This window comes from Rhizobium sp. N122 (assembly GCF_002211295.1).
GTDB lineage: Bacteria > Pseudomonadota > Alphaproteobacteria > Rhizobiales > Rhizobiaceae > Rhizobium.
Map to the genome: position 1 here is coordinate 1 of NZ_LOKU01000056.1, position 112542 is coordinate 112542.

Genomic DNA, 112542 nt, shown 5'->3' on the forward strand with positions numbered 1-112542 from the left:
TCCAACTCTTCCGCCGAGCCTAGTCGTTCGACTAGCTCCTCCCAATCCAATGCTTGTAACGAATCGCTCATGGCCACGGTGAATCATCTGCAACCATCACCGTCAAGGCTAAGTTAGCGCATATGGGGCTTGACCCGAGGACCCATGCGGCAAGCACTGCATTCGCGTTCAAAAGCGCATCACACTTTCCGCCCGGAATGCGAGACCGCTAAAGCTCCATTGACGCAATCGCCCTGCACATCTCCCTGACAACCGCACTGTCTGTCCTATTGCTGCTCTTCGCTTCGAAGCCGAAGGCAACCGCACGGGGGTCGGCGCTTTCCACAGGCGAGCTGCAGGAACCATGCACCTCGCGGGCGCCGGTCGCCTGCAATATTGCGCCGACATTGGCGGGGCGGATGCCGCTGCCGGGCATGATGGAGATACGCCCGGCGGCCTTGTCCGAGAGGCGTTTCAGCGTTTCGATGCCATCCGCGGCCTTCAACGCGCAACCCGAGGTCAGGATGCGCTCAACGCCGAGTTCGACCGCCTGTTCCAGCGCCCGATCGGCATCCGGCACCAGATCGAAAGCCCGGTGCAGCGTTGATCCCAAGCCGGCAGCATGCGCCTTCAGGCGGTGGATCAGCGGCATGTCGAGCGTACCGTCCGGCCGGTTGGCGCCGATGACGACGCCGGCAAGGCCGGCGGCGCGCACGGCGTCGATATCGAGCAGCATCGCTTCCTCGTCGGCGCTGCCGAAGATGAAGGGTCCGGCATGCGGGCGGATCATCGCATAAACAGGAATGCGCGCCCTAGCGGCGATCCGCATCAAGCTCGACAAAGGCGTCAGACCGCCGAGCTCCAGCGCCGAGCAGAGCTCGATGCGGTCGGCGCCGCCCTCGATGGCGGCGGCAAGGCCGTCGACGCTATCCACACACACTTCCAGCAGGACGGTCACGCGGCACTCTCCCTGGCTTGCGCGCGCGCCACAGTCTGCGCGACGGCTTCCGACGTAAGTCTCGCCGCCGCCTCGATGATGACGGCAGAGGCATCGGCGGCGGCTTTACGATGGTTGTAGGCGACGTGATATGACATCGGCAGATATTCGTCGAGATCGACAATGCGCACCTTATCGGCGATCGGCATGGCGCTGACGCGGCCGAGAAAGGAGACGTAGCCGTGATTGGCGACGAGGTCGACGATGACGGGCAGCGAATCCGCCGCGGTGATATCCCGGCTGCGCAAGCGCCGGTTGGGCGCACGTTCATCGCTGAAGGCCATGGCCGCGTGGCCGAGGCCGGTGCGCGGGCTCGGCATGCAGATAGCGTGGCCGGCGACGAGATCGGCGACCGCGGTTCCGGTACTATCGGGCGGTGCGATCACCACCATATCGGTCTGCAGCAGTTCGCGATGGCGAAAGCTCTCCAGACCGAAGACCGAATCCAGGATGGCGACATCGATGCGGCCGCTCTTCAGCGCCTCGCGCAGATCGTCGGCGGTCATCGAAACGAGCGAGATCGCATTGTTGCTGCGCCGTGCATTCCATTCGGAAACCAGCGAACCCAGGCAGCGCGCCACCCAGCTTTCCGAGCCGGTGGGGATGATCGAGCCGATGCGCAGCGACCTGGCCGCGCGCCGATAACGCTCGTCGGCCGAGGATTTCAGATCGTTCCACGCCTGGCCGATCGTCGTGAAGATCTGGTAGGCACGCCTGCCCTCCTCCGTCAGCACCGAGCCCTGCGCCTGCCGCTCAAACAGCCGGTGACCCAGAAATTTCTCCAGATTGGCAAGCTGAAGCGAAAGCTGCGGCTGACCCAGGCGAAGGCGGCGCGCGGCACGATTGATGCTGCCCTGATCGGCGACTTCGAGAAACCGCTCGATGGTGACGATCTTGACGGAAATGCGCGATGCCCAGGCGGCGTCGGCGGCCGCGGCATCATGACCGGTGAATTGACCGAGCTCACCGATCGCGGCGGTGATCGGCGCCAGGCCATCCAGTACTCGGCCGCTGGCAAGCAGCGTCACCAGTTCGCCGGATGCGCGTTCCGTCAGCTTGATCGCCAGTTCGGTTTCGAGATGGCGGATCGCCGTCGAGACGGTGGAAGGCGACAGTTGGAAACGCCGCGCCGTCTTACGGACCGAACCGGAGGTGAGGACATGATGGCTTATGAACAGGGCACCGAGATGCAAATCTCTCCCTCCGGAAAGCGCTGGAAAAACCGGACGATATGGTGTGTTCACGAAAAAAGATATCCCTGCATCAGCAGAGCCGGACTATCGTTTGCACCATAAGAAATCCGGGCGGCGGCAATCCGCGCAAGAGCACCGGACCATCGTGGAAACACGCAAGGGGACAAAAACAAATCGCGCCGGCCCTGGAAAAGGGAATGCGTTTTCGCGCGCTGAGGCGCATTCGCCGCCATAATCGTGCCGCGACGGCAAATTCTGGAGGGGGCTTGCATCGATTTTTCGAGCGTGCACGCTATTTCCATGACGCACGCAATTCCGGCATGGCGGCCTATGTGGTCCCGGTGCCGGCGGATTTTCTGCGTGCGCAGGCCTCCCGCCGAGGTTTGCGCCATATTCAACGGTGTTAACGAAGGGGACTTTCCATGCTGAAGAAACTCGTACTCGCCGTCTCGCTCTCCGCCTTCGCGGCGGGTGCGGCCCATGCCGCGGATGTCGTCGTCTCGTCGAAGATCGACACGGAGGGCACGCTGCTCGGCAATGTCATTGCGCTCGCGCTCGAAGCCAACGGCATCAAGACACAGGACCGCATCGCGCTCGGCGCCACACCTGTTGTGCGCAAGGCGATCACCGCTGGCGAAATCGACATCTATCCTGAGTATACCGGCAATGCCGGCTTCTTCTTCAACAAGGCCGACGACGCTGCCTGGAAGAACATCGACCAGGGTTATGAGCTGGCAAAGAAGCTCGATTACGACGCCAACAAGATCGTCTGGCTGACGCCGTCGCCGGCCAATAACACCTGGGCACTCGCCGTGCGCAACGACGTCGCCGAGCCGAACAAGCTGAAGAGCCTCACAGACTTCGGCAAATGGATTGCCGGCGGCGGCACCGCCAAGCTGGCGGCGTCTTCCGAATTCGTCAATTCGGCCGGCGCGCTTCCCGCCTTCCAGACCACCTACGGTTTCCAGCTGAAGCCCGACCAGATGGTGGTGCTCTCCGGCGGCGACACGGCAGCGACGATCAAGGCGGCCGCCGACCAGACGAACGGCGTCAACACCGCCATGGTCTACGGCACCGATGGCGCGATCGAAGCGGCCGAACTGACGGTTCTCGAAGACGACAAGAACGTGCAGCAGGTCTATGCACCGACGCCGATCATCCGCGAAGAGGTGCTGAAAGCCAATCCGAAGATCGAGGAAGTGCTTTCGCCGATCTTCAAGAGCCTGACCGCCGACGAGTTGCGTAAGCTCAACGCCAAGATCCAGGTCGATGGCGAGCCGGCAAAGTCCGTCGCAGAAGCCTATCTCAAGGAAAAAGGCTTCCTGAAGTAATCATCGCTCGCTCCGCCCGGTTGCGGGCGGAGCTTTACCTTTGCTGATAAGGTTGGCCGGACGGGACTGGTCAGACAGGGTTCGATTGATGGAAGAAACCTCAGCGGTCCGCAGGCTGGACCGGCTCGGCGTGGTTCTGGTGGCGGGCGGCATTGCGGCGACGGCACTGATGCCCTTCATCTACGTCAAAGCGAACCGCATTGCCGCCGGCAAGCCGATGCTGCTGACGCAGCTTCTTCCCCAAGCCTCCGTCGTCATCCTGACCGCGCTTCTCATACTCACCGCCCTTGCCGCGCTGTTTCTTCGCAATGCATTGGCGCGGCTCGTCATCGCCACCCTCTGCCTTGCGGCGCTGGTCGTTGCGATCGGCCTCTCCTCGAGCGCGGCGACGCCGTCCGGCAGCACCGTAGCGCGGATGACGCCCGGTGGTGGTTTCTGGGTGCTGTTTGCGGTAATCGGGCTCGTCATCTCCGATGCGCTAGTAAAGATAAGGCTGGCGCCGTGGATGCGGGTCGCAGCGCTTGCGGCCTATACGGCGCTGCTCTTCATCTCGCTTTCTTCAGGCCTGCTCGACAGCCTGTCGATCATGAAGGAATTTTCGACGCGGGCGCCGCAGTTCGAGACCGAGGCACTCTCGCATCTGTTGCTCGCCTTCGGCTCGCTTGCCATTGCCATCATCCTCGGCCTGCCGCTCGGCATCCTCTGCTTCTGGGTGCCGAAGCTGCGGGCGATCGTGCTGCAGGGCTTGAGCCTCATCCAGACCATCCCGAGCCTTGCGCTCTTCGGCCTCTTGATGCTGCCGCTCGGTTATCTCGCCACCCATGTGCCGCTGGCATCAGCGATCGGCATTCGCGGCATCGGCACGGCGCCTGCCTTGATCGCACTTGTGCTCTATTCGCTGCTGCCGATCGTCGCCAATACCGTCGTCGGCCTGCAGGGCGTCGATCCTTCGGTGCGCGATGCGGCGGCCGGCATGGGGCTGACGCGCCGGCAGATCCTCACCGGCATCGACATGCCGCTTGCCTTTCCCGTCATCCTCACCGGCATCCGCATCGTGCTGGTGCAGGCGATCGGCATGGTGACGATCGCGGCGCTGATCGGCGGCGGCGGCTTCGGCATCTTCATCTTCCAGGGCCTCGGCCAGACGGCCATGGATCTCGTCCTGCTCGGCGCCGTGCCGACCGTCTTCTTCGCCTTCTCATCGGCCGTCATCCTCGATGCGGTCATCGACAGCATTCGGGGATCCGCCGCATGAGCATGATCGAGATCAGCAACGTCACCAAGCGCTATGGCGCCGCCACCGTCGTCGACAATGTCTCGATGCAGGTTGAAAAGGGTGAGATCACCGTCATCGTCGGGACGTCGGGCTCCGGCAAATCGACGCTGATGCGGATGATCAACCGGCTGGTGCCGATCACCGAGGGCCAGATCTTCGTCGGCGGCCAGAACGTCATGGACGTCGAGGTGACCGAGCTTCGCCGCAAGATCGGTTATGCCATCCAGGGGCACGGCCTTTTCCCGCACCGCACCGTCGCGCAGAATATCGCCACCGTGCCGCAGCTTCTCGATTGGGATTCCGCACGTATTTCCAGGCGCGTCGAGGAACTGCTCGGGCTGTTCAATCTCGACCCGGCAACCTTCGCCGACAAATATCCGCACCAGCTGTCCGGCGGCCAGCAGCAGCGCGTCGGGGTCGCCCGGGCGCTGGCCGCCGAACCGGAACTGCTGCTGATGGACGAGCCCTTCGGCGCGCTCGATCCCGTCATCCGCGGCAAGGCACAGGACGACCTGCTGGCGATCCAGAAACAGTTCGGCACCACCGTCATTCTCGTCACCCACGATATGGACGAGGCCTTCCATCTCGGCAACCAGATCGCTGTGATGAGCGAGGGCCGGCTGCTGCAATGCTCGACGCCGGAAAAGATCCTCACCGAACCCGCCGATCCCTTCGTCCAGCAATTGACCGGCACCTCCGACCGGGCGCTGAAGCTGATGTCGCTGCTGCCGCTGAAGGAGAGCATGGAACCGGCCAAGAGCGGCCTTACCTATGCCCTGCCGCAGTCGCTCAGCCTGCGCGACGCGCTCGCCGAAATGATCTGGCAGGGGGTCGACGAGGCGGCGGTGCAGGACGGCGAAAAGGTGCCGGTGGGATCGATTTCGGTGTCACGGCTGCTCGAACTGGGCCGCAAGGCATGAAACTCCTCGTCGCCAATCTCTTCCGCCTGGCGGCGCTCGCCCTGCTCTTGATCCTGCTGTTCAGGACCGAGTGGCTTTCCTTCCTGCTGACGCCGCTGACCAGCAACAATGCGCCGGCCGTCTATACGCAGAACAGCCTTGCCTCGCTCGCCGCCGGCCATCTGCAATTGGTGATCGGATCGATCGTCTGCAGCGCCGTGCTCGCCGTGCTCGGCGGCATCTTCATAACCCGCGAAAGCGGCGCGGATTTCCTGCCGCTGTCGCGGGCGATTGCCAATGCCGGGCAGACCTTTCCGCCGGTCGCGGTGCTGGCGCTCGCCGTTCCCGCCACCGGCTTCGGCGCCATGCCGACGCTGATCGCGCTCTTTCTCTACGGCCTGCTGCCGATCTTCGAAAATACCGTCGCCGGCCTCAAGCAGGTGTCGCCGCAGGTGCTCGATGCCGCCGACGGCATGGGCATGAGTGCCACGCAGCGGCTGTTGCGCGTCGAGCTGCCGCTCGCCCTGCCGCTGATCCTCGAAGGGCTGAAGGTCGCCACCGTCATCAATATCGGCACGGCGACGATCGGCTCGACGGTGGCGGCAAAGGGCCTCGGCGAGGTGATCATCGCCGGGCTGATCTCCGACAACACCGCCTTCATCCTGCAGGGCGGGCTGATCGTCGGCCTGATGGCGGTGCTGATCTATGACGCCATGGGCCTTGTCGAAGCGGCGATCACGCGAAGAATCGGCTTGCGCGCGGCCTGACAGGACCGCTACCAAGGCTGCGGTGATCGATTCCACGGGAGGATGCCATGGCGAAGATGATCCACTCGATGATCCGCGTTCTCGACGAGGCGCGCTCGGTCGACTTCTACAGCAAAGCCTTCGGCCTTTCGGTGGCCGACCGCGTCGATTTCGAAACCTTCACGCTGATTTATCTGAGCAATGCCGAGACCGGCTTCGAACTGGAACTGACGGTCAACAAGGGCCGGAGCGAACCCTACGATCTCGGCAATGCCTACGGCCATCTCGCCGTCTCCGTCGAGGAGGTGACCGTCGAGCGTGAACGGCTGTCGAAGCTGGGGCTGAAGCCGGGTCAGCTGGTGGAACTCAACCGCGACGGCAAGCTGTTCGGCCTGTTCTTCTTCGTCACCGATCCCGACGGCTACAAGATCGAAGTGCTGCAGCGCCACGGCCGGTTTCTCTAAGGACTGTTCATGATCGAAAAAACCGAGCTCAATTCCGGCTGGACGCTTCACTGCAACGATACAGGAAGGCCCGGCCTGCCGGATGCGATCGCCGCGACGGTGCCGGGATGCGTGCACCTCGACCTTCTCGCCAGCCGGCTGATCCCCGATCCCTATATCGACGTCAACGAGATCACCAACGACTGGATCGGCAAGACCGACTGGACCTATCGCTGCACGTTCGAGGCCGCGCCCGATGATGACAGAGTGCAGGAACTCGTCTTCGACGGGCTCGATACGGTCGCGGTGATCGCGTTGAACGGCGAAGAGATCGGCCGCAGCTTCAACATGCATCGCACCTATCGTTTCGATGTTTCCGGGCTTCTGAAAACAGGCGCCAACGAACTCACCGTCAGCTTTCGCTCCGCCTATGCCTATGGTGCGGAGATGGAAAAACATTACGGCTACCGGCCGAACAATTATCCGGGACCGGGCAATCTGATGCGCAAGATGGCCTGCAATTTCGGCTGGGACTGGGGTCCGACGCTGGTGACGGCAGGCCTGTGGAAACCGGTCAGGCTGGAAAGCTGGGATCGGGCGCGGCTTGCCGAAACACGGGTCTCGGCAACGCTTGCCGGCGGCGACGGGCTGGTGAAGATCCATGCGAAGGTGGCGCGTCATGGCGAGGTGAAGCCGTGCCGGCTGGTCGCGACGATCGGCGGCGTGACGACGACGGTTGCGATCGGCGCCGGAGAAGACACAGCCGCCTTCGAGCTTCGCCTGCCCTCGCCAAAACTCTGGTGGCCGCATCATCTCGGCGCCCAGCCGCTCTATCCCCTGACGCTCGAACTGATCGACGATGCCGGCGGCGATCCGCTCGACAGCTATCAGCGGGAACTCGGTTTCCGTTCGCTGAGGCTCGACACCGCAGCCGACGCGCATGGCTCGGCCTTCACCTTCGTCATCAACGACGTGCCGCTGTTCATCGCCGGCGCGAACTGGATTCCCGACGATTGTTTCCCCTCGCGGGTGACGGCCGAGCGCTACGCCGCGCGGATCGAGGAGGCGAAGACCGCCAATATCCACATGCTGCGCGTCTGGGGCGGCGGTATCTTCGAGCGCGACGAATTCTACCACGCCTGCGATCGCATGGGCATGCTGGTCTGGCAGGATTTCCTCTTTGCCTGCGCCGCCTATCCCGAGGAGAAGCCGCTGAGGAGCGAGGTCGAGGCAGAGGTGCGCGACAACGTCGTGCGGCTGATGCCGCATGCCTCGCTGATCCTCTGGAACGGCAACAACGAGAATATCTGGGGCTTCGACGAATGGGGCTGGCGGCCGATCATCAAGGCCGGCGAGAGCTGGGGGCTCGGTTATTATCTCGACCTGCTGCCGAAGCTCTGCGCCGAGCTCGATCCCGACCGGCCCTATTATCCCGGCAGCCCTTATTCCGGCTCGATGGAGATCGAGCCCAATGCCGACGCGCATGGCTGCAAACATATCTGGGACGTGTGGAACGATGTCGGCTACGAGGTCTACCGCGACTATATCCCGCGCTTCTGCTCCGAATTCGGCTGGCAGGCGCCGGCCGCCTGGGCGACGATCGAAGAAAGCGTGCATGACACGCCGCTGACGCCGCAATCGAACGGCGTCTTCCATCATCAGAAGGCCACGCAGGGTAATGACAAGCTGATCCGCGGTCTCGCCGGCCATCTGCCGGAGCCGAAGACGATGGACGATTGGCACTTCGCCACCCAGCTCAACCAGGCCCGCGCCATCCGCTTCGCCGTCGAGCACATGCGCGCGCACCGGGAGATCTGCAAGGGTGCGGTGGTCTGGCAGTTCAACGATTGCTGGCCGGTGACCTCCTGGGCGGCGCTTGATTCGGCCGGTCGCCGCAAGCCGCTCTGGTATGCGCTGAAGGCCGCCTATGATCCCCGCCTGCTGACCATCCAGCCGCGCGGCGGCGGGCTTGCGGCGGTGGCGGTCAACGAGAGAACGCTGTTCTGGCGGGCAAAGATTGCCGGCAGGCGGCTGAGGCTCGACGGCACGGTGCTGGCCGAATTCGAATTTTGGCGCCTGCTCTGCGACCGCTTCGAAGCCAAGGAATTTCCGCTGCCCGAGGATATTGTCAGCCCCGGCTTACCGAGGGACGAGGTTGTTGTCGTCGAGTTGCTCGACCGGCGGGCATTGCATTATTTCGTCGAGGATATCGACCTCGCCCTGCCGGCGCCGCGGCTGGCGGTCGATGTCACCGCGATCGACGGCGGGTTTGCGGTTGCGGTGACGGCTGAGAATTTCCTCAAGGATCTCTGCCTGATGGCGGATCGGCTGGATCCGGATGCGGTGGTCGATACGATGCTGGTGACGCTGCTGCCGGGCGAGAGCCATGTGTTTGCGGTGACGACGAGCAAGACGATCGTCGCGGAGGACATCACCATCGGCACCGTGTTGCGGTCGGCCAATGATCTTGTGGCGGGGCGCTAAAGAGGGCTGCCACAACATCTCGATTCCCTCTTCTCCCCTCGGGGAGAAGGTGCCCGTAGGGCGGATGAGGGGGCCGGCGACGCCGGCCTATCGAAGATAAGAGCCAGCGGCTGCATCGTGTTGATCGTAGTCACCATATGGGAAAACGGCGTTGGCATTGGCGTGCCGGAATAGGTTTTATGTGAGGAGGTGCCGTGTGGCCCCCTCATCTGCCTGCCGGCATCTTCTCCCCGCTGGGGAGAAGGGGAATCGTGGCAACCTCCCGGTTCCTCGCGCGATTTGTAAAGCACGTCTTTGGCCACCGCAACAGCACACCAAAAAGGCCCCGCACCGCACGGGGCCTTCCAGCTCAGCCTAGCGGACGAGGTTACATCCAGTAGGGCGGCACGCCGTAATAGTCATAAACTCGGCGGCCATTATCGTTGTACCAGCTGTCGTCATCGTCCGCATAGCTCGGGGCGCCTTCGATCTGTTCCTTGGTCAGGTCGATGCGATAGCCGTCGAGCTGGGTGTCGTAGTTCAGCTTTTCCCACGGCAGCGGATAGTGGTCGTGACCGATGCCCAGGAAGCCGCCGAAGCTCAGCACGGCATAGGCGACGCGGCCGTCGAGCTTGCCGATGATCAGGCGTTCGATCGAGCCGATATGCCTGCCATCGGCGCCATAAACCCGGGTGCCTTCGACGCGGTCGCTGGCGATCAGCGAATGTGTGCCCTTGGCATTCGGGTCGCGGCTGGTGGCGTCGGTATCCTGATTCAGCATTGTGCATCTCCTTTTGGTTTTTTCGGATTGGGTATGGAAGATCAACGTCATGGCGGACTCAAAGTTCCCCCTCCCCGGCATCAACGCGCCATCAGCGAATGTTGACGTTTACGTCAAGGTTAGTATAGCTTCAATTCGGCTTGAACCGTTCGAGCAATGGCATAAGCTGCCGGACTGAAGATGGAGGATCTTTCGGTCGATCTGCCGACCGATCGTCGGCGCGGCGGCCGCAAGGGAGAGAGACACGATGAACAGCATTTCCGTCCATCCGAACGGGGCCAAGCCTGAAAAACCCTGGCTTGCCGCCTATCCGGAGATGGTCCCGGCCGAGCTTCCGCCGCTGGAACATGCCTCGCTGGCGGAACTGCTCGAAAAATCCTGCGCCCGTTACGCCGACCGGACCGCCTTTGCCAGCATGGGCAAGGCGATGAGCTATCGCGAACTGGAGAGCCAGACGCGCAAGGTCGCAGCATGGCTGCAGAGCACCGGCCTGGAGAAAGGCGACCGCGTCGCGGTGATGATGCCGAACGTCCTGCAGAACCCGGTCGCGGTCTATGCGATCCTCAGGGCCGGCTTCGTCGTCGTCAACGTCAACCCGCTCTATACGCCGCGCGAACTCGAACACCAGCTGCGCGATTCCGGCGCCAAGGCGATCTTCGTGCTGGAGAACTTCGCCCGCACGGTGGAGCAGGTGCTGAACAAGACCGACCTTCGCCATGTCGTCGTCACCTCGCTCGGTGAAATGCTGGGGCTGAAGGGGCTGATCGTCAATTTCGCCGTGCGCAAGGTGAAGAAACTCGTCCCCTCCTGGTCGATCCCGCAGCACAAAAGCTTCGGCCAGGTGCTGCGCGAAGGGGCGAAAAAAACGCTGCAGCCGGTCACGCTTGCCGGCAGCGATATCGCCTTCCTGCAATATACCGGCGGCACGACCGGCGTTGCCAAGGGCGCGGTGCTGACGCATGCCAATCTGCTTGCCAACAAGCTGCAGCTGTCGCTCTGGCTGCGCTCGGCCTTCGAGCGCAAGAAACAGCCCGAGGTGCTGAATTTCCTCTGCGCCCTGCCGCTCTACCACATCTTCGCGCTGACGGTGAATTCGCTGATGGGCATGTCGCTCGGCGCCCGCAACATCCTGATCGCCAATCCGCGCGACATTCCCGGCCTCGTCAAGGAATTCGGCAAGTCCGATGTGCACATCTTCCCCGGGCTCAACACGCTGTTCAATGCGCTGATGAACAATGCCGATTTTGCCAAGCTCGACTTTTCCCCGCTGATCATGTCGCTCGGCGGCGGCATGGCCGTGCAGCGCCCGGTCGCCGAACGCTGGCTGAAGATGACGGGCACGGCGATAACGGAGGGCTACGGCCTTTCCGAGACAGCGCCCGTCGCCACCGCCAACCGGTTCGATTCGCCCGAATTCACCGGCTCGATCGGCCTGCCGATGCCCTCCACCGATCTCGATATCCGCGACGAGGACGGAAAATCGCTGCCGCTCGGCGATGTCGGCGAGATCTGCATCCGCGGGCCGCAGGTGATGGCCGGCTATTGGCAGAAGCCGGAGGAGACGGCGCGAGTGATGACCGACGACGGCTATTTCCGCTCTGGAGATATGGGTTTCATGGATGCACGCGGTTATACCAAGATCGTCGACCGCAAGAAGGACATGATCCTGGTTTCCGGCTTCAACGTCTATCCGAACGAGATCGAAGAGGTCGCCGCCATGCATACCGGCATTCTCGAAGCGGCGGCGATCGGCGTCCCGGACGGGCATTCGGGCGAGGCGGTCAAACTCTTCGTCGTCAGGAAGGATCCCAACCTGACGGAGGCCGAAGTGAAGGCCCATTGCATCGCCAATCTCACCAATTACAAGCGCCCGCGCTTCATCGAATTCCGCACCGAGCTGCCGAAATCCCCGGTCGGTAAGATCCTGCGCAAGGATCTGCGCGGCTGAATTTGACGAAATCAAAGTGTTACAGCGTCTTTGCGCGTCTTTCAGACGCATGGCGCTGTAATGAAATTAACAGCCATCCGCTTCCTGCAGATGGCTCAGGCTGCGGACAAACCACTGCAAAACCCGCGACGTCATCCTCGGCCTTGTGCCGAGGATCTACGCCGGCCTCATTAAGCCTCTGAAAATAAATGTTTAATGATCGTGGTCAGACGCTCGGCACAAGGCCGAGCATGACGGAGGAGACTTTGTCAACAAACTGAGCCATCCGCTTGCCGCGGGTGGCTTTTTTCATATTGGAGCGGCGGCTGAACTTGATTTGGGCCTGAGAAAGCGAATAGTTTCCGCAACCCTTTCCGCCTCCAAAGGAGCCTCCCATGAACGCCATCGTCGAACAGCTGAAAAGCACTGCCGCCGCCACCAAGGCGACCGATATCCGGGCGGCCTTCGCCGCCGATTCCGAGCGTTTTTCGCGCTTCTCCGTCGCGCTCGACGACCTGCTGATGGATTTTTCCAAGACGGCGGTGAATGACGATATCCTCAAGCTGCTGGTCAAGCTCGCGCAAGACGGCGGCGTCGAGAAGAAGCGCGAGGAAATGTTCTCCGGCAAGGCGATCAATTTCACCGAGGATCGCGCCGTGCTGCACACCGCGCTGCGCAACCGCTCCAACACGCCGGTTCTGGTCGACGGCAAGGACGTGATGCCCGACGTCAACGCGGTGCTGGCTGCCATGGGCAAGTTCGCCGACGGTGTCCGCTCCGGCGCGCTGAAGGGCGCCACCGGCAAGGCGATCACCGATGTCGTCAATATCGGCATTGGCGGCTCGGATCTCGGCCCTGTCATGGCGACGCTGGCGCTCGCGCCCTTCCATGACGGCCCGCGCGCCCATTTCGTCTCCAACATCGACGGCGCTCATATCGCCGATATCCTCAAGCTGGTTCAGCCGGAGACGACGCTGTTCATCGTCGCCTCGAAGACCTTCACCACCGTGGAAACGATGACCAATGCGCAGACGGCGCGCAAATTCATCGCCAAGGCGATCGGCGAAGCGGCCGTGCAGCACCACTTTGCTGCCGTCTCGACGGCGCTCGACAAGGTTGCCGCCTTCGGCATCGACAGCGCCCGCGTCTTCGGCTTCTGGGACTGGGTCGGCGGCCGCTACTCGATCTGGTCGGCGATCGGCCTGCCGCTGATGATCGCCGTCGGGCCGGAGAATTTCGGCAAGTTCCTAGACGGCGCCCATGCCGTCGACAACCATTTCCGTCAGGCGCCGATTGCCGAAAACCTGCCGATGCTGCTCGGCCTGATCGGCTTCTACCACCGCAATGTGCTCGGTTATCCCACCCGCGCCATCCTGCCCTATGACCAGCGCCTGTCGCGTTTCCCGGCCTATCTGCAGCAGCTCGACATGGAATCGAACGGCAAGGGCGTCACCATCGACGGCACGCCGGTCGAAGGCAATTCCGGCCCGGTCGTCTGGGGCGAGCCCGGCACCAACGGCCAGCACGCCTTCTACCAGCTGATCCATCAGGGCACGAGCATCATCCCGGCCGAATTCATGATCGCCGCCAATGCCTTCGAGCCGGAGTTGCGCCATCAGCACCAGCTGCTGATCTCCAACGTTCTTGCCCAGTCGGAAGCGCTGATGAAGGGCCGCAGCTTCGCCGAAGCCAAGAAGCAGCTGACCGACAAGGGCATGGACGACAAGAAGGCCGATTTCATCGCCCCGCACCGCGTCTTCCAGGGCAACCGGCCGTCGATCACCTTCGTTTACGACAAGCTCACCCCTTACGCACTCGGCCGCCTCATCGCGCTCTACGAACACCGCGTCTTCGTCGAAGGCGTGCTCTTCCGCATCAACTCCTTCGACCAGTGGGGCGTCGAGCTCGGCAAGGAACTGGCGACGGGCCTGCTGCCTGTCGTCGAAGGCAAGGAGAGTGCTGCGGGGCATGATTCCTCGACGCAGGGCCTGGTTGCGGCGCTGTCGAAGCTGGCGAATTAAGCGCTTGAAATTGCCCCTCACCCTAAGCCTCTCCCCGTTCCGACGGGGAGAGGGGACGTGCCATGCGAGAGGTGAGTGGGAACGGAGAGGTTGCGGCATTGTCCCTTCGCCCCGTTTACGGGGAGAAGGTGGCGGCAGCCGGATGAGGGGCGAAGCGGGCTCCAGCCTTACAAACCAAGCTCATGCACCAGAGCGGATTGGCTCCAACATGGTCATTGCGGCCCGCAAATGTCGAACTGAAAGCGGCCGGCCTGCGTGTATTCCTGGCGATAGGCCTTGCGGCACGAACCGGATTGAACGTTCTTCTAATAGAAAATTTTAGAAAGAATTCTTTCAATCTGATGGAATCGCCCTAGATTTAAGCAAATTCTGTGCGGAAGTTCTCCGTTGTCCCCGTTGGCATCTGCACCGGGCCGCTCGCGTGCGGGTCGGCTCTGTCGATGTCGGCGCCTTCACCGTATGGTCCCTGCCCAAGTTCAGGAGATGCCTCAAGACGCTCGTCACACAGCGTTTTCATGTCCCATCTTCACAAAAGGAACCCCATGAGCCGTCTTATCGTCGTTTCCAACCGTGTTCCCGTGCCGAACAAAGATGGCGGTGCGGCCGCCGGCGGACTGGCGGTCGCGCTGCAGGCAGCCCTGCAGGAGCGCGGCGGCATCTGGATGGGATGGTCGGGAGAATCTAGCGGCGACAGGGAACCGGGCGCGCTGTCGCAACAGCAGAAGGGCAATATCACCTATGCCCTGACCGACCTCACAGACACCGACGTCGAGGAATATTATCGCGGCTTTGCAAACCGCGTTCTCTGGCCGATTTGCCACTACCGCCTGGATCTCGCCGAATATGGCCGCAAGGAAATGGCCGGTTATTTCCGGGTCAACCGCTTCTTTGCGCACCGGCTGGCGCCGTTGATCGAGCCTGATGATATTATCTGGGTTCACGACTACCACCTCATCCCGCTGGCCGCCGAACTGCGCCAGATGGGACTGAAGAACCGCATCGGCTTCTTTCTGCACATTCCCTGGCCGCCGGCCGACATTCTCGTCACCATGCCGGTGCACGAGGAAATCATGCGGGGGCTGTCGCATTACGATCTCGTCGGCTTCCAGACGGACTACGATCTGCAGAACTTCGCCGGCTATCTCAGACGGGAGGGCATTGGCGACGACCTGGGCAACGGATTGTTCGATTCCCACGGGCGGATCTTCAAGGCCGGCGCCTATCCGATCGGCATCGAGACCGCCGCCTTTGCCGAATTCGCCGAAAGGGCGGCACAGAACGTGATGGTCCAGAAGACCCGGCGCAGCATTGAGGGCCGCGACATGATCATCGGCGTCGACCGGCTCGATTATTCGAAGGGCATCATCGAGCGGCTGGAAGCCTTCGAGCGCTTCATCACCGGCAATCCGGCCTACCAGAACAAGGTGACCTTTCTGCAGGTCACACCGAAATCGCGATCCGAAGTGCCCGAATACGAGCAGATGCAGAAGTTGGTCGCCGAACAGGCCGGCCGCGCCAACGGCGCCATCGGCACGGTCGACTGGGTGCCGATCCGCTATGTCAACCGATCGATCAGCCGCAACGTGCTCGCCGGCCTTTTCCGGCTGGCGACGATCGGGCTGGTCACGCCGTTGCGCGACGGCATGAACCTCGTCGCCAAAGAGTATGTCGCCGCCCAGGATCCGGATCGCCCGGGTGTCTTGGTGCTGTCACGCTTTGCCGGCGCCGCACGCGAGTTGAAGGGCGCGCTGCTGGTCAACCCCTACGACGTCGAAGGCACGGCCAATGCCGTCGCCAGGGGCCTTGCCATGTCGCTGGAGGAACGCCGCGACCGCTGGAGCATGATGATGGAGCATCTGCTCTCGCACGACGTCTCGTTGTGGTGCAAAGATTTCCTGCGGGACCTGATGGCTGCTCCGGAGCTCCAATCGGAGCATGGCTCCCGGACAGTCTCCTGATCGATCGGCGTCCGTCGGTCATAGCAATAAGGGGCTGGGCTGGTTAAGCCTTGGCCACAATATCCACGACCTCGAGCGGATCAAGATTTAGTTGCTTTGCGAGAGACAGGGCGTTTGGAACTATCCAAAATGGTGCGTCCACATCAAATGGGGCGGGGCCTCTCGACAGGTTGTAAAGAGACTTCGCACATACTTCTTCGAAGAGATACTGAGCCGTTGCAGTATGGTCGGACGTTTTCTCCGCCCGCAAAGTCTTGTGGCGTATGTGCTGGAAGAGATTGTGAGCCCGCGACCACGACCCTCTGTCGTCAACCATTTTCAACAATCGTTGGATGGTTTCCGTGTCGCCGCAATACGGCGCGAAAAATTGTAAAAGGCGCCGTGTCTGGGGAATCACAAGACCGTCTCCGAGGTGCAGCCTTCCTAAAGCCCGATCTCATGCGCCCAGGGCGGATTGGCGCCGGCGCGGGAGACGGTGACGGCGGCGGCCTTGGCGCCCAGCGCCAAAGCATTGCGCAGCGCCTTTTCGTCGAGCGAGGCGACCTGCGCTTTGGTCAGCAGGCCATCCATCTTCAACGAGGCCAGTACGCCGGCATCAAAAGTATCGCCGGCGCCGACCGTGTCGACGACGGCGACGCGTTCGCTGGGCACCGTCACCTTGCGCTCCCTGGTATAGCCGGAAGCGCCCTCGGCGCCCTTGGTGATGACGACGAGTTTTGCGCCGTGGGCGAGCCAATGGGCGGCGAGCGTATCGTGGTCGCCGGTGAGACCGACCCAGTCGAGATCCTCGTCGGAGAATTTGATGATGTCGGATTTGGCCGCCATGCGCTTGATGCGGGCCATATGCGCCAGCTTGTCCTTGATGAAGCCCGGGCGGATGTTGGGGTCGAGCGAGATGACGCGTTTGCCGGCCTCGCGATCGAGCAGCGCTTCATAAGTCTCGCCGCAGGGGCTGGGGATCAGGCTGATGGCGCCGAAATGCAGCGCTTCGCAATCATCGCCCAAGACCGGGAGGTCGGCCTCAGTGATCATTCGGCCGGCCGTGCCCTCGTCGTAGAAGGCATAGGTCGCCTGCCCGTTGACGAGCTTGACGAAGGCGATCGTTGAGGGGCGCTGCGTGATGGCGCAGGGGCTGTAATCGACATTGGCGGCCTTCAGCGTCGCAAGCAGGATTTCGCCCATCATGTCGTCGGCAATGCCGGTGAAGAAGGCGGTGGGGATGCCGAGGCGGCCGAGCGCGATGGCGGTGTTGAAAATCGCACCGCCGGCATAGGGAGCAAAGCCCTTTTCACCAAGGGTCGTGTCCCTCGGCAGCATGTCGATCAGGGCTTCGCCGCAGCACAAAATCATCATATTCCTCCCAACAGCATCGATAGGTTCATCAACCGATTAAGCGAGCTTTTGTCAACTGGCTAGAGCGAAAGCTCACTGACGCCGCCATTCCGTCCCGACCAGGCGAGCGGCGCATCGAGGAAGGCCTCGACCTCCTCAAGCGTCTTTTCGTCGAACAGTTTCTGCGCTTTGGCAACCGCCAGCATATTGCGCCAGGTGGCGATGTGATGCAGCCTGACCTTGCCGTCGGTAAAGCGCTGCTGGCCGAAAATGTCGTAGAAAAACAGCGCGATGCCGTGATCGACGATGCCGCCGGCGGCGCGCACCGCATCGATGAATTTGAACATGCTGGTTCCGGCCGTCGTCAGGTCCTCGATGACCAGCACGCGCGAGCCTTCCGGCATATTGCCTTCGATCTGGGCATTGCGGCCATGGCCCTTCGGCTGTTTGCGGACATAGATCATCGGCAGGCCGAGGCGGTCGGCGAGCAGGGCGGCGAAGGGGATGCCGGCCGTCTCGCCACCGGCGATGCAGTCGAACTGCTCGAAACCGGCATCGCGCAGCAGGGTGCTGGCGGCGAAATCCATCACCGTCGAGCGGATGCGCGGGAAGGAAAGCAGCTTGCGGCAATCGATATAGACGGGGCTCGCCATGCCGGAGGCAAGTTTGTAAGGCTGGGCGGCATTGAAATGCACCGCCTTGATCTCCCAGAGCATCTTGGCCACCAGTTCGGCCATGACGGCGCGGTCGGGAAATGTCGTCTGGATCATGCGGCTCTCCTTCAGCTTTGCGTCTCCGGCAATAGCAGCAAGAGCCCATCGTTTCCAGACACAAGGCGAGCCTTACAGCAAGAGACGGCCGATATCGGGTCCCTGCATCTTCTTGAACAGGGCAATCGCCGCATCGCCCGCTTCCGCATCCAGCGAAACGGCATAACGCACGGCGGCGGCAAGCAGCTGCATCGTCAGCCGGGCGATCGCCAGAAGCTCGGCTCGATCACGCTCCGGCCACAGGCGGACGAGCACGGTGAGCAATGCCCGGGCATGGAATTCCATATCCTCGGCATCGATCTGCTGCAGCAGCTTGTCGGTATGGGTCGCGTGCCAGATGTCGCGCATGACAGGCTCGCGGCGGAAAAAGGCATAATATTCGTCAGCGATAGTGGCGAGCGCGCCGGCGAGCGCCGCTGGATCAGCGACCTTCGCCAGCTCCGCCTCAACGCACCGCCTGCCCTCTTCGTTGAAACGCTCGGCCAATGTCCGGATGATCGCGCTCTTATCGGGGAAATATTGGTAGAGCGCGCCGAAGGACAGGCCGGCCTTTTCGACGATCTCGCTCATCTTCAAGCCGTCGCTGCCGCGGCTTTCGATCAGCTCCGAGGCGACGGCGAGGATCTTTTCGAAGCGTTCGCGGCCGCGCTGCTGGCTGGGGATCCGACGCGGCTGGCCGGTAGGCTGCTGGCGCCTGCGTGTTGCGACCGGCTGTTGCGACATCGTCTCTCCTCACGGTTGACAAAGAAAATAAGAGAGTTTATCTCATTTTGCAAATGAGAGAGTTTCTCTTATTTGTAAACCTTCGGAAGGAGCTTCGACATGCAGATCGTCCTCATCCTTTCCCTCGTCGCCGCGGCAATCGGCAGCGGCCTCGTTGCCGGCATCTTCTTCGCCTTCTCGACCTTCATCATGACCGCCTTCTCGCGCATTCCAGCCGAGCAAGGCATTGCGGCGATGAACTCGATCAACGTGACGATCGTCCGCTCGCCCTTCATGGCGCTGTTCGTCCCGACGGCAATCCTCTGCATCGTCATCGCAGTGCTGGCGCTGATGAACTGGCGCGGCGGCGCATCCGGGCTGATGCTGGCGGGTGCTGCCCTCTATGTCTTCGCCTCGTTCCTCTCGACCATCATCTTCAACGTGCCGATGAACGATGCGCTGGCGAAGGTTAGCGGCGGCGGGCCGGAGGTGGCCGGGCTCTGGGCGACTTATCTCAGGGACTGGACATGGTGGAACCATGTGCGGACGGCGGCCTCGCTGCTCGCCTCGGTCGCCTTCGTCCGGGCGTTGATGATCGTTTGAGGCAACGCAAGGGGCTCTCGCAGGCAAATGCCGGCAGTCAAGAGAGCCTCATTCTGAGGTGCCCCGCAGGGGCCTCGAAGGACGAGGCGGGCATTCTGCGCCCGATATAGGCAAGGAGCAGCGTTGCGGCGCGTCCTTCGAGGCTCCAGCCTTCGGCTTCCACGCCTCAGGATGAGGGACGTTGGTGGATGCCGCGGCTTGGTTTCCGTTTCGTTGTCCTTGGTGCGGTGATGATCCAGCAAGCTCGCTGCTGGCCCCGCGAGACAGGGGATTCGTCCATCAGCCGACACTCACCCACCACCACTCCTGTGCTCGTTACAGGAATGAGGGTGGGATATGGCAGCGCCCAACAACCGGCCTTTGTGGTGCCCGAGCACGACCAAAGAGGCGTCAGCAGGCTTTGTCAGCCGCCTCGCCTATGCCTGCTCGCAAAAGGCGATGCGGTTGCTGAAGGGGTCGATGACGGTCATTTCCAGCCCCCAGGGCGCCTCTTCCACGCCGGGCTTCATGTAGCGGTAGTCCTTGCCGGCGAGTTCGGCGTGGTAGGCGCGCACATTGGCGACGCGGGCGAAGGCCCTGGCGCCGGGGCTGGCGTCGCCGGAATGTTCGCTCAAATGGAGCGCCATGCCGTCACGCGAGACCTGGCAATAGAGCGGGGAGTTATCCTCGAAGCGGTGCTCCCAGTCGAGATGGAAGCCGAGGAAGCCGCAATAGAATTCCATGGCCTTCTCCACCGAGAAGATGCGGAAGATCGGCATCGGCGGTTCGATGCCGACGGCGGAGCGGGAAGCACCCGCCGCATCGATCTTCGCCGAGAGAATATTCCATTGATCGAGCCCGAACTGGCGGGCGACGATTTCGAGAGTTTCGCTATGGGTCAGCGAAATGTCGCGGTCGGCAAGCGCCTGCCGCAAAGTCTTTGCCATGAGCTTGGCATCGCGAAAATCGCGCATATGTCATCCTTCCGTTGGCGGCAAACAGGAAGATCAGTGCCCGCGTCTGCTGACCCGTTCGCCATCGATCGCCAAACGGCAAGGGACGTGAAGGATGGTATCTGGATGCATTCACCATAACGCCAAACGGTCAACCGTCGGGCGCCGCGGGGCGGCTGGCCGCATCCGGCCAGGGCGATATTATGAGAGGAGCAGCCAGCAATCAAGATGCCGTGCGCGCCACCTCGAGCGGAACAGCCTGCAGGTGACCGGCCAACTCGACCCGGTTGCGGCCGCCGCGCTTGGCGGCATAGAGCGCCTTGTCGGCAGCACTCAGCATGGCATCGAAATCCAGGCTTTTGGCGCGCCCGGGCGCAACGCCGACGCTGACCGTGCATTTCAGCACCGCATCGTCGATCGGAATCTCGCGTGCCTCGAAATCCCTGCGGATGCGCTCGGCCGCCAGTTCCGCCCGGCCGGGCATGGTCTCCTTCAGCACCAGCGCAAACTCCTCGCCGCCCAACCGTGCGGCAGTATCGCCGGGGCGGCAGTTGGCCGAGAGTTCGGCGGCGAAGACCTTGATCACGCGATCGCCAGCCGCATGACCGAAGCGGTCGTTGACGGATTTGAAATGGTCGATATCGAAGACGATGACGGCGGTGGCCGAGCCCATCGGGCGTGTGCCGTATTGGTCGAACAGGGCGCGGCGATTGAGCAGCCCGGTCAGCGGATCGGTGATCGCTTCGAGCCGATGGCGGGCGGCGAGCCGCCACTGATGCAGCGCCAGCGACAGGGCGCCGATCCCGGTCATGCCGGCAATGCAGACGGCAAGGCTCAGATCCTCGGCCCAGTTGCTCGGCGCCTTGCCGAGCACCAGCTTGCCGTCGGAGATCAAAACGGCGGCGCAAAGCACGAAGGAGATCGCCGTGGCGGTATAAAGCGCCGAGATGCCGAGGATCGGCGCCGGCGCTTCGGCGCGGGCGAGCCAGTATTGCCGGGCGGTGGCAAAGAGCAGCAGCGCAATGGCAAGATTGTCAGCGATGAAGGCCAGGCCGTCATAACCCGATACCAGCGGCACGATGGAGAAGACCATCGCCGCCAGGGCGCGGATCGCAATGCCCGGCAAGGACAGGCGGCCGGTGAGAAACTGCCGGCCGGCACCCCAGATGGTGGCGAAACCGGCATGAAACAGCACGAAATTGGCGATGCCGAAGCCCATCTCCGGCCTGTTCACATAGGCGCTGTAGACAAAAATACCGCTGACGACGAAGACCAGGCCGACCGTGGCGGTGAGCAGCACGGTTTCCGCCCGGCGGACAAGCCAGCCGCCCATCAAGGTCACGGCAAGACAGGCCGTGGAGACGCCGAGCGCCAGCAACAGGGAGTTATAGTCAAGCATCATGCTTTTTCAGTCTCCGCGACTGCAGCCACGCCGGATAATGTTGGCAACCTATGCGATCGGCGATGAGGAATGTCTTACGCATTCCGTTAAAAAATGATGCACCGCACACGGAAATGTTAGGGTGGTAACTTGCACTTCAAGACCTACCCAGGCATTCGCCGTCGGGACTTGTTTCCGGCAATGGAAAAAGGCGCTTGGGAGGCCGGTCCAGCGGTGTGAAGACCCCTCCCCAACCCCTCCCCACAAGGGGGAGGGACTAACCTAGCGCACCGGTATGGCGCAAATGGCAACCCTTCTGCGGATGACACGGTGAAATGGAACACGGCGGGCGCGGCACTCAAGCCCCTCCCCCTTGTGGGGAGGGGTTGGGGAGGGGTCTTCATCACGTCTGCAGCTGGCGCTTACGCCACCACCTGCCAATGCAGCGGAAACATTGGGTCGAACACCGTCACCGGCCCGGCGCCGGTTTCGATCTTCGCGGGAAAGTCGACCGGCTCGGCCTGCCGTGAGAGCGTAATGCGCTCCTCGTTCGGCGAAAGCCCGTACCAGGCCGGGCCGTTCAGCGATGCGAAGGCTTCGAGCTTGTCGAGAGCACCCTCCTCCTCGAAGACATGAGCAAGGCAGCTCATCGTGTTGATCGAGGTGTAGATGCCGGCGCAGCCGCAGGCGCATTCCTTCAGCGGATCGACATGCGGGGCGGAATCGGTGCCGAGGAAGAAGCGCGGATCTCCGCTGACGGCGGCGGCGCGCAGCGCCTGCCGGTGGTTTTCGCGCTTGGCGACCGGCAGGCAGTAATAATGCGGGCGGATGCCGCCGGCGAGGATGGCGTTGCGGTTGATGATCAGGTGATGGGTGGTCAGCGAGCCGGCGAGATTGGTCTTGGCCGCCTTGATGTAATCGATACCGTCAGCTGTCGTCACATGTTCCATCGTCACCTTCAGTTCGGGCAAGCGGCGGCGCAGCGGATCGAGCACGGTGTCGATGAAGACGGCCTCGCGGTCGAAAATATCGACCTCAGGCGTCGTCACCTCGCCATGAACGCAGAGCGGCAGGCCGATCCTGGCCATGCGCTCCAGCACCGGCATCGCCTTTTCCATATCGCGCACGCCGCCATGCGAATTGGTGGTGGCGCCGGCCGGATAAAGCTTGACGGCGGTGATCAGGCCGCTTTTTGCGCCCGCCTCGACATCGTCGGGGCTGGTGTGCTCGGTGAGATAGAGCGTCATCAGCGGCTGGAAGCGATGGCCGGCCGGCAGGGCTTTCAGGATACGCTCGCGATAGGCCGTCGCATCCGAAGTGGTGACAACAGGCGGCACCAGATTGGGCATGATGATGGCGCGGGCGAAGGTGCGGCTCGTATCGGCGATCACGCCTTCCAGCATGGCGCCGTCGCGCAGATGCAGGTGCCAGTCGTCAGGACGGCGGATGGTGATCGATTGCATGGCAGGCCTCCGAAGCGATGCGTCTGCGGCCTCGATAGCACTAAAGTGCGGCGCATTGAAATCGATTCATGCGTTGCGCTTTCGCTCTTTGTTTTGATGCATGTCGTTCTCCCGGAACCGCGGTACACTTCCGGGCGACATGCATTACGCCAGCGCGATCTCCAGCGTCACATCGGCCGGGCGGCGGTTTTCGAGAATCAGCCGGCCGTTCGGCAGGTCGTTGTCGTAGACCTTGGCGCTGGCGGCCTCTTCGCTGAGATTATAACCGCGCCAGCGCGCCCAGAGCCGCTCCTCGAGCACTTCGATCGGCGGCGCCAGCATGATCGAAAAGTCGAAGACGCCATCGAGTTCGGCCCATTTTCCCTGCGTAAACAGCAGGTAATTGCCCTCGACGATGATGAAGCGGTCCTTCGGATCGATCGGCCGAGCCGAGGCGATGGCGAGTTCGCGCGAGCGGTCGAAGACCGGCGCCAGAACCTCCTGGTCGGCCCGTCGGACGGCGGCGATGATATCGAGGAAGCCGCGGACATCGAAAGTTTCAGGGATGCCCTTGCGGGCCAAGAGGCCGCGTTCGATCAGGATGGCGTTGTCCATGTGGAAGCCGTCCATCGGCAGGACCGCGGCGCTTTCGCCTCTGGCTTTCAGCGCCGCCGCCAGATTGTCGGCCATGGTCGATTTGCCCGAACCCGGTGGCCCGGCAATGCCGATCAGGAAACGTCTGGCATCGCCGGCGCGGATGAGAACCTCGCCGGCGATTTCGTCGATGCGTACCGTCATGCCGCGACCGGCTCCGTCGGCACCGCCTTGGCCCCGGTCATGAAGGCGACGGCGTCGGACATGGTGTATTCCTTCGGATCGATCACCGTCAGCCGCCGGCCGAGGCGGTGGATATGGATCCGGTCGGCGACCTCGAAGACATGCGGCATGTTGTGCGAGATCAGCACGATCGGCAGGCCGCGGGCGCGCACGTCGAGGATCAGCTCCAGCACGCGGCGGCTTTCCTTGACGCCGAGGGCGGCCGTCGGTTCGTCCATGATGATGACCTTGGAGCCGAAGGCGGCGGCGCGGGCAACCGCAACACCCTGGCGCTGGCCGCCCGAGAGCGTCTCCACCGCCTGGTTGATGTTCTGGATGGTCATCAGCCCGAGTTCGGAGAGCTTGTTGCGCGCCAGCTTTTCCATCGCCGGCCGGTCGAGCATGCGGAACATCGAGCCCAGCATGCCCGGTTTGCGGATCTCGCGGCCGAGGAACATGTTGTCGGCGATCGACAGCGCCGGCGACAGAGCGAGGTTCTGATAGACGGTTTCGATGCCGGCCTCGCGCGCTTCCATCGGCGAGCGGAACTGCACCTGCTTGCCTTCGAGGGTGATCACACCCTCATCCGGGGTGACGGCGCCTGAAATCGCCTTGATCAGCGAGGACTTGCCGGCGCCGTTATCGCCGATGACGGCGAGGATTTCGCCGGGGTAGAGGTCGAAATCGGCATTGTCGAGCGCGGTGACGCGGCCATAACGCTTGACCAGGCCGCGGGCGGTGAGAAGGGGTTCGCGAGCCATGATTACACCGAAACCTTTCTGATCCATTGGTCGATGGCGACGGCGGCAATGATCAGCACGCCGGTCAAAAGCACTTTCCATTGCGGGTCGGCGCCGAGCATGTTGAGGCCCATCGAGACGACGCCGACGATCATCGCGCCGAACAGCGTGCCGAGGATGGAGCCGCGGCCGCCGAAGAGCGAGATGCCGCCGATCACAGTCGCGGTGATCGCCTGGAGGTTATAATCGGTAACCGCCGAAGAGGGGGAGATCGAGCCGTTGCGGCCGATCGAGACCCAGGCGGCGAAGGCGGCGATGACGCCCGAGATGGTGTAGACGGTAAGCAGCACCTTCTTGGTCTGGATGCCGGAGAGCTTGGCCGCCTCCGGATCGTCGCCGACAGCATAGACATGCCGGCCCCAGGCGGTGTGATTGAGCACATACCACAGCAGCAGGACGAGCAGCACCATGGCGATGACGCCGAGGGTGAGCACGGCGCTGCCGAGCCTGAAGCTCGCAGCGAAAAGATGCAGCAGCGGCGCCTGTTCGTCGACGTCGGTGTCGCGGATCGTCTCATTGGCGGAATAGATGAAATTCGTCGCCATGACGATATTCCAGGTGCCGAGCGTGACGATGAAGGGCGGCAGTTTCATGAAGGCGACGAGGAAGCCGTTCAGCAAGCCGCACAGGCCGCCGACAAGGAGGCCGCCGATGACGGCGATCGGCGTCGGTATGCCGTAGGTGATGGCGACATTGCCCATGATGACGGCCGAGATCACCATGATCACGCCGATCGAAAGATCGATGCCGGCGGTCAGGATGACCAGCGTCTGGGCGGCGCCGAGAATGCCGACGATGGCGATCTGCTGCAGGATCAGCGTCAGCGTATAGGACGAGAAGAACCGTCCGCCGATCGTTGCCCCGAAGATGATGATCGCCAGCACCAGCACGATCAGCGGCACGGCGGCCGGCGTCGAGTGCAGAAAATGCTGGGCACGCTTGATCAGCGAGACATCCTGGTGCTCGAAGGAGGCGACGCTCTTGTCGCTGCCGTCGAGGACACGTTCGAATTCCTGAGTTCCGGTCATGGTTCCTCCTCCGCATCCGTGCGCCGAACTCGCACGGGGGCCGTCACCGATATCCTTCCGGTCTATTCTGAGCCGGTTCGTGGGGGCGACGGCACATCGTCCGTCGAAAACGGCCGGGGATCAAGCCCCGGCCGCTCTGGTTTCAAGAGATTGGGCTCAGCCCCAGCACTTGTCGGTGCCTTCCTTGGTGTCGATCGACTTGACGCCGGAAACCGGCTTGTCGGTGACGAGCGAGACGCCGGTGTCGAAGAAGGACTTGCCTTCGGTCGGCTTCGGCTTTTCGCCGCTATCGGCGAACTTCTTGATCGCCTCGATACCGAGCGACGCCATCAGCAGCGGATACTGCTGCGAGGTGGCGCCGATGACGCCTTCCTTGACCGACTTGACGCCCGGGCAACCGCCATCGACCGAGACGATCAGCACGTTCTTTTCCATGCCGACGGCCTTCAGCGCCTGGTAGGCGCCGACAGCGGCCGGCTCGTTGATCGTGTGGATGACGTTGATGCCCGGATCCTTCTGCAGAAGGTTTTCCATGGCCTTGCGGCCGCCTTCCTCGTTGCCGTTGGTCACGTCATGGCCGACGATGCGCTTGTCGTCTTCGTCGCCGATCTTGTCCGGATTCTTCGGGTCGATGCCGAAGCCGATCATGAAGCCCTGGTCACGGAGAACGTCGACCGTCGGCTGCGACGGCGTCAGGTCGAGGAAGCCGACCTTGGCGTCCTTGGCCTTGTCGCCCATGGTTTCCTTGGCCCACTGGCCGATCAGCTTGCCGGCGAGCAGGTTGTCGGTGGCGAAGGTCGCGTCGGCAGCATCAGCCGGCTCGAGCGGCGTGTCGAGAGCGATGACCAGCAGGCCGGCGTCGCGGGCCTTCTTGACCGCGGGCACGATGCCCTTGGTGTCCGAAGCCGTGAGCAGGATGCCCTTGGCGCCGTCGGCGATGCAGCTTTCGATCGCGGCAACCTGGCTTTCGCTGTCACCGTCGATCTTGCCGGCATAGGACTTCAGCGAGACGCCGAGTTCCTTGGCCTTGGCCGTCGCACCTTCCTTCATCTTGACGAAGAAGGGATTGGTGTCGGTCTTGGTGATCAGGCAGGCGGAAACATCCGCCGCCATCGCCGGAGCGGAAAAGGCGACACCAAGCGCGAGCGCGCCGAAAGCGAGAACAGATTTCTTCATGGAACTCCTCCCAGAGTTTGCCGGCGCCGCCCCTGCGGGCCGGAATTTTAAGATATGGCACTTCGCCGTGGATTGTGAACTTCCAAAGCCGTCCCGTGCCCTTGACGAGGGCAATTAAAAGCGAAAAGAAATTGGCTTGTCAATAAATAAATCCAATTGAATTATTAATTCGATGTGGCATGCTCCGTGGAAATCGGGCATAGGCCAACAATCGGGAGGAGCGGCCATGTCGTCTTTGGATGGACCGGAACAGACGCCGGTCCCGCCGCCAATTTTGAATCCGGCCGGAGGTGCGAACCAGGTCAGGGTGCGGGCCTATAACGAACGGCTCGTGCTGTCGCTGGTGCGCCTCTATGGCGCGCTGTCGAAGGCCGATATCGCGCGCCGCAGCGGCCTGTCGGCCCAGACCGTCTCGGTCATCATGCGGGTGCTGGAGAAGGAAGGGCTGCTGTCGCGCGGGGCGCCGGTGCGCGGCCGTGTGGGACAGCCGTCGATCCCGATGCATATCAACCCGGACGCCGTCTATTCCTTCGGCCTGAAGATGGGCCGGCGCAGCGCCGATCTGGTGCTGATGGATTTCGTCGGCCGCATCCGCATGCAGCTGCACCGCACCTATGCCTATCCGCTGCCGGAAGAAATCCTCGCCTTCGTCACCTCGGGCATTCAGGAGCTTGAAGACCGCCTCGACGACAAGCAGCGCGGTCGCATTGCCGGCCTCGGCATCGCCGCACCCTTCGAACTCTGGAACTGGGCCGAAGAGGTGGGCGCGCCGCCCGGCGCCATGGAGGTCTGGCGCGAGGTCGACCTGCAGGCCGATATCGCCGCGCGCGTCTCCCATCCGGTCTTCATGCAGAACGATGCGACCAGCGCCTGCGGGGCCGAACTGGTGTTCGGCGTCGGGCCGTCCTACCCGGATTTCGTCTATTTCTTCATCGGCTCCTTCATCGGCGGCGGCATCGTCTTGAATTCGGCGATCTTTTCCGGCCGCACCGGCACGGCGGGCGCCATCGGTCCGCTGCCGGTGCGCGACAGGAACGGCGAAACCAAGCAGCTGCTCGAAATCGCCTCGATCTTCGTGCTGGAAAACATGCTGCGCGAGCGCGGCATCGATCCCGAGCCGCTCTGGTATTCGGCCGACGACTGGGTGGATTTCGGCGAGCCGATGGAAATCTGGATCCAGGACACCGCCAAGGCGCTGGCGCAGGCGATCGTCGCGGCCGCCTCGATCGTCGATTTCAGCGCCGCCGTCATCGACGGCGGCTTTCCCCATTGGGTGCGCAGCCGCGTCGTGCAGGCGACGATCGACGAAGCCGCCAAGCTCGACCTGCAGGGCGTCGTCATGCCCGAAATCATCGAGGGCGCGGTCGGCGCCCAGGCCCGCGCCATCGGCGGCGCCAGCCTGCCGATCTTTGCGCGTTACCTCACAGATCAAAACGTACTCTTCAAGGAGGTAGACCATGCTGAAGGGACTTGATCCGCTGTTGAGCCCGGAGCTGCTTTTCACGCTTCGGGCCATGGGCCACGGCGACGAGATTGCCATCGTCGACGGCAATTATCCGGGCGTCGAACATGCCCGCCGGCTGATCCGGCTCGACGGCCACCATCTCATTCCGGTTCTCAACGCCGTGCTCAGCGTGCTGCCGATCGACGATTTCGTGCCGGAAGCGATCTTCCGCTCGACCGTCAAGGCCGAGCGCGACAAACTCGATCCGGTGCATGAGGAGATGATCGACTGCTGCGCCCGCCATGAACCACACCGGCAGGTGGTACCGCTGATCGGCCCTGATTTCTACGGCCGCGTGAAGGCCGCCCATGCGCTGATCCAGACCAGCGAGCCTCGGCTCTATGCCAACATCATCCTGCGCAAGGGCGTGATCTATCCGAAAGAGCCGGGCGCCCAGGCGGCGGGGGTGGATCCGTTCGTCTATTAGAACAGGAAGCTCGCTTCTCGCTGCTGCCTCTTCAAGGCGTGACAACTCCGCCTGCGCATCTTGAGAGGACGCGCGGGGCTGAAGGTCCGTATGCTTCCGTCATAAAACACTCCTTGGACCGACCGCCATTATTAATGGTATACATCATCAATGGCTCAAGCTATAATGACGCCCGACATCATAGCTTGGGCATGGCCGTCGAAAGGGCTGTAAGGTGCGGATCACCAAGGAAAAGAAGCAGGAAAACCACGAGCGGATTATCGCCACCGCGTCAGAGCTGTTTCGCGAGCGCGGGTTCGATGGCGTGGGCGTGGCGGAGTTGATGGAGCGCGCGGGGCTCACCCATGGCGGCTTCTACAATCACTTCCGCTCCAAGGAGGAGTTGATCGCGGAGGCGACCGAGAATGGTTTGAGCGAGACCTTGAGGCGCTATGCCGGTTATGACGTCCTCGCCGTCATGGAACTTTATCTCGCGCGCGAGCACCGGGATGGGCGCGGCCAGGGGTGCACCGCGGCAGCGCTGAGCTGCGACGCCGCTCGGCAGCCCGAGGAAACGAAGGCCGTTTTTGCTGCAGGAATAGATAGGCTGGTGCGCGCGATCGAGGGCGGTCTTGCACAACATCACGCTTCCGGCGCCGGGGGCCGCGCGCAAGCCATCACCATCCTTGCTCAGGCCGTCGGTGCGATCGTGCTGTCGAGGGCCTGCCCGGACGATTCCCCGCTGGCGGACGAACTGCTCGACGCCTGCCTGACGGATTGCCGCGACGCCATCAAAAATCGAACGCGGGATAATAGAGCCGCCGTATAGGCGGCCCTATCCCGTCAGGCGCCGACCGGCGCGGCCATTTCAGGATAATCCGTATAGCCCGCCGCGCCCCCGCCATAGAGCGTCGCCATATCGAGATTGGCCAGTGATGCACCGGCTTTCAGGCGTTCGACAAAATCCGGGTTGGCGATGAACGGCCTGCCAAAGGCGAACAGATCCGCGAGCCCTTGCTCCAGCCTCGCGGTGGCGAGTTCCAGATCGTAGCCGTTATTGGCGATATAAGTGTTCCTGAACCTGTGGCGAAGCGCCTGGTAATCGAAGGGTGCAACATCGCGCGGCCCGCCCGTCGCACCTTCGACGACATGGAGGTAGGCGATGCCCATCTCGTCGAGCTTCTCGACGATGTAGTTGAACTGCGCCTGCGGATCGGTTGCGGATATTCCATTGGCCGGCGACACAGGTGAAATCCGAACTCCGGTTCGCTCCGCTCCCACTTCCTCGACGACCGCAGCCGTTACCTCGAGCGTCAGCCGTGCCCGGTTTTCGATCGAGCCGCCATAGGCGTCGGTGCGGCTATTGGCCCCGTCCCTGGCGAACTGGTCGAGCAGGTAGCCGTTTGCGCCGTGAACCTCGACACCATCGAGGCCGGCGGCAATCGCATTGGCGGCGGCCCGGCGGAAATCCTCGACAATGCCGGAGATCTCGCGCAGTTCGAGCGCCCGAGGGGCCGACACATCGACGAAGGCATCGTTCACAAAGGTCTTGGTTTCGGCTCTGATGGCGGAGGGCGCCACGGGCGGCTGCCCATCCGGCTGCAGGTCGACATGCGATACCCGACCGACGTGCCAGAGTTGCAGGAAGATGCGGCCGCCCTTGGCATGCACCGCGTCGGTCACCTTGCGCCAACCGTCGATCTGCGCCGGCGTGTAGATGCCGGGCGTGTCCTGATAGCCCTGACCCTGCTGTGAAATCTGGGTCGCTTCCGAGATGATCAGGCCGGCCGAGGCCCGTTGCGCATAATATTCGGCAATGAGATCGCCCGGCACAAACCCGACACCTGCTCTGTTGCGTGTCAATGGCGCCATGACGATGCGGTTGGATAGGGTGAGCGAGCCGAGTACGGAAGGCTCAAAGAGTTTCTTGCTGGTCATTTGTCACTTTCAGAGTTGGAAGTTATTTCCGGCGTTCGTCTCAGGACGCGCGCCATCTCGGTCAGGTCGACCTCAGTCTGCGACCGCGATGACCACCTTGCCCTTGGCGCGCCCGGTCTCGACATAGGCCAGCGCATCGCCGGTCTTCTCGAACGGAAACACCTTGTCGACGACCGGCCGGATCACGCCTTGTTCGATCAGGCGGGAAATCTCACCCAATTGCCGCCCGTCGGCGCGCATGAACAGGAATGAATAGTGGATGCCGAGACGCTTCGCCTTTTTGCGAACCCCGCGGCTCAGCAGGCGCAGCACCAGTTTCAGGAACAGGTTGAGACCGAGCGAGCTCGCGAATGCCGGATCGGGCGGACCGGAAATGGAAATGAGCCGGCCACCCGGCTTGAGCACGCCCAGAGATTTTTCGAGCGTCTTCGGGTCCTGGCTGTTCAGCACGAGATCGTAGCCCGACAAGATCTTTTCGAAATCCTGGGTCTTGTAGTCGATGACCACATCCGCTCCGAGACTTCTCGCCAACTCGGCATTCCCGGCGCTCGTCGTCGTCGCCACCATCGCGCCGAGGTGCTTGGCGAGCTGGATGGCAAACGTCCCGACGCCGCCGGAACCGGCCTGAATGAAGACCTTCTGGCCCGGCTTCACCTTGCCCACCTCGACCAGCGCCTGCCAGGCGGTCAGCCCCACCAGCGGAATGGACGCCGCCTCCGTCATGCCAAGGTTGTTCGGCTTCAGCGCCACATCGGCTTCATCGATGGCAATGAATTCGGCGAATGTGCCGACCCGATGGTCGCGCGGCCGTGCATAGACCTCGTCACCGACCTTGAACCGCTTCACCCTGGGTCCGGCTTTGACAACTGTTCCGGCAACGTCATGCCCGAGGACGAAGGGCGGACGATAGGGAAGAAGAGGCTTGAATTCTCCGTCCCGGACCTTGGAGTCCAGCAGGTTCACTGCCGTGGCCTGAATCCGGACAAGGACAGCATTGTCCTGCACTTCCGGTTCCGGCAGGCTGGCCAGGCGCAAAGCGCCCTTCTTCTTGTACTTATCAACGACGAATGCCTTCACGGGGCTTTCTCCAATTCGAAGTCGGTTGCGGCGTCAGGCGCCAAGGAACGATAAGGCCTTCGGCACAAAATCGGCGTGGTTCTGGAAGATCCCGCCATGCCCGGCGTCCTGGTAGATCACCAATTCCGCGCCTGGAATGCGCCGGGCCATATCGGTGCTGTTTACCGTCGGGACCATGAGGTCATTGTCGCCGTTGGCGATCAGGACCGGGATATTGATGCGGCCGAGATCCTGAGGCGCCTGCCGCCCCCAGGCCCTGATCGCCTTGAGCTGCCGCAGGAATGCCCTGGGCGTCGGGCCCTTATCCCTTCCGGCCTTGCGCTCTTTCAAGCGATCCAGAAAGGCTTTGGCGGCTCTTCGGCCATCGGCGGTGGAGGTGAAAAAGAGATAGGTTTTCGGATCGCGCAGCGTCAGCAGAGCTTTGATCATCAGCGGCCAGGACACGGCTCCGACCCTCTCGATGCCTGTGCCGCCCGCCGGCCCGGTTCCGGTCAAAATGAGTTTCCGCACAAGGTTCGGCGCCTTCAGCGCGATGTCCTGGGCGACAAATCCGCCGAGGGAAAAACCGCGCAGATCGACCTTTTGGAAGCCAAGCGTCCGGATCAACGCGATCACATCGCCTGCCATCTCGTCGATGGTTACAGGAGCCGTGCCGCCCGAGGCACCGATACCTCGGTAATTTATGGCGATGACATGACGCTTGGCGGCGAGACCGTCGACGATCCGGGGATCGAAATTGTCCAGCACCGCACCCCAATGGTTGAGGAGAACGACCGGCACGCCGCCCTGGGGGCCGAGGTCGCGATAGACGAAAGGGGTTTTTCCGACATTGATCCAAAGATTTGGCGCTTCGGCGTAGCGGCTAGCCGACCGAAGGTATCTGATAGACGTGCTCATCGTTCACTCCATTCTCTCAGGCACGCTTGAGGGTCTGATGCCGCCCGGCGTTCCGGAGAACTCCGCTTCCTCGCCTTCAACCCGATCATCGCATTGCCTCTCGGCATGAACCGCCGACCCTGGCGACAGAAGGCGGCCGGCGCATTCACGCAATTATTTTAATGACATTCATCATCATAGTTGATTAATGATACTCGTCATCGAAGTTGTCAAGCGGATTTTTGGTTCGAGGTATGATCCGATTTGCGGGAAAGCTATCCGTTGTGCGCAGCGAAATGCCCCCACCGCGGTCCAGGCAACCCACCGTTAACCGTGGAGGTTCAGAGATATCTTTGGATGTGCCGGTGCGCGCTTGCTCGACGACGGCAAGCCGGCCTCTAAATTTCGCCCGAATGAATTGTGGCGGATTTCGACCACCGCCTGGGACGATGCGGTCCTGCGAACTGGCCATGACGGCTCTTACACAACAGGAGCCTGTTCTATGCCCCGCATCCAACCGACCAGACCCCAGATGGAGATATTGGCTTGGCTCGCGATATTCCTGCTTCTCTTCGGCCTCTCCTGGTGCTTCCATTGGCATGAGGGGCTGGATGAGTTCATCGAACGGCATCACGATTATCCGCTTGATCACGGGCTGCTTGCCCTGAATATCTCCGGGTTCCTGGGGCTCATCTATTCCGCACTGCGGATCCGGGATCTGTCGAGGGAGGTTGACCGCCGGCTGCTCGCCGAAAAGAACGTCGACTGGATTGCCTGTCACGACACGCTGACCGAGCTGCCGAACCGCAGATTTCTGGATTCCCTATGCGCCCAGGCGATGACCGATCAAAGGGCAGAAGAAACCTATGCCGTGTTCAGCATCGATCTCGACGGCTTCAAAAAGGTCAACGATCTCTTGGGGCACGATCACGGTGACGCTGTGCTGAAGACCGTCGCACAGCGGCTCTCCCTGCTCTTTTCCCGCGAGCACGTTTTCCGCCTTGGCGGAGACGAGTTTGTGGTTCTGGCGCGGCGCATCGGAAATCCCGATCTTGTCGCTTTGGGGAACCGCATCGTCAGCGCGATCGGCAAGCCGTTCACATTCAATGGCGCCGCCGTCGATCTCGGCGCCAGCGTCGGCTTCGCACTTTATCCGGAGAACGGCGAGGAGCTCGGCCAAGTCATCCGGCATTCGGACTGCGCGATGTATGTGGCGAAAAAGCAGGGGCGCAATCTGGTGAAGCCCTTCGTGCCCGAGATGCAGGACGAGCTGGCGAAACGCATCCGAAGAGAAGGCGATCTGCGGACGGCCATCCGCAACGGCCAGATCGTTCCCTATTATCAACCGCTCGTCGACCTGAAGGCGAACAAGATCATCGGCTTCGAGGCGCTGGCGCGCTGGAAAACGGCGTCCGGCGAATTCATCCCGCCGAGCGAGTTTATTCCCGTGGCCGAGGATGCCGGCCTGATCGTCGAATTGACGGACCGGCTGCTTCGCTGCGCCTGCACCGATGCGCTGTCCTGGCCAAGCGAGTTTGTCCTGTCGTTCAACCTCTCTCCGATCCAGCTGAGCGACCGGTTGCTGGGCCTCAGAATTCTCAAGATCTTGGGCGATGTCGGTCTGCCCGCGCACCGGGTCGAGCTCGAGGTCACGGAGAGCGCCATCATCCAGGACGCCGTTACGGCACGGATTGTCCTCGACGATCTGGTGAATGCGGGGGTCAGGATTGCGCTCGACGATTTCGGGACGGGCTATTCCAGCCTCTCGCAGCTGTCGAGCTACCGGTTCGACAAGATCAAGATCGACAGGAGTTTCGTCGCTTCCTTCGAGACCAATGACAAGCAGGACAAGGTGATCAAGGCGATTATCGCTCTCGGCGCCGGACTGGGCGTGACGATCACGGCCGAAGGCATCGAAGAAGAGAGCCAGCTCCAGCGGCTCCAGGCTCTCGGCTGCGACATCGGCCAGGGATATCTGCTGGGCAGACCGGCGCCGATCGAGGAAATCACCGCAGATCAGATTGGCAGCAGGATTTTGCAGCGCGGTTGATGGGCAGGCACGCCGCCCTCGCACCGTGTGGTTGCTGAGCGGCTGAGCGGCTGAGCGGGTTGCCGTTGATCGGTGCGATGCAGAGTCTGCCGTCGGCACAGAACCTTCCGGGATGCAGGCGCGACCTTGCTCCGACCTCATTCTCGAGGTACCCCGCAGGGGCCTCGAATGATGAGGGCGGCCACCGGCGTCTTCTCGGCAAGAATGCGCCCGTGGGGACTGCCCATCACCCGCCCCGGTCCCTCGAGGCTCCATTGGCTAAGGGAATGTTCTTGTAACCACAATCGTCCCGACGATTGCTGCGTTGAATTGATCCATCTCTTCCGCTGGTATCCAATATTCGAGATGCGCGCGACCGCCCGCCTCCTGGACTGCATGGCCGTCAAGATAGCTCTTTCTCACCTGAAATTCCGTCACGAAGCCTGATCCGCTCCTCGGCACATTCCAGTCGCGTGCGATCTTGATTGCGTAATCTTCGGACAGCACCGGATAAAAGATCGGCTGGTCCGGCAGGCGTGGCGGAAATCCGCGCATGTCGCGCTCGCGGATCAGCATTAATTCCTCAGGCCCGACCGGACGCCAAAGGGTCACCGTCTCGATATCATCGCTCATTCTGTTCTTTCTGCAGCAATCAATGGCGCCTTCGGGCAAAGCTCACGGCGCTAAGAGCACTCAAATCTCTCCCGCCGAAGGCCCCCAGACATCCGTCAGCGCGAAGCCGCCGGGGTGCGGGTCGAAGGGGTCGAGGGCGACCTGGGTCAGGCCGAAGGTGAAGCCTCGGCCGGTGATGGTGGGGATGACGGCCGGGCGGCCGGCCACTTCAGTCACCGCCTGCAGCCCGACCTCGAACTCGGAGCCGATGATCGACTTCGAGGTGAAGCTATCGCCGACCTTCGCCTTGCCGCGGGCATAAAGCGTGGCGAGGTTGGCGGAATTGCCGGTGCCGCAGGGCGAGCGGTCGGCCCGGCCCGGCCACATGGTGGTGCAGGTGCGCACCGTACCGTCGGCCTCGGTATCGCGGAACATGACATAGGCGACGCCTGAAATTGCCGGGATCTCGGGATGGACGACCTTGATGTCGCGGTTGATCAGCTCTTTCAGGATCATGCCGGCCTGGACGAGACCGGCGGCGTTGGCCTTCTCGATCTTGAGATTGATCTGGCCGACATCGACAAGCGCATAGAAGATGCCGCCGTAGCAGAGATCGGCTTTGATCCTGCCCCAATGCGGCGTGTCGATCTCGACATCGAGCTGATGCACGAAGGAGGGCACCATGGTGAGCTTGACCTTCTCGCAGCGCCCGTCGCGGCAGGTTGCCGTCGCCTTGACGAGGCCGGCCGCGGTTTCGAGCGTCACCACCGTCTTCGGCTCCTGCATCTCGACGATGCCGGCTTCGAGAAGCGCCGTCGTGACGCAGATCGAGTTCGAGCCGGAGCTGGCATGCGCCTGGTCGGGCTGCAGGATGATGAAGGCGGCATCCGCGTCGGGATGTCTTGCCGGCAGCAGCAGGTTGACCGAGCCGATCGGCGCGCCGCGCGGCTCCAGGCAGAGGAAGCGGCGCAGCTCGTCGCCCTTCGGGTCGGTGTTCAGCCAATGCAGCTGGGCGGCGATGGTCTCGCCTGGGATTTTCGGCACGCCGCCGATCGCGACGCGGCCGATCTCGCCTTCGGCATGGACATCCAGCAGCTGGATCGTGCGCTTCCATCTCATGTCGTAAACTCCAGTTCGGATGTGACGGCCGACGCCGCCATCGACAGTAAATCCTAATATCGGCCTATGCGGAACGGGGTGATGTCGAGGGAGGTTTTAAGCCCGGTCACCATATCGCCGATCAGCCGCGCTGTCGTCGCGGCATAGGTCAGGCCGAGATGGCCGTGGCCGGTCGCATAGAAAACCCCCGGCATCTTCGACGACGGCGAAATGATCGGGATGGTATCGGGCAGCGCCGGGCGATGGCCCATCCAGTCCGTCGCCTGCTCGAGTTTGAGGCCGGGCAGCGCGCGCTGGGCGTGGCGCACCAGCACCCGCGGGCGGCGGAAATCGGGCGCCGCATCGAGGCCGGCGAGTTCGACATTGCCGCCGACACGGATGCCGCCTGCCGTCGGCGTCACCATGAAGGCGCGGGCCGGCCAGATCATCGAATAGCGCATGGAGATGCCGGGCTTCATGATCTGGGTGTGATAGCCGCGCTCGGTTTCGAGCGGGATCGGCTCGCCGAGTTTTTCAGCGAGGAAGCGCGTGTGGACGCCGGCGGCCAGCACGACGGAACCGGCCTCGATGCGGCCGCCGTCTTCGAGAAGAACGACGGCCGTGCCATCGCCCTTGCGCTCGATATTCCGCACCGTGCCGGAAACGAAGCGTGTGCCGGCAGCTTTCGCCGCCTCGAAGAGTTTCACCACCAGCTGATAGGGATCGCGGATCGACTTGTTGTCGGGCAGCAGCACGGCTTTGGCGATCGACGGCGAAAGCGCCGGCTCGTAATATTGGATGGCGCCGTTGCTCAACACCTCGAATTCGAGGCCGTAGCGCTGCATCATGGCGAGATGGCCGCGGTCGGCGGCAAATTCCGCCTCGGTCTCGTAGATCGCCAGACACCCCTCGTCGGTCATCAGCTCGGGCGCGCCGATCGCCTCGAGCATCTGCCTGAAATCGCCAAGCGCCCGCTGCGACAGGCTCATGCCGGCATCCTCGATCTCTCTCAGGCGCGACGGGCGGCCGGCGGCAAGGAAACGCAGGAACCAGGGCAGCATCTTGGCGGCATAGGAGGGCCGCAGCCAGACCGGACCTTCGGGATCGAGCAGCCAGCCGGGCATTTTCTTCCAGGTCGAAGGGCCGGAACCGGCGGCGAAATCGAGCGCGATGCTTGCCATATTGCCGAATGAGGTGCCGCGACCCGGCTCGTCTTTGTCGATCAGTGTCACCGCAAGTCCGCGCCGCTGCAGCTCGAAGGCGATCGAGGCGCCGATCACGCCCGCGCCGACGACAACCACCCTCTTCCTCGTCTCATCCGCCATGCTATCAACCCACCCAGACGGCAGACAGAATTGCCGTTCGCCACCCTGATATATCAGATCGGTGGTGATGCCTAGAGAATTTCCGTCTTGCGCTTTTCCCGCCAAAACCGCCGGGCACTTTTGCTGGAATTGCGCGGTGGAATTTTTACTGGCTTTCCGGCAGGCCGGCGCCGACGCTGTCGCCGACCGAACCGACGGTGTTGTTCATCGACTGGCCGAGACGCTTCAGCTGGGCGTCGTAATTGCGGCGGGTGCGCGGATCGAAGATGGCGATCGGTGTGCTGACGGCGACGCTGACGGCACTTCCGGCGGTCTGGGCAGCGCCCATCGCCACCGCGCCGACGGCCTCGCCGAGGCCGACATTGGAATCGGTGATCGTCTGGCCGGCAATCAACCGGTCTCCGATCAGCTTCACCACTTCGGGGCTTTCGGCGAATTTGCCGTGGTTCAGCCGGTCGCCGCCCTTGAGCTTGGTGAGATCGAGCACGGTGATGCCAGCCGCCTCCAGCTTGCTGCGATAGGGCTCGACCGAAGGATCGATCTGGCCGAGGCGATCGACATTGCCGGAGATGCGCCGCGACAGCGCCAGCGCCCGGTCATCCCTGGAGACGAAGATGGTGAAATGCGGCCGGTCCTTGCCGAGGCTTGCGAACTGGCGGCCGAAGACGTCGACATCGAGATCCGGCGAGGCGAGGATGACGTTGTTGATCTTGGACGCGACGTGACCATTGCGGATCGCCATCTGCCTGAGCGCTTCGACGGTCAGCCAGGTGCCCATCGAATGGGCCATGACGGTGACGTCGCTGACGGCGGGATTGGCGGCGGTGCGGGTCAGCAGCTCCTCCAGCGCATCGCGGGAATAGTTGGTGCTTTCCTTGTCGTAATTATAATCGAAGATGCTGGCGCGCGAGGGCCAGGTGAAGACGACCGGCGCGACGTCGGCATGCGAATCATGAACGATCTGGGCGAAACGGTAGACGGCGTCCTCATAGCGATTGTTGAAGCCGTGGACGAAGACCAGCACCCGGCGGCTCCTAGGCATATGGCCCTTCAGCCAGGTCTCGCCCGCCCGCTCGCCTTCGAGCGGATCGACCGACACGGTGACGAAATCGCGCAAGGGATCGGCCGGCAGCCGCTTTGGCCACTGCACCTGGCCGACCTTGCGGTTGGCCTCGGGCGGGATCGAGACATCGACGGCATTGACGGTGAGGCCGGTGCCGCGTTCGCCTGAAAATAGCACGGCGGGATTGTCGTCGGCAGCGCGCGTCGTCGCGACGAGAAGATCGACCTTCGACGTGCCGGGCGGCACGCTGCCGGCCGCCTGCATGACGCCGACCGGCCTGCCGCCGCAGCCGGCAAGCGCAAACACCGCCAGCAGAAGACCTGTCAGAGCCGCCCGCGGGCCGCGCCATTTGCCGATCATGACCAAACTCCAACCGGTTCGCGCACCGACAGGCGGCGCGCGTTCAAATAGGCCGACGACGGCTGCGGAGTCAAATTGCGGAGCAGGAAGAGCTTGATTGACCAAACGAAAAGAGCCTGGCGCGGGAGGAGGTGCGCCAGGCTCTTGATCCTGACTGACAACTGGGAGGAGGAGTGTTGTCAGTCCGATGTAAGAGCGCTGGGAGGAGGAGTGCGCTGCTTACGAAGATAGTGATACCCCATTCATTTGATCGGGAATAGCGAAAATACCGCAATGCAGCAATGCGCTAGACGCAAGGCTTGCGCTGAAATTAACAGGGCGCCGCCTTATTTTTTAGCATGTTTGACCAGGTGGTCAAAATTGTGCGGAAAATTTAGGCCGAGCTGATCGCCGATGGCTCGCCCAGCCCAAGACCCCTCCCCAACCCCTCCCCACAAGGGGGAGGGGCTAAGTCGTAGCGCCCGGCGACGACCAAAGAAAAGTCTTACCGGCTGTTCCCGTACTACAGATCGGCATGATGGACGTTATGTGAAGCGGTGCGGCATTCTAGCCCCTCCCCCTTGTGGGGAGGGGTTGGGGAGGGGTCTTGGATCGGCACCGTCGGTCAGTTCCCTCACGCCGCCTTGAACACCTTCCGGCCCTCGGCATCGAGCGCCGAGAACTCCTCGTCCGACAGCGTGATATCCACAGCCGCGACGTTTTCTTCAAGATGTTTGACCTTGGAGGTGCCGGGGATCGGCAGCATGACCGGGCTGCGTTTCAGCACCCAGGCGAGCGCGATCTGGCTTGGCGCGGCATTGTGCTTTTTGGCGATCGTATCGAGCAAGGAGCCGGGTTTTGCGAGATCGCCGGCGGCGAGCGGGAACCAGGGGATGAAGCCGATATTCTGCTTGGCGCAATAATCGAGCACGTCCTCGCTGGTGCGGTCGACCAGATTATAGCGGTTCTGCACGGTGGCGACCTTGAAGTGTTTCGAGGCCGCCTCGATGTCGGCAACCGCGACTTCGCTCAAGCCGGCATGGCGGATCAGGCCGGCATCGAGCAGCGATTTGATCGCATCGAATTGCTCCTTGGCCGGCACCTTCGGATCGATGCGGTGCAGCTGCCAAAGGTCGATCTGCTCGAGCCCCAGGTTGCGCAGGCTCTTATGCGCCTGCTGGATCAGATATTCCGGGCGGCCGACCGGCAGCCAGATATCGGGGCCGTGACGGGTCAGGCCGCCCTTGGTGGCGACGACGGATTTGCCGCCATAGGGATGCAGCGCTTCCTTGATCAGCCATTCGGAAATGTCGGGGCCATAGGAATCGGCGGTATCGATGAAGTTGACGCCGAGTTCCGGCAGGCGCTGCAGCGTGCGGATGGATTCGGCATGATCGTCCGGCTCGCCCCAAATGCCCTTGCCGGTGATGCGCATGGCGCCGAAACCGAGACGGTTGACCGCGATCTCGCCGCCGATCTTGAAGGTGCCTGACTTGGCTGCGTTATGACTGGACATGATCTTTCCTCTCCTGGTCAATGAAATCGTTAAAGTCGGTGGAGCGGTCGGGTGCCGCCCGGTTCACCTGCCATGGCGGGGCGCCTGGCCGAAAGCGATGCGGGCATGATGATCCGCTCATCATGGTGATATTGAGAATGCCGTGACGACGCTTGCACATATAGGAGGGCGCCGCAGGCCCGGACAGGGACGGCGCTGAAAATGCCACAGGGCGCGCGGTTTCATCGAGACGCATCAACGCCCGGCCTTCGCCTCGTCGCCGAATTCCGCCAGGATCGTCCATAGCTCGGCGAATATCTCATGGGCAATATCCTGCGGCGCAGCATCCGGCGGGCGCTGCCGCCAGAGTTCGGCTCCGACGCGCAGCGCGCCGATGACGACCGCGGCGAGGATGTGCATGCGCGACCGCTCCTGCGGATCATTTCCCTTGCGCAGAAGCAGCGCCTCGGCGAGCTTCTGTTCGAGCCTGGCATATTTCAGCTGGTCGCGGGCCTTCAGGGCCGGCGTGCGATGGATGAGTTCACCAAGCGCCAGACTGCGCTCGTCGACAGCGGCGATGACGGTGGCGGTTATCGCCGCCTCGACCGCAGCCACCAACGGCTCTTCTGCCGGCCTTGCGGCGATCGCCGCCATCAGCCGATCGGCGAAGCCATCCTGCCAGGCGAACACCACCTCTTCCTTGGAGGGGAAATAATCGAAGAAACTGCGCTTGGAGACGTCGGCCGCCTCGGTGATGTCTTCGACGGTCGTGGTCTCGAAACCGCGCTGGAGAAAGAGGCTCATCGCCGCCTGCTCGATGCGCTCGCGCGTCTGCCGCCGCTTGCGTTGCCGTCGGCCTTCCCCAGTCGCCGTCCGTTTGCTGTCAGCCATTTCCGCCCGGCATCATCGGTCAGCCGCCGGTCTCGTTGGAGAAGGCGGCGACATCGTCGAGTTCAGCGTCGCTCTCACGATAGCTGAAACGCTCGCGCGACAGTTCCAGCGGCTTGCGGCGGGAAATCCGGTAGACGGAGGCCGGCGGCAGGTTGCGCACCGTGCCGCCGATGCGCACCGCCTTCAGGCCGAGACGGTCGAGGATCGGCCGCGGCACCGGGCAGCGCGGGCCATAGGTAAACTGATAGACGGCCCCGCCCGGCCGCATATAGGCGAAGGCGCCGGCCAGGATCGAGGCGATCTTGCGCGGCGACATGGACAAAAGCGGCAGGCCACTGACAACAGCGCCGACCGGCTCCCCCTCGAAAATATCGGCATGAGCGAGTTGGGCGGCATCCATCTGCAGCACGCGCGCCATCGGGAAACGCGCCTGCAGCGCGGTGATGAACTCCGGGCCGTACTCGATCAGGGTCAGATCCGCCTCGCTGACGCCGCGCGCCAGCAGCGCCCGGGTGAAGACGCCGGTGCCGGGGCCGAGCTCGATGATCGGCCCGTCGAGGGCGGCAATTTCACTGGTCATGATCCTGGCAAGCGAATCGCCCGAGGGCGCGATGGCGGCGACGCGCAGCGGGTTGTTGATCCAGGAGCGGAAAAAATGCAGGAAATCGGAGCATGCAGCCTTTGCGGTCATGACTATCCCACCTGTCTGAAATTCGTTTAATTATGAAAAGCGACCATCGCGGCGAGCATGGCAATTCCAAGGCAGGCGCGTCGAACATCTTGAGGCGCAGGCCGATTCCCACGACATTTTCTGTCGACGTTGATTTTAATTTGCACTTAATGCAATTTTGCGATTGATGCAATAGATAGAAAGAAGCGGCTCGTCGCCGCCTCTTTCATTTGCCGGCTCAATAGCCGTTATCACAGGGCATGCTGCCGGGACCGATCGATCCAGAAAACGTAGGGTTGCACATTTCCGGGGCTGCCGGTCTGTTCACCGGCTGGCGAACGATCGAGCCCGTGGTGCCGGCCTCGACGCCGAAGGCGGCAACCGGATACCAGTAACCGTCGGAATGGCGGCGGGTGCCGGGGCGCTCGGTGCGAAAACCCTGATAGCCATGCCAGGATCCGGCATGTGGTTTATATTGCAACATTTTCGCGGACTGGACATCCGGCGGCCGAACCGCCTGGACGGGTGCCGCCTGCGCTGGAGCAATCGACGCGAGGGCAAGAATGGCACTGAGCACTGTGGTGGAAGGGATAAGTCTGAGCATCTTCATGATAAACCCTCCTTAGTGGATTTACCTGATGAAAATGCCTTTCCGGACCGCGGAGTTCCCGGTTCACATGCAACTTCCAAAACTCGTGATTGCAGGCGATCCGGCGTGACTAAATGGCCGAAAAACGTGAAAAGTCGCGATTGGCGGAATGGCTCAAACCGGGCTGCGGCGGAATTCTGAATTCTCTGTTCTCAATTGGCATATAGTGTCCGGTAGCCCTGGCCGGAGAGGCAGGCGACATATTGCCGGTGGGCCGCGGCGCGCGCTATCGTTTCCGCCTCCAGCTCATCGGCCCCGGCATAGCCCGTCAGCTGGGCGCGCAGCTCATACTGTCTCCTCGCCTCACGATACATGGCGTTGCCGTCGGTCATGCAAAGGCCATGCGCGACTGCAGGCGGATTGACCGGTACGCCGATTGCCAGGAGCACCGGATCATTGGCATGGTCGATGCAGCCCCCAAGCGCCGTCATCATCGTCAAGACGGCCAGGGCCCGAAAAATTCCCACCATCATGCATTCCTCCGGCCGCAGCGCCTCTGAGATCATCAGACCTGCGGGTACATCAGGAAGATTGCGCGAAACTAAAGCATGTCGCGCAAAAGTGTGCCGCGGTTTTGCGGCAACGACATGCGTGAAAACAAAGAGCTAAAGCGCGTCGCATGAATCAAGTTTGACGCGACGCGCTTTAGGCAAATCGACTTCTGAAGTTTAAATATTGCTTAAATATTATATTAATGCTTACTTATGGTCGCAGACGCTAATCTCTCCGGGGAGGGAAGATGATGGCTTCGCCGTGGGTAAACGACGCGCTGTCGCATGCGCAATCAGCGTTTTCCAGCAAGATCAACACCGACATTCTTGAGGTTGGCGGCGGCTCGCGCACCCATATCCCGTTGGCAGGCGCGAGATATACCGTCCTCGATATCTCGAAGGAGCAGCTCGAGAGGAACCGGGACGCTTGCGAGCGGATCCTCGGTGATGCGCAGACCATAGACTACGGAGATCGCCATTTCGACGCCTGTGTCTTCTGGGACGTCCTCGAGCATCTGGAAAGCCCGCGCGCCGCCCTGCTCAGAGCCCATGACACCCTGTCTCCCGGCGGCCTGGTCTTCGTCAAGGGTCCGATCCTGAATTCGGCCAAAGGGATCTTCACCGACCTTACGCCTTGGTGGACCCACGTCCTGTTCTATCGCTACGTCCTGCGGCAGAAAAACGCAGGAAAGCCGGGTTATGCCCCCTTTCGTGTCGAGCACGCCGCCGAGGCATCCCATTCGGAGATTGCCGGGACACTGAAGGAGCTCGGCATGGATATCGTCTTCGTCGGCGAATATGTGTCGACGCAGGTGCATGCGCTTAAGGACCGGATTCCCCCGCTTTATTGGCTTTATGAAGCCTTCGGCCTTCTGCTTCGCACAGTTTCGGCCGGAAGGATCGGCGGGCGGGAGACGGAGTTCCTGATCGTGGCAAAGTGCCTGCGTCCCCACCAAACTCTATATAGCACTTCGGAATCCCGAAATTGGCTGCGGCATTGAAATCCCTCAATATTTCCCGAGGGTCACAGCTCACGAAGCGCGGCGAATTTCGGGATCCCGAAGCGGTGGGATTTCGGGATCCCGAAGTGGCGTTTTTTTCTTCCGGCCGACACGCCCGCGTTTATCGGCGGCAAGTTTGCGGTCGGTCTCGGACCATTTCCGGCACCTATCGGCCGTGCATTGTTTCCACTCGTCGGTCGCCGGCGCACCTTCATAATCACCGACGAATGTCAGCGTGAACCGGTTGGGATGCGCGACCCCGCTGCCTGCGCGGCCGCGGTGAACTTTGATCAGCCCCTTATATGCCAGTTCATCGAGCGCATCGGCGACATATTCGCCGGTGACGCCGTAGGAGACGAACTGGGGATGGGTCACCACAAGTTTGCCGTTTTCGAGAGCGGCATGGGCGGTGTGCTCGATGACGATGCGGAAGAAGGCGCGGCAGGCATTGGCGCTCAACGTCGTGAAAGCCGGCGATTCCAGCAGCTGGATCGTCAGCCATTGCCAGCGGAGGCTGCCGTCATCGCTCCCGCCGGGCGGCGCGGTATGCTTGCGCACCATCGCCCGCGTCTTTCCGGCAGTGGTTCGGCTTTTGTCGCGAGGGTTGAATTCCACCATCAGCCCCTCACCCTCGTTGCCGTCCGATCCTTCGGCAAGACGCCAGGCTTGCGAGGCCGGGAACTCTGCAGGCGACGGCCGAAGCTCGCCCAGGCGATCACCTCGCCAACGGGGAAAAATTTGCTCGACATTCAGCATTCCATGGTTGCAATTGCGTACAACCTAGCGCAAGCATGATCGACAGACTAGGAAAATATTCTTAGCTTTGAGTCTTATATCACCGAGGTCTTCCTGCTAGGATCTCGGCAGGGATGTCAGAGGCCAGCCAGCATGAAATTACCGCATTGGAGAATACTTGTCTGGTTTTGCGTCTGCGTCACGCTCTCCGGCCCGGCACAGTCCGAGGATGGCGTCACCATCCCCGGTTATGCGCCGGCGACCGGCGTCGAGCATGGCTACAGCGTGCAAAAAGCCACCGAAAGCGACATGTCGTTCTGGTTCGACAAGCCGGGCGCCTCGGTGACGACGCGCGGCGTATTTCACCCCCGCATGACGGTTCTGTCGCGGGATGAAAACGGCATGCGCGTCCGCTGGTCCCTCAACGCCGACCTGCCGGAAGGCACCGCCGGCACTGCCGACAGCTATCAGATGAACCTGCTCTATCAGAATTCCCTGACGGCCTATGGCACCAGCACGCTCGACCTTGAAACGGATTTGAACGGCTTTCCCACCAATCTGTTCGGCGTCGATCGGATCCTGGCGCATATGGGAGAAATGGCCATCAATGGAGCAGGTGGGGCCGCCGCGTCCTCGGAGAACGGCGCCACTGGCATCATCGGCAAGATAGAGCAAAACCCGCTGCTGATTGTCACCGCCTTGGTGCCGGAGGCGCAGCTGCTTGCGACCGGACAATTCTATCAGGATCAGGTCATGCAGATCGGGCAGCCCGCGGCAGGGTCGCGGATCGAGGATTATAGCGGCGTCAATGTCACCGTGGCGTCGACCTGGACCCTTGAGTCCACCGACGCGGCCGCGCGCTCGGCGACCCTTTCCATGTCCGAAGACGTCGATCCCGCGGCATTCAGCCAGTCGCAGCAGCCGGCGATCGCAAAGATGATGGCGGCCTTTCCCGAGCGGGTAAAGAACCTTACCGCCGATCAGCTGGCTTCCATCAAACGCGCCGGCAAGACCCGAAGCGCCACATTCGTCGTGTCGCTGGACGATGGTTCAACGGTCGAAGCCACCGAGATCGTCAGCGTGACCACCGGCGGGTTCACGCTGCGCACCTACACCCACATATTGCGGGACGACATGCCGGCGCGCTTGCCGCTCCCCGCCGTGCTGACGGCCAAGGTCTTGCAGATGCCCGATCTGCATATCGAGCCGCTGCCATCTGAAAAGGCCGGGCCGGGCATCCTGGACGAGCTTTCCACGCCGACTTCACCGCCGGCATCGCAAGAGACGGCCGTGGCGACGGGCAATGCCGGGGCTGAGGCGATCGCGCCTGTCGCGCTCGCGGTGAAGAGCGCCGAGGTCGCCCGGTCCCCCATCTCTTACGACCGGGGGCTGACTATCGTGCTCACGCCGGAAAGCGCCGCCAAATTCCGCGATTTCACGCAAGCCGCATTGGGACGGCAAACGCAGTTGCTGATCAACGACAAGGTCGTCATCGAACCCTGGATGCGGGAGCCGATCATGGATGGCCGTATTGTTCTGGCGGGAACGGACGGGGAAGATCTGCAGGCGATGGCCGAACAATTGCCCGTCCCTGGAGCTTCGATCGTCGTCCGGCTGCGCCCATGAGGGCGCGCCCACCCCGTGTCATGCCCCCTGTCATGGCCCAATGTCATAGCCCTCGTCATGGATTGACCCATCGACAGGCCGCAAGCGCGCCCGTCTCGTCATAGGTCAACAGCGCCCTTCGATTGCCCTGCCGGCGCAACTGGAACCAGTCCAGCGTGCGGGCGCGAAAGATCAGCAGGCCGAAGTGCGGCTTTCCCTTCGCGTCATCCTGAGGCTTCGGCAGAACCGCCTCATCGATCATCTCAAAACCACACTCGTCCCCCGGCGGACCGCCGGTGTAGGTCGTCCGCGTCCAGGGGGAGAGCTTGTCCCAGGCGGCGTTGGCCTGATCGCTACCGGGGGCATGCAGTTCGACCGTTCCCTGAAGCCGAAACTGCAGCCGCGTCTGCGTGGAGAAGCCGAGGACCGTGACATGGGGTTTTGTCGAAAGCTCCCGCCATTTCGGGCTGCGGCTGTCGGTGTGAAATTCCAGAACCCGTGATGGACCGTCGGCGCGCCGCAAGACCACCATGCGCGCCTGCGGCCTGGCCTCTGAATCCACCGAGCAGAGGTTCAAGAAGCGGAAACCCGACTGCGGGCTTGTCGCCGCCGTTTCAAGCTCCCGCCATGCGGAAACGTCTATATCCGCGAGGTTCGGCGGCGCGGCTTCATGATCTGCTTCCATGAGCTGGCTCAGACGGAACGGGTAATGCCGCCGTCGACGCGGATGTTCTGGCCGGTGATGTAGCCGGCGCCCTCGGAGAGCAGGAAGGCGACGGTCGCGGCGATTTCCTCGGCCGTGCCGTAGCGGCCCATCGGTACGCTGTCGCGCCGTTCCTCGGTGGCGGGCAGGCTGTCGATCCAGCCGGGCAGGACATTGTTCATGCGGATGTTCTTCGCCGCATAGGTATCGGCGAAAATCTTGGTGAAGCTTGCCAGCCCCGCCCTGGCGAAGGCCGAGGTGGGAAACATCGCCGACGGCTCGAAAGCCCATGCCGTCGAGATGTTGACGATGGCGCCGCCGCCCTGGGCCTCCATGATCGGCGTGACCAACCGGATCGGCCGCACGGCGCTGAGGAAATAGACCTCCATGCCCTTGTGCCAGTCCTCGTCGGTAATCTCGAGGATCGGCGCGCGCGGCCCATGGCCGGCGGAATTGACCAGCGCATCGATCCGCCCCCATCTCCCCATCGCCAGATCGACGAGCCGCTTCACATCGCCATTCACCAGGTTCGAGCCGGTGACACCGACACCGCCCAATTCCTTGGCGAGCGCCTCGCCCTTGCCCGACGAGGAAAGCACCGCAATGTGATAGCCGTCCGCAGCCAGCTTCCTTGCGGCGGCAGCACCCATGCCGGAACCGCCTGCGGTGATGAGAGCGACTTTTTCTTTAGACATCGGAGCCTCCAATCGTTGAATTGCCGAGCAGTATGCCAGAGACAGCGCCGACTTTCGCCCCAGAAAGAAACGTGTCAGACTGTAGAAAATCTACTGGAGAGTCTCCGGAAATCAATGGTCCAACCCCGCCGCAAGCTGCCGCCGCTGAATGCGCTCCGCGCCTTCGAGGTCTCGGGCCGCAGGTTGAATTTCCGCGCCGCCGCCGAGGAGCTGGGAGTGTCTCAGGGTGCGGTGGCGCAGCAGGTCCGCGCGCTGGAAGATCAACTCGGCCTGATGTTGTTTCAACGCCTGCCACGCGGCCTGGCTCTGACCCCGCAAGGCGCAGCCTATCTGGCGGATGTGACCCGCGCCTTCGACACGCTCGGCGAGGCGACCGGACGGCTTCTCGCCCGGCCGGACGCCGTGACGATCAGCGTCACCCCGACGGTTGCCGCCAAGCTGCTGATCCCGCGTCTCGCCGAGTTCAAAGCCGCCCTCCCCCACGTGGAGCTCCGAACGGTCGCCACCGAGGCACTGTCGGACTTCGACCGCGATCAGGTGGACATTGCGGTGCGGCTGACCCGCGGGCCCTTCCCGGCCTCGTTGGAGGCGCGACTGCTGTTCCGCCAGGAACTGGTCGCCGTCGCCAGCCCGCATCTGGTCAAGGGCCTGCCCCTTCCGCTGACGGCCGACGCGCTTCGCAAGCTGCCGCTTTTGCATGACGCTGTCAGCCCCTGGCCGCTCGTCCTGCGATCGCGCGAGAAGCTGCCGGGTGCGGTGTTCAACCATACGACACTGGCGCTCGATGCCGCGCTCGCCGGCCAGGGTGTTGCCTTGGCCTGCCGGGCGTTCGTGGCGGCGGATCTCGAGGCCGGGCGGCTGGTGCAGGTGACGGATGCGACGACGCTGATCGAACCGGACTATTTCCTTATCCGCAAACGCTCGTCATCGCCGCGAAAGGCGGTCGACGCGGTATGGCATTGGTGCGCGGCACGGCTGTCGCTCAGCTAGAGCATTTCCATTTTTCTCCGAATCACGGAGATGCTCTATCTCTTTGCTTTCACGCAATTCCGGACGTAAAACCGCCCCCGACCCATCCATCAAACTAGATACGGTTCTCCCGTCCATGCCAAACGCGCACAACAACAAGCGTGTCTGTTTCCTCATCGAGGCGATAGCGCAGAATGTAGGCGCTTCTGCCAAAAGGAACAAAGAGCTGACGGTAGTGCGAACGGTCTTCCATCCGAATACCGATATAGGGGTTCTCCAGAAGCATCTGGATGCCCTCGTCAATTGCGAGCATGGCCTTTTGAGCGGCTAAAGGATTGGCTTGTCCTACCAAGAATCCATAAAGCCGCTCAATGTCGTCTTCTGCCTCCGGCAGGAAAACGAATTTCATTGCGGGTCCGCTTTACGAGCGGCTTCGGCGGCAAAACCGCGCAGTTTGGCTCGGACTGCCTCGAACGGCACCGAAACTCCGGTTTCTAGATAACGCTGCCAGCGCGCTTCATCCTCAGCCTGTTCGCTAATTGCGCGCTCCGCTTCATCGGCGTAGGAACGCAGCACGCTTTCAGCGAAATCTGCAAGCGAAGCGCCTTGCTTTTTGGCAAGGACGCCAAGACGCGCTTGCAAATGCGCGTCAATATCGAGCGGTTGGGTCTTTGGTGCAGGCATAGCCTGATGTTATCACCTTCCCCGAGCGAGTGAAAAGCATTTTGCTGGACAATCCGCGACAGCGACCTTCATCCAAGCATTTGGCAGCACTTTTGAAAAGACAAAAGGCTAAACTCAAGGTGGTACAGCCTCTGCGAATCCCGTAAGCAATATGAAACTCGCGCCGAATGCGACCAGAGCTATTTTCAGGAATATCACATGCGCAACGCCCAGTTCATTCGCTTCGCCGCTTTCTCTCTCAGCATCGTTTTTGCGACATTTCAGATTGAAGATCTTATGGCCGATACGGCCAATAAAAAGTTCTTCGATGCCGCCCTGTGCAAGCCGCCCTATTCGATGACATCGGCAACCGAAATCTATGATGCCGCGGAAGCTCTGGCCAAGCCGGACACCTCGTCGCTCGGTGCGGCGATCTACAAGATCCCGAGCCAGATCGGCCGCGACGGCTTCAAGTCGACAGAGGTTTTCTTTGCCAGCAATGCGGTCGGAATTCTGGTCGAAGGCCAACGCGCTGACGATCTGGCGAAAAAATACGGGTTGAAGCCGGAGACCTCGGACCTGCTTGGAACCTCCACCAAGGGCTATTCGCGCGAGCTTCCAGCCGATCAGCAGCCCGAACCGGGACTTGCCAGGCCTGGAAAAGTTTCCATCGTCGCCCGCCAGGGGGATGCCTTGCCAGGCAAGACATTGCTGGCGTGCGAATTCGCCCAGGATTTTTGAGAGGCGCCGCATAAGCTACAGTCGGCGTTGCTGGAAAAAACATCTCGTTCAAGCCGTCGCCTCGCCACGCGGGATAAACCGCCTTATGTGAGGAGGCGGCAGAGAGCACGCAGCGGAGATCCTGAGACAATGCAAACCATTTGGAAGAAGCCGGTAACACTCGCCCTTGACGGCCCGGATCAGTGGGTGGTCATCCAGACGACCCAGGCCGCAACATGGGCGTTGGTCGAAGACTGGCCGACCGAGGAGGGCCCGGCGCTCGATCGGGCGTGCGCGGTTTGCGCCGATGTGATGTCGGGCAAACGAAACCGGGAGGAAGCGCGGCAGGCCTTTATCGAAGCTGCCATCGAAGCCGGCATCCCGATCAAGGAGTAGGGTCAGGGCAATTGGGGCTCTGTTAGGCTCGTTGCCTCTACTAAGAGGCACGAGCCAGCGGCTTCCGGCATTGGTGTGGCTTTTGTTGTCTTTCACGCGTGCTGTTGGAAAGACCGGCCCAGCGTCCACATCGCCAATCGCCACATATTCTTCGACATTCAACATTCCATGGTTGCAACGGCCAGCAATCCAGCGTAAGAACGTTTCATGAACTAGGAAAAAAATCTTAGGGCGTCTTTTGAGATCACCTGATCCCGTCAGGGACAGGAAATTGCACGCGGTGGAGACCAGGATGCGGAAGATCGGCATGAGGAAGCAGAGCGCGATGGTCTATGGCCAGCGACTACTGGCGTTGGTTTCGATCCTGCTGGGAAGCGCCGTCCAGGCTTATCCCTGCGATCAGCCGATCGTGATTTCCAACTGGTCGCTCTGTGCGACCGGCAATGTCAGCGCTGAGGGCGGCGCCGCTGATTGGAAAGTCGTTCCTGCATGGACTCGCCAGAAAGCCATAAGCGCGTATTTCGGAAACGAGCCGCGGCTCTTGGCAAACCACGGCCTTTGCAATGAAAAATTCCAGCGCGTGGTCACCTGCCTGCCGGGATGGGAAATGGGCGACCCGGATGAATGCTCTTATCTGATCTGCAGTGGCTATTACTCATCCGCCTCTGGGAAGGAAGAAAGGGAAGCCTATGAAAGGGACTTCCCGGCCGAGCAATAGTTTTTCGCCTCGCCGCCTTGGGGCAGAGGATGGAGCGGCCATCGCGGCGAACTTTTTATCCGCTTGCATTCTTAAACACGAGGCACTGGGTAAATCGGTTGCCGCTTTCGACTGCTTCAGACCAATTCACCATAATTTTCCCCTCGAGCGTCATGAGCTCCGATAAAGCTCTTCCTAGATCCCAGACAAGGGGAGAGAATTGTTCGTTGGTCAGATTGTCGGCCTGAACGATAAGGTAAGCGTTTGTCTTCATGCGTTTGCAGATCCGGCCGTATATTTCCTGCATTCTTTTGAGATAAACGTCATAGCCGTCATAACCCGGATCGCCGTTATAAAGCGGGTTCCATTTATGCCAATGGGGCATGTATGGCGGCGATGTGATGCAAAAATCCATCTCGGGAAAATCGAAGGCTGCCAGCTCCGCGCTATCACGCAGAAGAGATGATCCTTTGCCGTTATGCGTTCCCTGACCCATTCATATCTCTGCCGGTCGGCTTCTATCCCATAGGGGATTCTCCCCCTCTGCTCACAAACAAAGAAGGTCGTTCCCAAGCCCACGAAGGGATCGAAGACGGCGTCTCCCGATTTTGTAAACCGATCAAGCAATGCCGACACCAAAGCGGCGGGAAACCTGATTTCATCGCCGTTCTGAAAGTCCGGCAAGGGAAATCCATGTTGGTTGGAGACCGTCAATAAATCTGAAATTGCCACGGCAAACTTCCTCGCCTCGCATCAGCTTTCTTCCCCTATCAACGGACATAGCTCCTTCGAGGGACCAGGGAAGTACGCTATCACTTGATGGCGGGGATGAAGCGTCGCACGCTGATTTCGTCGGCGCATTGCCAGGACGATTAGACCTCGTCCGGCCACTCACGCGCGCCGTGCTGGACGAACAGAACTTCGATATGGTCGTCTCGAACGCGGTAGGCAACGATGTAAGGCGTTGCCGGAATAACAAGCTCGCGAGTTCCTCTGATTTCCCCGGCACGCCCTATGAAGGGATTGGCGGATAAAAGCTTCTCCGTCTTTGAATGAATGTCATTGACGACGCGCGCCGCGGCGCGCGGGTTTCTCTCGCCGATATAATCGTTGATGTCTGCAAGCTCTTGGAGATAGCGTTTCGTCCAGACAAGGCGCACGGGGCTGTTATGCCTGACTGTATTTGTTCAGCACGGCGGCAATTTCTTCATCCGTGGCGAAGTTGCCTCTGTCGGCGTCTTCGATCCCCGCCTGAACGCCCGCGATCCATTTTTCCTGCCACGCAAGAGAGCGACCATGGGAAAGCGCGTCTTCGATAATCTGGCTGCGTGTCAAGGTTGAACGCTCTGCCAGCATGTCGATGCGACGGCTAAGATCGTCGGAAATATCTACGTTGTTCTTCATGTGTTCATTCTGCCATATCGCGGCGGTATCGCCAAGAAAATCTGAAGTCCTGCCTGGGCTTCGATGTTCAGGGAATTGTGGGAGATTGGAAAATCGCCGCGCGGTGCTGAAACTAAGCTTCGCCGATAGGCTAAGTTATAAGCGGAATGAAGGATTTAGAACGGCGGATTTGAGCTTCCCGTTCAAGGCCTTAACATAGTCTTGCAATGAAAAAGAGGAAATGGCGCACCCGAAGAGATTCGAACTCCTGACCCCCAGATTCGTAGTCTGGTGCTCTATCCAGCTGAGCTACGGGTGCGTGCAACTGCGGCGGTGCCGCTTGCGTGGGCGATCCTCTAAAGCGTCCTTCGGGACAATGCAAGAGCATTTCTGAAAAAATCGCCGTTTAAAAATTTGCGGCCGCGGCTTTCCAAATCCGGTCACTTCTCAAGGTGCGTCCGGCTGCGATAATCCTCCAACGAAACCGGGCGATCGGGGATCTCGATGCGGAACTGGGTTCCGACAGTCGGTTTTTCCACAAGCGCGATCGTGCCGCCATGGGCGAGCACCAACTCGCGGGCGATCGTAAGGCCGAGGCCGGTGCCGCCGGAGCGGGCGGAGCCGCGGAAGGCGGCAAAGAGGTTCTGGCGCGCCTTGAGAGGCATGCCGGGCCCGGTATCATCCACGGTGATGCTGACGACGCTGCCGACGCGCTGGGCGGCGACGGTGATGCGTCTGACCGCGCCCGGGGCACCCTCGCCCGGCGCCATCAGCGCCTGCAGCGCGTTGCGGCAGAGATTGTGGATAACCCGGAACAGCTGCTCGCCATCGGCATCGACCTTGAGATCGGCGCCGATCTGCTCGGTGAATTCGATGCCGCTTTGCGGATCGATCGCGAGCATGTCCTTGACGTCCTGGGTGAGTTCCAAAAGCAGGATATGGCGGCGGCGCGGGGCGGATTCGCTCGCCTTGCCGTATGACAGCACCTCGGTGGTATAACCGACGGCGCGATCGATGGTGCGCAGGAGCTTCGGGGCGAAGCTTTTCACCATCGGATCGTCGACATCGACCAGCCGGTCCGACATCAGCTGCGCCGAGGCCAGGATATTGCGCATGTCGTGATTGATCTTGGAGACGGCGAGGCCGAGCGCGGCGAGGTTCTTCTGCTGCTTCAGCGTCTTCTGCAGCTCCATCTGCATCGAGGTGAGGTTGCGGCCGGCGACCGCCAGTTCGTCGCGGCCGCCATCGCCGATGTAAATATGGGCGGGGTTCTCGGGATCGGAGGAGAATTGCTGCATGCTGCCGGTCAGCCGGCGGATAGGGCCGATCAGGATGCGGTTGATTGCAAAAAAGATCAGCGTCGCGGTAAAGAGCGAGATCAGCACCGACAGCAGCAGAACGTTGCGGGAATAGGCAAACATCGCCGTGCGCAGCTGCCTGTCCTTCATCACCACCTCGACGCCGGTATTGGTGTCGCCGACGGGGCCGTAGACGCGGATCATCCTGCCGCCGCCGAAGATCAAGGTGTCGAGCGCATCGCGTATCGCCGTTGCCGGCGGCACATCGGTGAGATCATAGGCTTCATCGACCGAGGTCGGCATGTCGGTCGTCGCCAAGAGCCGCGAGGTACCGTCCTTGCGCAGCACGATCGCCTTGGTGCCGGTCGCCTCCAGCGTCTCCTTCTGCAGCGCCCGCGGCAGCTCGACCGGCTGCAGTCCATCGATGACGATCGCGGCGGCAGCGGCCGTGTTCAGCCTGTCCTGCAGCCAGCGTATGCGCATGCTGGCGACCGAGGGGAAGAAAATCAGGATTTCGGCGAGCATGATAAAGACGACGGTGAGCCAGAGCAGCTTGCCCGACAATCCACCGAACATGCCAGCAGACGGGCACGGCGCCCTGACCGCCTCGCCGGCCGCGGGGATTTCCGCCGAAGGATTGTCGCCCTGATCTTGTACCGGCATTCTCGTCTCGCCCGATCGGCAGCACTGCAGCCGCCCCCATCTAGAACAGGATTGGTTTCAGGCCGGTCGACCCGCAACCAATCCTGTTCTCGATTCTTTAGCTAGCGCATGATGTCGTCCGAAAACCGCTCACACTTTTCGGCATCATGCCCTGGGTCTCTATATTAGACCAAAAGGCTCCGCTTTCAAATCTTTGCGGGCAGCGTCATGTCGTCACAAAGAAAACGCCGCCCGAGAGGAGTGAATGCCCCTCCCCAACCCCTCCCCACAAGGGGGAGGGACTAATTTGCGGCGCCCCGCGCAGCAAATATCAGCCTTTCCGCGGATGAGACGATGAAGTGGAAAGCGCCGGTGCGACAGGTTAAGCCCCTCCCCCTTATGGGGAGGGGTTTGGGGCGGGGTCTTTGCCCAGCGCGCACCGGGCAGAAAAACTAACGCCGCCCGGAGGCGGCGTTAAAATGGCGAGTGATCAATAAGGATCAGAACTCTTCCCAGCTCTGCTCTGCCGCCGCCGCATTGCCGCCGAAGGCGCGGGCGACCTTGGCGATGGCGCGGCGGGCGGGAGAGGCGACCGGTCTTTGCGGCTCGTTGCGAACGAGCGCCACCGGTGCCCTGGTGTCATCGGCCAGTTTGAAGCGGGCAATGAGGCTGACCAGCCCACCGGCTTCGGCCGAAAGCCTGTGGGTGGCGGCGGAGGTCTCCTCCACCATGGCGGCATTCTGCTGGGTCACCTGGTCCATCTGGTTGACGGCGGTATTGACTTCCTTGAGGCCGGTCGACTGCTCGGTCGCAGCCGTGGCGATCGAGTGGATATGGTCGTTGATGGCGATGACACGGGTGCCGATTTCCGCCAGTGCCTCGCCGGTCGCCTGCACCAGCTTGACGCCGACCTGCACCTCGTCGCCCGACTTGGTGATCAACGCCTTGATGTCCTTGGCGGCCGTTGCCGAGCGCTGGGCGAGTTCGCGCACTTCCTGCGCGACGACCGCAAAGCCCTTCCCGGCCTCACCGGCGCGTGCCGCCTCGACGCCGGCGTTCAGCGCCAGCAAATTGGTCTGGAAGGCGATCTCATCGATGACGTTGATGATCTGGCTGATTTCGCGCGAGGCCTGCTCGATGCGGCCCATGGCCTCGACGGCGTTGCGCACGACGACGCCGGAAGCGCCCGACTTGTCCTTGGCTTCGGAGACCATGACGGTTGCTTCATGCGCCCGCTCGGTGGAGTTCTGGACGACGGCGGTGATCTGATCGAGCGCTGCCGAGGTCTGTTCGAGGGCGGCCGCCTGCTGCTCGGTGCGCTTCGACAGGTCGTCGCTGGCATTGCGCAGCTCGGCGGTGTTGCCGTTCATCGCCTCCGTCGTCTCGCGCACCTCGCGCATCGTCGCCTGCAGGGTGACGAAGGTATTGTTGACGTTCTGCTGCAGCTCGGCGAAGGCGCCCTGGAAGCTGCCGCGCATCGTCTGGGTGAGGTCGCCCTCGGCAAGGCTTGCGATGACGCGGCGGGTCTCGCCGATGCCGGCATCGACGCTCGACAGCAGCGTGTTGATGTTGCCGGCGAACTGGTTGAGGTTCTCGTCCTCATAGTCCTTGTCGATGCGGTGGCTGAAATCGCCGGCCGCAGCCGCGGCGACGACGACCGACATGCTCGACTGCAGGTCGTCGCTCTTGGCGCGCATCGCCGCCTCCTGGGCGTTCAGGCGCTTGACGGCAAGGCCGTTCTGCTTGAAGACCGCGACCGCCGCGGCCATCTCGCCGATTTCGTCCCGGCGTCCGGCAAAGGGAACCTCGGCCTCGAAATTGCCGTCGGCGACTGCCTTGATCGCATGCGTGACGCGCTTGATCGGGCGGCTCAGATGGCTGGTGCCGATATAAAAGCCCATGCCGATGCCGGCGGCGATGCCGACGCCGGTGATGCTGAGGACGAGCATCAGCACCCAGGAGCGGAAGCTCTCGATCTCGGCGTTGACGGTCTCCAGCGCGGCTTTATCGATGGCGACGACCGCGTCGATCTCCGCCTGGAACGCCTTGCGGTTGGCGCGGTTGGCTTCATTGTTGCCCTGGGCGCTGGCGGCCTCGGGGCCGACTTCGGTGCCGAGGCGGGCCGTTTCCATGCGGAAGGTGCGGAATTCCGCGGCACGGGCGGTAAGCTTGGCAAAATCGCCCTTCTCGTCTTCGGGAACCAGCGGCGCCCAACCAGCGATAACCTTGTCGATCTCGTCGAGGCCGGCCAGCAGGCCCTTGGCGAAGCTCGGGGTATCCTTGATCGTCTTGGCCGCATAGATGCCGCGCGATTCCATCACCACGGCCGTGACGAAACGGTTGAGGCGTTCGCCGGCATAGGCACGGGCGGCCGCCTGCTCGTAAGCCGTCAGGTTGCGGCTGTATTCATGCATGGCCGACAATGCCGTTGCGCCGATCAGAAGCGCGACGGAGCCCATCACGCATACCAGCAGATTAATTTTGCCGCGGATCTTCAATGCACTGTCTCCTACCTACGCCACTGCCTGGAAAGCAAATTGCCAGCCGATGATCTGAATATCGGAGAAATTTATTAAAGTTCGATTTCCAATATTTACGATTATGGCCAGGGGAAATTTTCCATATCGGCCCTGCCAAGGGCGCAAAAGCCTTGGAAAACCGGGCGATCGATCTGCACCGGCGAGGAAGCACAACCAGTCGGAGCATGTCCAATTTCTTAACACCGGAATGCGAAAATACTTGTCGATCGACCGGCACGAAGTGAAATCATCCGGTATAATTGACTTTCACCGGCTTCGTCCGTATAAGCCGCCGCACGTCCGGTCACTCAGGCCTTTCATGGCCCGCCCGTTCGAAAAACAACGCTCCTTGCATCATGCAAATTCAAGAAGGGCCGCACTCCGCGGTGTTTAAATAAATGAAGCGTACCTACCAACCATCCAAGCTTGTTCGCAAGCGTCGCCACGGCTTCCGTGCGCGCATGTCTACCAAGGGTGGCCGCAAGGTCATCGCCGGCCGCCGCGCGCAGGGCCGCAAGCGTCTTTCGGCTTAAGGCCGGGTTGCCCGAGAAGAGATGGCGGGCGAATTGACGACCAAAGAAGAAAAACACACAGTCGGGCGGCTGAAAAGCCGCCCGCAGTTTCTTGCCGTTCGCGAGGGCGAAAAACGCCGCGGCGGCCTCTTCCTTCTCGAAGTCCTCGACCGGAAGGAACCCGACAGCCAAGCCCGCGTCGGTTTCACAGTCACCAAAAAACATGGCAACGCAGTCGAACGCAACCGGATGCGCCGCCGCCTGAAAGAGGCGGTGCGGCTTCATGCGGGGTTTGCAATGCAGCCCGGACACGACTATGTGGTTGTCGCGCGCAGGGACGTGCTAGAGGCGTCCTTCAAAGAATTGGCCGCGGAACTGAAATTTCGCGTGGAAACCAGGCCGAAACCCCGGCGCTCCGGAGACGGACGCCCCAGGAACGTATGATGGAAAAAAACCGCAATTACTTCATTGCGATCGCTCTCTCGGTGCTGATCGTCCTCGGCTGGCAGTTTCTCTATATGAATCCGCGCATCGAGGCCCAGCGCAAGGCGCAGGAAGCCCAGAAGGCGCAGCAGAAGACTGAACAGGTGCAGCAGCCCGCAGCCGACGGCGCGACGCCGGCTCCGACCAGCGGCACGGCGCCCTCCGGTCAGGCCGTCGCCACGGCGACACTCGAACAGGCGCTCGCCAAGAACCCGCGCGTCGTCATCGATACCCCTGCGCTTTCCGGCTCGATCAACCTTGCCGGCGCCCGGCTCGACGACCTGAAGCTCAAGGGCTACCACGAGACCGTCGACGACTCGAGCCCGACCATCACCCTGTTCAGCCCGGCGGAAACCAAGGACGGCTATTTCACCGAACTCGGCTATATCGGCAGCGACGCGACGGGCAGCGTTCCCGGCGCCGCGACGCTCTGGACCGCGCCCGAAGGCGCCAAGCTCACCGAAAAGACCCCGGTGACGCTCTCCTATACCAATGACAAGGGCCTGACCTTTACCCGCACCATCTCGGTCGACGAACGCTACATGTTCACCGTCGCCGACAAGATCGAAAATACCGGCCAGGCTCCTGTATCGCTGTCTTCCTACGGCCGCGTGACGCGTTACAACAAGCCGACGACGCCCTCCGTCTACGTGCTGCATGAAGGCTTCATCGGCGTCATCGGCGACGACGGCCTCGTCGAAACCAAATATACCGCCGCCGAGAAGGAAGCCGTCATGCCGCCGAAATCCACCGGCGGCTGGCTTGGCATCACCGACAAATACTGGGCCGCGACGATCGTTCCGCCGCAGACGTCAGCCTATGAAGCGCGCTTTTCGCATTTTGCCGACGGCCAGCCACGCTATCAGGCCGACTACAAGGACGATGCCTTCACCGTTGCGCCGGGCCAATCGATCGAGCTGAAGAACCTGGTCTTCGCCGGCGCCAAGGAAGTGCCCGTCATCGACGGCTACGAGGCCAGCTATTCGATCCCGAAGTTCGACCGGCTGATCGACTGGGGCTGGTTCTATTTCATCACCAAGCCGATGTTCAAGCTGATGGACTTCTTCTATCGCTTCTTCGGCAATTTCGGCGTGGCGATCCTGTGCACCACCATCGTCGTCAAGGCGCTGTTCTTCCCGCTTGCCAGCAAGCAATATGCGTCGATGGCGAACATGAAGCGCATGCAGCCGAAGATGGAGGAGCTGAAGGCGAAATTCGCCGACGACCGCATGGGGCTGCAGCAGGCGACGATGCAGCTCTACAAGGAAGAGAAGATCAACCCGATCGCCGGCTGCTGGCCGGTGGCGCTGCAGATCCCGATCTTCTTCTCGCTCTACAAAGTGATCTACATCACCATCGAAATGCGGCACGCGCCGTTCTTCGGCTGGATCAAGGACCTTTCAGCCCCCGATCCGACGACGATCGTCAATCTGTTCGGCCTGCTGCCCTTCGAGGCGCCGACCATTCTCCATCTCGGCGTTTGGCCGCTGATCATGGGTGTTACCATGTTCCTGCAGATGCGCATGAACCCGACGCCGCCCGATCCGACCCAGGCGATGATCTTCAACTGGATGCCGCTGGTGTTCATGTTCATGCTGGCAAGCTTCCCGGCGGGCCTCGTCATCTACTGGGCCTGGAACAACACGCTCTCGGTCGCGCAGCAATCGGTGATCATGAAGCGCCAGGGCGTCAAGGTCGAACTCTTCGACAATCTGAAGGGCCTGTTCCGGCGAAAACCGGCGCCGTCGAAATGACGCTCTCAAGCCCCGCTCCGGCGGGGCTTTTCATTTCCGGGCGGACCGAGGCGCGAAGCGCAGACCACCTCAAAGCTTGACATCTGTCCGCAAAACCACGAAGCCGACTGAAGACCGAACCCTAGGATTGCCGAGCCCGTATGCCCGAAACCGAAAAGCCGCTCTTCGGCCACCCATGGATCTTCATCCGCGGCGTCCCGTCGCTCAACTTCCTGCCGCCGGAAGGGCCGCTTGAGGTGGCATTCGCCGGCCGTTCCAATGTCGGCAAGTCGTCGCTGATCAATGCGCTGGTCGGCCAGAAGGGGCTGGCGCGTACCTCGAACACGCCGGGGCGCACCCAGGAGCTCAATTATTTCGTTCCGGATGGCTATTCCGGCGAAAGCGGCGACATGCCGCCGATGGCAATCGTCGACATGCCGGGCTATGGCTATGCGCAGGCGCCGAAGGACATGGTCGACAAGTGGACCAAGCTGGTTTTCGACTATCTGCGCGGCCGCGCGACGCTTAAGCGCGTCTATGTTCTGATCGACAGCCGCCACGGCATCAAGAAGAACGACGATGACGTGCTCGATCTGCTCGACAAGGCGGCCGTCTCCTATCAGATCGTGCTGACCAAGACCGACAAGATCAAGGCGCCCGCCGTGCCGAAGCTGCTTGCCGAGACCGCGGACAAGATCCGCAAGCGCCCGGCCGCCTATCCCGGCGTGCTGTCCACCTCGTCGGAAAAGGGCGACGGACTGGACGACCTGCGCCAGGCGATCGGCGAAACCGTCGGCATCGCAAACTGGAAATAAAAGGGACGCCCCGAAGGGTCGCCCCTGCCTCTGCCGATACCGACGATCTTACATCTTCGGCAGCAGCACCTTGTCGACGACGTGGATGACGCCGTTCGATTGTTTGACGTCGGCGATCGTGACATGGGAGACGCCGCCGTTTTCGTCGGTCAGCGTGATCTTGCCCATGCTTTCCCTGGCTTTCAGCACGCAGCCGCCGACGGTCTTGATGTCGTGCTCGCCGCCGTCATCCTTGATCATCTTGGCAACGGTTTTGGCCATCGCATCGGCGGCAACCACATGGCAGGTCAGAACCTTGGTCAGCGTCGCCTTGTTTTCCGGCTTCAGCAGCGTCTCGACGGTGCCCTTCGGCAGGGCGGCGAAAGCTTCGTTGGTCGGCGCAAAGACGGTGAAGGGGCCTTTACCCTCAAGCGTGCCGACCAGGCCGGCCGCCTTGACGGCTGCAACCAGCGTCGTGTGATCCTTGGAATTCACGGCGTTTTCGATGATGTTCTTGGTGGCGAACATCGCCGCGCCGCCGACTTCGGGGTTCTTGGCGGCAGCAAAGGCGACGGCCGACAGGGCGGTGGCGAGCGCGAAGCCGCGCAATACGGACTTGATCATGATTTTCTCCTCACCGGAAACCATCCGCGGGCTTTATGCCTGGGCGTCGTCCGGACATTTCGAACTACGGGGGGTCGCGCCAAAGAGTTTCAGGGAGGAGAAAATGATTTTACGGCCGACACGATTTGCGGCCGGCGCCCGATCATGGCCGGCGTAAAGCGCCGCTGGCGATCACCGGACCGGTCGCCTGGCCGGTCGGCGAGCCGCCGAAGGGTTCGAGGCTGACGGCCAGCGTTGCGCCATCGGCGAGATGGCCGCGCAGATCGGCGGGAATGACGAGCTCGCCGCTTTCGCCCGGCTGGAAGACGCCAAGCGATTTCGGCAGGCCGCTGCCCGGCACCAGCCAGAGTTCCAGCGACTTCTCCTCCGGCTTGCCGGCAGCGACCGGCACGATCTTCAGCCGGCCGCTCTGCAGCTCGTAGGAGGCAAGAAGATTGATGGCGCTGTTCTGGCCGGAAAGCGAGGCCACCAGCGGTGTCGGCCCCTGCGGCTCAGGCACCACGCCGGAGGCGAAGATGACGGCGCTGACGGCGACGACGATGCAGGCAAAACTCAGCGAGCGCCAGAAAACCGCCGAATTCCAGAGCCCTTGCGAAAAGGATGCCGGTTTTTCAGCATCGCCGAAAAGCCGTGCCTCAATCCGCTTGAAGGTCTCCCGGTTTGGAGCGGCGGTTTCATACTCGTCATTGAAGGCGGAAAGATTGGTTTCCCAGCGGCTGACGATCGCCGCAAAGGGCCGATCGTGGCGCATGCGCTCTTCCACCACCCTCCGGTCCTGCAGCGACAGGACGCCGAGCACATATTCGCCGGCGAGAACCTCGTCGCGGGAGCGGTCTCCCTTGCTTTTGTCGGGCGATGTCATCGTTCCATGCACTCTCTCAGTTTCAACAGGCTGCGCCTGAGCCAGGTCCGCATCGTGTTCAGCGGCACACCAAACTGATCGGCCAGTTCCTGATAGCTCAGCCCTTCGACATAAGCCCGTTTCACCGCGACCGCACGATCAGCTTCCAACTCTTCCATGCAGGTGTCAATCCGCCTTCCTTCATCCTTCGTCACGGTCTGCATTTCCGGGTCGGGTGCGGCGTCGGCAAGATCGTAGGCGCTGTCCAATTCGTCGGCGACGGGCTTGCGCGACCGCAACGCATCGATCGACCGGTTGCGGGCAATCGCCGAAAGCCATGCCGAAGGCGAACCCGTGGCTGCCTGGAAACTTCCGGCCCTTTGCCAGATGCTGATATAGACTTCCTGCAGAGCTTCTTCGGCTTCCGTGCGATCCTTCAAGATACGCAGGCAGATGGCAAAAAGTTTCGCTCCGGTCTGATTGTAAAGGGCAACAAAGGCCCTGCGGTCGCCGAGCGCGACGCGGCCGATCAGGTCTGCAATCTCATCGCCTTGCATGCCGTTCCTCATATCACGCTTGCATGCGCCGGACGGCAAAGGCCACCGGCTCCGCGCCAGATACGAAAAACTATTGCCCTCTGGATTATTCCCTCTGTCGGAAACTTGCGATAAAAGGCCGCGAACAATTCCGCGGGGTCCCCATGAACGAGTCCGAAAGCGAACTGCAGGCACGGCTTCTGGCCAAGGCGCTGCCCTTCATGCAGCGTTACGAGAACAAGACGATCGTCGTGAAATATGGCGGCCACGCCATGGGCAATCCCGAGCTCGGCAAGGCCTTTGCCAGCGACATCGCACTGTTGAAGCAATCCGGCGTCAACCCGATCGTCGTTCACGGCGGCGGCCCGCAGATCGGCGCCATGCTGAACAAGATGGGCATCGAATCGAAATTCGAGGGCGGGCTGCGCGTCACCGACCAGAAGACGGTCGAGATCGTCGAGATGGTGCTCGCCGGCTCGATCAACAAGGAAATCGTCGCGCTGATCAACCAGACCGGCGAATGGGCGATCGGCCTGTGCGGCAAGGACGGCAACATGGTCTTCGCCGAAAAGGCGCGCAAGACCGTCAAGGATCCGGATTCCAACATCGAGCGGGTGCTCGATCTCGGCTTCGTCGGCGAGGTGGTCGAGGTCGACCGCACGCTGCTCGATCTGCTCGCCCGCTCCGAGATGATCCCGGTGATCGCCCCCGTCGCCCCCGGCCGTGACGGCGCCACCTACAATATCAACGCCGATACCTTCGCCGGCGCCATAGCCGGGGCGCTGAACGCCACCCGGCTGCTGTTCCTGACCGATGTGGCCGGCGTGCTCGACAAGAACGGCCAGCTGATCAAGGAGCTTTCCGTCGCCGAGGCCCATGCGCTGATCGCCGACGGCACGATCTCGGGCGGCATGATCCCGAAGGTCGAGACCTGCATCGACGCGATCAAGGCCGGCGTCCAGGGCGTCGTCATCCTGAACGGCAAGACCGCCCATTCCGTCCTGCTGGAAATCTTCACCGAACACGGCATCGGCACGCTGATCGTTCCCTGATCGAATATATCCCCGGCATTCAAGAGAGCCTCACCCTGCGGTGCCCCGGAGGGACCTCGAAGGGCGGGGCGGGTGCACTGGCGGTCGATCATGCAAGGAGCGATGCCGCGGCGTGTCCTTCGAGGCTCCGCCCTGCGGGCTGCGCGCCTCAGGATGAGGCAGGTTGGAGGGTGCCGCGCCGAGGCACAGGCCGGCGAGAGACCGCTCAGCCTCTGCATGAGGTGCGCTCGCCGCAGATCATTGTCCGCCTGCAAACCCACCCAAGCCGCGATATCCATCCGACAGGTCGCAAATCGCCCGATCTAGCCTTGGCAAGGTTTCGAATCGTGCTTTAGGTTGCGCCCCGAAAACTTAACGGGTCGAGCAAACAGATGCGCCTTACAGACTGCTATAATTTCCACGACTTCCGGCGCATGGCCAAAAAGCGGCTTCCCGGCCCGATCTTCGATTATATCGACGGCGCTGCCGATGACGAGGTGACGTATCGGCGCAATACCGCGGCCTTCGAGGCCTGCGATCTGGTGCCCGACGTTCTGAGGGGCGTGGCTGAGGTCGACATGTCGGTGACGGTCATGGGGCAGAAGCTGGCGATGCCGGTCTATTGCTCGCCGACGGCGCTGCAGCGGCTGTTTCACCATCAGGGGGAGCGGGCGGTCGCAGCGGCGGCGGCCAAACACGGCACGATGTTCGGCGTCTCCTCGCTCGGCACGATCAGCCTTGAGGAAGCCAGACAGCTCAGCGCCGGGCCGCAGGTCTATCAGTTCTATTTCCACAAGGACCGCGGCCTCAACAACGAGATGATGGCGCGGGCGAAAACTGCCGGCGTGCAGGCGATGATGCTGACGGTCGACAGCATCACCGGCGGCAACCGCGAGCGCGACAAGCGCACCGGTTTTGCCATTCCCTTCAAGCTCAATCTTGCCGGCATGACGCAGTTTGCAATCAAGCCGTCCTGGGCGATCGACTGGCTGACGCATGAGCGCTTCCGACTGCCGCAACTCGAAAACCACGTCAAGATGGACGGTGGCGCGCTGTCGATCAGCCGATATTTCACCGAAATGCTCGATCCCTCGATGGCGTGGGACGACGTGGCGGAGATGGTGCGTGCCTGGGGCGGGCAGTTCTGCCTCAAAGGCATCATGTCGGTCGAAGACGCCAAACGCGCCGTCGAAATCGGCTGCACCGGCATCGTTCTGTCCAACCACGGCGGGCGCCAGCTCGACGGCTCGCGCAGCGCTTTCGACCAGCTGGCCGAAATCGTCGATGCGGTCGGCGACCGGATCGACGTGATGATGGATGGCGGCGTGCAGCGGGGCACGCATGTTCTGAAAGCCTTGTCGCTGGGGGCCAAAGCCGTCGGCCTCGGCCGCTACTATCTCTTCCCGCTTGCCGCCGCCGGACGGCCCGGCGTCGAACGGGCGCTGGAGACGATGCGCACCGAGATCGAGCGCGGCATGAAGCTGATGGGCTGCACCTCGGTCGACCAGCTGACACGGCGCAATCTGCGCTTCCGTTCCTGAGCGGAGCGGGATGTCATTTTCGGGCCGCAGCCTTTCATGCGGATGCGGCCCGAAAATATCTCAGAGCAGGCTGTAAATCGCCGCCGCCTCCTGCTTCAGCTTTTCCATCATCAACCGGTAGGGCCCCGGGCCATAGCTGATGCGGCCGACGCCGAGCCTTGCCAGGGTTTTCACATCGGGAGCGCCGGCCCGCATCATGACATTGACCGGCAGCGCCGATGCGGCGCAGATCTTTTCGATCAAACGGGGATCGATGAGGCCGGGCACGAAGAAGCCGTTGCCGCCGGCCGCCGCATAGGCCCTGCCCCGCTCGATCGCCTCGTCCACCAGACCGGCATGCTTGGCAAGATCGCTCTCGGCCAGAAAAAGATCGGTGCGGGCATTGATGAAGAAGGGAATATCCTTGCCGTCGGCCATGGCGCGAATGGCGCGGATGCGGGCCGCCTGGCTCTCGACGGGATAGAGCCCCTCGCCGGCAACCACCCGATCTTCGAAATTGATGCCGACGGCGCCGACCTCGACCAGCCTGGCGACATTGGCGGCCGCCCCCACGGGCTCCGCCGAATAAGCGCCTTCAAAATCCACCGAAAGCGGCAGATCGACGAAATCGATGATGGATTTCGCCGTCTCCACAAGCACCGATATCGGCAGTTTCTCGCCATCGGCAAACCCGTGGGCCGCGGCGACCGACCAGCTTCCGGTCGCCAGCGCCTTGGCGCCGGCTTCCGTCACCGCCTTTGCCGTGCCGGCATCCCAGATATTGTAGAGGACGATCGGATTGCCCTTTTGGTGAAGCGCGGCGAATGCCTTGGCCTTCTCAGTCTGATTCATGTTGTCTCCTCCATCTTCGCCTGCGTGCTGATCTTTTCTTCATGGCGCAGCAGCCATTGCTTGCGCCAGAGCCCGCCACCGTAACCGGTCAGCGACCCATCCGCGCCGAGGATACGATGGCAGGGCACGATGATGGCCAGCTGGTTGGCGCCATTGGCGCGGCCGACGGCACGTACCACCTCCGGCCTTTGCATCTCCCTTGCAAGATCGCCATAGGCGCGCGTCTTTCCGACAGGGATCTCCATCAGCTTGGCCCAGACATGTTTTTCGAAGGCTGTGCCGCCGAGCGCCAATGGCGTCGCGAAAACGGTGAGCCTTCCCTCGAAATAATTCCGGATCTCCGCCTCGATCTGATCGATGACAGGGCTGCGGCCGATCGCGACCGAGGAGCGGACCCGTTTCTGCAGGGCCTTGAGCTCGCTCGGCAGCGCCTTGCGGTCGTGAAATTCGAGAAGATGCAGGCAGGTTTTGTCGGCAACCGCTATCATCGGTCCGAGCGGCGTGTCGAACCAGTCGGCAAAGAGCAGTTCGCGGTTCTGCGAAAGCGCCGGCGCCTTGCCGACGAGCCGCTGAAAAGCCGTGCGAAAGCCGCTCGAAGACTCGTAGCCGGCGTCGATCTGCGCATCGATGACCCGCGCGCCATCGGCCAGTTGCCGGGCCGCTTCGCCGAGCCTGATGTAGCGGACGATATCGTGGAAGGTCATGCCGAGCGCCCGTTTGAAGGCGCGGCGCACCGTCGAGGGATCATGGCCGCGGCGCACCAGCTCGCCTTCCGTCCAGCGAACCTCCGGCTCGCCGTCAAGCGCGGCCAGCAGCGCGTCGACGATCGGCTCCCGACCCGGCTGCTCCAGCGGCCGGCAGCGCCGGCAAGGACGGAAGCCGGAATGCATGCAGGCGGCGATCGTCTCGAAGAATAGCGTGTTCTCCCGCTTCGGCTTGCGCGCCGGGCAGGTCAGACGGCAGAAGATGCCTGTCGTCTTGACGCAGACATAAGCCTGGCCCTCATAATCGGCGCTGCGCGCGATCAGGGCATCATAGAGCGTATCATCGTCGGGGCGTTCGAAAAGCATATCCGTTTCTAGCATTCCGCGCATGCGACGTCCGCCGAAAATCGGGCGTCTATTTTATTCTTGCCGATTTCCTTGCGGCTGCACCCATGTCATAAGTCCGCCATGACAAAGATCGACCGCACGCCTGACAAAACCGACTTCGCGCACGTCACAGACTGGGTCTTCGACCTCGACAACACGCTCTATCCGCATCATGTCAATCTCTTTGCGCAGATCGACAAGAACATGACCGCCTATGTCGCCGCGCTCTTACAGATGGAGCGGGAAGAGGCGCGCAGGCTGCAGAAGCAATATTATCTCGAGCATGGCACGACGCTGCAGGGGCTGATGATCCATCACGGCATCGACCCGAACGACTTTCTCGAAAAGGCGCATGCGATCGACTATTCGGCGCTGACGCCGCAGCCGGAACTCGGCCAGGCGATCAAGGCGCTGCCGGGGCGCAAGTTCATCTTCACCAATGGCAGCGTCAAACATGCGGAAATGACGGCCGGTGCGCTCGGCATTCTCGAGCATTTCGACGACATCTTCGATATTGTCGCCGCCGACTATGTGCCGAAGCCGGCGCAGGCGACCTACGACAAGTTCACGGCGTTAAAACGCGTCGAAACGAGCAAGGCGGCGATGTTCGAGGATCTGCCGCGCAACCTGACGGTGCCGAAGGCGCTCGGCATGCAGACCGTGCTCTTGGTGCCGCGCAATCTGGAAGACACGCTCGTCGAATGGTGGGAAAAGACCAGCGGCGAAGAGGATCATATCGACTTCGTCACCGACGACCTCGTTGCCTTTCTCGGCAAGATTGCCGGTCCGGGCTGATTGAGGCCCCGGCTGACGGCGACGGACGGATTACCAAAGTTTCATTCAGCTTACCGATGTTTAACTGGGTCTTTCCGCCCAGCTGCCGTAGCTTTCTTCGTGAGGGGACACCTCACGAAAGGCAAATACGATGTACCGCAACAAGCTGATACTGGCAGCGCTTTCCTCCACCCTGATCTTCGGCGCAGCCGCCGGGGCAGGTTATGCCGCACCCGGCGACGGGCCGCGTCAGCACCCCGGCATGCACGGTCCGCATGGTCCAGGAGCTGCCGCCTTCCGCGAAGTCACCTATGTCAGAATGCTCAAGCAGTTCGACGCGAACAAGGACGGAAAGGTCAGCAAGGAGGAGGCGACTGCCGGCCTCGACAAGGTTTTCGCTGCGATCGACACCAACAATGACGGCTCGCTGACGCCGGGCGAAATCCAAGCCTACCAGAAGACGCAGATGCAGGCGATGCGAGATCAGCGCAAGCAGCAGGCCGGCGAAAACAAGGATACGGATACCGCCGCCGCGACGCCGGATAATGACGACCAGGGGCGGCCGCCACGCGACGGGCACGATGGTCGTGACGGGCATCGCTGGATGCGCCATGGCGGCAACATCATGCGCGCCTCGTTGATGATGCATCGGATCGATACCGACCAGAACGGCCAGATTTCCAAACAGGAAGCCGTCGCCGCCTTCGACAAGCTGTTTGCGCGGATGGACCGCAACAAGGACGGCGTCATCTCAATCGACGACATGCCGGACCGGCCGCTGCTGTAAGGCCGCTGCGGTAAGCCCGCTACTGTAAGCCCCCTTACTGTAAGGTTGGGCGAACCATTGCCTCCGCTCTCTCCCCGCCGGGCGGGGAAAGAGACAGGTCTCACGGTCGAGACGCCGAGCCGCTATTCGCGATGCTCATAGAAATCCTGGATGATCTTCCAGGCGGCCTCGGCCGTGTCGACGAAGCTGATCAGCTTGACGTCGTCGGGCGCGATGGTGCCGAATTCGGCCAGGGCATCGAAATTGACGATGCTGCGCCAGAAGGCCTCGCCGAAAAGGATCAGCGGCAGGCGCTCCATGCGGCCGGTCTGGATCAGCGTCAGGCATTCGAAGAATTCGTCGAGCGTTCCGAAGCCGCCGGGAAAGACGGCGATCGCCTTGGCGCGCACCATGAAATGCATCTTGCGGATGGCGAAATAGTGGAAGTTGAAGCTGAGCTCCGGCGTCACATAGGCGTTCGGCGCCTGCTCGTGCGGCAGCACGATGTTGAGGCCGATCGAGGGCGCACCCTCGTCGGCCGCGCCGCGATTGCCGGCCTCCATGACGCCGGGACCGCCGCCGGTGACGATGACATATTCCTGGAACCCGAGGGTCGCCGAATATTTCGAGCAGAGCCGGGCGAATTTGCGCGCCTCGTCATAATAGACGGAAGCCGCTTCCAGATTGGCGCGCTGGATATCGTTGCGCGCCGCCCAGGCGCTCTGGCCAGGGGCGGGAATACGGGCGCCGCCGAACATGACGACGGTCGAGCGGATGCCGCGCTCCGTCAGCATCATCTCCGTCTTCAATAGCTCCAGCTGCAGCCGGATCGGCCGCAGCTCCTCGCGGCAGAGGAAGTCCTCGTCGACATAGGCGAGACGATAGGCGGGCGACATCGTCTGCGGCGTCTTCGGCACAGCTTCGGCGCGCTGCCGGTCGGTCGAGCTGCTCTTCAGCGGGTCCCATACGCCATCCTTGCGCCGCGAACCGCCGTTTCGTCCTTTCGCCATATCGAAATGCCTTTCAGTATTGCCGGCTACGAAGCCGGATATGTCGCTATAACGCCTTGAATCCAGGTATGATCTTGTCGGAAAAATCATTCCGTTCTACGGCTGCATGCTGTAGAGCAGGATAAACACCGCCAACCGCGTTCCGGAGACTCCGCCGTCTCCACGATAAAGATCGAAGTTTAAGGAATTCTCATGAGCGCCACCGACCTCGCATCCCTCGAAAAGACCATCGAAGCCGCCTTCGACAATCGCGACAATGTGAACACGTCGACGAAGGGCGAGGTTCGCGATGCCGTCGACACAGCGCTCGACCTGCTCGATGCCGGCAAGGTCCGTGTCGCCACGCGCGGCGCCGACGGTGCCTGGACGGTCAATCAGTGGCTGAAGAAGGCCGTGCTGCTGTCTTTCCGCCTCAACGACATGGATGTGGTCAAGGGCGGCTCCGGCAATTCCACCTGGTGGGACAAGGTCCCGTCGAAATTCGAAAATTGGGGCGAGAACCATTTCCGCGCCGCCGGCTTCCGCGCCGTGCCGAACTGCGTCGTGCGCCGCTCGGCCTATATCGCCCCGAACGCCATCCTGATGCCCTCCTTCGTCAATCTCGGCGCCTATGTCGGCGAAGGCACGATGGTCGATACCTGGGCGACGGTCGGCTCCTGCGCGCAGATCGGCAAGCATGTGCATCTTTCCGGCGGCGTCGGCATCGGCGGCGTGCTGGAGCCGATGCAGGCCGGCCCGACGATCATCGAAGACAATTGCTTCATCGGCGCCCGTTCGGAAGTGGTCGAAGGCTGCATCATCCGCGAAGGCTCGGTGCTCGGCATGGGCGTCTTTATCGGCAAGTCGACCAAGATCGTCGACCGCGCCACCGGCGAAGTGAGCTACGGCGAAGTGCCGCCCTATTCCGTCGTCGTCGCCGGCTCGATGCCGTCGGGCAATGCGACGATGGGCAACGGCAAGCCGGCGCCGCATCTCTACTGCGCCGTCATCGTCAAGCGCGTCGATGAACAGACCCGCTCGAAAACCGGCATCAACGAGCTGCTCAGAGACTGATGACACCAGGACATTGATCCGGTAAACAGACGGCGTCTTTTTGAGCGAGGCGCCGCCGCCTTGCCATGTCTTTGCCATTCCCGCCGGATAGTTCGACGCCATGACCGCTACCGATCCCGTCGCCAATCTTCAGACGCTGATTCGCTGCCCCTCCGTGACACCAGCCGAAGGCGGCGCATTGTCGGCGCTCGACGCTATGCTTGCGCCGCTCGGCTTCACCGTCGACAAGGTGAAAGCAAGCGAGGCGGGAACGCCCGACATCGAAAACCTCTATGCCCGCCTCGGCAGCGACGGCCCGCATCTGATGTTTGCCGGCCATACCGATGTCGTGCCGGTCGGCGACGAAGCCGCCTGGACGCATGCGCCCTTTGCCGCCGAGATATCGAAGGGCGAACTGTTCGGCCGCGGCGCCGTCGACATGAAGGGCGGCATCGCCTGTTTCGTCGCCGCCGTCGCCCGCCATATCGAAAAAAACGGACCACCTCGCGGCTCGATCTCCTTCCTGATCACCGGCGACGAGGAAGGCCCGGCGATCAACGGCACGATCAAACTGTTGCAATGGGCGGCCGAGCGCGGCGAGCGCTGGGATGCCTGCCTGGTCGGCGAGCCCACCAATCCGGACAGGCTCGGCGACATGATCAAGATCGGCCGGCGCGGCTCGCTGTCGGGCAGGATCACCGTGCACGGCGTGCAGGGCCATGCCGCCTATCCGCATCTTGCCGACAATCCGGTGCGCGGCATGCTGCAGCTGACGCAGGCGCTGATGGACCCGCCCTTCGATGGCGGCACCGACGATTTCCAGCCCTCGAACCTCGAAGTGACCACGGTCGATGTCGGCAATCCGGCGACCAACGTCATTCCGGCCAAGGCATCGGCAAGTTTCAACATCCGCTTCAACGACAGCTGGACGGCCGAGACGCTGCGCGCCGAAATCCTGCGCCGTCTGCAAGCCGCCGCCGGCGACGGCCGGCTGCGGCCAGGCCGCGAACCGGTGAAATACGATATCGTCTGGGCCGACCGGCCGAGCCATGTCTTCCTGACTCGCAACAATGCCCTGATCGCCTCGCTGTCGTCGGCCGTCGCGAGCGTGACCGGCCGTTCGCCTAAGCTTTCGACCACCGGCGGCACCTCGGATGCACGTTTCATCAAGGATTATTGCCCGGTCGTCGAGTTCGGCCTCGTCGGCCAGACGATGCACATGGTCGACGAACGCGTGGCCGTTACCGATCTGGAGATGCTGACGGCGATCTACGAAACCTTCATCGCCCACTGGTTCGCCCATGCCGGGACTTAGGGAAGTCCAGTATTATCTGGCCGGCCTCTGGCTGCTGATCCGGCTGGATCCGCGCGGCTTCCGCTACCTCGACATGTCCGAGCGCGGCGTCAACCGCTCGTTCTGGGCGATCGCCTGGTGCCTGCCGCCGATGGGCATTTCCTGGCTCTGGTGGCGGCAGGTCTTTCTGCGGTCGATGCCGCCCGAAGCCGATGTCGGCTTTGCCTTCTATATCCGGCTCGGCTTCGTCGAACTCGCCAACTGGTTCGTGCCGCTGGTCTTTGCCGGGCTGCTGCTGCTTGCCTTCCGCATGGGTGAGCGTTTCGCCCCCGTCGTCGTCAGCGTCAACTGGCTCGGCGTGCCGCTCTCCTATATCAACGGGCTGCTGCTGGCGATGGTGGTCTTCCTTCCCGGCTCCGTCGGCCTGGTCTCGCTGCTGCTGCTGGCCTTCATGCTGGCGCAGGTCTTTGTTCTGGCGCGCATTCTGCGGATGATCTGCCACGGCCACGCGCTGATGGTCGGCGCAATGACGCTGGTGCTGCTGGTGCCGTCGATGATCCTTTCGGAATATCTGCAGCACTTCCTCGGCATCTATCCGGTCTGATCGAGCCTAGAGCCTTTCCTGGTTAGATTGAAGCATTCTGCCGGAGCAGGTTTTCGTCAGGGCAGAGGCGATTGGCGAAGGGCATACCCCTTGGTACGTCCGAGCCGATCGCCTCTGATCCTGGCTAGAGATGCCCGGCCCACCGGCCGCACCGCTTCGCCATGGCGAAGCGATCAGTGCGTCCGGCGCTTCCCAAGTCTTGCAGATTTGCCTGGCAAATCTGCGGGAGGGTTGGCTGAAACGGGCCGGCTGATCGACCGGCCGGCTTGGCCGTAGAACTGGGCTACGACGCGCGCCGGCCGGTCGACCATCCGACTCCGTTTGAGCCAACAGAATGATTCAATCTAACCAGGAAAGGCTCTAGGATTGATCGTCATCGGGATCGCCGACCGGCCTGCGCCGGTCGGGGATCACGTCGGGATAATCCACCTGCAGGAAATAGAGCCCGTCGGGCGGCGCCACCGGGCCGCAGGCCTTGCGGTCGCGCGCTTCCAGAGCCGCCTCGACATCGTCAGGCGTCCATTTGCCTTCACCGGCGAGCTTCAGCGTGCCGGCGAAGGAACGGATCTGGTTGTGGAGAAAACTCTGCGCCGTGGCGCGGATCTCGATCAGCTCGCCGCTGCGCGTCACATCCAGCCGGTCGAGCGTGCGCACCGGGCTGTTTGCCTGGCAATGGGCGGCGCGGAAGGTGGAAAAATCGTGCCGGCCGACCAGCCGCTGGGCGGCGGCATGCATGACCTGGTGGTCGAGCGCCTTCGGCACCCACCAGGCCTTGCCGGCTTCCAGCGCCAGCGGCGCCTTGCGGCTGACGATGCGATAGAGGTAATGGCGGCGCAGCGCCGAAAAGCGGGCATCGAAGAATTCCGGAACCGCTTCGACATCGAGAATGGAGACACGCTCGCCGGCGAGCCTCAGATGCGCGTTCAAGGCATTCTGCAGCTGGTAGGGCGACCAGTCCTTGGAAAGATCGGTATGAACCACCTGCCCCATGGCGTGGACGCCTGAGTCAGTGCGGCCGGCGCCGCGGACCGAGACGGTCTCGCCGGTCAGCGACAGCACCGCCGCTTCGATCGCGCCCTGCACAGAGGGGCCGTTCTCCTGCCGCTGCCAGCCGACATAGGGGCCGCCGTCATATTCGACGGTCATGCGGAAGCGCGGCATCAGGAAAGCCTCGTGCCGGCGGCAAGCGGCGTGCCCCTGAGGAAATCGGCTGCGGCCAGCGGCTTGCCGCCGGCCTTCTGCAGCCGCGTCAGCCGCACCGCGCCGGAGGCGCAGGCGACCACCAGATCGTCGCTCAGCAATTGCCCGGCAGGCCCCTCGCCTTCCGCCAGTTCGGAGCCCAGCACCTTCACCCGCTCAGGCTTGCCGCCGGCCTCGAGTTCGAACCAGGCGCCGGGAAACGGTGCCAGGCCGCGGATATGGTTGTGCACATCCCTGGCAGTCCCGGCGAAATCGATGCGGGTCTCGGCCTTGTCGATCTTGGCGGCATAGAGCACGCCGTCTTGTTGCTGCGGCGTCAGCGGCAGGTCGTTCATTTCAAGCTTCACCATGGCTTCCGCCATCGCCCTGGCGCCGACCTGCATCAGCCGGTCGTGCAGCTCGCCTGCCGTCATGTTCGAGCCGATCTCGACTTTTCGGGTGAGCGCGACGGCGCCGGTATCGAGGCCTTTATCCATCTTCATCACCATCATGCCGGTTTCTGCGTCACCCGCCATGATTGCTCGCTGGATGGGCGCTGCACCCCGCCAGCGCGGCAGCAGCGAGGCATGGCCGTTGTAGCAGCCGTCGCGCGTGCCGTTCAAAACCGCCTCCGGCAGCAGCAAGCCGTAAGCGACGACGACGGCGACATCGGCATTGAGGGCGGCAAACCTCTCGCGCTCCTCGGCATCCCTAAAATTGACCGGCGTGAAAACCGGCAGGCCGAGCAGTTCGGCCGCCTGATGCACCGGCGATTTCTGCAGATCGAGGCCGCGCCGGCCGCCTGGCCGCGGCGGCTGGGTATAGACGGCGGCAATCCGGTGGCCGGCATCGACGAGCAGGCGCAAGGTCGGAACCGAGAACTCGGGTGTTCCCATGAAAATGATGCGAAGGGACATTCTAGCTCGCCAATTGAGGGTCACCCCTCTTCAAACGGGTTTACGAGCTTGAGATCAAGCCCCTCGAAATCTCTGGTGTTGCGGGTGGCGAGCGTGGCGCCGTTGGCAAGGCAGATGGCGGCGATCATCGCATCCTTCGTTTCCATCGGCCGCCCGGCCTTTCTGCGCTCCGCAGCCAGCAGGCCGTAGCGGTTGGCCGCACTGAGGGAAAACCCGAGGATACGGCCTGCAAATTCCGACCCGATCCGATTGAAGTCGGAAACCAACGCTGTCTTTCGCTTGCCATCGTCGAGCAGTTCGAGACCATAGCGCATTTCGGCGACGGCGATCGTCGTCAGGAAAAGCGCCTCAACGTCGTAGCCGTCAAGCCAGTTCAATATCCGCTCGCTGTGGGTCCTCCCCTGCATTTCGGAAATCACATTCGTATCGAGGACGATCATCTGTCGAAACGCGGCGGTTCACGGTCGGGTTCGTGGCGCGAGGCGGCAATGGCGTCCACCTCATCATCGCTCAATCGTTCGTCACCCATCAGGGCACGCAGGCGCTGCCCGGCCGAAACGCCCGAGCGCTCCGCGGCGATCTGCCGGCGGAGGATTTCGATCGCCTCTTCCGACAGGCTGCGGCCATTGCGCTGCGCGCTTTCCTGAAGCTGCCGTTTCATTGCCTCCGGAACATCGCGAATAAGCAAATCACCCATTCAGCACCTCCATTATGATATCGGTGATATCATAATGCCTTGCCAACGCAATTTCAACGCGATGCTCAGAGCGCCTTGGACTTCGCCGCCTTGGTGAACTTCTTGATCACCATCTCCCGCTTCAGCCGCGAGATATAATCGATGAACAGCACGCCGTTCAGATGGTCGATCTCGTGCTGCAGGCAGGTGGCGAGCAGGCCGTCGGCCTCAGCCGTCTGTTCCTTGCCGTTGCGGTCGAGATATTTGACCGAGACGACTGCGGGGCGCTCGACCTCGGCATAATAATCCGGGATCGACAGGCAGCCTTCCTCATAGACCGAGCGCTCGTCGGAGGATTTGACGATCTCCGGGTTGATGAACACCTGCGGCTGCTTCTCCTCGCCCTCGCGCGACACGTCGATGACCAGCATGCGGCGCGGCACGCCGATCTGGACCGCCGCAAGGCCGATGCCCGGCGCGTCGTACATGGTTTCCAGCATCTCGTCGGCAAGACGCTGCAGGTCGGCGTCGACCCGCTCGATCGGCTTGGAGATCTGGCGGAGAATGGGATCGGGAAGAATGATGAGTGGCTTGATGGTCATGGCGTTCCCATAACCCATCTTTTCCGACTATGGAATTATCCGGCAGGCGGGGAAGATGCTTTTTTGCATCCCCGCCCGGAATTTCGCCATATTCGCCCCGGGCTGCTCGGCCGGCAGCGGTGCCGGATCGACCCTTGAGGCCAGCAAGCCCTCGGCCTGCGAGGACATTGGGGGCGCCATATCCGTTCACGTTTTGATCTATATATTGCCGCTTCTTCTGTTATGGTTGCGGCATGACCGCTAGTCCCGATTCGTTCACTTTGTCGTTTGCCTCGATCAGTCCGGCCATGCTGGCGCTTGCCGGCGGGGCTCTGCTGGCTCTTGTCCTGCTGGTGATCGTGCTGCTGCTGCGCGGCGCAAGCCTTCGCCACGAACAGGCGGAAGAGGCAAGCTTTCGTGCCGCTGAAAGCGACGCGCGCATGGCCGAGCTTCTCAAGATCCAGGCGGAGATGCAGGGCCGGATCGCTGTGATGACCGAGGTGTTCGGCGCGCGGCAGAGCGAACTGAACCAGGCGATCAGCCAACGCCTCGACGGCATGTCGCAGCGCGTCAACTCGACGATCACCGAACAGACCAAATCGACGCATGAAAATCTGCAGCGGCTGCAGGAGCGGCTGGCGGTGATCGACGCGGCGCAGAACAATATCCAGACGCTCGCCAAGGATGTCGTCGGGCTGCAGGCCATTCTTTCCAACAAGCAGACGCGCGGTGCCTTCGGCCAGTCCCGGATGGAAACCATCGTCGCCGACGGCCTGCCGATGGGCGCCTATGCCTTCCAGCAGACGCTCTCCAACGGTTCGCGGCCGGACTGCACGATCCGCATGCCGAACGGCGCGCCGCCGCTGGTGATCGATGCGAAATTTCCGCTCGAAGGCTGGAACGCGATCCGCGACGCCGGCAGCCCGGAGGCCGGCAAGATCGCCGGACAGCAGTTCCGCCGCGACATGGAGATCCATATCAGGGATATTTCCGAGAAATATCTGATCCAGGGGGAAACCCAGGATACGGCCTTTCTCTTCGTGCCGTCGGAATCGATCTTCGCCGAGCTCCACGAGAATTTCGAGCCGGTGGTGCAGAAGGCGCACCGGGCCCGTGTCGTCATCGTCTCGCCGTCGCTGTTGATGCTGTCGATCCAGGTCATCCAGGCCGTGCTCAAGGATCAGCGCATGCGGGCGCAGGCGCATCTGATCCAGGGCGAGGTGGCGATCCTGATGGACGATCTCGGCCGCCTGGACGAACGGGTGCGCAAGCTGCAGGGTCATTTCGCCATGGCGCAGAAGGACATCGACATGGTGGTCACCTCGGCCGACAAACTGACCAAGCGCGGCGCCAAGATCGAAGCGCTGGAATTCGAGGCGGGCGGCAGCGAGGTCAAGCCGGACCACGACGGCGAACCAGCGGCCAAATCGGTGGAAAGCCGCACCGGTCTTCTCAAGCTCCGGGTGGTTGACGAGGAGTGACCGCTTCGGGCAGTGTCTCGCCCGCACGAAACAGCAGGCGCATGACGTCGCCCGCATGCGCCAGAGGACGGGACACCCCTGATGATTACAGTTTTCGGGTCCATCAACATGGACCTCATCGCCACCACCGAGCGCCTGCCGAAGCCCGGCGAGACGGTGGCCGGCAACGGCTTTGCCACCGCCGCCGGCGGCAAGGGTGCCAACCAGGCCTTGGCTGCGCGCCGCGCCGGCCGCTATGTGCACATGGCCGGCGCCGTCGGCAAGGACAGCTTCGCCGCCGATGCCCTTTCCCTGCTCGATGAAGCGGGAACCGATCTCTCCCTCGTCAGGCATGTCGACGGTCCCACAGGCACGGCGCTGATCCTGGTCGGCGGCGACGGCGAAAACATGATCGCCGTCGTTCCCGGCGCCAACGGCCTGGTCACGCCTGACGATGCCGACGCCGCGGTCGGCGGCATGCAGGAAGGCGATATTCTGATGCTGCAGCTCGAAGTGCCGACGGCGGCTGTCGAACGTGCCCTGTCGACCGCCCGCGCCAAGGGAGTCACCAGCATCCTCAACCTTGCGCCATTGATTCCCGATGCGCCGCGTCTCGGCCGGCTTGCCGATATCGTCATCGCCAACGAGACCGAATTCGAGCGGCTCGCCGGACAAGACGGCATGGACGCGCAAGCGCGCGAGGCGGCCCTGACGCGCCTGCATGCCGAAACCGGCCAGACGCTGATCGTGACGCTCGGCGGCGACGGCGTCGTCGCCATCCGCGACGGGGCGATGGCGAGGGCTAAGGGACTGGAGATCGAGCCCGTCGATACGGTCGGCGCCGGCGATACTTTCTGCGGCTATTTCGCTGCAAGCCTCGATGAGGGCCTGGATTTTGCCTCGGCGTTGCGCCGGGCGGCGGTCGCCGGTTCGCTCGCCTGCCTCAAATCAGGAGCGCAGCCTTCGATCCCTTCGGGTGAAGACGTCGCAGCCAGGATATAGCGGGGATTCCTTGCGAAGCCGCCGGCAGAACTCCCGCTGAACCAGGGAAATCCGGCGGTTTTTCGGCCTGGCGCGCATCGCATGATCGCAAAACTGCTGCCCAGTTTTGCAAGACATGGTTCAGGCAGCGTTCGACGTCTGCTCTTCGTTGAGGAAGGCGTAGATCGCCGAGGCGGAATCGGTGGCGCGCAGCTTGGCGACCAGATCGTGATCGCGCAGCACGCGGGCGATCCGCGACAGGGCCTTGAGGTGATCGGCGCCAGCGCCTTCCGGCGCCAGCAGCAGGAAAACCAGATCGACAGGCTGGTCGTCCAGGGCCTCGAAATCGACCGGCTGTTCCAGCCGGGCGAAAATGCCGACGATCGAATGGATGTTGACCAGCTTGCCGTGAGGAATGGCGATGCCGTTGCCGACGCCGGTCGAGCCAAGGCGTTCGCGCTGCAAGATGACGTCGAAGATCTCCCGTTCGGAGAGCCCGGTGATCCTGGCGGCTCTTGCGGCCAATTCCTGAAGCAGCTGTTTCTTGGAATTTACTCTGAGGGCGGGAATGATCGCATCCTGATGGAGCAAATCTGCCAATGCCATTTCTTTTTCCTTCTGTCGCCTCGATCAAATGCACGGAGCGGCGGCAATACCGCCGCTCACCGCCCTGACCTCAGCCTTTGATATTGGCCGAATCGATCCAGCCAATATTTCCGTCGTGCCGACGGTAAACGATATTCAAATGTTCCTTGCCGGGGCTGCGGAACAGGAGAAGCGGCTCGTCGGTCATGTCGAGCGCCATTACGGCGGTGGCGACCGACATGGTCTTCAGCTGCTTCGTGCTTTCAGCGACGATTGCCGGGGCGAAATCGTCGGGAATTTCATCTTCGTGATCAGGAACAGAGTCCATGACCGTGTAGGAGACTTCTGCAAAACCGTTCAGATGGTTTCCGGCATGATGGTCCTTCAGCTTGCGCTTGTAGCGGCGCAGGCGCTTTTCGATGCGCTCCGAAGCGGCGTCAAAAGCAAGCTGGGGATCGGTCGCTTCACCGGCCGCATGCAGCACCACCCCACTGTCGAGATGAAGCTTGCAGTCGGCGGAGAAACGCGAACTCGCCTTTTCCACGGTCACCTGGCCGGAATACCCCCCGTCGAAGTATTTCGTGATGGCCATACCAATTTGGTCCTCGATCTTTTGACGGAACGATTCACCAATTTCCATATGTTTACCGGACACACGCACACTCATGGAGTTTCCCTTCTTGTCGTCGTTTGCGGGTATCAGTTTACGCCAAGCCTCAGGTTCATCCAAGCACTTCGCGCAATCTCAAGCAAGATCGGCGTCGGCCTGCTGGTCCTTGGTGCCCTTCTGATGCTGGGGATAACTCCAGACGCCGTTTGCGGCATCGATTGCGGCGGGCTTCTAGCCAGCCGTTGACAGAAAGTCAATAGGGCGAAAAACCGCGATTGCTAATGCGCGCATCGCGTGTATCTGGTGCCAGCGAAAATAGGGCCTGCAGCCGACCCAGAGCTATTGATTTCTAAAGGCTTCTCGCTTGGATTGCATTCATCCTTGCCGGGATCGTCATGGCTGCGACACCGAGAATGACGCAAACGAGTCCAATCCAGGCGGTGGAGCTCAGCCTTTCGCCGAGGAAAACCGATGCCGATCGCAACGCCGATCGGCACCCTGAGATAGGCTTGCGACGTCGTTGCGACCGAACCCAGCGTCTGGACGAGACGGAAATAGATCGCAAAGGCAAGCGCCGTCGAAAAGGCGGAAAGAGCCAGCAGCGCCAGAATCGATGCGGCCGAGGGATCGAGCGCCCACGGCCGGTCGACGACGAGGCTGAGCGGCAAGAGAATGACCGCACCTGAAATCAGCGAGCCGGCCGCCGGCACGGCGGGATCGAGGCCCTTGAAGTTCTTGCTGAAAATCGCCGCACCTGCATCACAGGCGGTCGCCAGGATGATGGCGAGCTGCGCCATCAGGCCTTCGCCGAGACCGGCGAGCACCTCGACGCCGATCAGCAGGCAGATGCCCGCAAGCCCTGATATGACGCCGAAAAGCTTTCGCGCCGTCACCGGCTCATGGCGGGCGATCAGCACGGTCAGCAGGAAGGTGAAGATCGGCGTCGCCGAATTGAGGATCACCGCTGCTGCATAATTCCTTAAATCGGAATCGATTTAAGGATAAAATTATGCAGCCATTCAAAATGCTACAGCGTCCTTTGCGCGTCTGAAAGACGCGCGGCGCTGTAGCCCGGCATCGACGGATTGTTCCGCCCAGGCAATCAGCGTGAAGGGAATGACGCTGTTCAGACAGGCCTGAACGAAAAACCGCCGCCACGTCGCGCGGTCCGTGGGCAGGCGGATTCGCCGGCAGCGGAGGACGACAAGCAGGATGCAGCCGGCAATCAGCGTGCGGACGGCGATCAACGTCACCGGCGGGATCGTCTCGACACCGATCTTGATGAAAGTATAGGAGGAACCCCACAGGGTCGCCAGCGCCAGCAGCAGAAGAAGCTCTCTGGTAAGGTTCCGATTTTGCGGCATGGTTGTCGGCTTTCCAATGATCAGGACATCGGAGGAGTAGCGGGGATTTGGAGCTGGATGCTTCGATTAAGCCCGAAGCATTGCGGCGTCAGAAGCCCGAGACCTTGGCGAGCGCCCGCTTTTCGCGGCGGCGCTGCACCGAGGAGGCGATATTCATGGCTTCGCGGTATTTGGCAACCGTGCGCCGGGCGAGATCGACGCCGCCCTTCTTCAGCATGTCGACGATATCGTCGTCGGAGAGCACGGCATCCGGGCTCTCCTGCATGATCAGCGCGCGGATCTTGTGACGCACCGCCTCGGCGGAATGGCTGTCGCCGCCGGCGACGGCGCTGATCGAGACGGTGAAGAAATATTTGAGCTCGAAGAGGCCGCGCGGCGTCAGCATATATTTGTTCGAGGTGACGCGGCTGACGGTGGATTCATGCATTTTGATCGCTTCGGCGACCGTCTTCAGGTTCAGCGGGCGCAGGTGGTCGACGCCGTTCAGCAGGAAGGCATCCTGCTGGCGGACGATCTCGCTTGCCACCTTCATGATGGTCTTCGCCCGCTGGTCGAGACTGCGCGTCAGCCAATTGGCGCTCTGCAGGCATTCGGAGAGGAAAGCGTGATCCTCGCCATTCCTGGTCACGCGGGAAAAATAGGATTGGTTGACGAGCACGCGCGGCAGCGTATCCGGATTGAGCTCGACCAGCCAGCCACCCTCCGAAGAGGGCCTGACGACGACATCGGGCATGATCGCTTCCGATACGCCGGTCTCGAAACCGCTGCCGGGCTTGGGATTGAGCTGGCGGATCTCGCCGAGCATATCGAGAAGGTCTTCCTCGTCGACGCCGCAGAGCCGCTTCAGCGTGGCGAAATCGCGCCGCGCCAGCAGTTCGAGGTTTTCGACGAGCGCCTGCATGGCCGGGTCGTATCGGTCCTTCTGCCTGAGCTGGATCGCCAGGCATTCCGACAGGCTGCGGGCGAAGACCCCCGGCGGATCGAGCGTCTGCAGGGCGGAAAGCACACGCTCGGCCGCAGTCAGGCTGGTGCCGAGCCGCTCGCCGGTCTCGACGAGATCGACTTGCAGATAACCGGCATCGTCGAGCTGATCGACGAAGTTCTGCGCGATCAGCCGATCGGCCATGTCGGGCAGCACGAAGGGGATCTGCTGGGCGAGATGATCGCGCAGCGACACCTGGCCGGCGACGAAATCGTCGAGATCGTAATCGGCGCCCTCGCCGCCACTGCCCGGCATGGATTTCCACTGGCCGACGAGTTCCGGCGCATCGAGGCGCTGCGGCGCGCTGTCATCGGGAAAGACATTGGTGTAATTGGCGTCGAGCTCGTCGTTCAGCCGGCTGGTGCTGGCGCTGCCGCCGTTGTCGTACCAATCGCTGGAGAGGGCTTCGGTGCGGTTGTCGTAACCGTCGTCCGAGCCTGCATCCTCCGGCGAATGTCCATAAGGTTCGTCTTCGGCTTCGCCGCGTTCGGCCCCTGCCTCGCCGTCATTCGACGGAAATTCGAGGAGCGGGTTCTTCTCGACTTCCTGGGCGATGAACTGGGTGAGCTCGACATGCGTCATCTGCAGCAACTGGATGGATTGCATCAGTTGCGGTGTCATCACCAGGGATTGGTTCTGGCGCAGGAAAAGACTGGCGGACAGTGCCATGACGGACGCGAAACTCCCTCGATTCCTCCGGGAAACCGCGTCCGATCACACTTCAGGCGACGGAAATCCAACTGGCCCAAAAATTGCTTTTTTATCTCATTTGGTCAAGCGGAACTATGCCGGCGCGGTTAATTTCTGCGATGGGACAGGTGTCGGCAAAACGTCTGCGCCGTTTCAGGACGACCGCGGCAGCGTCCCCGTCTTTGGCATCATCAGCCGTTCAGAGGCTGAAATTGTCGCCGAGATAAAGTCGGCGCACTTCCGGATTGTTGACGATGTCGTTCGCCCGGCCATGGGTCAGTACTTCACCGGCATGGATGATGTAGGCGCGATCGATCAGGCCCAGCGTCTCACGCACATTGTGGTCGGTGATGAGAACGCCGATGCCGCGGGCCGTCAGGTGGTGCACGAGATTCTGGATGTCGGCGACCGAGATCGGATCGACGCCGGCAAAGGGTTCGTCGAGCAGCATGAAGGTCGGGTCGGTCGCCAGCGCGCGCGCGATTTCGAGGCGGCGGCGCTCACCGCCCGACAGGGCGACGGCGGCACTCTTGCGCAGCTTCTGGATATGGAATTCCTCGAGCAGCTCGTTGAGCTTCTGCTCGCGCTCGGCCTTGTCCTTGACATGCACTTCGAGGACGGCGCGGATATTTTCTTCCACCGTCAGCCCGCGGAAGATCGAGGCTTCCTGCGGCAGGTAACCGACGCCGAGGCGCGAGCGGCGGTACATCGGCATGGTCGTGACGTCGTTGCCGTCGATCTCGATCGTGCCCTCATCCACCGGCACGAGGCCGGTGATCATGTAAAAACAGGTGGTCTTGCCGGCGCCGTTCGGGCCGAGCAGGCCGACGGCCTCACCACGGCGCACCACCAGCGAGACGCCGTTGACGACGCGACGCGTCGCATAGGTCTTCGTCAGACCGCGTGCGATCAGCGTTCCCTGATAGCGGCTTTTGTCGGCGGCGCCCGCAGCTTGTGGCCCGGGCTGGCCAAACATGGTGGATAGCGATGATAATTTCACGTGTGAGGCCGGCTTCTCAGTTCTGCTTTTGCTGCGCATTCGGCTGCGATTTTGGATCGAGCTGAATCTGGACACGCCCGCCGCAGCTTTCAAGCTCCGCCTGACCGGTTTGCATGTGAACGGTCAGTTTGCAGCCGGTAAAGACGTTCGGTCCATCCGACAGAATAACCTTGTTGCTTTGATCCGCCGTGAGAATAAAGGTCTGCGAGGCCATATCGAAAGCGCCGTCATCGGCAGTCGCCGTCTGCGTGCCCGATGTCAGCAGCACCTTGTCGGTCACCAGGATCTTGTCGATATCGGCACTTCCCGATGCCAGCGAGGCCGGCTGGGCCGGTTGGGCCGCGGGTTGCGTTCCGTCAGCGGCCGGCTTTGCCGCCTTGTCCTTGTAATAGACGGTCATCTTGCCGGACTGCATCGTCGTCGTCCCCTGGACGACCTTGACCTTGCCGGTGAACAAAGCGGTGTGTTCCTGGTCGTGGATCTCCAGCTTGTCGCTTTCGATCTGGATCGGCTGGTCGTTGGACAGCTTCATGCCCGACATGGTGGCAGCCTGCTGTGCGCCCGCGCCCGGGGCCATCAGAATAAGGGCAAATGCGCCGGCGATGAATGCCATACCGGTCTTGCAAGTGGAAAAACGACAATCTTTTGTCATGGATGACCCGGCTGGTTAAGTGCCCTGTTTATGGATGGCGGATGGATCGACATTCATGCGAACATTCCCCTCGAATGTGATCACCCGCCCCTTATCGGTTATCTGGAGCGTCTTCGCAACAATGGAGGCATTGTCCTTGGTGATGGTGACGGGGTCGTCGCTGCGCATGTTTCCGCCCTTGATGTCGAGGTGGGCGGACTGGAAATTCGCGTTGAGGCCGCTGCTCAGCACCAGTGTGAAGGGGGCCGTCATATGCAGGTTGTCGGTGGCGCGATTGTAATCGGCCGTCGAGGCGACGACGCGGGCGATCAGCCCGTCATTCATCGGCACCGCCGCCTTGATGGTCTCGAGCGTGATCAGATCGGGATTGCGGATATCCTGCAGCGCCCGTTCGGCAAGCATCGAATAGTTGACGCCGTCGGAATTGCGGCCCGCGATCGCCGGCTTTTCCATCACGACCTTGCCGTTCTCGATCTTGGCGCCTTCCATCTTGATGTTCTCGGGCAGATAGATCTTGACCAAGGCCACCGCCGTCAGGCCGGCCGCGACGACGAGGGCTGCCACCGGCAGCAAAATCTTCAGCCGCCGCACGCGGGCGGAATGAAACAACGCATCGCCATAGGCGCTCCGGCCGGAGCCCGCATAGGCGGCATGTCCGTTGTTCTTCAGGGTATCGAGCATAGGTCTCGTTCCATGTGCGGTGACCGCAGCGCCTCGTAACAAGGCCGGCCGCCAATCACAGTTCGTTTCGCATTATTACATTGGCTTGCCAATATGGAATTTTTTCTGCAACAAGCAACAAAACGGAAAAACATCAAAAAGTGGCATTCGTGCGCGCCGCTGCCACCTATTTCACCGGACCCATCGGCGGGCATGCCGAAGCCGGGGCAAGCGCTGGAGGTATCTCATGGACAGTTCGATGATCGCGGATCGCCGGCGGCTGCGCCGCAAGCTCTGGTTCTGGCGCCTCGCGGCGGTGGCCCTCTTCGTGGCGCTCGGTTTCGCCTTCTACAGCTTCGCCTTCGGCGACACCAAGACGAGCCGCCCGCATATCGCCCATGTGACGATAACCGGGCTGATCGTCGACGACGACGAGCTTCTGGAGCGGCTGAAGAAGGTCGAGACCAACGACCAGGTGAAGGCGGCGGTGATTTCGATCTCCTCGCCCGGCGGCACGACCTATGGCGGCGAAAAAATCTTCAAGGCGATCCGCGCGATCGCAGCCAAGAAGCCCGTCGTCTCCGACGTGCGCACGCTGGCCGCCTCCGCCGGCTACATGATCGCCACCGCCGGCGATACGATCGTTGCCGGCGACAGTTCGATCACCGGCTCGATCGGCGTCATCTTCCAGTATCCGCAGATCCAGCCGCTGCTCGACAAGATCGGCGTGTCGCTGCAGGAGATCAAATCTTCGCCGCTGAAGGCCGAGCCCTCGCCCTTCCATGAGGCGAGCGAGGACGCCAAGGCGATGATCCGCAACATGGTGGTCGACAGCTATAACTGGTTCGTCGATCTGGTCGCCGACCGGCGCAAGCTGCCGCGCGACGAGGTGCTGAAACTCGCCGACGGCACGATCTATACCGGCCGCCAGGCGCTCAAGGTGAAACTCGTCGATACGCTCGGCGGCGAGGCGGAAATCCGGGCCTATCTCAAGTCGCGCGGCGTCGACGCCGACCTGCCGATGGTGGACTGGGACAAGAAGAGCAATACGCCGTTTCTGCTCGCTGGGGCTGTTTCGCGGTTGATTACGATCTTCGGTTATGATGATCTCTTGAAAGGCCAGGATATCAATGGAATCCTGCCCCCAAAGTTGCTTCTTGACGGGCTGCTTTCAGTTTGGCAGGTTGGCCACGATTGATAAGAAATCAATAATTTAAGGGGGCGAAGGTGATCAAGTCCGAATTGGTGCAGATTGTTGCGGCACGCAACCCGCATCTCTATCATCGCGACGTCGAGAATATCGTCAACGCGGTTCTCGACGAGATCACGGATGCACTGGCTGCGGGAAACCGCGTCGAATTGCGCGGCTTTGGCGCGTTTTCGGTGAAGAACCGCCCTTCGCGCTCCGGCCGCAACCCGCGCACCGGCGATACCGTCTTCGTCGAGGAGAAATGGGTTCCCTTCTTCAAGACCGGCAAGGAGCTGCGCGAGCGGCTCAATCCCGGTCAGGCCGACGAAGAGGATTGAGCGACCTAAGCGGCCTGCGGCGAAACCCGCACTTGAACTCGATGGCCGTTTTCCTATTCTGCTAGTGCATCGGCCCGAAAATCGGAATCGATTTTCGGGCCGATGCATAAGTACCAAGCGCCGACGCATGGAGAGCTCAAATGGCCAAGAAGATCGTCAACCTGTTGATTCTGCTGCCACTCGGCGTCGTCCTCATCGTCTTCTGCGTCGCCAACCGACAAAGCGTCACGCTCGCCTTCAATCCGTTCCGGCCGGAAGATCAGGTGCTGGCGGTTTCGGCGCCCTTCTTCGTCTTCCTGGTGGTTGCCCTGATCGCAGGCATGCTGATCGGCGCGGCCGCCACCTGGTTCGGCCAGGGCAAACACCGCAAGCGCGCCCGCACCGAAGCCAAGGAAGCCATCCGCTGGCAGGGTGAGGCCGACCGCCACAAGAGCCGCGCCGAGGAAATCGCCGGACAGCTTCCGGCACGGTAAAGCGGCTCGGTTTCGACGACGCTCGCCGGTCAGACCGGAAGAAAGCTCAGCTCCTCATAATCGCCCTCCGGCGACGTGCCGTTGCCGGTCACGCGGAAACCATGGGCGAGATAGAACGCTTTCGCCCGCCGGTTTTTCACCAGGCATTTCAGCCGGTAGCGGTGTTGCGGCCATTCCGGCAGCGCCTGCAGCAGCGCCGTACCGGCGCCAAGGCCCTGGAAGTCCCGGCGGATATAGAGCATGTGGATGAAATCATCGGCGGGCCAAAGCGACAGGAAGCCGGCAACTCCGCCATTTTCATGCTCACAGACGAAGACCGTCTCGCCATTGGTATGAGCGGCGAAATCCTCGCGGTGGAACTTGCCGGGGTCGACCCAGACGAATGTTTCGCGGCGCACGGAAAGATAAATCTCCGCGAGTATTTCCTGGTCTTCCGCCCGCAGCGGCCTGATTGTCCAAGTCATGACGTCGACTTAACCCAAGCCCCTATCCCCGCCAAGCCCAAAGCGCGCGGGATCAGCCGGCCGCCATCTTCGCGACGACGGCGGCATTGAAATCCGAAAAGAACCCTTCGGCGAGCCTCTGCGAGGTCGAATCGAGCAGGCGTGCGCCGAACTGGGCAAGCCTGCCGCCGAGTTCGGCCTTTGCCCGATAATGCAGGATGGTCTCGGCGCCGTTTTCTTCGAGCACGATATCGGCGCTGCCTTTGGCAAAGCCGGCAAGACCACCCTTGCCTTCGGCCGATAACGTATAGCTCTTCGGTGCATCGACATTGGAAAGCGTCAACAGCCCATGGAAGGTGGCCGACAGCAGGCTGAACTTGACCTTGATCGTCGCCTCGAACGTGTCCGGCGACAGCCGCTCGATGCTCTGGCAGCCTGGAATGCAGCCGCGCATGATCTCGGGGTCGTTAAGCGCTGCCCAGACGACATCCCGCGGCGCAGCGATGCGTTCTTCGCCGGTGAAATCCATTCGATAACCCCATCTCCGATTCGTTCACCTTATCCCAGCGGGAAAGGCTTTTGCCAGGCGGAGAGGAATGTTATCCCGCTCGTTCCGGAGCAAGGAATTGGCGATGAGTGACGAATTGAAGCCCTGGAGCGTGACGGCAAGCCGCATCACCTACGAGGATCGCTGGATCCGTCTGCGAAGCGACGATTGCCTCACCGCCGACGGAATCGTCGTCGCGCCTTTCCATGTGCTCGACTATCCCGACTGGATCAACGTCGTGCCCGTGATGCCCGACGGGCGCGTGCTGCTGACGCGGGAATACCGGCACGGCCGCGGCGAGATCATCCACGGTCTCGTCGCAGGCGGCGTCGAGCGCGATGACAGCGGGAGCGGCGATGCGGCGATGGTGGCGGCCCGGCGCGAACTCCGGGAGGAGACCGGCTATGAAGCCTCGACCTTCGTCAAGCTGCTGACCTCCTATCCGAATGCCGCGAGCCACAGCAACGCGGTGACGAGCTGGCTGGCGCTCGGCCTCAGCCGCGCCGGGCAACCGCGGTTCGACCCCGGCGAAAAAGTCGAACTGCTGTTTGCGGATCTTGCCGCCATCCTGGGCGATCTGCAGTCCGGCGCGATCGTCATGCAGTCGATGCATGTCGCAGCCCTGTATGCGGCAGAAAGCTGGCTTCGCCGGCAGTCATCCGAGGCTTGAAATACATGCCCCGCCGGCGCGCAGTTGATCCGGCACGCTTTTCTGGGCTACTGCATAATTCAAAGGGCGCTGTGCCCGACAGAGACGCGGAAGAGCACGTTGAAACAGAAAGAACGCCGGCCGGGCCAGAAGAAGACATCAGGTCCTTCCGGTGAAAGCCGCAGGGACGATCGGGCCGGCCGGCCGGCCAAGCCGGTCGCGCGGCCACCGGCTGCCCGTGAGGCGGTGCGCGAGGCTGCCGTGCCGGCCGCCGCCGAACGGCCGTTGACGACACGCAGCGGCGAGCGCCCGATCGAGCGCGTGCCCGTCATCCTCGAATCGCTCGGGGCCGGCGACTTTCACCTGATCGACAGCGGCAACGGCGAAAAGCTGGAACAATACGGACCTTACCGCATCATCCGTCCCGAGGCCCAGGCGCTGTGGCGGCCTTCGCTGCCGGCCCATGTCTGGGAAAAGGTCGATGCCGTCTTCACCGGCGATACCGACGAGGAAGGCAGCGGTCGCTGGCGCTTCCCGAAGGCGGCGCTCGGCGAGACCTGGCCGCTCAACCTGCTCGGCGTCGATTTTTGCGGCCGTTTCACCGCCTTCCGTCATGTCGGCGTCTTCCCGGAGCAGATCGTGCACTGGAGCTGGATGAAGGAGCAGGTCGAAAAGGCAGGCCGGCCGCTGAAGGTGCTGAACCTTTTCGGCTATACCGGCGTCGCCTCGCTGGTTGCCGCCGCGGCCGGCGCCGAAGTCACCCATGTCGACGCCTCGAAGAAGGCGATCGGCTGGGCGCGGGAAAACCAGGCGCTCGGGCGCATGGAGAAGCTGCCGATCCGCTGGATCTGCGAGGATGCGATGAAATTCATCCTGCGCGAGGAACGTCGCGGCAGCCAATACGACATCATCCTCACCGATCCGCCGAAATTCGGCCGCGGCCCGAACGGCGAGGTCTGGCATCTCTTCGAGCATCTGCCCTTGATGCTCGATGTCTGCCGCGAGATCCTGTCGCCGAAGGCGGTGGGTCTGGTGCTGACGGCCTATTCGATCCGCGCCAGCTTCTATTCGATCCACGAGCTGATGCGCGAGACGATGCGGGGCGCCGGCGGCGCGGTCGAATCCGGCGAACTGGTCATCCGCGAAGCGGGCCTCGACGGCAAGACGCCGGGCCGCGCGCTTTCCACCTCCCTCTTTTCCCGCTGGGTGCCGAAATGAGCAAGGACTTCCACGATCAGGGACCGCGCAGGGTCGGCCAGGTGAAGGAAGTCACCTCGCTTGCCAATCCCATCATCAAGGACATCAAGGCCCTGACGAACAAGAAGTCGCGGGAGGAGAGCGGGACTTTCCTGGCCGAAGGGCTGAAGCTCGTCATCGATGCGATCGAACTCGGCTGGACGATCCGCACGCTGGTCTACGCCAAGGCCGCCAAGGGCAAGCCGCTGGTCGAGCAGATGGCGGCCAAGACCGTCGCCTCCGGCGGGCTGGTGCTCGAAGTCAGCGAAAAGGTGATCGGCTCGATCACCCGCCGCGACAATCCGCAGATGGTCGTCGGCATCTTCGACCAGCGCTGGATGCCGCTCAAAGACATCCGGCCGAGAGAGGGCGAGACCTGGGTGGCGCTCGACCGCGTGCGCGATCCCGGCAATCTCGGCACTATCATCCGCACAGCGGATGCGGCCGGGGCTTCCGGCGTCATTCTGGTCGGAGAGGCAACCGATCCCTTCTCGCTCGAGACCGTGCGCGCCACCATGGGCTCGGTCTTCGCCGTTCCGGTCGCACGCGCGACGCCGGAGGAATTCCTCGCCTGGCGGAAATCGGCCGGCGTTTGCGTGGTCGCGACCCATCTTGCCGGCGCGGTCGATTACCGCACCATCGACTACCGGAAGAAACCCGTCGTGCTCTTGATGGGCAACGAGCAATCCGGCCTGCCGGATCAGCTCGCCGGGCAAGCCGACGCGCTTGCCCGCATTCCGCAGCAGGGCCGCGCCGATTCCCTGAACCTCGCCGTCGCCACCGCCGTCATGCTTTTCGAGGCGCGCCGCCATCTCCTCTCACTTGCCGAGGGCAAATGACCGAACAGACGCCTGCCCGCCCCGCGCTGTTTTCGCGCCCGGCGCCGATCCTCTTCTTCATCATCGTCGCCGTCCTCCTCGACCAGATCGTCAAGATCGCGGTCGATCATTACCTGCCGCTGCAGGAGGCGGTGCCGGTTATTCCGATGCTGGCGCTCTACCGTACCTACAATCTCGGCGTCGCCTTTTCGATGCTGGAGGGCATGGACGGCTGGTTCATCGTCGGCATGCGGCTCATCATCGTCGCCTTCGTCGCCTGGCTATGGTACCGCACGGCGAAGGACCGCTGGCTCGCCCATCTCGGTTATGCGCTGATCATCGCCGGCGCGATCGGCAATCTCGTCGACCGCTTCGCCTATGGCCACGTGATCGATTACATTCTTTTCCACACCGAAAGCTGGTCTTTCGCAGTGTTCAATCTCGCCGACAGCTTCATCACCATCGGTGCGGCCTGCGTCATTCTCGACGAGCTGATGGTGCCGAAAACGGCCGGCCGCTAAAATCTTATCGAATTCCTGAAGGCATTCGGAAGAGGCCTCATGTTAGCCAGATAGCATGCAGAACCTGGGACAGTTGCAGGAAAGATTGTCCGCCGCCTTCGGCGGACCCGCCGCCAAACCGCATGAAAAGCGGATGGCGGTCTCTTTCCCGCGGCCGGTCGCATCGGCGCCTGAGGCAGCCGATGACGGCAAGATCGGGCCTGCAACGACACGCCGTCTGCTGGTCTATTGGCTTGGCGGCGCCGGTCTGCTTGCCGCGATGATCCTGACGCTGCTTGCCCATGCCGGCGATCCTCTGCTGCTTTCGGGTGGGCTTGTCATTCTCGGCCTTGCCGTCATCGCCAGCTATGCCGTGCTGATGGTTCGGCGGCGCAAGCCGCCGCGGGGCGGCAAATCGCTGCCGGATTGGAACGACGGCGCCAAGCTGTTCGCCGACGTGCACGACGTGCTCGGCGACATCACCGTCAGCCGCAGCATGGACCGGCGCATCATTTCGGCCAACGACACGTTTCGCCGCCTGACCGGGCGGCTGCGTCCGGAGGGTCGGAGCTGCGAGGAAATCGGGCTTGCTTTCCGCCCCGGCCCGATACCGCACTGCTTCGACGTCGAGATCTCGACGCCGGACGGCCAGCGCATCTTTCTCTGGCGCGACGTCGTCACCCGCGACCCGGCAAACGGCCGCCTGCTGCTGCAGAGCGTGGCGCGTGATGTGACCGATGAGCGGCTGATCGCCCAGGGCCGCGAAGAGGCCCGGCAGAAGGCCGAATATAACAGCGCCGCCAAATCAAGGCTGCTTGCCACCGTCAGCCACGAGGTGCGCACGCCGCTTTCCGGCCTCCTCGGCATGACGCATCTGCTCGCCGAGACGCGGCTGACGCAGGAGCAGCAGGACTATCTCGCCAATATCCGCCAGTCCGGCCACGCGCTGACACAGCTCGTCGAGGACCTGCTCGATTTCTCCACCATCGAGGTCGGCCGCTTCGCGCTGCACCCGCGCTCGGAATCGCTGCGCAAGCTTCTGGAAAGCGTCGTCGAGATGCTCGCCCACCGGGCGCATGAAAAGGGCATCGAGATCGGCGCCACGGTGTCTTCGGACGTGCCGGAGAATATGAGCTTCGACCCGGCGCGGCTGCGCCAGGTTCTGTTCAACGTCATCGGCAATGCCGTGAAGTTCACCCAGGCCGGCGGCGTCTTCATTCGCGTGTCGCTCGAGGCAGACGACCTGTCGATCACCGTCACCGATAGCGGTCCCGGCATGACGGCGGAGGAGCAGGCGCGCGTCTTCGGCGAGTTCGAGCAGGGCGGGACCGTCGCCGACAAGAGCAGCGGCACCGGGCTCGGCCTTGCCATCTCCGCCCGCATCATGCGCGAATTCAACGGCGCGCTGACTGTTGCCAGCGAAAAGGGCAAAGGCAGCGAATTCACCATCCGCTTCCCGGTCGATATCGGCAGCGAGCGCCCCGACAGGCGCAATACGCTGCTTGCCGGCAACAGCGTCGTGCTGCTGGCGCCGGCGGGGGCTGCGCGCACCGCCATCGCCGAGACGATCACCGCGCTCGGCGGTCTCTGCCATCTGGTCGGCGACGGCGAGAGCGCGCGGGCAACGCTGCTCGGCCTGGCAAACAGCGGACAGCGGCCGACCGATATCATCATCGATCACCGCATGTCGGCGGAATTTTCCGCCCATCTTGCCGATCGCGCCGAAATCGCTGCCCTTGGCCTGCGCAAGGTCCTGCTCGTCAATCCGGAAGAGCGCAGCGCCCATCCGCTCGACCTCTTCGACGCCTGGCTCATCCGGCCGCTGCGCGAACAGTCGCTGATCGACGTGCTGCGCGGACGCATGCGCGGCATGGAGAAGCGCGACGCGCTGAACGACAACCAGCCGGGCTTCGGCCTTTCGACGGCGGAGACGATGGTTGCCGCCAGCGGGCTCAACATCCTGCTTGGCGAGGACGATCCGATCAATGCCATGCTGGTGCGCGTCGTGCTGGAGAAGGGGGGGCATAAGGTGCGCCATGTCGACGATTTCGAGACGCTGCTCGATTGCGCCCTGTGCGAGGCGAACGCCCGGCCCGATATCATCATCAGCGACCTGTCGATGCCCGGCGGCAACGGCATCGATATGCTCGCACGCCTGCGCGGCCATGAAAGACGGCTCGACCTTGCCTCGGTGCCGGTGATCGTGCTGACCGCCGACAAGAGCGACGAATCGCGCCGCCAGGTCTTGCTGAACGGCGCCAACCGCGTCATGGTCAAGCCGGTCGACCCGGTGCGGCTGCTGACCGAAGTTCAGGCGGTCGCCGCACTTTCCGCCCGCCGGGCGGAGGCGCGGTAACGTGCCGCGGGGCCGGCACGCTTCTTGCGTTCACAAATTCGATATGTCACTTTCCTGTCGCAGAGAAGTGTTTTATGGCGTCGATAAGCCGGCAACGGGAGAATCGTCATGTCCGCCATCGACATCCTGAATCGTGACACCACCGCGGAGGCTGCACGGCCCTCGACGGCGGCTGCGCAGACGGACGGCGATATCCTCGGCCGCATCGGCAATCTGGAAACCCGCCTTGCCCGCACGGCGCGCGAGATCGATGCCGCCCAGGCCGTGCGCTACCGCGTCTTCGTCGACGAAATGAAGGCGCAGCTGCCGCAGGATGCCATGCGCCGCCAGCGCGATGTCGATGCCTATGACGCTGTCTGCGACCATCTTCTCGTTCTCGACCGCACGATCGAGGGTGACCCGGAAGACCAGATCGTCGGCACCTACCGGCTGCTGCGCCAGGATGTCGCCGCGGCCAATGGCGGTTTTTACTCGGCTTCCGAATTCGAGATCGAGGGTCTTCTTGCCAAACATCCGGACAAGCGCTTCATGGAGCTCGGCCGTTCCTGCGTGCTGCCGGAATACCGCACCAAACGCACCGTCGAGCTTCTGTGGCAGGGCAACTGGGCCTATGCGCTGAAACACGGCGTCAGCGCCATGTTCGGCTGCGCCTCCTTCCCCGGCGTCTATCTGGAAAGCCATGCGCTGGCGCTGTCCTTCCTCTACCACAATGTGCTGGCGAAGAACGAATGGGCCGTCAACGCATTGCCGCATCTCGCCCGCAACATGGATCTGATGCCGGTCGAGGCCGTCAACCCGAAGCGGGCGCTGATGGCGCTGCCGCCGCTGATCAAGGGTTATATGCGCCTCGGCGCGATGGTCGGCTCCAGCGCGGTCATCGATCATGCCTTCAACACGACCGACGTGCTGATCGTGCTGCCGATCTCCAGCATTTCCGACCGCTACCTGAATTATTACGGCGCCGACGCCGGTCGCTTCGCGAGCTGAGCCGTCTGCTTGTCAAACTGCTGCAGCGCCCTGTGCGCGTCTGAAAAGGCGCGCGGCGCTGCAGGCTCTTCGAGGGCGTGCCCTCACATATCGTATCGCCTTCTCGTATCCGACGGGTTCTCTCCATACGCCGCCCGATAGGTTGCCGCAAAACGACCGAGGTGAAAGAATCCCCATTTCAAACAGATGTCCCGCAACGGCTGCCGGTTGGAAGGATCGCGCAGATCCTCCCGGACCGCCTGCAAGCGGATCGTCCTGAGGTAGGCAGACGGTGTCGTTCCCTTAAAGGCACGAAAACCGACTTCAAGAGCGCGAATGGAAATGCCCGCCGCCTCCGCGACACTCTGCATCGTCAACGGCTGCGCGATATTGGCATGCATGAATTCCATTGCGCGACGGACATGCCGCGGGGCGATCAGGTGGATTTTCTTGTCGAGGAGATGCGAGAGCCGGTGAGGAACCAAGCGCACCACCAGATCGGCAAAGGCCTGGATCAGGTTCGACATCGCAATTGGCGAGTGGAGCAGCGGGCCGTCGTTGCGCATGCCGATGATCATGGTCTGGGCGAGACCGCCGATCAACTGTCCCGCCGCGGTGGAACGATCAACGACCGGCGCCAGGTCCATTGCCCCGGTCAGCGGGGTCTCCAATACGGCGGCGACGGTCTGAGCGATGATCGACCAGCTGAGGCTGAGTGTGTCGGACCGGTGCGGCGCTGCCCTCACGGAAACCCGTTCCGGCTCAAGATTGTTCGTCAGCAACAGCCGCCCCGGGATCGCTTCGGCCACGGTCCGGCCAAAGCCGACATCGAGAGCCCCCATGCGCGGAACGATGATGGCCAGAGTTTCCGGCGTTCCCTGTGCCGTTCTTGCACCCCAGCCGCCGGAATCCTGGTTGCTGACCAGCGACAACCTCTCATCGCCCCAAAACCCGACCTTCCAGTCGAGTGGTTTCTCTCGGCCGTTGCGCCATGCGTCGAACGAACCGAACCCCTTGGTCAGAGCCTCGACCATATCGTCGAAAGTTGCCCCCTGAAATCGGGCAATGAAATGGGGGGATGCATTTTCCGGCATGGGAACCTAAAGGGCTGATGAAAATATAAAATCTATGGCCCGCACTTTGTATCAAAAGTATGACTTATCAGGAAAACCCTTTCAACCATGGCTTCGGTGGGTAAGCCAGAAAAGCTGTGCCCGGCCGACATGTTGTCGGCCGGGCACAGAATGTCGTCTCGTACGGGAGACAGAGCGAGTTTACGAACCCGCGCCATAGGCAGCGATCGCCGCCATGTTGACGATGTCGCTGTCCTTGGCGCCCATCGAGGTGATCTGTACCGGCTTGTCGAGACCGACCAGGATCGGGCCGATCACCGTCGAGCCGCCGAGCTCCTGCAGCATCTTGGTCGAGATCGAGGCGGAGTGGAAGGCCGGCATGACAAGCACGTTGGCAGGGCCGGAAAGGCGGCAGAAGGGATATTGCTCCATCACCTTGCGGTTCAATGCGACATCGGCCGCCATCTCGCCGTCATATTCGAAATCGACGCGACGCTTGTCGAGGATCTTCACTGCCTCGCGCACCCGCTCGGAGCGTTCGCCCGAGGGATGACCGAAGGTGGAATAGGCGAGCATGGCGACGCGCGGCTGATAGCCCATGCGCCGCGCCAGGCCCGCCGCCTCTTCGGCGATATCGGCAAGCTGTTCGGCCGTCGGCATGTCGTGCACGGCGGTATCGGCCACGAAGACCGTGCGACCGCGGCAGAGTGCCAGCGACACGCCGATGACGCGGTGGCCGGGCTTCTCGTCGATGCAGCGGCGCACATCCTCGAGCGCTGTGGAATAGTTGCGGGTGATGCCCGTGACCATGCCGTCGGCGTCACCCAACGCCACCATGGTGGCGGCGAAGTGGTTGCGGTCGTTGTGGATCAGCCGCTGGACGTCGCGGTGGAGATAACCGTGCCGCTGCAGCCTGGCATAGAGATAATCGATATAGGCCTCGACCCGGGTGGAAATACGGGCATTGACGATTTCCAGCCCCGGCCGGTTGAGATCGATGCCGGCGCGTTCGGCCGTCGATCGGATCAGGTCCTCGCGGCCAAGCAGGACGGCGGTGCCGAGCTGCTGGTTGGCGTAGGAGAGTGCGGCGCGCAGGACCTGTTCTTCCTCGGCCTCGGCAAAGACGATCCGCTTCGGGCGGCGGCGCACCCGCTCATAGAGGCTGGCAAGCGTCGAGGCGATCGGATCGCGGCGCGCCGAAAGTTCGCGGGCATAACCGGCCATATCGGTGATGACCCTGCGGGCGACGCCGGTTTCGATCGCCGCTTCCGCGACGGCGACCGGGATCGCCGAGATCAGCCGCGGATCGAAAGGAACCGGGATGATGTATTGCGAGCCGAAACGCGGCCGGTTGCCCTGATAGGCGGCAACGACGTCATCCGGCACATCCTCGCGGGCCAGGTTTGCCAGCGCCTTGACGGCGGCGATCTTCATCGCGTCGTTGATCGTCGAGGCACGGACGTCGAGAGCGCCGCGGAAGATATAGGGAAAGCCGAGGACATTGTTGACCTGGTTCGGATAGTCCGAACGGCCGGTCGCCATGATGGCGTCGTCGCGGATGCGGGCCACCTCTTCGGGGGTGATTTCGGGATCGGGATTGGCCATGGCGAAGATGATCGGCCGATCCGCCATCGAGCGGATCATCTTGGCCGAAAAGGCGCCCTTTTGCGACAGGCCGAACACGACGTCGGCGCCCTCCATCGCCTCCTCGAGCGTGCGCGCATCGGTCTTTGCCGCATGCGCCGATTTCCACTGGTTCATGCCCTCGGTGCGGCCCTGGTAGATGACGCCCTTGGTATCGCAGAGGATAACGTTCTCAGGCGCAAAACCCATCGCCTTGATGAGCTCGATGCAGGCGATCGCCGCAGCACCGGCGCCGTTGCAGACGAGCTTCGTCGTCTTCAGGTCGCGACCGGTCAGCTCAAGCGCGTTGATCAGGCCGGCGGCGGCGATGATCGCCGTTCCGTGCTGGTCGTCGTGGAAGACGGGAATATCCATCAGCTCGCGCAGCCGGCTTTCGATGACGAAACAATCCGGCGCCTTGATATCCTCGAGATTGATGCCGCCGAAGGAGGGGCCGAGGAAACGCACGCAGTTGATGAACTCGTCGACATTTTCCGTATCGATTTCGAGGTCGATGGAATCGACGTCGGCGAAGCGCTTGAACAGCACCGCCTTGCCCTCCATGACCGGCTTGGAAGCGAGTGCGCCGAGATTGCCGAGACCCAGGATCGCCGTGCCGTTGGAAATGACGGCGACCATGTTGCCGCGCGCCGTATAATCATAGGCCGTCTGCGGATCGGCGGCGATCGCCTTGACGGGGACGGCGACACCCGGGGAATAGGCAAGCGACAGGTCGCGCTGCGTCGCCATCGGCTTGGTCGGGACGACTTCCAGTTTGCCGGGGCGGCCCGTGGCGTGAAAATCGAGCGCCTCCTGGTCGGTAACTGATGTCGCCGGCCGGTCATTCTTATCGATATCGGGCATAAATCCTCCAACGTCCTGTGGGCGACGCTTCGCTCTTCCTCAAATGCTGTTGTCATCTATAGCGGCGCGCGGATAGGGTTGGCACCTGTTTTTTTGGGAAAAACTGCACCTCCGTGAACGCACGAATAGACACAGGGAATGAAGCCTTTTCGGCTGCCGAGCTTGCCACGGCGGAAAGCCGTGCCTCGGCGACGCCGATGATGGAGCAATATATCGAGATCAAGGCGAACAATCCGGGTTCGCTGCTGTTCTATCGCATGGGCGATTTCTACGAGCTGTTCTTCGAGGATGCGCTGGAAGCCTCACGCGCGCTCGGCATCACGCTGACGAAGCGCGGCCAGCACATGGGCCAGGACATCCCGATGTGCGGCGTGCCGGTGCATGCGGCCGACGATTATCTGCAGAAGCTGATCTCGCTCGGATTCCGCGTCGCCGTCTGCGAGCAGGTCGAGGATCCGGCCGAAGCGAAAAAACGCGGCGGCAAATCCGTCGTCAAGCGCGATGTCGTCCGGCTGGTCACGCCCGGCACGATCACCGAGGAAAAGCTGCTTTCGCCCTCGGAATCCAACTATCTGATGGCGCTGACCCGCATTCGCGGCGGGGCCGAGCCCTTGCTGGCGCTTGCCTGGATCGATATTTCCACCGGCGTCTTCCGGCTGGCCGAGACCGAAGCCTCGCGGCTGCTTGCCGATATCCTGCGCATCGATCCGCGCGAACTCATCCTGCCCGACACGATCTTCCACGATCCGGAACTGAAACCGGTCTTCGACGTGCTCGGCCGCACCGCGGTGCCGCAGCCTTCCGTGCTCTTCGACAGCGCCAGCGCCGAAGGCCGGATCGCCCGTTATTTCGGCGTCGCGACGCTCGACGGCTTCGGCAGCTTCTCGCGCGCCGAACTGGCGGCGGCGGCAGCCGCCGTCGCCTATGTCGAGAAGACGCAGATCGCCGAGCGTCCGCCGCTTGGGCAGCCGGAGCGGGAAAGTGCGGCGTCGACGCTGTTCATCGATCCCGCCACCCGCGCCAATCTGGAACTGGCCCGGACACTGTCGGGCGACCGCAACGGCTCGCTCTTGAAGGCGATCGACCGCACGGTCACCGGCGGCGGCGCACGGCTTCTGGCCGAGCGGCTGATGTCGCCGCTGACCGACCCCGCCCGCATCAATGCCCGGCTCGATTCGATCGGCTTTTTGATCGACGAACCCTCGCTCTGCGGCAAGCTGCGCGACACGCTGAAACACGTGCCCGACATGCCGCGCGCTTTGTCGCGTCTGGCGCTCGACCGCGGCGGCCCACGCGATCTCTCGGCGATCCGCCACGGCCTGCAGGCGGCGAGCGACGTTGCGGCTGCGCTCGCCAGCGCGATGCTGCCGGAGGAGCTCGGCCAGGCGCTGTCCGGACTGCAAGCCCTTCCCGAAGCACTCGAAAGCCTGCTCGCCGAGACGCTTGCCGAGGAACTGCCGTTGCTGAAACGCGATGGCGGCTTCCTGCGCGACGGCGCCAGCGCCGAGCTCGACGAGGTCCGGGCGCTGCGCGACCAGTCGCGCCGGGTGATCGCCGGCCTGCAATTGCAATATGCCGAAGAGACCGGCATCCGCTCGCTGAAGATCAAGCACAACAATATTCTCGGCTATTTCATCGAGGTCACCGCCGGCAATGCCTCGCCGATGACGGACACGGCTGAGGCCAAGGCCCGCTTCATCCACCGTCAGACGATGGCCAGCGCGATGCGCTTCACCACCACCGAACTTGCCGATCTCGAAAGCCGCATCGCCAATGCCGCCGATCGGGCGCTGACGATCGAACTCGCCGCCTTCGAAAAGATGACGGCGGCGGTGGTTGCGGAAGCCGAGGCGATCAAATCCGGCGCCCAGGCGCTTGCCGTCATCGACGTTGCCGCTGGTCTGGCGCTGCTCGCCGAGGAGCAGGCCTATTGCCGCCCGCAGGTCGACGGCTCGAAGATGTTTGCCATCGAGGGCGGCCGTCATCCTGTGGTCGAGCAGGCGCTGCGGCGGCAGGCGGGCGGCCCCTTCGTCGCCAACCATTGCGATCTGTCGCCGAAATCGGGCGACAAGGACGGCGCGATCTGGCTGCTGACCGGCCCCAACATGGGCGGTAAGTCGACCTTCCTCAGGCAGAACGCGCTGATCGCTATCCTGGCGCAGATGGGCTGCTTCGTGCCGGCGACCTCGGCCCATATCGGCATCGTCGACCGGCTTTTCTCGCGCGTCGGCGCCTCCGACGACCTGGCGCGCGGGCGCTCCACCTTCATGGTCGAGATGGTCGAAACCGCTGCGATCCTCAATCAGGCGAGCGACCGTTCGCTGGTCATCCTCGACGAGATCGGCCGCGGCACCGCCACCTTCGACGGCCTGTCGATCGCCTGGGCCGCCGTCGAGCACCTGCACGAAGCCAATCGCTGCCGCGGCCTGTTCGCCACGCATTTCCACGAGTTGACCGTACTTTCGGAAAAGCTTGGCCGGCTATCGAACGCCACGATGCGCGTCAAGGAATGGGACGGCGACGTCATCTTCCTGCACGAGGTCGGGCCGGGTGCGGCCGACCGCTCCTACGGCATCCAGGTCGCCCGCCTGGCCGGGCTTCCGGCCTCGGTGGTGGCGCGGGCCCGCGACGTGCTCACCCGCCTCGAAGATGCCGACCGCAAGAACCCGGCCAGCCAGTTGATCGACGACCTGCCGCTCTTCCAGGTGGCGGTGCGGCGTGAAGACACGGCCCGCGGCCCGTCCAAGGTCGAGGAGGCGCTGAAGACGATGAGCCTTGACGACATGACGCCGCGCGAGGCAATGGACGCGCTTTACGACCTCAAGAAGAAACTGAAATAGGGCAGCGGCACGCGATGTTCATGGAAAAGCTGGTTCGCGAAACGGAGCGCCTGTCGCTCATCTGCTCGATGCTCGACACGATGCGGCGGGCCGACGCCGACCGCAATGCGCGCGGCTGGACGTCGCCGATCGGGATGCTGAAAATCACCCGCTGTTGCGCTATGATCTCGGAACTCGGCACGTCGATCGCCAAGGCCGGCTATCGCGAATGCGACCGGCAGTCGCTCGAGGAGATCATGAGAGAGACGCGGCAGGTGCTGCATTTGCTGAATGCGCGGGCCGCCCTCTGAGTTTTTCGGGAAAGCCGCCACGCGGTCTACCAACACCATTTCGCCAAATTTAAAGGTTCTTGCAGTATGAGGGCGCGTGTCGATCGCCTGACGAAGGGGTTATAGCGCATGCAGACGAAACACGAGGCGAGCCCGGATCCGGCCGCCCGGCATGAACAGGAAACTGCCCCGGCGACAGCGATGCGCGCGCTTGATTTTTCCCCTATCCTCGACGTCGAGCTGTTGCAGAAGCAGTGCGACGCCGTTGCCGAGGCCAATCGCAATCGGCCTGACGTGCTGCGCTCCGACCTTCTCGCCGTCCTGAAAAAGGCCAGCACGGAAGGCCGGCAGAAGGCGCGGGCCGCGCTGATGGCCGATGGCGGCGGGCTGAATTGCGCCTACAGGATTTCCTGGCTGCAGGACCAGATCATCACCGTCCTCTACAATTTCGCCACCGCCCATATCTTTCCGCAGCAGAAGGACAAGTTCGCGGTCACCGCCGTCGGCGGCTACGGCCGCGACACGCTGGCGCCCGGCTCCGATATCGACCTGCTCTTCCTCTTCCCGCCGAGACCGACTGAGGAGACCCACAAGGCGGTCGAATTCATGCTCTACGTGCTCTGGGACATGGGCTTCAAGGTCGGCCACGCCACCCGCACGGTGGAGGAATGCATCGCGCTTTCCAAATCCGACATGACGATCCGCACCGCGATCCTGGAGATGCGCTATATCTGCGGCCTGCAGCGGCTGGAAACCGAGCTCGAGACCCGCTTCGACAAGGAAATCGTCACCGGCACCGGTCCTGAATTCATCGCCGCCAAGCTTGCCGAGCGCGACGAGCGCCACCGCAAGGCCGGTGATACACGCTATCTCGTCGAGCCCAACGTCAAGGAAGGCAAGGGCGGGCTTCGCGACCTGCACACGCTGTTCTGGATCTCGAAATATTATTATCACGTGCGCGACCAGGCCGAACTGGTCAAGCTCGGCGTCCTGTCAAAGCACGAATACCGCCTGCTTGAGAAAGCCGACGATTTCCTCTGGGCGGTGCGCTGCCATATGCATTTCCTCACCGGCAAGGCCGAGGAACGGCTGTCCTTCGACATCCAGCGCGAGATCGCCGAAGCCTTCGGCTATCACACTCGGCCGGGCCTTTCGGCCGTCGAGCGCTTCATGAAGCATTATTTCCTCGTCGCCAAGGATGTCGGCGATCTGACCCGCATCCTGTGCGCCGCGCTCGAAGACCAGCAGGCGAAGTCGATCCCCGGCCTCACCGGCGTCATCAGCCGGTTTACCCATCGCACCCGCAAGATCGCCGGCAGCGTCGAATTCGTCGAAGACCGCGGCCGCATCGCGCTCGCCGACGCTGAAGTGTTCAAGCGCGATCCGGTCAGCATCCTGCGGCTCTTCCATGTCGCCGACATCAACGGGCTGGAATTTCATCCCGATGCGCTGAAACGCGTCACCCGTTCGCTGGCGCTGATCGATAACCGGCTCAGGGAAAACGACGAAGCCAACCGCCTGTTCATGTCGATCCTGACCTCGAAACGCGACCCGGCGCTGATCCTGCGCCGCATGAACGAGGCCGGCGTGCTCGGCCGTTTCATTCCCGATTTCGGCAAGATCGTCGCGATGATGCAGTTCAACATGTATCACCACTATACGGTCGACGAACATCTGATCCGCACCGTCGACGTTCTCTCCGAGATCGACAAGTCGCGGTCCGAGGATCTGCATCCGCTGGCGAACAAGCTGATCGCGAACATCGAGGACCGCGAGGCGCTCTACGTCGCCGTGCTTCTGCACGATATCGCCAAGGGCCGGCTGGAGGATCACTCGGTCGCCGGCGCCCGCGTCGCCCGCAAGCTCTGCGCCCGCTTCGGCCTGTCGCAGAAACAGACGGAGATCGTCGTCTGGCTGATCGAGGAACATCTGACCATGTCGATGGTGGCGCAGACCCGCGACCTCACCGACCGCAAGACCATCACCGATTTCGCCGACCGGGTGCAGTCGCTCGACCGGCTGAAGATGCTGCTGATCCTGACGATCTGCGATATCCGCGCCGTCGGCCCCGGCGTCTGGAACGGCTGGAAGGGCCAGCTGCTGCGGACCCTCTATTATGAAACCGAGCTGCTTCTGGCAGGCGGTTTTTCGGAAGTCTCGCGCAAGGAGCGGGCGAACGCCGCCGCCGAGGCGTTGCGCGGCGCGCTCTCCGACTGGAGCCAGAAGGACCGCAACACCTATACCAAGCTGCATTACCAGCCCTATCTGCTCTCCGTGCCGCTGGAAGACCAGATCCGTCACGCCCATTTCATCCGCCAGGCCGACAAGGCGGGACAGGCGCTCGCCACGACGGTGCGCACCGACAGTTTCCACGCGATCACCGAAATCACCGTGCTGTCGCCCGACCACCCGCGCCTGCTCGCCGTCATTGCCGGCGCCTGTGCGGCGGCCGGTGCCAACATCGTCGACGCGCAGATTTTCACGACGTCGGACGGGCGGGCGCTCGATACGATCCATGTCAGCCGCGAGTTTTCCGACGATGCCGACGAACTGCGCCGTGCCGGCACGATCGGACGGATGATCGAGGACGTGCTGTCGGGGCGCAAGCGCCTGCCCGAAGTCATCGCCACGCGCACGCGCAACCGCAAGAAGAGCAAGGCCTTCGTCATTCCGCCGTCGGTCAACATCACCAACAGCCTCTCGAACAAATTCACCGTCATCGAGGTCGAGTGCCTCGACCGGCCCGGCCTCTTGTCGGAGATCACCGCCGTGCTCTCCGATCTGTCGCTCGACATCCAGTCGGCCCGCATCACCACCTTCGGCGAGAAGGTGATCGACACCTTCTACGTCACCGATCTTGTGGGACAGAAAATCTCCGGCGACAGCAAGCGCGCCAATATCACCGCCCGGATGAAGGCTGTCATGGCCGAGGAGGAAGACGAACTGCGCGAGCGCATGCCCTCCGGCATCATCGCGCCGGCCGCCACCGCCCGGACAACGCCCTCCGCTGAAAAGAAAGCCGATTCCCCCGCATGAGCTATCAAGCATGAGCCTCGTCAAAAAATTCGCGACCGTCGGCGGCGCTACCCTCGGCAGCCGCATGTTCGGCTTCGCCCGCGAAACGCTGATGGCCGCCGCCCTCGGCACCGGGCCGATGGCCGACGTCTTCTACGCCGCCTTCCGTTTTCCGAACCTGTTCCGCCGGCTGTTTGCCGAAGGCGCCTTCAACGCCGCCTTCGTGCCGCTGTTTGCCAAGGAGATCGAGGCGAACGGCACGGATGGCGCCAAGCGCTTTTCCGAGGAAGTCTTCGGCGTCCTGTTTTCGGTGCTGCTGCTCATCACCATCGTGATGGAGCTTTCCATGCCGCTTCTGGTGCGCTTCGTCATCGCGCCGGGCTTCGCCGACGATCCCGAGAAATTCTCGATCACCATCCGCATGGCGGCGGTGATGTTTCCCTATCTGATGTGCATGTCGCTGACGGCGATGATGAGCGGCATGCTGAATTCGCTGCATCATTTCTTCGCCGCGGCCATCGCGCCGGTTTTCCTCAACGTGGTGATGATCGGGGCGCTGTTTTATGCGCTCTATACCGGCGCCGATCCGCTGACGACGGCCTGGTATCTCTCCTGGGGCGTGCTTGCCGCCGGTGTGCTGCAGCTCGCCGTCGTCTATGTCGGCGTGCTTGCCGCCGGCATGAGCATCGGTTTCCGCTTCCCGAAGATGACCCCGAACGTCAAGCGGCTGCTGATCCTGGCGGTGCCGGCGGCAGTGACCGGCGGCATCACCCAGATCAACCAGCTGATCGGCCAGGCGATCGCCTCCTCCCGCGACGGCGCGATCGCAGCGCTACAATATGCCGACCGCATTTACCAGCTGCCGCTCGGCGTCGTCGGCGTCGCCGTCGGCGTGGTGCTGCTGCCGGAACTCGCCCGGGCGCTGAAGGGCGGCAATCTGCGCGAGGCTGGAAACCTGCAGAACCGCTCGATCGAATTCGTGCTGTTCCTGACGATCCCCGCCGCCTTCGCGCTGTGGATCCTGTCAGACGAAATCATCCGCGTGCTCTATGAGCGCGGCGCCTTCCATCAGGAAAACACGGCCGTCGTCGGCTCGATCCTGGCGATCTACGGCATCGGCCTGCCGGCCTTCGTGCTGATCAAGGCGCTGCAGCCGGGCTTTTATGCCCGCGAGGACACCAAGACGCCGATGCGTTTCTCGGCAATCGCCGTTGCCACCAACTGCGCCACGGCGCTGACCCTCTTTCCCTATATGGGCGCGCCCGGCATCGCCGTTGCCGAAGCTACCGCCGGCTGGATCAGCACGCTCCTGCTGTTCACCACGCTTCTGCGCCGCGGCCATCTGACCTGGGAATGGGCGCTGGCAAAACGCACCGCGCTGCTGATCGTCGCCGCAGCCGTCATGGGCGGCGCCATCGTCTTCCTCAAACAGCACTTCGCGCCTGCGCTTGCCTCCGGCGCGCCGCTTCTGACCAAGATCGGCACGCTCGGGCTGTTGATCGGGATTTCCATGCTGGTCTATTTCGCCGCCGCCTTCCTGATCGGCGGAGCCGATCTCGGCATGATCCGGCGCAACCTGAACCGCAAGCCGGTGCCGGCAAAGGACCCGCAAGGCTAGGGAGATTGCCGCTGCCGGCCCGTTGCATGCCGGCATCGTCGAGCCACGATTCAAGACCCCTCCCCACAAGGGGGAGGGGCTTAGATGCCGCACCCGACGCGTTCCACTTCATTGTTTCATCCGCAAGGTTGCTGCTTGGCGCTATACAGTGCGGCAGGTTAGCCCCTCCCCCTTGTGGGGAGGGGTTGGGGAGGGGTCTTCGCCGGCCACAAACCGGAACAACCACTCTGCGTCAACAATCCACCCACCGCCGCTGCGGCCCGACATCGACATGGACGATGCCGTTGCAATAGGTGCCGATGCCGCCGATCCCCGGCGCGCTTCTGGCGGCAGCGATGATGGTGCGTTCCGACAGGCCCGGCATCCTGATATCGGCCGCCAGGCATTTGCCGTGCAGGGATCCATGGCGTCGGGGATGCGGCCTGAGGCCGGAGGTGATCATCGGCCGGCGTCCGGTTTTTAAGGCGATATGCGACAGCACCGCCCGAAGACGCTCGGGAAAACAGCCGGCGCGGACGCTGACGGTCTGGACGGTGTAGGCGAGGCGCGCCTCTTGCTTGGAAAGATGGATCGCCGGTTTTTTGCTGTCTTGACCGACGGCGCCGGTTGCGGATTGTAGGGCGAAAAGGCCTGCCATGGCGAGCAAACTGGCGTTCTGCATGGTCCCTCCGGGCGGTTGACAGGGCGGCCATCGCACGCACCTCCACGGTCGAGGATTTTCAGTTCAATAAAAGCTTTTCTGTGAAATTTTATACTCAATTGTGAGTATCACTTTGGCTTAAAACAACGGAAATCGCCGACCCAAAAGGGAATAAACATCTCAACCGGAGATATGACATGACGATCCAGTCGCTTTTCCTCGTCACCCTCGTCGTCGACGACTACGACCGCGCCAAGGCTTTCTATTGCGACGCCCTCGGTTTCGATTGCCTTCAGGACGAGACGCAGCCGGAGGGCAAGCGCTGGCTGGTAGTGAAGCCCAAGGGCGGAGATGGCGCCGCCTTTCTGCTGGCGCAGGCGGCAAACGAGGCGCAGCGGGCGGCGATCGGCAACCAGACGGGCGGCCGCGTCGGCTTCTTCCTGAAGACCGACGATTTCGCCCGCGACCATGCCGCAATGCTTGCCGCTGGCGTGCGCTTTCTGGAGGAGCCGCGGCATGAGGTTTATGGCACGGTCGCGGTGTTTGCCGATCCCTACGGCAACAGCTTCGATCTGATCCAGCATGCCGCTGCCTGAACCCCTTGATTGCGGCCGGCTGCCCGTGCATAAGCCGCGGCGTTAGCAACAGGGGCGAACAACCCTGCTGCCATGCAGCAAACCAAAGCTGTGGGCCCTCCACCAGCCTATTGAGGACGACATGAGCGAATTCAAGAAACTCGTATTCTCCGGCGTGCAGCCGACCGGCAATCTGCATCTCGGCAATTATCTCGGCGCGATCCGCCGCTTCGTGGCGCTGCAGGACGGCAATGACTGCATCTATTGCGTCGTCGACATGCACGCGCTCACCGCCCAGCTGGTGCATGAGGACATGCCGAGCCAGACGCGCTCCATCGCCGCCGCCTTCATCGCCGCCGGCATCGATCCGGAAAAACATATCGTCTTCAACCAGTCGGCCGTGCCGCAGCATGCCGAACTTGCCTGGATCTTCAATTGCGTCGCCCGCATCGGCTGGATGAACCGCATGACGCAGTTCAAGGACAAGGCCGGCAAGGACCGCGAGCAGGCCTCGCTCGGCCTTTACGCCTATCCGAGCCTGATGGCCGCCGACATTCTCGTCTATCGCGCCACCCATGTGCCGGTCGGCGAGGATCAGAAGCAGCACCTGGAACTTGCCCGCGACATCGCGATGAAGTTCAATCTCGATTATGCCGAGCATATCGGCAAGACCGGTTACGGCGTCGACATCACCGTCGGCAACGAGCCGGTGCATGCCTATTTCCCGATGGTCGAGCCGCTGATCGGCGGGCCGGCGCCGCGCGTCATGTCGCTGCGCGACGGCACCAAGAAAATGTCGAAATCCGACCCTTCCGACCTGTCGCGCATCAATCTGATGGACGACGAGGACGCGATCTCGAAGAAGATCCGCAAGGCAAAGACCGATCCGGACGGCTTGCCGAGCGAGGTGGACGGGCTGCAGGGCCGGCCGGAAGCGGACAATCTGGTGGCCATCTATGCCGCCTTGGCCGACAAGTCCAAGGCCGACGTGCTTGCCGAATTCGGCGGCCAGCAATTCTCCGTCTTCAAGCCGGCGCTGGTCGATCTCGCCATCCATGTGCTGGCGCCGATCACCGGCGAGATGCGCCGGCTGATGGACGATACCAGCCATATCGACGCGATCCTGCGTAAGGGCGGCGAACGCGCCAGGGCCCGCGCCGAGGTGACGATGCGCCAGGTCCGCGACGTCATCGGCTTCCTCTATTAAGGCGCGTCTCCTCTTCTCCCGGCTGGGGGAAGAGGGAACTTCTCCCGAGGGGAGAAGAGGAAAAACTGAGCTTGCAATTTTTCTGCTTCGGGTGTCAGAGTCCGCGCCATGGTATCGAAGCGACTCTCACGGCTCGAAGGTCATCGCCGCAAATTCATGGCGGTTATCGACGGGACACCCGAATGCCAGCGCGCCGTTCATTATGCCGGCCGGCGCGCGAAGAATTCCAATGGCGGGCTGGTGCTGCTCTACGTCATCCCCGACGGGGATTTCCAGCAATGGCTGGGCGTCGAGGCGATCATGCGGGCCGAGGCGCGTGAGGAGGCCGAGGCGGTGGTGGCCAAGATCGCCCAGATCGTGCGCGAGACCATCGGCATCGAGCCGGAGATCGTCATCCGCGAAGGCGGTGCGGCCGAACAGATCAACGCGGTGATCGAGGACGACCGCGATGTCGCGATCCTCGTTCTGGCCGCCGGTTCGGCGAAGGAAGGTCCGGGACCGCTGGTTTCGTCGATTGCCGGCCGCGCGGCGGCGTTTCCGATCCCGGTCACGGTGCTGCCGGATACGCTGACCAATGAGGAAATCGACGCCCTCTGCTGAGAATTTCTTGAGTAAAAATCTCTTGAATGGAACCGGCAATCGGCTTATCTTCTTTTGAAGAATTCTAAAGACGGCGAAGCCATGGGCCGCCGCATGGAGACCCAGATGTTCATTCAGACCGAAGCCACGCCGAATCCCGCCACGCAGAAGTTCCTGCCGGGCAAGGTGGTGATGGAAAACGGCACGGCCGAATTCCGCAGTGCTGCGGAAGCCGAAGCTTCGCCGCTTGCTGCCCGCCTGTTCGAAATCCCGGGCGTGACCGGCGTCTATTTCGGCTATGATTTCATTTCCGTCTCCAAGGACGATGCCGAATGGCAGCATCTTAAGCCGGCTATTTTAGGCTCGATCATGGAGCACTTCATGTCCGGCAAGCCGGTCATGGGTGATGCCTCGATCCTTTCCGAGGACGTCGATGCCGGCGACGAGTTCTTTGACGAAGGCGACGAATCGATCGTGCTGACCATCAAGGAGCTGCTGGAGACCCGCGTGCGGCCGGCCGTTGCCCAGGACGGCGGCGACATCACCTTCCGCGGCTTCAAGGACGGCAAGGTCTATCTGAACATGAAGGGTTCCTGCGCCGGTTGCCCCTCTTCGACGGCGACGTTGAAGCATGGCGTCCAGAACCTGCTGCGCCATTTCGTCCCGGAAGTGCAGGAAGTGATCGCCGCTTAAAAACGTGCGTTCGTCCGGCCGTTCATCTCCCGTTCGGCCGGATGAATTTATCATCCGGCGACAATAGATTTTTCGGAAATTGATGGCATGATTGTTCTGGCGCTCGACACGGCAGGTGTAGACTGCGCTGCCGCCGTTTACGACAGCGGCAGGAATACGATGCTGGGGGAGGCATCGGACATGATCGGCAAGGGGCATGCTGAACATCTGATCGGTATCGTCGATCGCGCACTGGAACAGGCCGATATGACGCTATCCGATATCGACCGGATTGCCGTCACCATCGGTCCCGGCTCGTTCACCGGCATCCGCGTCGGGGTTGCCGCCGCTCGCGGTTTTGCGCTTTCGCTCAATGTGCCCGCCGTCGGCGTCACCACGCTCGAGGTCATGGCCTCAGCCCAGCGCGAGAAGACGCCTCATCGCGCCGTGCTGGCAGCGATGGACGCCAAGCGGGACGAAATCTACCTTCAGTCCTTTTCATCAGACGGTTCTCCCCTTGACGCGCCACGGGCGCTAAGCGTTGCGCAAGCGCAAGCTTTTGCTGAAAGCTTCGACGGCGAGATCACCGGTTCGGCGACGCCGCTCTTGAAGGCCGACGCCGGCAGCGATCATACCAACAGTTTCCCGATCTCTATCGTGGCGCGCCTCGGTGCTGCCGCCTCCCCCGATGCCGGAAAGCCGAAGCCCCTTTATCTGCGCGGACCCGATGCCAAGCCGCAGGCCGGGTATGCGATTGCCCGACGAGTATGACGATGCTGGAAGCCTATCTGACGCTGAAGCCGGAATTCGAGATCATTGCCATGGAGCGCGAGGATTGCCGCGACGTCGCCGTCCTGCACGGCGAGCGTTTTGCCCGACCCTGGGGCGACGGTGAATTTCACGGGCTGCTGATGCAGGAGACCGTGTTCGGCTTCGTCGCGCGCCAGACCAACGCCATCCTGAAAAAGCCGCTTCCCGGCTTCATCCTGGCCCGCCATGTCGCGGGCGAAGCGGAGATCCTGACGATCGCCGTCCAGGCCAAGGTCGCCCGCGCCGGGCTCGGCTGGCGGCTGATGCAAGCGGCGATGCGGGAAGCGCGCGCCCGCGGCGGCGAGAGCATGTTTCTCGAGGTCGACGCCGGCAATACGGCAGCGCTTGGCCTCTATCGCAAGCTCGGCTTCGAAAAGGTCGGGGAACGCAAGGGTTATTACAAGCAGGAAAACGGCGCCCTCTCCACGGCGCTTGTCATGAAGCGCGTTCTTCGGTAGTTCCCTGCCAGCGAGAAACATGGACGCAGGCACGGCGCAACGCCGTGCGGCGTTTTCGAAACACGAATATCCCTAGAGGCCGGCCATGTCTGATGTAGCCAAGACCCTTGAGGAGCTTTGCACCGAACGCGGCATGCGCATGACCGAGCAGCGCCGCGTGATCGCGCGCATCCTGGAAGACTCCGAAGACCATCCCGACGTCGAGGAACTCTACCGCCGCTCGGTGAAGGTCGATGCGAAGATCTCGATCTCGACCGTCTACCGCACCGTGAAACTGTTCGAGGATGCCGGCATCATCGCCCGCCACGACTTCCGCGACGGGCGCTCGCGCTACGAAACGGTGCCGGAAGAGCATCACGACCACCTGATCGATCTGAAGACCGGCACGGTCATCGAATTCCGCTCGCCGGAGATCGAGGCGCTGCAGGAGCGCATCGCCCGCGAGCACGGCTTCCAACTGGTCGACCACCGGCTGGAGCTCTACGGCATCCCGCTGAAGACGGACGATCTCTGAAGCGATGGCTGCCCGAGGGACCAGCCTTTGATCGCCTGGCTGCGCATTGCCTGTGCTGCGGTCGTCATTCTGACCGTCAGCATCGTGCTGATGCCGCTGCAGATACTGGCGCTCCGTTTCGACTGGCGGCTGCGGCGCCGGCTGCCGCGTGTCTGGCACCGCATCGTCTGCTATTGTCTCGGCATCCGTGTGCGCGTCACCGGCAGGCTGGAAGAGCGACGGCCGCTGATGCTCTGCTCCAACCATTCCTCCTGGATGGATATCATGGTGATGTCGGCGGTCGCCGACGTCGCCTTCATCGCCAAGATCGAGGTGGCCGACTGGCCGATTTTCGGCACGCTCGCCAAGCTGCAGAAGAGCGTCTTCGTCGTGCGCGAGGAGAGGCGCAAAACCGGCCATCAGGCCAACGAGATCGCCGGGCGCATGGCCGACGGCGAGATCGTCGTGCTCTTCCCTGAGGGCACGACCTCGGACGGCAACCGGCTGCTGGAGGTCAAATCTTCGCTGTTCGGCGCCGCCGCGATGGCCGTGCCCGCCTCGCCGACCGGAACCGTGGTGGTGCAGCCGGTGGCGGTTGCCTATACAAGGGTGCACGGCATCGCCATGGGCCGCTATCACCGGCCGCTTGCCGCCTGGCCGGGGGATATCGAGCTCTTGCCGCACCTCCTCGACATCGTGCGCTGCGGCGCCATCGACGCCGAGGTTTCCTTCGGCGAGGCGGTGGAATACCGCGCCGACACCAATCGCAAGGAGGTGAGCGCGACCATCGCCTCACGCATTCGCAACCTGCTGAACAGCCGCCTGCGCGGGCGGGAAATCTCCTAACGTAAGATTTCGATTTTCTCGGGCGGCAAAAACCACTAAATAGCGCGCCATGACACAGGAAAGCGCCCTCCTCCAGGCCCCGGAACAGCTACTCCGCGACGGCTCCAACAGCCGCAAGGTCTTCAT

The 112542-nt window shown here is 62.5% G+C and carries 112 protein-coding genes, 1 tRNA gene and 3 pseudogenes (1 of these 116 only partly in view); 55 read left to right on the plus strand and 61 right to left on the minus strand.

The window, feature by feature from the left end:
• Positions 1–208: 208 nt before the first annotated feature.
• A complete protein-coding gene (locus ATY75_RS27290; protein WP_088939925.1) occupies positions 209–937 on the minus strand; it encodes a copper homeostasis protein CutC in 729 nt (242 codons plus the stop codon).
• Positions 934–2169 carry a LysR family transcriptional regulator gene (locus tag ATY75_RS27295; RefSeq protein ID WP_088939926.1) on the minus strand — a complete coding sequence of 412 codons (1236 nt, stop codon included), beginning with the start codon at positions 2167–2169 and terminating at the stop codon, positions 934–936. The genes ATY75_RS27290 and ATY75_RS27295 overlap by 4 nt, the downstream gene beginning before the upstream one ends.
• Positions 2170–2591: 422 nt before the next feature.
• On the opposite strand from ATY75_RS27295, the gene ATY75_RS27305 reads away from it, so the two are divergent.
• From ATY75_RS27305 to ATY75_RS27330, 6 genes are all read left to right on the plus strand, one after another.
• Positions 2592–3500 (plus strand): ABC transporter substrate-binding protein, encoded by a 909-nt coding sequence (locus ATY75_RS27305; protein WP_088939928.1) that lies wholly within the window; start codon positions 2592–2594, stop codon positions 3498–3500.
• 88 nt (positions 3501–3588) lie between these two features.
• Positions 3589–4755 (plus strand): ABC transporter permease, encoded by a 1167-nt coding sequence (locus ATY75_RS27310; protein ID WP_088939929.1) that lies wholly within the window; start codon positions 3589–3591, stop codon positions 4753–4755.
• Entirely contained in the window at positions 4752–5696 is a 945-nt protein-coding gene (locus ATY75_RS27315) for an ABC transporter ATP-binding protein (RefSeq protein ID WP_088939930.1), read from the plus strand. The genes ATY75_RS27310 and ATY75_RS27315 overlap by 4 nt, the downstream gene beginning before the upstream one ends.
• Positions 5693–6442, plus strand: coding sequence for an ABC transporter permease (locus ATY75_RS27320; RefSeq protein WP_088939931.1), 750 nt, complete (start codon positions 5693–5695; stop codon positions 6440–6442). The genes ATY75_RS27315 and ATY75_RS27320 overlap by 4 nt, the downstream gene beginning before the upstream one ends.
• Positions 6443–6489: 47 nt before the next feature.
• Complete coding sequence (locus ATY75_RS27325) at positions 6490–6885, plus strand: VOC family protein (RefSeq protein ID WP_065092079.1); 396 nt, start codon at positions 6490–6492, stop codon at positions 6883–6885.
• Between the two features lie 9 nt (positions 6886–6894).
• Positions 6895–9348, plus strand: coding sequence for a glycoside hydrolase family 2 protein (locus ATY75_RS27330; RefSeq protein ID WP_088939932.1), 2454 nt, complete (start codon positions 6895–6897; stop codon positions 9346–9348).
• A 367-nt stretch (positions 9349–9715) separates the two neighbouring features.
• Here the strand turns inward: ATY75_RS27330 and ATY75_RS27335 are convergent, their stop codons facing one another.
• Positions 9716–10108, minus strand: a complete 393-nt coding sequence (locus tag ATY75_RS27335) for a PRC-barrel domain-containing protein (RefSeq protein ID WP_064836273.1) — start codon at positions 10106–10108, stop codon at positions 9716–9718.
• Positions 10109–10355: 247 nt separating this feature from the next.
• On the opposite strand from ATY75_RS27335, the gene ATY75_RS27340 reads away from it, so the two are divergent.
• The 3 genes from ATY75_RS27340 (at position 10356) to otsA (ending at position 16014) form a co-directional block, all read left to right on the plus strand.
• Positions 10356–12056 (plus strand): long-chain fatty acid--CoA ligase, encoded by a 1701-nt coding sequence (locus ATY75_RS27340; RefSeq protein ID WP_088939933.1) that lies wholly within the window; start codon positions 10356–10358, stop codon positions 12054–12056.
• Positions 12057–12430: 374 nt separating this feature from the next.
• Positions 12431–14056, plus strand: a complete 1626-nt coding sequence (gene pgi, locus ATY75_RS27345) for a glucose-6-phosphate isomerase (protein ID WP_088939934.1) — start codon at positions 12431–12433, stop codon at positions 14054–14056.
• A 542-nt stretch (positions 14057–14598) separates the two neighbouring features.
• Positions 14599–16014: an alpha,alpha-trehalose-phosphate synthase (UDP-forming) gene (otsA, locus tag ATY75_RS27350; RefSeq protein WP_088940117.1), complete on the plus strand. Its 1416-nt coding sequence runs from the start codon at positions 14599–14601 to the stop codon at positions 16012–16014.
• Positions 16015–16437: 423 nt separating this feature from the next.
• Here the strand turns inward: otsA and ATY75_RS27360 are convergent, their stop codons facing one another.
• The 3 genes from ATY75_RS27360 to ATY75_RS27370 all read right to left on the minus strand — a co-directional run bounded on the left by ATY75_RS27360 (position 16438) and on the right by ATY75_RS27370 (position 18839).
• Positions 16438–17364, minus strand: coding sequence for a carbohydrate kinase (locus tag ATY75_RS27360; RefSeq protein WP_088939936.1), 927 nt, complete (start codon positions 17362–17364; stop codon positions 16438–16440).
• A 62-nt stretch (positions 17365–17426) separates the two neighbouring features.
• Positions 17427–18116, minus strand: a complete 690-nt coding sequence (locus ATY75_RS27365) for an orotate phosphoribosyltransferase (RefSeq protein ID WP_071084740.1) — start codon at positions 18114–18116, stop codon at positions 17427–17429.
• A gap of 72 nt (positions 18117–18188) precedes the next feature.
• Positions 18189–18839: a TetR/AcrR family transcriptional regulator gene (locus ATY75_RS27370; protein WP_088939937.1), complete on the minus strand. Its 651-nt coding sequence runs from the start codon at positions 18837–18839 to the stop codon at positions 18189–18191.
• A 99-nt stretch (positions 18840–18938) separates the two neighbouring features.
• On the opposite strand from ATY75_RS27370, the gene ATY75_RS27375 reads away from it, so the two are divergent.
• Positions 18939–19421 carry an anthrone oxygenase family protein gene (locus ATY75_RS27375; protein WP_088939938.1) on the plus strand — a complete coding sequence of 161 codons (483 nt, stop codon included), beginning with the start codon at positions 18939–18941 and terminating at the stop codon, positions 19419–19421.
• Between the two features lie 416 nt (positions 19422–19837).
• On the opposite strand, the gene ATY75_RS27380 is transcribed toward ATY75_RS27375, so the two are convergent.
• From ATY75_RS27380 to ATY75_RS27410, 7 genes are all read right to left on the minus strand, one after another.
• A complete protein-coding gene (locus tag ATY75_RS27380) occupies positions 19838–20374 on the minus strand; it encodes a glyoxalase superfamily protein (protein WP_088939939.1) in 537 nt (178 codons plus the stop codon).
• A gap of 202 nt (positions 20375–20576) precedes the next feature.
• Positions 20577–21755, minus strand: coding sequence for a GGDEF domain-containing protein (locus ATY75_RS27385; protein WP_088939940.1), 1179 nt, complete (start codon positions 21753–21755; stop codon positions 20577–20579).
• A gap of 401 nt (positions 21756–22156) precedes the next feature.
• Complete coding sequence (pyrC, locus tag ATY75_RS27390; RefSeq protein ID WP_088939941.1) at positions 22157–23197, minus strand: dihydroorotase; 1041 nt, start codon at positions 23195–23197, stop codon at positions 22157–22159.
• A gap of 144 nt (positions 23198–23341) precedes the next feature.
• Positions 23342–23974, minus strand: a complete 633-nt coding sequence (locus tag ATY75_RS27395) for a nucleoside triphosphate hydrolase (RefSeq protein WP_065092070.1) — start codon at positions 23972–23974, stop codon at positions 23342–23344.
• On the minus strand, positions 23971–24753 hold the full coding sequence (locus ATY75_RS27400; RefSeq protein ID WP_064836252.1) for an ATP-binding cassette domain-containing protein: 783 nt from the start codon (positions 24751–24753) through the stop codon (positions 23971–23973). The genes ATY75_RS27395 and ATY75_RS27400 overlap by 4 nt, the downstream gene beginning before the upstream one ends.
• 2 nt (positions 24754–24755) lie before the next feature.
• Complete coding sequence (locus tag ATY75_RS27405; protein WP_064836250.1) at positions 24756–25820, minus strand: ABC transporter permease; 1065 nt, start codon at positions 25818–25820, stop codon at positions 24756–24758.
• Positions 25821–25976: 156 nt separating this feature from the next.
• Complete coding sequence (locus ATY75_RS27410) at positions 25977–26996, minus strand: sugar ABC transporter substrate-binding protein (RefSeq protein ID WP_064836248.1); 1020 nt, start codon at positions 26994–26996, stop codon at positions 25977–25979.
• 226 nt (positions 26997–27222) lie between these two features.
• On the opposite strand from ATY75_RS27410, the gene ATY75_RS27415 reads away from it, so the two are divergent.
• The 3 genes from ATY75_RS27415 to ATY75_RS27425 all read left to right on the plus strand — a co-directional run bounded on the left by ATY75_RS27415 (position 27223) and on the right by ATY75_RS27425 (position 29735).
• Complete coding sequence (locus ATY75_RS27415) at positions 27223–28470, plus strand: ROK family transcriptional regulator (protein ID WP_064836246.1); 1248 nt, start codon at positions 27223–27225, stop codon at positions 28468–28470.
• Entirely contained in the window at positions 28454–28927 is a 474-nt protein-coding gene (locus tag ATY75_RS27420; RefSeq protein WP_064836244.1) for an RbsD/FucU domain-containing protein, read from the plus strand. Before ATY75_RS27415 ends, ATY75_RS27420 begins: the two co-directional genes overlap by 17 nt.
• Positions 28928–29141: 214 nt before the next feature.
• On the plus strand, positions 29142–29735 hold the full coding sequence (locus ATY75_RS27425; protein ID WP_064836242.1) for a TetR/AcrR family transcriptional regulator: 594 nt from the start codon (positions 29142–29144) through the stop codon (positions 29733–29735).
• Between the two features lie 14 nt (positions 29736–29749).
• On the opposite strand, the gene ATY75_RS27430 is transcribed toward ATY75_RS27425, so the two are convergent.
• The 3 genes from ATY75_RS27430 to ATY75_RS27440 form a co-directional block, all read right to left on the minus strand.
• On the minus strand, positions 29750–30844 hold the full coding sequence (locus ATY75_RS27430) for an alkene reductase (protein WP_064836240.1): 1095 nt from the start codon (positions 30842–30844) through the stop codon (positions 29750–29752).
• 72 nt (positions 30845–30916) lie between these two features.
• Positions 30917–31921, minus strand: coding sequence for an NADP-dependent oxidoreductase (locus ATY75_RS27435; RefSeq protein WP_064836238.1), 1005 nt, complete (start codon positions 31919–31921; stop codon positions 30917–30919).
• 33 nt (positions 31922–31954) lie between these two features.
• A complete protein-coding gene (locus tag ATY75_RS27440) occupies positions 31955–32818 on the minus strand; it encodes an alpha/beta hydrolase (protein ID WP_088939942.1) in 864 nt (287 codons plus the stop codon).
• Between the two features lie 481 nt (positions 32819–33299).
• Between ATY75_RS27440 and ATY75_RS27445 the strand changes: the two genes are divergently transcribed.
• Positions 33300–34847, plus strand: a complete 1548-nt coding sequence (locus ATY75_RS27445) for an EAL domain-containing protein (protein ID WP_088939943.1) — start codon at positions 33300–33302, stop codon at positions 34845–34847.
• Positions 34848–35105: 258 nt separating this feature from the next.
• Here ATY75_RS27445 and ATY75_RS27450 read toward each other — a convergent pair whose 3' ends face one another.
• From ATY75_RS27450 to ATY75_RS27490, 9 genes are all read right to left on the minus strand, one after another.
• Positions 35106–35459 (minus strand): ADP-ribosylation/crystallin J1, encoded by a 354-nt coding sequence (locus ATY75_RS27450; RefSeq protein WP_065092052.1) that lies wholly within the window; start codon positions 35457–35459, stop codon positions 35106–35108.
• Between the two features lie 60 nt (positions 35460–35519).
• Positions 35520–36557 (minus strand): 4-hydroxyproline epimerase, encoded by a 1038-nt coding sequence (locus ATY75_RS27455; RefSeq protein ID WP_088939944.1) that lies wholly within the window; start codon positions 36555–36557, stop codon positions 35520–35522.
• Between the two features lie 53 nt (positions 36558–36610).
• The gene (locus ATY75_RS27460) at positions 36611–37861 is read right to left on the minus strand and encodes an FAD-dependent oxidoreductase (RefSeq protein ID WP_088939945.1); all 1251 of its coding nucleotides are present in this window, start codon (positions 37859–37861) and stop codon (positions 36611–36613) included.
• A gap of 145 nt (positions 37862–38006) precedes the next feature.
• On the minus strand, positions 38007–39284 hold the full coding sequence (locus ATY75_RS27465) for an alpha/beta hydrolase (protein ID WP_088939946.1): 1278 nt from the start codon (positions 39282–39284) through the stop codon (positions 38007–38009).
• A 613-nt stretch (positions 39285–39897) separates the two neighbouring features.
• On the minus strand, positions 39898–40779 hold the full coding sequence (locus tag ATY75_RS27470; RefSeq protein WP_088939947.1) for an aldo/keto reductase: 882 nt from the start codon (positions 40777–40779) through the stop codon (positions 39898–39900).
• A gap of 234 nt (positions 40780–41013) precedes the next feature.
• Positions 41014–41649, minus strand: coding sequence for a TetR family transcriptional regulator (locus tag ATY75_RS27475; RefSeq protein WP_088939948.1), 636 nt, complete (start codon positions 41647–41649; stop codon positions 41014–41016).
• A 19-nt stretch (positions 41650–41668) separates the two neighbouring features.
• Positions 41669–42340 carry a methyltransferase domain-containing protein gene (locus ATY75_RS27480; RefSeq protein WP_088939949.1) on the minus strand — a complete coding sequence of 224 codons (672 nt, stop codon included), beginning with the start codon at positions 42338–42340 and terminating at the stop codon, positions 41669–41671.
• Between the two features lie 217 nt (positions 42341–42557).
• Entirely contained in the window at positions 42558–42929 is a 372-nt protein-coding gene (locus ATY75_RS27485) for a cell surface protein (protein ID WP_088939950.1), read from the minus strand.
• A 191-nt stretch (positions 42930–43120) separates the two neighbouring features.
• A complete protein-coding gene (locus tag ATY75_RS27490; RefSeq protein ID WP_088940118.1) occupies positions 43121–43441 on the minus strand; it encodes a hypothetical protein in 321 nt (106 codons plus the stop codon).
• A gap of 269 nt (positions 43442–43710) precedes the next feature.
• Between ATY75_RS27490 and ATY75_RS27495 the strand changes: the two genes are divergently transcribed.
• A complete protein-coding gene (locus ATY75_RS27495) occupies positions 43711–44460 on the plus strand; it encodes a class I SAM-dependent methyltransferase (protein WP_088940119.1) in 750 nt (249 codons plus the stop codon).
• Between the two features lie 30 nt (positions 44461–44490).
• Here the strand turns inward: ATY75_RS27495 and ATY75_RS27500 are convergent, their stop codons facing one another.
• On the minus strand, positions 44491–45078 hold the full coding sequence (locus ATY75_RS27500; RefSeq protein ID WP_088940120.1) for a hypothetical protein: 588 nt from the start codon (positions 45076–45078) through the stop codon (positions 44491–44493).
• A 270-nt stretch (positions 45079–45348) separates the two neighbouring features.
• Here ATY75_RS27500 and ATY75_RS27505 point away from each other — a divergent pair, with 270 nt between their 5' ends.
• Positions 45349–46821, plus strand: coding sequence for a hypothetical protein (locus tag ATY75_RS27505; protein ID WP_088939951.1), 1473 nt, complete (start codon positions 45349–45351; stop codon positions 46819–46821).
• Between the two features lie 55 nt (positions 46822–46876).
• On the opposite strand, the gene ATY75_RS27510 is transcribed toward ATY75_RS27505, so the two are convergent.
• Both ATY75_RS27510 and ATY75_RS27515 read right to left on the minus strand, forming a co-directional pair.
• Complete coding sequence (locus tag ATY75_RS27510) at positions 46877–47485, minus strand: pyridoxamine 5'-phosphate oxidase family protein (RefSeq protein ID WP_088939952.1); 609 nt, start codon at positions 47483–47485, stop codon at positions 46877–46879.
• Positions 47486–47493: 8 nt separating this feature from the next.
• A complete protein-coding gene (locus ATY75_RS27515; protein ID WP_088939953.1) occupies positions 47494–48198 on the minus strand; it encodes an SDR family oxidoreductase in 705 nt (234 codons plus the stop codon).
• Between the two features lie 114 nt (positions 48199–48312).
• On the opposite strand from ATY75_RS27515, the gene ATY75_RS27520 reads away from it, so the two are divergent.
• Positions 48313–49188 (plus strand): LysR substrate-binding domain-containing protein, encoded by an 876-nt coding sequence (locus ATY75_RS27520; RefSeq protein WP_088939954.1) that lies wholly within the window; start codon positions 48313–48315, stop codon positions 49186–49188.
• 94 nt (positions 49189–49282) lie between these two features.
• Here the strand turns inward: ATY75_RS27520 and ATY75_RS27525 are convergent, their stop codons facing one another.
• The gene (locus ATY75_RS27525; protein ID WP_088939955.1) at positions 49283–49576 is read right to left on the minus strand and encodes a type II toxin-antitoxin system RelE/ParE family toxin; all 294 of its coding nucleotides are present in this window, start codon (positions 49574–49576) and stop codon (positions 49283–49285) included.
• Positions 49573–49851: a hypothetical protein gene (locus ATY75_RS27530; RefSeq protein ID WP_088939956.1), complete on the minus strand. Its 279-nt coding sequence runs from the start codon at positions 49849–49851 to the stop codon at positions 49573–49575. The genes ATY75_RS27525 and ATY75_RS27530 overlap by 4 nt, the downstream gene beginning before the upstream one ends.
• Positions 49852–50049: 198 nt before the next feature.
• On the opposite strand from ATY75_RS27530, the gene ATY75_RS27535 reads away from it, so the two are divergent.
• The 3 genes from ATY75_RS27535 (at position 50050) to ATY75_RS27545 (ending at position 51664) form a co-directional block, all read left to right on the plus strand.
• The gene (locus tag ATY75_RS27535) at positions 50050–50571 is read left to right on the plus strand and encodes a hypothetical protein (protein WP_088939957.1); all 522 of its coding nucleotides are present in this window, start codon (positions 50050–50052) and stop codon (positions 50569–50571) included.
• A 129-nt stretch (positions 50572–50700) separates the two neighbouring features.
• Positions 50701–50946 carry a DUF982 domain-containing protein gene (locus ATY75_RS27540; protein WP_064836199.1) on the plus strand — a complete coding sequence of 82 codons (246 nt, stop codon included), beginning with the start codon at positions 50701–50703 and terminating at the stop codon, positions 50944–50946.
• Positions 50947–51238: 292 nt separating this feature from the next.
• Complete coding sequence (locus ATY75_RS27545) at positions 51239–51664, plus strand: hypothetical protein (protein ID WP_088939958.1); 426 nt, start codon at positions 51239–51241, stop codon at positions 51662–51664.
• 55 nt (positions 51665–51719) lie between these two features.
• On the opposite strand, the gene ATY75_RS35265 is transcribed toward ATY75_RS27545, so the two are convergent.
• From ATY75_RS35265 to ATY75_RS27580, 7 genes and pseudogenes are all read right to left on the minus strand, one after another.
• A complete protein-coding gene (locus ATY75_RS35265; protein WP_245317649.1) occupies positions 51720–52139 on the minus strand; it encodes a hypothetical protein in 420 nt (139 codons plus the stop codon).
• Positions 52140–52198: 59 nt separating this feature from the next.
• A pseudogene (locus ATY75_RS35615) lies at positions 52199–52375 on the minus strand (DNA methyltransferase); the annotation flags it as partial.
• A 140-nt stretch (positions 52376–52515) separates the two neighbouring features.
• On the minus strand, positions 52516–52803 hold the full coding sequence (locus tag ATY75_RS27555; protein WP_088939959.1) for a type II toxin-antitoxin system RelE/ParE family toxin: 288 nt from the start codon (positions 52801–52803) through the stop codon (positions 52516–52518).
• A gap of 7 nt (positions 52804–52810) precedes the next feature.
• Positions 52811–53047: a ribbon-helix-helix protein, CopG family gene (locus ATY75_RS27560; RefSeq protein WP_088939960.1), complete on the minus strand. Its 237-nt coding sequence runs from the start codon at positions 53045–53047 to the stop codon at positions 52811–52813.
• Positions 53048–53268: 221 nt separating this feature from the next.
• Positions 53269–53345 (minus strand) — tRNA-Arg (locus tag ATY75_RS27570).
• A gap of 121 nt (positions 53346–53466) precedes the next feature.
• Positions 53467–54987, minus strand: a complete 1521-nt coding sequence (locus ATY75_RS27575; RefSeq protein ID WP_088939961.1) for a HAMP domain-containing sensor histidine kinase — start codon at positions 54985–54987, stop codon at positions 53467–53469.
• A 479-nt stretch (positions 54988–55466) separates the two neighbouring features.
• Positions 55467–57464: a methyl-accepting chemotaxis protein gene (locus ATY75_RS27580; protein WP_088939962.1), complete on the minus strand. Its 1998-nt coding sequence runs from the start codon at positions 57462–57464 to the stop codon at positions 55467–55469.
• Between the two features lie 419 nt (positions 57465–57883).
• On the opposite strand from ATY75_RS27580, the gene rpmH reads away from it, so the two are divergent.
• From rpmH to yihA, 4 genes are all read left to right on the plus strand, one after another.
• Positions 57884–58018, plus strand: a complete 135-nt coding sequence (gene rpmH, locus ATY75_RS27585; protein ID WP_003570740.1) for a 50S ribosomal protein L34 — start codon at positions 57884–57886, stop codon at positions 58016–58018.
• Positions 58019–58039: 21 nt separating this feature from the next.
• Complete coding sequence (gene rnpA / locus ATY75_RS27590) at positions 58040–58441, plus strand: ribonuclease P protein component (protein ID WP_088939963.1); 402 nt, start codon at positions 58040–58042, stop codon at positions 58439–58441.
• Complete coding sequence (gene yidC, locus ATY75_RS27595; protein ID WP_088939964.1) at positions 58441–60234, plus strand: membrane protein insertase YidC; 1794 nt, start codon at positions 58441–58443, stop codon at positions 60232–60234. Before rnpA ends, yidC begins: the two co-directional genes overlap by 1 nt.
• 140 nt (positions 60235–60374) lie before the next feature.
• Complete coding sequence (gene yihA, locus ATY75_RS27600; RefSeq protein WP_088939965.1) at positions 60375–61028, plus strand: ribosome biogenesis GTP-binding protein YihA/YsxC; 654 nt, start codon at positions 60375–60377, stop codon at positions 61026–61028.
• Positions 61029–61076: 48 nt separating this feature from the next.
• Here yihA and ATY75_RS27605 read toward each other — a convergent pair whose 3' ends face one another.
• From ATY75_RS27605 to ATY75_RS27615, 3 genes are all read right to left on the minus strand, one after another.
• On the minus strand, positions 61077–61631 hold the full coding sequence (locus ATY75_RS27605; RefSeq protein WP_088939966.1) for a fasciclin domain-containing protein: 555 nt from the start codon (positions 61629–61631) through the stop codon (positions 61077–61079).
• Positions 61632–61773: 142 nt separating this feature from the next.
• Complete coding sequence (locus ATY75_RS27610) at positions 61774–62493, minus strand: anti-sigma factor (RefSeq protein WP_088939967.1); 720 nt, start codon at positions 62491–62493, stop codon at positions 61774–61776.
• Positions 62490–63029, minus strand: a complete 540-nt coding sequence (locus tag ATY75_RS27615) for a sigma-70 family RNA polymerase sigma factor (protein ID WP_088939968.1) — start codon at positions 63027–63029, stop codon at positions 62490–62492. Before ATY75_RS27615 ends, ATY75_RS27610 begins: the two co-directional genes overlap by 4 nt.
• A 143-nt stretch (positions 63030–63172) precedes the next feature.
• Here ATY75_RS27615 and argB point away from each other — a divergent pair, with 143 nt between their 5' ends.
• Positions 63173–64060 (plus strand): acetylglutamate kinase, encoded by an 888-nt coding sequence (gene argB, locus ATY75_RS27620; RefSeq protein WP_003570750.1) that lies wholly within the window; start codon positions 63173–63175, stop codon positions 64058–64060.
• A 371-nt stretch (positions 64061–64431) separates the two neighbouring features.
• The gene (locus tag ATY75_RS27625; RefSeq protein ID WP_088939969.1) at positions 64432–65580 is read left to right on the plus strand and encodes an alpha-hydroxy acid oxidase; all 1149 of its coding nucleotides are present in this window, start codon (positions 64432–64434) and stop codon (positions 65578–65580) included.
• 60 nt (positions 65581–65640) lie between these two features.
• Here the strand turns inward: ATY75_RS27625 and ATY75_RS27630 are convergent, their stop codons facing one another.
• Both ATY75_RS27630 and ATY75_RS27635 read right to left on the minus strand, forming a co-directional pair.
• Positions 65641–66411 carry an isocitrate lyase/phosphoenolpyruvate mutase family protein gene (locus ATY75_RS27630; RefSeq protein WP_088939970.1) on the minus strand — a complete coding sequence of 257 codons (771 nt, stop codon included), beginning with the start codon at positions 66409–66411 and terminating at the stop codon, positions 65641–65643.
• Positions 66408–67481: a trifunctional transcriptional activator/DNA repair protein Ada/methylated-DNA--[protein]-cysteine S-methyltransferase gene (locus ATY75_RS27635; RefSeq protein ID WP_088940121.1), complete on the minus strand. Its 1074-nt coding sequence runs from the start codon at positions 67479–67481 to the stop codon at positions 66408–66410. Before ATY75_RS27635 ends, ATY75_RS27630 begins: the two co-directional genes overlap by 4 nt.
• 102 nt (positions 67482–67583) lie before the next feature.
• Between ATY75_RS27635 and ATY75_RS27640 the strand changes: the two genes are divergently transcribed.
• On the plus strand, positions 67584–68297 hold the full coding sequence (locus tag ATY75_RS27640) for a pyrimidine 5'-nucleotidase (RefSeq protein WP_064836169.1): 714 nt from the start codon (positions 67584–67586) through the stop codon (positions 68295–68297).
• 130 nt (positions 68298–68427) lie between these two features.
• Positions 68428–69063 (plus strand): EF-hand domain-containing protein, encoded by a 636-nt coding sequence (locus ATY75_RS27645; RefSeq protein ID WP_088939971.1) that lies wholly within the window; start codon positions 68428–68430, stop codon positions 69061–69063.
• A gap of 122 nt (positions 69064–69185) precedes the next feature.
• On the opposite strand, the gene ATY75_RS27650 is transcribed toward ATY75_RS27645, so the two are convergent.
• The gene (locus ATY75_RS27650; protein WP_049730666.1) at positions 69186–70052 is read right to left on the minus strand and encodes an LOG family protein; all 867 of its coding nucleotides are present in this window, start codon (positions 70050–70052) and stop codon (positions 69186–69188) included.
• A 192-nt stretch (positions 70053–70244) separates the two neighbouring features.
• Between ATY75_RS27650 and dapD the strand changes: the two genes are divergently transcribed.
• The 3 genes from dapD to ATY75_RS27665 all read left to right on the plus strand — a co-directional run bounded on the left by dapD (position 70245) and on the right by ATY75_RS27665 (position 72982).
• Positions 70245–71105: a 2,3,4,5-tetrahydropyridine-2,6-dicarboxylate N-succinyltransferase gene (dapD, locus tag ATY75_RS27655; protein ID WP_064836165.1), complete on the plus strand. Its 861-nt coding sequence runs from the start codon at positions 70245–70247 to the stop codon at positions 71103–71105.
• Positions 71106–71205: 100 nt separating this feature from the next.
• Positions 71206–72399: a succinyl-diaminopimelate desuccinylase gene (gene dapE / locus ATY75_RS27660; RefSeq protein ID WP_088939972.1), complete on the plus strand. Its 1194-nt coding sequence runs from the start codon at positions 71206–71208 to the stop codon at positions 72397–72399.
• Positions 72386–72982, plus strand: a complete 597-nt coding sequence (locus ATY75_RS27665; protein ID WP_088939973.1) for a hypothetical protein — start codon at positions 72386–72388, stop codon at positions 72980–72982. The genes dapE and ATY75_RS27665 overlap by 14 nt, the downstream gene beginning before the upstream one ends.
• Before the next feature lie 360 nt (positions 72983–73342).
• Here ATY75_RS27665 and truA read toward each other — a convergent pair whose 3' ends face one another.
• The 5 genes from truA to def form a co-directional block, all read right to left on the minus strand.
• Positions 73343–74143 carry a tRNA pseudouridine(38-40) synthase TruA gene (gene truA, locus ATY75_RS27670; RefSeq protein WP_088939974.1) on the minus strand — a complete coding sequence of 267 codons (801 nt, stop codon included), beginning with the start codon at positions 74141–74143 and terminating at the stop codon, positions 73343–73345.
• On the minus strand, positions 74143–75078 hold the full coding sequence (fmt, locus tag ATY75_RS27675) for a methionyl-tRNA formyltransferase (protein WP_088939975.1): 936 nt from the start codon (positions 75076–75078) through the stop codon (positions 74143–74145). The genes truA and fmt overlap by 1 nt, the downstream gene beginning before the upstream one ends.
• Positions 75079–75098: 20 nt before the next feature.
• Positions 75099–75518: a type II toxin-antitoxin system VapC family toxin gene (locus ATY75_RS27680; protein WP_088939976.1), complete on the minus strand. Its 420-nt coding sequence runs from the start codon at positions 75516–75518 to the stop codon at positions 75099–75101.
• Positions 75515–75775, minus strand: a complete 261-nt coding sequence (locus ATY75_RS27685; RefSeq protein ID WP_064836153.1) for a hypothetical protein — start codon at positions 75773–75775, stop codon at positions 75515–75517. Before ATY75_RS27685 ends, ATY75_RS27680 begins: the two co-directional genes overlap by 4 nt.
• Before the next feature lie 65 nt (positions 75776–75840).
• Positions 75841–76356, minus strand: a complete 516-nt coding sequence (gene def / locus ATY75_RS27690; protein WP_088940122.1) for a peptide deformylase — start codon at positions 76354–76356, stop codon at positions 75841–75843.
• Between the two features lie 233 nt (positions 76357–76589).
• Here def and ATY75_RS27700 point away from each other — a divergent pair, with 233 nt between their 5' ends.
• Both ATY75_RS27700 and ATY75_RS27705 read left to right on the plus strand, forming a co-directional pair.
• Positions 76590–77816, plus strand: a complete 1227-nt coding sequence (locus tag ATY75_RS27700; RefSeq protein ID WP_088939978.1) for a DNA recombination protein RmuC — start codon at positions 76590–76592, stop codon at positions 77814–77816.
• A gap of 81 nt (positions 77817–77897) precedes the next feature.
• The gene (locus tag ATY75_RS27705; protein WP_088939979.1) at positions 77898–78797 is read left to right on the plus strand and encodes a ribokinase; all 900 of its coding nucleotides are present in this window, start codon (positions 77898–77900) and stop codon (positions 78795–78797) included.
• 120 nt (positions 78798–78917) lie between these two features.
• On the opposite strand, the gene ptsN is transcribed toward ATY75_RS27705, so the two are convergent.
• The 8 genes and pseudogenes from ptsN to lptC form a co-directional block, all read right to left on the minus strand.
• Positions 78918–79382 (minus strand): PTS IIA-like nitrogen regulatory protein PtsN, encoded by a 465-nt coding sequence (ptsN, locus tag ATY75_RS27710; protein WP_003570770.1) that lies wholly within the window; start codon positions 79380–79382, stop codon positions 78918–78920.
• Between the two features lie 70 nt (positions 79383–79452).
• Positions 79453–80028: a ribosome-associated translation inhibitor RaiA gene (gene raiA, locus ATY75_RS27715; protein ID WP_003570772.1), complete on the minus strand. Its 576-nt coding sequence runs from the start codon at positions 80026–80028 to the stop codon at positions 79453–79455.
• A gap of 292 nt (positions 80029–80320) precedes the next feature.
• Positions 80321–80936: pseudogene (locus ATY75_RS27720) on the minus strand (DMT family transporter); the annotation flags it as partial.
• Between the two features lie 102 nt (positions 80937–81038).
• A pseudogene (locus tag ATY75_RS27725) lies at positions 81039–81335 on the minus strand (EamA family transporter); the annotation flags it as partial.
• Between the two features lie 88 nt (positions 81336–81423).
• Positions 81424–82986 carry an RNA polymerase factor sigma-54 gene (gene rpoN, locus ATY75_RS27730; protein ID WP_088939981.1) on the minus strand — a complete coding sequence of 521 codons (1563 nt, stop codon included), beginning with the start codon at positions 82984–82986 and terminating at the stop codon, positions 81424–81426.
• A gap of 220 nt (positions 82987–83206) precedes the next feature.
• Entirely contained in the window at positions 83207–83983 is a 777-nt protein-coding gene (lptB, locus tag ATY75_RS27735) for an LPS export ABC transporter ATP-binding protein (protein WP_003583867.1), read from the minus strand.
• 40 nt (positions 83984–84023) lie between these two features.
• Positions 84024–84659 carry an LptA/OstA family protein gene (locus tag ATY75_RS27740; protein WP_088939982.1) on the minus strand — a complete coding sequence of 212 codons (636 nt, stop codon included), beginning with the start codon at positions 84657–84659 and terminating at the stop codon, positions 84024–84026.
• Positions 84660–84674: 15 nt separating this feature from the next.
• Positions 84675–85340: an LPS export ABC transporter periplasmic protein LptC gene (lptC, locus tag ATY75_RS27745; RefSeq protein WP_064836135.1), complete on the minus strand. Its 666-nt coding sequence runs from the start codon at positions 85338–85340 to the stop codon at positions 84675–84677.
• A 226-nt stretch (positions 85341–85566) separates the two neighbouring features.
• Here lptC and sppA point away from each other — a divergent pair, with 226 nt between their 5' ends.
• From sppA to ATY75_RS27760, 3 genes are all read left to right on the plus strand, one after another.
• Complete coding sequence (sppA, locus tag ATY75_RS27750) at positions 85567–86517, plus strand: signal peptide peptidase SppA (protein ID WP_064836133.1); 951 nt, start codon at positions 85567–85569, stop codon at positions 86515–86517.
• 29 nt (positions 86518–86546) lie between these two features.
• Entirely contained in the window at positions 86547–86846 is a 300-nt protein-coding gene (locus tag ATY75_RS27755) for an integration host factor subunit beta (RefSeq protein WP_003544934.1), read from the plus strand.
• Positions 86847–86986: 140 nt separating this feature from the next.
• Positions 86987–87319: a LapA family protein gene (locus ATY75_RS27760; RefSeq protein WP_064836131.1), complete on the plus strand. Its 333-nt coding sequence runs from the start codon at positions 86987–86989 to the stop codon at positions 87317–87319.
• 29 nt (positions 87320–87348) lie between these two features.
• Here the strand turns inward: ATY75_RS27760 and ATY75_RS27765 are convergent, their stop codons facing one another.
• Both ATY75_RS27765 and ATY75_RS27770 read right to left on the minus strand, forming a co-directional pair.
• A complete protein-coding gene (locus ATY75_RS27765) occupies positions 87349–87783 on the minus strand; it encodes a GNAT family N-acetyltransferase (RefSeq protein ID WP_088939983.1) in 435 nt (144 codons plus the stop codon).
• 52 nt (positions 87784–87835) lie between these two features.
• Complete coding sequence (locus ATY75_RS27770) at positions 87836–88291, minus strand: carbon monoxide dehydrogenase subunit G (RefSeq protein ID WP_088939984.1); 456 nt, start codon at positions 88289–88291, stop codon at positions 87836–87838.
• A 103-nt stretch (positions 88292–88394) separates the two neighbouring features.
• Between ATY75_RS27770 and ATY75_RS27775 the strand changes: the two genes are divergently transcribed.
• The 6 genes from ATY75_RS27775 (at position 88395) to ATY75_RS27800 (ending at position 94855) form a co-directional block, all read left to right on the plus strand.
• Entirely contained in the window at positions 88395–88979 is a 585-nt protein-coding gene (locus ATY75_RS27775) for an NUDIX hydrolase (protein WP_088939985.1), read from the plus strand.
• A gap of 99 nt (positions 88980–89078) precedes the next feature.
• Positions 89079–90176 (plus strand): class I SAM-dependent methyltransferase, encoded by a 1098-nt coding sequence (locus ATY75_RS27780; RefSeq protein WP_088939986.1) that lies wholly within the window; start codon positions 89079–89081, stop codon positions 90174–90176.
• Entirely contained in the window at positions 90173–91033 is an 861-nt protein-coding gene (locus ATY75_RS27785) for an RNA methyltransferase (RefSeq protein WP_088939987.1), read from the plus strand. The genes ATY75_RS27780 and ATY75_RS27785 overlap by 4 nt, the downstream gene beginning before the upstream one ends.
• The gene (gene lspA, locus ATY75_RS27790; RefSeq protein WP_088939988.1) at positions 91030–91533 is read left to right on the plus strand and encodes a signal peptidase II; all 504 of its coding nucleotides are present in this window, start codon (positions 91030–91032) and stop codon (positions 91531–91533) included. Before ATY75_RS27785 ends, lspA begins: the two co-directional genes overlap by 4 nt.
• 55 nt (positions 91534–91588) lie before the next feature.
• The gene (locus tag ATY75_RS27795) at positions 91589–93868 is read left to right on the plus strand and encodes an ATP-binding protein (RefSeq protein ID WP_088939989.1); all 2280 of its coding nucleotides are present in this window, start codon (positions 91589–91591) and stop codon (positions 93866–93868) included.
• Positions 93869–93976: 108 nt separating this feature from the next.
• Positions 93977–94855 (plus strand): GNAT family N-acetyltransferase, encoded by an 879-nt coding sequence (locus ATY75_RS27800; RefSeq protein ID WP_064836115.1) that lies wholly within the window; start codon positions 93977–93979, stop codon positions 94853–94855.
• An 83-nt stretch (positions 94856–94938) separates the two neighbouring features.
• On the opposite strand, the gene ATY75_RS27805 is transcribed toward ATY75_RS27800, so the two are convergent.
• On the minus strand, positions 94939–95928 hold the full coding sequence (locus ATY75_RS27805) for a helix-turn-helix transcriptional regulator (RefSeq protein WP_088939990.1): 990 nt from the start codon (positions 95926–95928) through the stop codon (positions 94939–94941).
• Between the two features lie 180 nt (positions 95929–96108).
• Complete coding sequence (locus ATY75_RS27810; protein WP_088939991.1) at positions 96109–98394, minus strand: NADP-dependent malic enzyme; 2286 nt, start codon at positions 98392–98394, stop codon at positions 96109–96111.
• A gap of 113 nt (positions 98395–98507) precedes the next feature.
• On the opposite strand from ATY75_RS27810, the gene mutS reads away from it, so the two are divergent.
• The 4 genes from mutS to murJ all read left to right on the plus strand — a co-directional run bounded on the left by mutS (position 98508) and on the right by murJ (position 106136).
• The gene (gene mutS / locus ATY75_RS27815; RefSeq protein ID WP_088939992.1) at positions 98508–101234 is read left to right on the plus strand and encodes a DNA mismatch repair protein MutS; all 2727 of its coding nucleotides are present in this window, start codon (positions 98508–98510) and stop codon (positions 101232–101234) included.
• Positions 101235–101248: 14 nt separating this feature from the next.
• Positions 101249–101524: a hypothetical protein gene (locus ATY75_RS27820; protein WP_007633762.1), complete on the plus strand. Its 276-nt coding sequence runs from the start codon at positions 101249–101251 to the stop codon at positions 101522–101524.
• A gap of 108 nt (positions 101525–101632) precedes the next feature.
• Positions 101633–104539: a [protein-PII] uridylyltransferase gene (locus ATY75_RS27825; protein ID WP_088939993.1), complete on the plus strand. Its 2907-nt coding sequence runs from the start codon at positions 101633–101635 to the stop codon at positions 104537–104539.
• A gap of 10 nt (positions 104540–104549) precedes the next feature.
• A complete protein-coding gene (gene murJ / locus ATY75_RS27830; protein ID WP_088939994.1) occupies positions 104550–106136 on the plus strand; it encodes a murein biosynthesis integral membrane protein MurJ in 1587 nt (528 codons plus the stop codon).
• Positions 106137–106368: 232 nt separating this feature from the next.
• On the opposite strand, the gene ATY75_RS27835 is transcribed toward murJ, so the two are convergent.
• Positions 106369–106797: a D-Ala-D-Ala carboxypeptidase family metallohydrolase gene (locus ATY75_RS27835; protein ID WP_088939995.1), complete on the minus strand. Its 429-nt coding sequence runs from the start codon at positions 106795–106797 to the stop codon at positions 106369–106371.
• Positions 106798–106973: 176 nt separating this feature from the next.
• Here ATY75_RS27835 and ATY75_RS27840 point away from each other — a divergent pair, with 176 nt between their 5' ends.
• The 9 genes from ATY75_RS27840 to miaB form a co-directional block, all read left to right on the plus strand.
• Complete coding sequence (locus tag ATY75_RS27840) at positions 106974–107372, plus strand: VOC family protein (RefSeq protein WP_088939996.1); 399 nt, start codon at positions 106974–106976, stop codon at positions 107370–107372.
• 121 nt (positions 107373–107493) lie between these two features.
• Positions 107494–108558: a tryptophan--tRNA ligase gene (gene trpS / locus ATY75_RS27845; protein ID WP_088939997.1), complete on the plus strand. Its 1065-nt coding sequence runs from the start codon at positions 107494–107496 to the stop codon at positions 108556–108558.
• A 108-nt stretch (positions 108559–108666) separates the two neighbouring features.
• Entirely contained in the window at positions 108667–109158 is a 492-nt protein-coding gene (locus ATY75_RS27850) for a universal stress protein (protein WP_003583845.1), read from the plus strand.
• 105 nt (positions 109159–109263) lie between these two features.
• Positions 109264–109830 carry a NifU family protein gene (locus tag ATY75_RS27855; RefSeq protein ID WP_049730790.1) on the plus strand — a complete coding sequence of 189 codons (567 nt, stop codon included), beginning with the start codon at positions 109264–109266 and terminating at the stop codon, positions 109828–109830.
• Between the two features lie 87 nt (positions 109831–109917).
• Entirely contained in the window at positions 109918–110580 is a 663-nt protein-coding gene (gene tsaB / locus ATY75_RS27860) for a tRNA (adenosine(37)-N6)-threonylcarbamoyltransferase complex dimerization subunit type 1 TsaB (protein WP_088939998.1), read from the plus strand.
• A complete protein-coding gene (locus tag ATY75_RS27865; protein ID WP_190241436.1) occupies positions 110577–111077 on the plus strand; it encodes an N-acetyltransferase in 501 nt (166 codons plus the stop codon). Before tsaB ends, ATY75_RS27865 begins: the two co-directional genes overlap by 4 nt.
• An 85-nt stretch (positions 111078–111162) precedes the next feature.
• The gene (locus tag ATY75_RS27870; RefSeq protein WP_088940000.1) at positions 111163–111591 is read left to right on the plus strand and encodes a Fur family transcriptional regulator; all 429 of its coding nucleotides are present in this window, start codon (positions 111163–111165) and stop codon (positions 111589–111591) included.
• A 27-nt stretch (positions 111592–111618) separates the two neighbouring features.
• Positions 111619–112416 carry a lysophospholipid acyltransferase family protein gene (locus tag ATY75_RS27875; RefSeq protein WP_064836096.1) on the plus strand — a complete coding sequence of 266 codons (798 nt, stop codon included), beginning with the start codon at positions 111619–111621 and terminating at the stop codon, positions 112414–112416.
• A 49-nt stretch (positions 112417–112465) separates the two neighbouring features.
• Positions 112466–112542, plus strand: the 5' portion of a protein-coding gene (gene miaB, locus ATY75_RS27880) for a tRNA (N6-isopentenyl adenosine(37)-C2)-methylthiotransferase MiaB (RefSeq protein WP_088940001.1). 1333 nt of this gene lie beyond the right edge of the window; only the first 77 of its 1410 coding nucleotides appear in the window; it begins with the start codon at positions 112466–112468; its stop codon lies off the right edge, out of view.

Coding starts and splice junctions, on each gene's coding strand:
- ATY75_RS27305 (WP_088939928.1), top strand. CDS start 2,592: ATGCTGAAGAAACTCGTACTCGCCGTCTCGCTCTCCGCCTTCGCGGCG.
- ATY75_RS27310 (WP_088939929.1), top strand. CDS start 3,589: ATGGAAGAAACCTCAGCGGTCCGCAGGCTGGACCGGCTCGGCGTGGTT.
- ATY75_RS27315 (WP_088939930.1), top strand. CDS start 4,752: ATGAGCATGATCGAGATCAGCAACGTCACCAAGCGCTATGGCGCCGCC.
- ATY75_RS27320 (WP_088939931.1), top strand. CDS start 5,693: ATGAAACTCCTCGTCGCCAATCTCTTCCGCCTGGCGGCGCTCGCCCTG.
- ATY75_RS27325 (WP_065092079.1), top strand. CDS start 6,490: ATGGCGAAGATGATCCACTCGATGATCCGCGTTCTCGACGAGGCGCGC.
- ATY75_RS27330 (WP_088939932.1), top strand. CDS start 6,895: ATGATCGAAAAAACCGAGCTCAATTCCGGCTGGACGCTTCACTGCAAC.
- ATY75_RS27335 (WP_064836273.1), bottom strand. CDS start 10,108: ATGCTGAATCAGGATACCGACGCCACCAGCCGCGACCCGAATGCCAAG.
- ATY75_RS27340 (WP_088939933.1), top strand. CDS start 10,356: ATGAACAGCATTTCCGTCCATCCGAACGGGGCCAAGCCTGAAAAACCC.
- pgi (WP_088939934.1), top strand. CDS start 12,431: ATGAACGCCATCGTCGAACAGCTGAAAAGCACTGCCGCCGCCACCAAG.
- otsA (WP_088940117.1), top strand. CDS start 14,599: ATGAGCCGTCTTATCGTCGTTTCCAACCGTGTTCCCGTGCCGAACAAA.
- ATY75_RS27360 (WP_088939936.1), bottom strand. CDS start 17,364: ATGATTTTGTGCTGCGGCGAAGCCCTGATCGACATGCTGCCGAGGGAC.
- ATY75_RS27365 (WP_071084740.1), bottom strand. CDS start 18,116: ATGATCCAGACGACATTTCCCGACCGCGCCGTCATGGCCGAACTGGTG.
- ATY75_RS27370 (WP_088939937.1), bottom strand. CDS start 18,839: ATGTCGCAACAGCCGGTCGCAACACGCAGGCGCCAGCAGCCTACCGGC.
- ATY75_RS27375 (WP_088939938.1), top strand. CDS start 18,939: ATGCAGATCGTCCTCATCCTTTCCCTCGTCGCCGCGGCAATCGGCAGC.
- ATY75_RS27380 (WP_088939939.1), bottom strand. CDS start 20,374: ATGCGCGATTTTCGCGATGCCAAGCTCATGGCAAAGACTTTGCGGCAG.
- ATY75_RS27385 (WP_088939940.1), bottom strand. CDS start 21,755: ATGATGCTTGACTATAACTCCCTGTTGCTGGCGCTCGGCGTCTCCACG.
- pyrC (WP_088939941.1), bottom strand. CDS start 23,197: ATGCAATCGATCACCATCCGCCGTCCTGACGACTGGCACCTGCATCTG.
- ATY75_RS27395 (WP_065092070.1), bottom strand. CDS start 23,974: ATGACGGTACGCATCGACGAAATCGCCGGCGAGGTTCTCATCCGCGCC.
- ATY75_RS27400 (WP_064836252.1), bottom strand. CDS start 24,753: ATGGCTCGCGAACCCCTTCTCACCGCCCGCGGCCTGGTCAAGCGTTAT.
- ATY75_RS27405 (WP_064836250.1), bottom strand. CDS start 25,820: ATGACCGGAACTCAGGAATTCGAACGTGTCCTCGACGGCAGCGACAAG.
- ATY75_RS27410 (WP_064836248.1), bottom strand. CDS start 26,996: ATGAAGAAATCTGTTCTCGCTTTCGGCGCGCTCGCGCTTGGTGTCGCC.
- ATY75_RS27415 (WP_064836246.1), top strand. CDS start 27,223: ATGTCGTCTTTGGATGGACCGGAACAGACGCCGGTCCCGCCGCCAATT.
- ATY75_RS27420 (WP_064836244.1), top strand. CDS start 28,454: ATGCTGAAGGGACTTGATCCGCTGTTGAGCCCGGAGCTGCTTTTCACG.
- ATY75_RS27430 (WP_064836240.1), bottom strand. CDS start 30,844: ATGACCAGCAAGAAACTCTTTGAGCCTTCCGTACTCGGCTCGCTCACC.
- ATY75_RS27440 (WP_088939942.1), bottom strand. CDS start 32,818: ATGAGCACGTCTATCAGATACCTTCGGTCGGCTAGCCGCTACGCCGAA.
- ATY75_RS27445 (WP_088939943.1), top strand. CDS start 33,300: ATGCCCCGCATCCAACCGACCAGACCCCAGATGGAGATATTGGCTTGG.
- ATY75_RS27450 (WP_065092052.1), bottom strand. CDS start 35,459: ATGAGCGATGATATCGAGACGGTGACCCTTTGGCGTCCGGTCGGGCCT.
- ATY75_RS27455 (WP_088939944.1), bottom strand. CDS start 36,557: ATGAGATGGAAGCGCACGATCCAGCTGCTGGATGTCCATGCCGAAGGC.
- ATY75_RS27460 (WP_088939945.1), bottom strand. CDS start 37,861: ATGGCGGATGAGACGAGGAAGAGGGTGGTTGTCGTCGGCGCGGGCGTG.
- ATY75_RS27465 (WP_088939946.1), bottom strand. CDS start 39,284: ATGATCGGCAAATGGCGCGGCCCGCGGGCGGCTCTGACAGGTCTTCTG.
- ATY75_RS27470 (WP_088939947.1), bottom strand. CDS start 40,779: ATGTCCAGTCATAACGCAGCCAAGTCAGGCACCTTCAAGATCGGCGGC.
- ATY75_RS27475 (WP_088939948.1), bottom strand. CDS start 41,649: ATGGCTGACAGCAAACGGACGGCGACTGGGGAAGGCCGACGGCAACGC.
- ATY75_RS27480 (WP_088939949.1), bottom strand. CDS start 42,340: ATGACCGCAAAGGCTGCATGCTCCGATTTCCTGCATTTTTTCCGCTCC.
- ATY75_RS27485 (WP_088939950.1), bottom strand. CDS start 42,929: ATGAAGATGCTCAGACTTATCCCTTCCACCACAGTGCTCAGTGCCATT.
- ATY75_RS27490 (WP_088940118.1), bottom strand. CDS start 43,441: ATGATGGTGGGAATTTTTCGGGCCCTGGCCGTCTTGACGATGATGACG.
- ATY75_RS27495 (WP_088940119.1), top strand. CDS start 43,711: ATGGCTTCGCCGTGGGTAAACGACGCGCTGTCGCATGCGCAATCAGCG.
- ATY75_RS27500 (WP_088940120.1), bottom strand. CDS start 45,078: ATGGTGGAATTCAACCCTCGCGACAAAAGCCGAACCACTGCCGGAAAG.
- ATY75_RS27505 (WP_088939951.1), top strand. CDS start 45,349: ATGAAATTACCGCATTGGAGAATACTTGTCTGGTTTTGCGTCTGCGTC.
- ATY75_RS27510 (WP_088939952.1), bottom strand. CDS start 47,485: ATGGAAGCAGATCATGAAGCCGCGCCGCCGAACCTCGCGGATATAGAC.
- ATY75_RS27515 (WP_088939953.1), bottom strand. CDS start 48,198: ATGTCTAAAGAAAAAGTCGCTCTCATCACCGCAGGCGGTTCCGGCATG.
- ATY75_RS27520 (WP_088939954.1), top strand. CDS start 48,313: ATGGTCCAACCCCGCCGCAAGCTGCCGCCGCTGAATGCGCTCCGCGCC.
- ATY75_RS27525 (WP_088939955.1), bottom strand. CDS start 49,576: ATGAAATTCGTTTTCCTGCCGGAGGCAGAAGACGACATTGAGCGGCTT.
- ATY75_RS27530 (WP_088939956.1), bottom strand. CDS start 49,851: ATGCCTGCACCAAAGACCCAACCGCTCGATATTGACGCGCATTTGCAA.
- ATY75_RS27535 (WP_088939957.1), top strand. CDS start 50,050: ATGCGCAACGCCCAGTTCATTCGCTTCGCCGCTTTCTCTCTCAGCATC.
- ATY75_RS27540 (WP_064836199.1), top strand. CDS start 50,701: ATGCAAACCATTTGGAAGAAGCCGGTAACACTCGCCCTTGACGGCCCG.
- ATY75_RS27545 (WP_088939958.1), top strand. CDS start 51,239: ATGCGGAAGATCGGCATGAGGAAGCAGAGCGCGATGGTCTATGGCCAG.
- ATY75_RS35265 (WP_245317649.1), bottom strand. CDS start 52,139: ATGGGTCAGGGAACGCATAACGGCAAAGGATCATCTCTTCTGCGTGAT.
- ATY75_RS27560 (WP_088939960.1), bottom strand. CDS start 53,047: ATGAAGAACAACGTAGATATTTCCGACGATCTTAGCCGTCGCATCGAC.
- ATY75_RS27575 (WP_088939961.1), bottom strand. CDS start 54,987: ATGCCGGTACAAGATCAGGGCGACAATCCTTCGGCGGAAATCCCCGCG.
- rpmH (WP_003570740.1), top strand. CDS start 57,884: ATGAAGCGTACCTACCAACCATCCAAGCTTGTTCGCAAGCGTCGCCAC.
- rnpA (WP_088939963.1), top strand. CDS start 58,040: ATGGCGGGCGAATTGACGACCAAAGAAGAAAAACACACAGTCGGGCGG.
- yidC (WP_088939964.1), top strand. CDS start 58,441: ATGGAAAAAAACCGCAATTACTTCATTGCGATCGCTCTCTCGGTGCTG.
- yihA (WP_088939965.1), top strand. CDS start 60,375: ATGCCCGAAACCGAAAAGCCGCTCTTCGGCCACCCATGGATCTTCATC.
- ATY75_RS27605 (WP_088939966.1), bottom strand. CDS start 61,631: ATGATCAAGTCCGTATTGCGCGGCTTCGCGCTCGCCACCGCCCTGTCG.
- ATY75_RS27610 (WP_088939967.1), bottom strand. CDS start 62,493: ATGACATCGCCCGACAAAAGCAAGGGAGACCGCTCCCGCGACGAGGTT.
- ATY75_RS27615 (WP_088939968.1), bottom strand. CDS start 63,029: ATGCAAGGCGATGAGATTGCAGACCTGATCGGCCGCGTCGCGCTCGGC.
- argB (WP_003570750.1), top strand. CDS start 63,173: ATGAACGAGTCCGAAAGCGAACTGCAGGCACGGCTTCTGGCCAAGGCG.
- ATY75_RS27625 (WP_088939969.1), top strand. CDS start 64,432: ATGCGCCTTACAGACTGCTATAATTTCCACGACTTCCGGCGCATGGCC.
- ATY75_RS27630 (WP_088939970.1), bottom strand. CDS start 66,411: ATGAATCAGACTGAGAAGGCCAAGGCATTCGCCGCGCTTCACCAAAAG.
- ATY75_RS27635 (WP_088940121.1), bottom strand. CDS start 67,481: ATGCTTTTCGAACGCCCCGACGATGATACGCTCTATGATGCCCTGATC.
- ATY75_RS27640 (WP_064836169.1), top strand. CDS start 67,584: ATGACAAAGATCGACCGCACGCCTGACAAAACCGACTTCGCGCACGTC.
- ATY75_RS27645 (WP_088939971.1), top strand. CDS start 68,428: ATGTACCGCAACAAGCTGATACTGGCAGCGCTTTCCTCCACCCTGATC.
- ATY75_RS27650 (WP_049730666.1), bottom strand. CDS start 70,052: ATGGCGAAAGGACGAAACGGCGGTTCGCGGCGCAAGGATGGCGTATGG.
- dapD (WP_064836165.1), top strand. CDS start 70,245: ATGAGCGCCACCGACCTCGCATCCCTCGAAAAGACCATCGAAGCCGCC.
- dapE (WP_088939972.1), top strand. CDS start 71,206: ATGACCGCTACCGATCCCGTCGCCAATCTTCAGACGCTGATTCGCTGC.
- ATY75_RS27665 (WP_088939973.1), top strand. CDS start 72,386: ATGCCGGGACTTAGGGAAGTCCAGTATTATCTGGCCGGCCTCTGGCTG.
- truA (WP_088939974.1), bottom strand. CDS start 74,143: ATGCCGCGCTTCCGCATGACCGTCGAATATGACGGCGGCCCCTATGTC.
- fmt (WP_088939975.1), bottom strand. CDS start 75,078: ATGTCCCTTCGCATCATTTTCATGGGAACACCCGAGTTCTCGGTTCCG.
- ATY75_RS27680 (WP_088939976.1), bottom strand. CDS start 75,518: ATGATCGTCCTCGATACGAATGTGATTTCCGAAATGCAGGGGAGGACC.
- ATY75_RS27685 (WP_064836153.1), bottom strand. CDS start 75,775: ATGGGTGATTTGCTTATTCGCGATGTTCCGGAGGCAATGAAACGGCAG.
- def (WP_088940122.1), bottom strand. CDS start 76,356: ATGACCATCAAGCCACTCATCATTCTTCCCGATCCCATTCTCCGCCAG.
- ATY75_RS27700 (WP_088939978.1), top strand. CDS start 76,590: ATGACCGCTAGTCCCGATTCGTTCACTTTGTCGTTTGCCTCGATCAGT.
- ATY75_RS27705 (WP_088939979.1), top strand. CDS start 77,898: ATGATTACAGTTTTCGGGTCCATCAACATGGACCTCATCGCCACCACC.
- ptsN (WP_003570770.1), bottom strand. CDS start 79,382: ATGGCATTGGCAGATTTGCTCCATCAGGATGCGATCATTCCCGCCCTC.
- raiA (WP_003570772.1), bottom strand. CDS start 80,028: ATGAGTGTGCGTGTGTCCGGTAAACATATGGAAATTGGTGAATCGTTC.
- rpoN (WP_088939981.1), bottom strand. CDS start 82,986: ATGGCACTGTCCGCCAGTCTTTTCCTGCGCCAGAACCAATCCCTGGTG.
- lptB (WP_003583867.1), bottom strand. CDS start 83,983: ATGTTTGGCCAGCCCGGGCCACAAGCTGCGGGCGCCGCCGACAAAAGC.
- ATY75_RS27740 (WP_088939982.1), bottom strand. CDS start 84,659: ATGACAAAAGATTGTCGTTTTTCCACTTGCAAGACCGGTATGGCATTC.
- lptC (WP_064836135.1), bottom strand. CDS start 85,340: ATGCTCGATACCCTGAAGAACAACGGACATGCCGCCTATGCGGGCTCC.
- sppA (WP_064836133.1), top strand. CDS start 85,567: ATGGACAGTTCGATGATCGCGGATCGCCGGCGGCTGCGCCGCAAGCTC.
- ATY75_RS27760 (WP_064836131.1), top strand. CDS start 86,987: ATGGCCAAGAAGATCGTCAACCTGTTGATTCTGCTGCCACTCGGCGTC.
- ATY75_RS27765 (WP_088939983.1), bottom strand. CDS start 87,783: ATGACTTGGACAATCAGGCCGCTGCGGGCGGAAGACCAGGAAATACTC.
- ATY75_RS27770 (WP_088939984.1), bottom strand. CDS start 88,291: ATGGATTTCACCGGCGAAGAACGCATCGCTGCGCCGCGGGATGTCGTC.
- ATY75_RS27775 (WP_088939985.1), top strand. CDS start 88,395: ATGAGTGACGAATTGAAGCCCTGGAGCGTGACGGCAAGCCGCATCACC.
- ATY75_RS27785 (WP_088939987.1), top strand. CDS start 90,173: ATGAGCAAGGACTTCCACGATCAGGGACCGCGCAGGGTCGGCCAGGTG.
- lspA (WP_088939988.1), top strand. CDS start 91,030: ATGACCGAACAGACGCCTGCCCGCCCCGCGCTGTTTTCGCGCCCGGCG.
- ATY75_RS27795 (WP_088939989.1), top strand. CDS start 91,589: ATGCAGAACCTGGGACAGTTGCAGGAAAGATTGTCCGCCGCCTTCGGC.
- ATY75_RS27800 (WP_064836115.1), top strand. CDS start 93,977: ATGTCCGCCATCGACATCCTGAATCGTGACACCACCGCGGAGGCTGCA.
- ATY75_RS27805 (WP_088939990.1), bottom strand. CDS start 95,928: ATGCCGGAAAATGCATCCCCCCATTTCATTGCCCGATTTCAGGGGGCA.
- ATY75_RS27810 (WP_088939991.1), bottom strand. CDS start 98,394: ATGCCCGATATCGATAAGAATGACCGGCCGGCGACATCAGTTACCGAC.
- ATY75_RS27820 (WP_007633762.1), top strand. CDS start 101,249: ATGTTCATGGAAAAGCTGGTTCGCGAAACGGAGCGCCTGTCGCTCATC.
- ATY75_RS27825 (WP_088939993.1), top strand. CDS start 101,633: ATGCAGACGAAACACGAGGCGAGCCCGGATCCGGCCGCCCGGCATGAA.
- murJ (WP_088939994.1), top strand. CDS start 104,550: ATGAGCCTCGTCAAAAAATTCGCGACCGTCGGCGGCGCTACCCTCGGC.
- ATY75_RS27835 (WP_088939995.1), bottom strand. CDS start 106,797: ATGCAGAACGCCAGTTTGCTCGCCATGGCAGGCCTTTTCGCCCTACAA.
- ATY75_RS27840 (WP_088939996.1), top strand. CDS start 106,974: ATGACGATCCAGTCGCTTTTCCTCGTCACCCTCGTCGTCGACGACTAC.
- trpS (WP_088939997.1), top strand. CDS start 107,494: ATGAGCGAATTCAAGAAACTCGTATTCTCCGGCGTGCAGCCGACCGGC.
- ATY75_RS27850 (WP_003583845.1), top strand. CDS start 108,667: ATGGTATCGAAGCGACTCTCACGGCTCGAAGGTCATCGCCGCAAATTC.
- ATY75_RS27855 (WP_049730790.1), top strand. CDS start 109,264: ATGTTCATTCAGACCGAAGCCACGCCGAATCCCGCCACGCAGAAGTTC.
- tsaB (WP_088939998.1), top strand. CDS start 109,918: ATGATTGTTCTGGCGCTCGACACGGCAGGTGTAGACTGCGCTGCCGCC.
- ATY75_RS27865 (WP_190241436.1), top strand. CDS start 110,577: ATGACGATGCTGGAAGCCTATCTGACGCTGAAGCCGGAATTCGAGATC.
- ATY75_RS27870 (WP_088940000.1), top strand. CDS start 111,163: ATGTCTGATGTAGCCAAGACCCTTGAGGAGCTTTGCACCGAACGCGGC.